Raw genomic sequence first — 112,602 nt, forward strand, 5'->3', positions numbered from 1 at the left:
GAAAGCGTAATAGCTCACTAGTCGAGTCGGCCTGCGCGGAAGATGTAACGGGGCTCAAACCATACACCGAAGCTACGGGTATCACGTAAGTGATGCGGTAGAGGAGCGTTCTGTAAGCCTGTGAAGGTGAGTTGAGAAGCTTGCTGGAGGTATCAGAAGTGCGAATGCTGACATGAGTAACGACAATGGGTGTGAAAAACACCCACGCCGAAAGACCAAGGTTTCCTGCGCAACGTTAATCGACGCAGGGTTAGTCGGTCCCTAAGGCGAGGCTGAAAAGCGTAGTCGATGGAAAACAGGTTAATATTCCTGTACTTCTGGTTATTGCGATGGAGGGACGGAGAAGGCTAGGCCAGCTTGGCGTTGGTTGTCCAAGTTTAAGGTGGTAGGCTGAGATCTTAGGTAAATCCGGGATCTTAAGGCCGAGAGCTGATGACGAGTTAACTTTTAGTTAACGAAGTGGTTGATGCCATGCTTCCAAGAAAAGCTTCTAAGCTTCAGGTAACCAGGAACCGTACCCCAAACCGACACAGGTGGTTGGGTAGAGAATACCAAGGCGCTTGAGAGAACTCGGGTGAAGGAACTAGGCAAAATGGCACCGTAACTTCGGGAGAAGGTGCGCCGGTGAGGGTGAAGGACTTGCTCCGTAAGCTCATGCCGGTCGAAGATACCAGGCCGCTGCGACTGTTTATTAAAAACACAGCACTCTGCAAACACGAAAGTGGACGTATAGGGTGTGACGCCTGCCCGGTGCCGGAAGGTTAATTGATGGGGTTAGCTAACGCGAAGCTCTTGATCGAAGCCCCGGTAAACGGCGGCCGTAACTATAACGGTCCTAAGGTAGCGAAATTCCTTGTCGGGTAAGTTCCGACCTGCACGAATGGCGTAACGATGGCGGCGCTGTCTCCACCCGAGACTCAGTGAAATTGAAATCGCTGTGAAGATGCAGTGTATCCGCGGCTAGACGGAAAGACCCCGTGAACCTTTACTATAGCTTTGCACTGGACTTTGAATTTGCTTGTGTAGGATAGGTGGGAGGCTTTGAAGCGTGGACGCCAGTCTGCGTGGAGCCATCCTTGAAATACCACCCTGGCAACTTTGAGGTTCTAACTCAGGTCCGTTATCCGGATCGAGGACAGTGTATGGTGGGTAGTTTGACTGGGGCGGTCTCCTCCTAAAGAGTAACGGAGGAGTACGAAGGTGCGCTCAGACCGGTCGGAAATCGGTCGTAGAGTATAAAGGCAAAAGCGCGCTTGACTGCGAGACAGACACGTCGAGCAGGTACGAAAGTAGGTCTTAGTGATCCGGTGGTTCTGTATGGAAGGGCCATCGCTCAACGGATAAAAGGTACTCCGGGGATAACAGGCTGATACCGCCCAAGAGTTCATATCGACGGCGGTGTTTGGCACCTCGATGTCGGCTCATCACATCCTGGGGCTGAAGCCGGTCCCAAGGGTATGGCTGTTCGCCATTTAAAGTGGTACGCGAGCTGGGTTTAGAACGTCGTGAGACAGTTCGGTCCCTATCTGCCGTGGACGTTTGAGATTTGAGAGGGGCTGCTCCTAGTACGAGAGGACCGGAGTGGACGAACCTCTGGTGTTCCGGTTGTCACGCCAGTGGCATTGCCGGGTAGCTATGTTCGGAATAGATAACCGCTGAAAGCATCTAAGCGGGAAACTAGCCTCAAGATGAGATCTCACTGGAACCTTGAGTTCCCTGAAGGGCCGTCGAAGACTACGACGTTGATAGGTTGGGTGTGTAAGCGCTGTGAGGCGTTGAGCTAACCAATACTAATTGCCCGTGAGGCTTGACCATATAACACCCAAGCAATTTGACTACTCGAAAGAGCATCAGATTGCGGTGTGTGAAGACGAGATGAACCGAAAGTTCGACGTTCACAAAACACCGAAAGCTGTCACATACCCAATTTGCTGAAGCGAGGCATAAGCCACGAGTCAGTACCCGAATTTCTTGACGACCATAGAGCATTGGAACCACCTGATCCCATCCCGAACTCAGTAGTGAAACGATGCATCGCCGATGGTAGTGTGGGGTTTCCCCATGTGAGAGTAGGTCATCGTCAAGATTAAATTCCAGAACCCCTGTTTGCTAACGCAAACAGGGGTTTTGTTTTGGGCGGTCGGAAAGTGCCAAGCGTGGCGCGGGGTCGCCTCAGGTTCTAAAGTCCAGCGGTTTCTATGCAATGACCTTGCGCATGGCTATCATGCGTGCCTCATTGTGAGGCGATACTTGCATGCTGACGTTGTTGAAACTTCTGAAAGATGGCCGATTCCACTCCGGGGAGGCGCTGGGCGAGGCCTTGGGCGTCAGTCGCAGTGCTGTATGGAAACAGCTCCAGCATCTTGAGGCCGAACTTAACTTGCCGATTCATAAAGTCCGCGGCAAGGGTTATCAGTTGGCCTCCCCGTTGGTGTTTTTGAGCGCCCAAGAGATCGTAGCCAATGCGCCTGCTTTGGTATGGCCAATCCATATTTTTGACTCTATTGACTCCACCAACGCCGAAGCCTTAAGGCTTGTCGGGGCTGGTTGCGCGGCGCCCTTTTTAGTGCTTGCGGAGCAGCAAACGGCCGGCAGAGGGCGGCGAGGCCGTAAGTGGGTCAGCCCTTTTGCTCAAAACGTGTATTACAGCCTCGTCTTGCGCATTGAGGGTGGCTTGCGGCAGTTGGAGGGTCTTAGCCTCGTTGTAGGGTTGGCGGTAATGCACGCCCTGCGTTCTGTAGGGGTGCAAGGGGCTGCCTTGAAATGGCCGAACGACGTCTTGGTCGGACCGAAGAAAATCGCCGGTATATTGCTGGAATTGGTCGGGGACCCTGCTGACATCTGTCACGTTGTCTTGGGAATAGGAATTAACGTGAATATGCAGAAGGCAGATGGCGTCGACCAGCAATGGACCTCAGTGGGGCTTGAAAAAGGTTGTCCAGTTGATCGTAACGATTTGGTCGCTCAACTGGGGCTGCAGTTACAAGTCTACCTGGATCGGCATATGGCTTCTGGGTTTGCGCAGTTGCAGGACGAGTGGGAGCAACACCACTTGTGGCAGGGAAAGGCTGTATCTCTTATCGCAGGTGTGAATCAGATTGATGGGGTGGTCTTGGGTGTTGATCGCCAAGGTGCACTGCGCTTGAGTGTTGACGGTGTCGAGAAAATTTACAGCGGTGGTGAGCTAAGCCTGAGGTTGCGTGATGATTCTTGAGCTCGACTGTGGGAATAGCTTTATCAAGTGGCGTGTACTTGCGCCGAATGGAGCTGAAGCCTCTGCAGAGGGGGTTGTTGGTTCAGATGTAGCATTGATTGAAAGCCTGGTGGCGATTTCGGGCCTGTTGCTGACGCGTTGCCGGCTGGTGAGTGTCCGAGCCGCCGAGGAAACCGACAAGTTGGTCAGGGCGCTGGAGAGTGCTTTCGGTGTCGAAGTTTCGTGTGCGGTCTCTGCGCGCGAGATGGGCGGTGTGCGTAACGGTTATGAGGAGTTTGAGCGTCTCGGGCTCGATCGCTGGTTGGCAATGCTCGGTGGGTTCAAGCTTGCGTCCGGCGCATGCCTGGTGCTCGACTTCGGTACCGCGGCGACGGCTGATTTTATCGGCGCCGATGGTGAGCACCTGGGTGGCTTTATCTGTCCGGGAATGCCGCTGATGCGCAGCCAGCTGCGCACGCATACACGCAAGATTCGCTACGACGACGCGGCGGCTGAGCAGGCGGTTGAGCGCCTCTCGCCGGGCCGTACAACCGTGGAGGCGGTGGAGCGTGGTTGTACGCTAATGCTCAGGGGGTTTGTGCTTACTCAGCTTCAGTTGGCCCAAAGTTATTGGGGGGAGGACTTTACTGTTTTCCTGACCGGTGGGGATGCTGACCTGGTCGTCGAGGCTGTGCCCCGGGCAAGGCTTGTTCCTGATCTGGTTTTTGTAGGGTTGGCGATGGCATGCCCTTTGTCCTGAGGTGTTTATGCGTTGGCTGTTTTTGCTTTTGCTCGTTCTCAATGCCTTCTATTACATCTGGCATCAACAAGATGCTCCGCTGCGTGCCAAGGACGTTACGCCCTTAAGTCTCTATCGGGGCTCTCAGCAGGATATTCGCCTGTTGAGCGAATCTTCCGACCCTGTTGTGCGGCGCGATCGGGCGAAAGGTCCTGACGCCCCAAATACCTGCTTATACATCGGTGGCTTTGCTGATCAGCAGCAGGCTCAATCGGTTGAGCAGCGCCTCATGAGCCTGGATATCAAGGTCAAGGTCCAGTTGCTCAATACGTCGGATGCATCGGGCTATTGGCTCCGAGTGGCTCCTGAAAGCAGACGCTTGGCTGACGATCTGCCCTTTGAAAACCTTGCTAAGGAATTCAATGAGTTAAAACATAAAATAATGTTGTGCGAAGGCGTTGCAACTCACGAATAGTTTGCATAGAATGGCGCCCGCTTCGCAGTGAAGACCTTTACGGTCTACAGCGTGAAGTGATCGTCAACGCAGCTAACCTCATATTTTTAAATGAGAAAATGCTTGACAGAAGGTCGGCGTGATGTAAAATGCCGGCTCGCTTAGGAGGGGTTCCCGAGCGGCCAAAGGGATCAGACTGTAAATCTGACGTCTACGACTTCGAAGGTTCGAATCCTTCCCCCTCCACCATTTTTAGCGTGAGCTGCAAGCTCCGCGGGTATAGTTTAGTGGTAGAACCTCAGCCTTCCAAGCTGATGATGCGGGTTCGATTCCCGCTACCCGCTCCAAGTTTGCAGGTTGTGCAAGGTGTTTTGCTCTTGTAGCTCAGTTGGTAGAGCACACCCTTGGTAAGGGTGAGGTCAGCGGTTCAAATCCGCTCAAGAGCTCCATATAACAAGGCAGATATGAAAATATCTGCCTTTGTTTTAACAGCTGCCTCGGCTTGTTGGTGTTGCGCTTGGCTTTATTGCTGAGTGATTTCAGGTCTAGTGGGGTTGGTTGTTGTAAAGTCTTTTTCAGGCCTGCATAATGGTCGGCCTGATTTTGTTTTAGGTCAGTAGCTCAATTGGCAGAGCGACGGTCTCCAAAACCGTAGGTTGGGGGTTCGATTCCCTCCTGACCTGCCAGATTCACGTGGTGTGTCTGGCTTTCTTTTCACAGGATCTTCATAGATGACTCCTAAGGCTGAAGCTCAAAGCTCTCGTTTCGATCTCGTCAAGTGGCTCGCTGTTGTCGCGTTGGTGGTCGTAGGCGTTGTTGGCAATCAGTATTACTCTGCTTCGCCGATCCTGTACCGTGTCCTCGCTTTGCTCGCCCTTGCTGCTGTAGCTGCCTTTGTAGGCCTGCAGACTGCCAAAGGCAAGTCTTTCGCGGTTCTGGTAAAGGAAGCTCGCACCGAAATTCGTAAAGTCGTTTGGCCGACTCGCCAAGAAACCACGCAGACCACGTTGATCGTTGTGGCTGTTGTTCTGGTTATGGCGTTGCTGTTGTGGGGACTTGATTCCCTGCTCGGCTGGCTTGTTTCCTTGATTGTTGGCTAAGGGTGTCCCGTGGCTAAGCGTTGGTACGTTGTGCATGCTTACTCGGGTTACGAGAAGCATGTTATGCGCTCTTTGCTAGAGCGCGTAAAGCTCGCAGGCATGGAAGATGGCTTCGGCGAAATTCTGGTTCCCACTGAAGAAGTGGTTGAAATGCGGAATGGCCAGAAGCGCAAAAGCGAACGCAAGTTCTTCCCTGGCTACGTGCTGGTTCAGATGGACATGAATGAAGGTACTTGGCACTTGGTCAAGGACACTCCTCGTGTCATGGGTTTCATTGGCGGTACTGCCGATAAGCCTGCTCCGATCACCGACAAAGAGGCGGAAGCGATTCTGCGTCGTGTTGCTGACGGTAGCGACAAGCCTAAGCCGAAGACGTTGTTCGAGCCAGGTGAGGTTGTTCGTGTCACAGATGGTCCGTTTGCTGATTTCAACGGCACCGTCGAAGAAGTTAACTACGAAAAGAGCCGGATCCAGGTGGCGGTGCTCATTTTCGGTCGCTCTACTCCGGTAGAGCTGGAGTTCAGTCAGGTCGAGAAGGTCTAGCTGAGCAAGCATCCCAACCCCGCAGCCTCAGGCTGTGGGGTTTTGTCGTCACTGGGATATACGCGCAAGTAACCGGGGAGCCTTTCGAGGCGCTTGAACCCGTAATTGGAGTGCCTCATGGCCAAGAAGATTACCGCTTACATCAAGCTGCAAGTGAAGGCCGCACAGGCCAACCCAAGTCCACCCGTCGGTCCAGCCCTGGGCCAACACGGCGTGAACATCATGGAATTCTGCAAGGCCTTCAACGCCCGTACTCAGGGTCTTGAGCCAGGTCTGCCGACTCCAGTGATCATCACTGTATACAGCGACCGTAGCTTCACTTTCGAAACCAAGTCGACCCCGGCTTCGGTTCTGTTGAAGAAAGCTGCTGGTCTGACTAGCGGTTCCGCTCGTCCTAACACCGTTAAGGTTGGCACCGTGACTCGTGCTCAGCTGGAAGAAATCGCGAAAACCAAAAACGCGGATCTGACTGCAGCTGATATGGATGCAGCCGTGCGTACCATCGCCGGTTCTGCTCGTAGCATGGGCCTTAACGTGGAGGGTGTGTAATGGCTAAGCTGACCAAGCGCCAAAAGGCTATCGCCGGTAAAATCGAAGCGGGCAAGTCCTACAACTTTGTAGATGCTGCTGCTCTGCTGACCGAACTGTCGACTGTCAAGTTCAGCGAGTCCGTTGACGTTGCTGTAAACCTGGGTGTTGACCCACGTAAATCCGACCAGGTCGTTCGTAGCGCTACTGTGCTGCCACACGGTACTGGCAAGACTGTACGTGTTGCTGTCTTCACTCAAGGCCCGGCAGCTGAAGCTGCTCTGGCCGCTGGCGCCGATCGCGTTGGCATGGATGACCTGGCTGCCGAAATGAAAGGCGGCGACCTGAACTATGACGTCGTTATTGCTTCCCCGGATGCAATGCGCGTTGTAGGTCAGTTGGGTCAGATCCTCGGTCCACGTGGTCTGATGCCTAACCCTAAAGTCGGCACCGTAACTCCAGACGTAGCCACCGCGGTTAAAAACGCCAAGGCTGGTCAGGTTCGTTATCGCACCGACAAAAACGGCATCATCCACACTTCCGTTGGCAAAGTCGGCTTTGATGCCGTCAAGCTGAAGGAAAACGTTGAAGCCCTGATCGCTGATCTGAAGCGTATCAAGCCAGCTTCCTCGAAAGGTATCTACGTCAAGCGCGTTACCCTGAGCACCACTATGGGCCCAGGTCTGGTCATCGACCAAGGCTCGCTGGACGTATAAGACACAGGTTGGTGCGAGAGATCGCGCCAATTGAAAAAATTGGGGTCCCTGCCTGGCGGGGGCTATCCAAGACCGTAGGCGACGCAAGTCTTAAACCACAAGCCTACGCAGATGGTGCTCCCGGTTCCTTACCGAATCAGACACCAAAACGACATCCGGCCTAGGCCAGATGAAACGGTAACAAGCAGGAGTTAAACCCGTGGCAATTAATCTCGAAGACAAGAAGGCCATCGTCGCTGAAGTCAACGAGGCTGCCAAAGCTGCTCTGTCCGCTGTCGTGGCTGATGCCCGTGGTGTGACAGTAAGCGCTATGACCGGACTCCGTAAAGAGGCTCGTGAAGCTGGCGTATACGTACGTGTTGTACGTAACACCCTGCTCAAGCGCGCTGTTGCTGACACTGAATACAGTGTCCTCAATGACGTGTTCACCGGCCCGACCCTGATTGCGTTCTCCACTGACCATCCTGGCGCTGCTGCCCGTTTGTTCAAGGAATTCGCCAAGGGTCAGGATAAGTTCGAGATCAAGGCAGCTGCGTTCGAGGGCAAGTTCCTCGCAGCTAACCAAATCGACGTACTGGCAACACTGCCGACCCGTAACGAAGCTATTTCTCAGCTGATGAGCGTGATTCAAGGCGCTACCAGCAAGTTGGCTCGTACTCTGGCCGCAGTTCGCGAGCAAAAAGAAGCTGCCGCAGCCTAAGGCTGAGCATTTTCCCTCGCGTTTTTTTGTTTATTTCGATGGCCGCGTAGGCCGTCCCCCAATTCAGGAAATACAGCAATGTCTATCTCCCAAGACGATATCCTCAACGCCGTAGCTGAAATGTCGGTTCTGCAGGTTGTTGAGCTGATCAAAGCTTTCGAAGAAAAATTCGGCGTTTCCGCTGCCGCTGCTTCCGCTGGCCCAGCCGCTGTTGCTGCTGTTGCTGAAGAGCAAACCGAATTCAACGTCATGCTGCTGGAAGCTGGCGAGAAGAAAGTAAACGTGATCAAGGCAGTACGTGAACTGACCGGTCTGGGCCTGAAAGAAGCCAAGGCTGTAGTTGACGGCGCTCCTGCCCAGGTTCTGGAAGCAGTGTCGAAAGACGCAGCTGACAAAGCTAAAGCAGTGCTGGAAGAAGCAGGCGCTAAAGTCGAGCTGAAGTAAGCATCGACCTTGCGTCTCCAGCCCAAGCGTTAAGCTGAAGGCTGATGGCTGGTGGCTCTTGCCACCGGCCTTTTTCCGTTCTTGGCTGTCGACTCGGTCGCCGCCATTAACGCGCTGTAGCCACCCGATGCGGTGGTGCAAACCATGGGGTTTGCGAGATTTTCTGGCTGCTCCCGTCGGGAGGGGCCAAACAAGCAGGTGACCAAGCTGGGGAACGCTGATGGCTTACTCATATACTGAGAAAAAACGTATCCGCAAGGACTTTAGCAAGTTGCCGGACGTCATGGATGTCCCGTACCTTCTGGCTATCCAGCTGGATTCGTATCGTGAATTCTTGCAGGCGGGAGCGACCAAAGATCAGTTCCGCGACGTGGGCCTGCATGCGGCCTTCAAATCCGTTTTCCCGATCATCAGCTACTCCGGCAATGCTGCGCTGGAGTACGTGGGTTATCGCCTGGGCGAACCGGCATTTGATGTCAAAGAATGCGTGTTGCGCGGTGTTACGTACGCCGTACCTTTGCGGGTAAAAGTCCGTCTGATCATTTTCGACAAAGAATCGTCGAACAAAGCGATCAAGGACATCAAAGAGCAAGAAGTCTACATGGGCGAAATCCCGTTGATGACTGAAAACGGCACCTTCGTTATCAACGGTACCGAGCGTGTAATCGTTTCCCAGCTGCACCGTTCCCCGGGCGTGTTCTTCGACCACGACCGCGGCAAGACGCACAGCTCCGGCAAGCTCCTGTACTCCGCGCGGATCATTCCGTACCGCGGCTCGTGGTTGGACTTCGAGTTCGACCCGAAAGACTGCGTGTTCGTGCGTATCGACCGTCGTCGCAAGCTGCCGGCCTCGGTACTGCTGCGCGCGCTCGGCTATACCACTGAGCAAGTGCTGGACGCTTTCTACACCACCAACGTATTCAGCCTGAAGGGCGAAACCCTCAGCCTGGAACTGATTGCTTCGCGTCTGCGTGGTGAAATTGCCGTTCTGGACATCCAGGACGAAAAAGGCAAGGTTATTGTTGAAGCGGGTCGTCGTATCACTGCGCGCCACATCAACCAGATCGAAAAAGCCGGTATCAAGTCGCTGGACGTTCCTCTGGAATACGTCCTGGGTCGTACGACCGCCAAGGTCATCGTTCACCCGGCGACAGGCGAAATCCTGGCTGAGTGCAACACCGAGCTGAACACCGAGATCCTGGCCAAGATCGCCAAGGCTCAGGTCGTTCGCATCGAGACCCTGTACACCAACGACATCGACTGCGGTCCGTTCATCTCCGACACACTGAAGATCGACTCCACCAGCAACCAATTGGAAGCGCTGGTCGAGATCTATCGCATGATGCGTCCTGGTGAGCCACCAACCAAAGACGCTGCCGAGACCCTGTTCAACAACCTGTTCTTCAGCCCTGAGCGCTATGACCTGTCTGCGGTCGGCCGGATGAAGTTCAACCGTCGTATCGGTCGTACCGAGATCGAAGGTTCGGGCGTGCTGTGCAAGGAAGACATCGTCGCGGTACTGAAGACTCTGGTCGATATCCGTAACGGCAAAGGCATCGTCGATGACATCGACCACCTGGGTAACCGTCGTGTTCGCTGCGTAGGCGAAATGGCCGAGAACCAGTTCCGCGTTGGCTTGGTACGTGTTGAGCGTGCGGTCAAAGAGCGTCTGTCGATGGCAGAAAGCGAAGGCCTGATGCCGCAAGACCTGATCAACGCCAAGCCAGTGGCTGCGGCGGTGAAAGAGTTCTTCGGTTCCAGCCAGCTTTCCCAGTTCATGGACCAGAACAACCCGCTCTCCGAGATCACCCACAAGCGCCGTGTATCTGCACTGGGCCCGGGCGGTCTGACCCGTGAGCGTGCTGGCTTTGAAGTTCGTGACGTACACCCTACGCACTACGGTCGTGTTTGCCCGATCGAAACGCCGGAAGGTCCGAACATCGGTCTGATCAACTCCCTGGCCGCTTATGCGCGCACTAACCAGTATGGCTTCCTCGAGAGCCCGTACCGTGTAGTGAAAGACGCTCTGGTCACCGACGAGATCGTATTCCTGTCCGCCATCGAAGAAGCTGATCACGTGATCGCTCAGGCTTCGGCCACGATGAACGACAAGAAAGTCCTGGTCGACGAGCTGGTAGCTGTTCGTCACTTGAACGAGTTCACCGTCAAGGCGCCGGAAGACGTCACCTTGATGGACGTATCGCCGAAGCAGGTAGTTTCGGTTGCTGCGTCGCTGATCCCGTTCCTGGAGCACGATGACGCCAACCGTGCGTTGATGGGTTCCAACATGCAGCGTCAAGCTGTACCGACCCTGCGCGCTGACAAGCCGCTGGTAGGTACCGGCATGGAGCGTAACGTAGCCCGTGACTCCGGCGTTTGCGTCGTGGCTCGTCGTGGCGGCGTGATCGACTCCGTTGATGCCAGCCGTATCGTGGTTCGTGTTGCCGATGACGAAGTTGAAACTGGCGAAGCCGGTGTCGACATCTACAACCTGACCAAATACACCCGCTCAAACCAGAACACCTGCATCAACCAGCGTCCGCTGGTGAGCAAGGGTGATCGCGTTCAGCGTAGCGACATCATGGCCGACGGCCCGTCCACCGACATGGGTGAACTGGCGCTGGGTCAGAACATGCGCATCGCGTTCATGGCATGGAACGGCTTCAACTTCGAAGACTCCATCTGCCTGTCCGAGCGTGTTGTTCAAGAAGACCGTTTCACCACGATCCACATTCAGGAACTGACCTGTGTGGCGCGTGACACCAAGCTTGGGCCAGAGGAAATCACTGCAGACATCCCGAACGTGGGTGAGGCTGCACTGAACAAGCTGGACGAAGCCGGTATCGTTTACGTAGGTGCTGAAGTAGGCGCAGGCGACATCCTGGTCGGTAAGGTCACTCCGAAAGGCGAGACCCAACTGACTCCGGAAGAAAAACTGCTGCGTGCCATCTTCGGTGAAAAAGCCAGCGACGTTAAAGACACTTCCCTGCGTGTGCCTACCGGCACCAAAGGTACTGTCATCGACGTACAGGTCTTCACCCGTGACGGCGTTGAGCGTGATGCTCGTGCACTGTCCATCGAGAAGACCCAGCTCGACGAGATCCGCAAGGACCTGAACGAAGAGTTCCGTATCGTTGAAGGCGCGACCTTCGAACGTCTGCGTTCCGCTCTGGTAGGCCACAAGGCCGAAGGCGGCGCAGGTCTGAAGAAAGGTCAGGACATCACCGACGAAATCCTCGACGGTCTTGAGCACGGCCAGTGGTTCAAACTGCGCATGGCTGAAGACGCTCTGAACGAGCAGCTCGAGAAGGCCCAGGCCTACATCGTTGATCGCCGCCGTCTGCTGGACGACAAGTTCGAAGACAAGAAGCGCAAACTGCAGCAGGGCGATGACCTGGCTCCAGGCGTGCTGAAAATCGTCAAGGTTTACCTGGCAATCCGTCGTCGCATCCAGCCGGGCGACAAGATGGCCGGTCGTCACGGTAACAAAGGTGTGGTCTCCGTGATCATGCCGGTTGAAGACATGCCGCACGATGCCAATGGCACCCCGGTCGACGTCGTCCTCAACCCGTTGGGCGTACCTTCGCGTATGAACGTTGGTCAGATCCTTGAAACCCACCTGGGCCTCGCGGCCAAAGGTCTGGGCGAGAAGATCAACCGTATGATCGAAGAGCAGCGCAAGGTCGCAGACCTGCGTAAGTTCCTGCACGAGATCTACAACGAGATCGGCGGTCGCAACGAAGAGCTGGACACCTTCTCCGACCAGGAAATCCTGGATCTGGCGAAGAACCTGCGCGGCGGTGTTCCAATGGCTACCCCGGTGTTCGACGGTGCCAAGGAAAGCGAAATCAAGGCCATGCTGAAGCTGGCAGACCTGCCAGAAAGCGGCCAGATGCAGCTGTTCGACGGCCGTACCGGCAACAAGTTTGAGCGCCCGGTTACTGTTGGCTACATGTACATGCTGAAGCTGAACCACTTGGTAGACGATAAGATGCACGCTCGTTCTACCGGTTCGTACAGCCTGGTTACCCAGCAGCCGCTGGGTGGTAAGGCTCAGTTCGGTGGTCAGCGTTTCGGGGAGATGGAGGTCTGGGCACTGGAAGCATACGGTGCTGCTTACACTCTGCAAGAAATGCTCACAGTGAAGTCGGACGATGTGAACGGTCGGACCAAGATGTACAAAAACATCGTGGACGGCGATCACCGTATGGAGCCGGGCATGCCCGAGTCCTTCAACGTGTTGATCAAAGAAATTCGTTCCCTCGGCATCGATATCGATCTGGAAACCGAATAACACGTGACGCGAATCGAGAGCGGGGCTGTTTAGCCCGCTCTCTGCTCCGCCAGGAGGAAAGGCCTTGAAAGACCTACTGAATTTGCTGAAAAACCAGGGTCAAGTCGAAGAGTTCGACGCCATCCGTATTGGATTGGCATCGCCTGAGATGATCCGTTCGTGGTCGTTCGGTGAAGTTAAAAAGCCGGAAACCATCAACTACCGTACGTTCAAACCTGAACGTGACGGCCTGTTCTGCGCCAAGATCTTTGGCCCGGTAAAGGATTACGAGTGCCTGTGCGGTAAGTACAAGCGCTTGAAGCACCGTGGTGTGATCTGCGAGAAGTGCGGCGTTGAAGTTGCACTGGCCAAGGTTCGTCGTGAGCGCATGGCGCACATCGAACTGGCTTCGCCGGTTGCCCACATCTGGTTCCTGAAATCGCTGCCGTCCCGTATCGGCTTGCTGATGGACATGACCCTGCGTGATATCGAACGCGTTCTCTACTTCGAGAGCTATGTCGTTATCGACCCGGGCATGACCACCCTTGAAAAAGGTCAGCTGCTGAACGACGAGCAGTACTTCGAAGCGCTGGAAGAGTTCGGCGACGATTTCGATGCCCGCATGGGTGCCGAAGCTGTCCGCGAACTGCTGCACGCTATCGACCTGGAGCACGAGATTGGCCGTCTGCGCGAAGAAATTCCGCAAACCAACTCCGAAACCAAGATCAAGAAACTGTCCAAGCGTCTGAAGTTGATGGAAGCCTTCCAGGGTTCCGGCAACTTGCCAGAGTGGATGGTGCTGACCGTTCTGCCGGTTCTGCCGCCAGACCTGCGTCCGCTGGTACCGTTGGATGGTGGTCGTTTCGCGACGTCCGACCTCAACGACCTGTACCGCCGCGTGATCAACCGTAACAACCGCTTGAAGCGTCTGCTTGATCTGTCCGCTCCGGACATCATCGTGCGCAACGAAAAGCGTATGTTGCAAGAAGCCGTCGATGCCTTGCTCGACAACGGTCGTCGTGGCCGCGCTATCACGGGTTCCAACAAGCGTCCTCTGAAATCCCTGGCTGACATGATCAAGGGTAAGCAAGGTCGTTTCCGTCAGAACTTGCTCGGTAAGCGCGTTGACTACTCCGGTCGTTCGGTAATTACCGTAGGCCCGACCCTGCGTCTGCACCAGTGCGGTCTGCCCAAGAAGATGGCACTTGAGCTGTTCAAGCCATTCATCTTCGGCAAGTTGGAAATGCGCGGTCTCGCGACCACCATCAAAGCGGCCAAGAAAATGGTCGAGCGCGAACTGCCAGAGGTTTGGGACGTTCTCGCTGAAGTGATCCGCGAACACCCGGTTCTCCTCAACCGTGCACCGACCCTTCACCGTCTGGGTATCCAGGCGTTTGAACCGGTACTGATCGAAGGTAAGGCTATCCAGCTGCACCCGCTGGTCTGTGCTGCGTACAACGCCGACTTCGACGGCGACCAAATGGCCGTGCACGTACCGCTGACACTGGAAGCCCAGTTGGAAGCGCGCGCGTTGATGATGTCGACCAACAACATTCTGTCGCCAGCCAACGGTGAGCCAATCATCGTTCCGTCGCAGGACGTTGTATTGGGTCTGTACTACATGACCCGTGAAGCGATCAACGCCAAGGGCGAAGGCCGCGTATTCGCTGACCTGCAAGAAGTTGACCGTGTGTTCCGTGCCGGCGAAGCCGCACTGCACGCCAAGGTCAAAGTGCGGATCAACGAAACCGTCAACGACCGTGACGGCGGCAGCGTGAGCGGCACCCGTATCGTCGACACCACCGTCGGCCGTGCGCTGCTGTATCAGGTTGTGCCAAAAGGCCTGTCCTACGACGTCGTCAACTTGCCGATGAAGAAAAAGGCGATCTCCAAGCTGATCAACCAGTGCTACCGCGTGGTTGGTTTGAAAGAGACCGTGATCTTCGCTGACCAGTTGATGTACACCGGTTTTGCTTATTCGACCATTTCCGGCGTTTCCATCGGTGTTAACGACTTCGTTATCCCGGATGAAAAAGCCCAGATCATCGGTGCTGCTACCGATGAAGTGAAAGAGATCGAAAGCCAGTACGCCTCCGGCCTGGTAACCCAGGGCGAGAAGTACAACAAAGTGATCGACCTTTGGTCGAAGGCGAACGACGAAGTCTCCAAGGCGATGATGGCCAACCTCTCGAAAGAGAAGGTTATCGACCGTCATGGCGTGGAAGTTGATCAAGAGTCCTTCAACTCGATGTACATGATGGCCGACTCGGGCGCACGGGGTTCTGCTGCGCAGATCCGTCAGCTCGCCGGTATGCGTGGCCTGATGGCCAAGCCGGACGGTTCCATCATCGAAACGCCGATTACTGCGAACTTCCGTGAAGGTTTGAGCGTACTTCAGTACTTCATCTCCACTCACGGTGCTCGTAAGGGTCTTGCGGATACCGCGTTGAAAACCGCTAACTCCGGTTACCTGACTCGTCGTCTGGTAGACGTTGCACAAGATCTGGTTGTAACCGAGATCGACTGCGGCACCGAGCACGGCCTGCTGATGACGCCGCACATTGAAGGCGGTGACGTTGTAGAGCCGTTGGGTGAGCGCGTACTGGGTCGAGTGATCGCCCGTGACGTATTCAAGCCTGGCACCGAAGAAATCATCGTTCCTGCCGGTACGCTGGTAGACGAGAAGTGGGTCGAGTTCATCGAACTCAACAGCATCGACGAAGTGATCGTTCGCTCGCCGATCAGCTGCGAAACCCGCTACGGCATCTGCGCCAAATGCTACGGCCGTGACTTGGCACGTGGTCACCAGGTGAACATCGGTGAAGCGGTCGGCGTTATCGCTGCCCAGTCCATCGGTGAGCCGGGTACCCAGCTGACGATGCGTACGTTCCACATCGGTGGTGCGGCAAGCCGGACCTCCGCAGCTGACAGCGTTCAGGTGAAAAATGGCGGTACCGTCCGCCTGCACAACCTGAAACATGTTGAGCGAGTGGATGGCCACCTGGTTGCTGTGTCCCGTTCCGGTGAGCTGGCAATCGCTGATGACTACGGTCGTGAGCGTGAGCGTTACAAGCTGCCGTACGGTGCTGTGATTTCGGTTAAAGAGGGTGACAAGGTCGACGCTGGCGCAATCGTGGCCAAGTGGGATCCGCACACTCACCCAATCGTTACCGAAATGAAAGGTACCGTGACCTACGTGGGCATGGAAGAAGGCATCACGATCAAGCGTCAGACTGACGAATTGACCGGTATGACCAACATTGAAGTACTCGACGCGAAAGATCGTCCAGCTGCCGGTAAAGACATCCGTCCTGCCGTGAAGATGGTCGATGACAACGGCAAGGACTTGTTGCTGCCAGGCACTGACGTTATCGCTCAGTACTTCCTGCCAGCCAACGCCCTGGTCGGTGTGGCGGATGGTGCGAAGATCGCGATCGGTGATGTTATCGCGCGTATCCCGCAAGAAACTTCGAAGACCCGTGACATCACCGGTGGTCTGCCGCGTGTTGCCGACTTGTTCGAAGCTCGTCGTCCGAAAGAAGCGTCGATTCTGGCTGAAGTCAGCGGCACCATCGCGTTCGGTAAAGAGACCAAGGGCAAGCGCCGTCTGGTCATTACCCCGAACGACGGTAGCGATCCGTATGAAGAGCTGATTCCGAAGTGGCGTCACCTGAACGTGTTCGAAGGCGAACAGGTAAACCGCGGCGAAGTTATCTCCGACGGCCCGAGCGATCCACACGACATCCTGCGTCTGCTGGGTGTGAGTGCGCTGGCCAAGTACATCGTTAACGAGATCCAGGACGTTTACCGTCTGCAAGGCGTGAAGATCAACGATAAGCACATCGAGACCATCCTGCGTCAGATGCTGCGTAAAGTTGAGATCGCTGAATCCGGCGATTCGAGTTTCATCAAGGGCGACCAGATGGAACTGACTCACGTATTGGTAGAAAACGAACGTCTGGGCGCGGAAGACAAATTTGTTTCCAAGTTCACTCGTGTGTTGCTGGGTATCACCAAGGCGTCGTTGTCCACTGAGTCGTTCATCTCGGCGGCCTCCTTCCAGGAGACCACTCGCGTACTGACCGAAGCAGCGGTAACCGGCAAGCGCGATTACCTGCGCGGCCTGAAAGAAAACGTGGTCGTGGGTCGTCTGATCCCGGCAGGTACCGGCTTGGCTTACCACAGCGAGCGCAAGCGCCGCCGTGATGCTGACAAGCCGCTGCGCGTAAGCGCCAGTGAAGTGGAAGCTGCACTGACCGAAGCGCTGAACTCTAGCGGTAACTGAGTTCTGCACTAGATAAGTCTGGGCCCCGGCAGCCCCCATTCGTCGGATCGAGGCATTTTTGTCCCGGTTCGACGAGAGGGGATGTCGGGGCCTTGCCTTGACTGGGGGCAAGATCCTCTTTAGACTCTTGTACCCCTAAATTTGGCGGGAATTCGTTCCTGCCATTTTGCTTTTCTTGCAAGACAATAGCGTCGCAAGACAACAGTGGAGCTAGTAGATGGCAACTATCAACCAGCTGGTACGTCAGCCGCGTAAGCGTATCGTCGAGAAATCCGACGTGCCTGCGCTGCAGAACTGCCCGCAACGTCGTGGCGTATGCACTCGCGTGTATACCACTACGCCGAAAAAACCTAACTCGGCACTGCGTAAAGTATGCCGTGTGCGCCTGACCAACGGTTTCGAGGTTTCCTCGTACATCGGTGGTGAAGGTCACAACCTGCAAGAACACAGCGTGGTACTGATCCGCGGCGGTCGTGTAAAAGACTTGCCAGGTGTTCGTTATCACACCGTACGCGGCTCCTTGGATACTTCCGGCGTTAAAGGTCGTAACCAGGGTCGTTCGAAGTACGGTACCAAGAAGCCTAAGTAGTAGCGGCTTTTTGCAACACTGAATCATCTAATTTTCTGAGTCGATAAGAGTAAGGTCGGAGGCGTCCCGCAAGGGCACCGATTCCGAACGAACCTGAAGACCGTTTGAGGGCTTATCCATGCCAAGAAGACGCGTAGCAGCCAAGCGCGAAGTGCTTGACGATCCAAAATACGGAAGCCAAATTCTGGCCAAGTTCATGAACCACGTGATGGAAAGCGGCAAGAAAGCCGTTGCCGAGCGTATCGTTTATGGCGCGCTGGAAAAGGTTAAAGAACGCAAGAACAGCGACCCCCTGGAAATCTTCGAGAAAGCTCTCGACGCCATCGCTCCGCTGGTCGAAGTGAAGTCGCGCCGTGTAGGCGGTGCTACTTACCAGGTTCCGGTCGAAGTTCGTCCGTCCCGTCGTAACGCTCTGGCAATGCGCTGGTTGGTAGACTTCGCCCGTAAGCGCGGCGAGAAGTCTATGGCTCTGCGTTTGGCCGGCGAGCTGTTGGACGCTGCTGAAGGTAAAGGTGCTGCTGTTAAGAAGCGTGAAGACGTGCACCGTATGGCTGAAGCTAACAAAGCTTTCTCGCACTACCGCTTCTAATCTTAGCTTCACTAATTTTGCGAGGGCTTTATGGCTCGTACTACTCCGATTAGCCGCTACCGTAACATCGGTATCGTCGCTCACGTGGATGCTGGTAAAACCACCACCACCGAGCGCGTGCTGTTTTACACCGGCAAAAGTCACAAAATGGGCGAGGTGCATGACGGCGCCGCGACCACAGACTGGATGGTTCAGGAGCAGGAGCGTGGTATTACCATTACTTCTGCTGCTATTACCGCCTTCTGGAAAGGTTCCGAGAAGCAGTACAAAGACGAGCACCGCTTCAACGTAATCGATACCCCAGGCCACGTAGACTTCACCATTGAAGTTGAACGTTCCCTGCGCGTACTCGACGGCGCTGTCGTTGTGTTCTGTGGTACCTCGGGCGTTGAGCCTCAGTCGGAAACCGTATGGCGTCAGGCCAACAAATACGGCGTTCCGCGTCTTGTTTACGTAAACAAGATGGACCGTGCTGGTGCCAACTTCCTGCGCGTGATCGGTCAGATCAAGCAGCGTCTGGGTCACACTCCGGTGCCTATCCAGTTGGCTATCGGTTCCGAAGACAACTTCCAGGGTCAGATCGATCTGATCAATATGGAAGCTGTTTACTGGAACGATTCCGACAAAGGTATGGTTCCTGTTCGTAAGCCTATCCCTGCAGAACTGCAGGAGCTGGCTGACGAGTGGCGCAACAACATGGTTGAGGCTGCTGCCGAAGCCAACGAAGAGCTGATGAACAAGTACCTCGAAGGTGAAGAGCTCACCAACGCGGAAATCAAGGCTGCTCTGCGTCAGCGTACTATCGCTGGCGAGATCGTCTTGGCTGTTTGCGGTTCCTCGTTCAAGAACAAGGGCGTTCCCCTGGTTCTCGACGCCGTTATCGACTACCTGCCGGCTCCAACCGACATTCCTGCTATCAAGGGTACCAACCCTGATAACGAGGAAGAAGAAATGGAGCGTCACGCCGATGACAGCGAGCCGTTCTCGGCTCTGGCGTTCAAGATCGCAACCGACCCATTCGTGGGTACTTTGACCTTCGTCCGCGTTTACTCGGGCGTGTTGGCCTCCGGCGACGGCGTGATCAACTCGGTTAAAGGCAAGAAAGAGCGCGTGGGTCGTATGGTGCAAATGCACGCAAACGCCCGCGAAGAGATCAAGGAAGTGCGCGCTGGTGACATCGCGGCCCTGATCGGCATGAAGGACGTCACCACTGGTGAAACCTTGTGCAACGCTGACAAGCCAATCATCCTCGTTCGCATGGACTTCCCGGAGCCGGTTATTTCGGTTGCCGTAGAGCCTAAGACCAAGGATGACCAGGAAAAAATGGGTATCGCTCTGGGCAAGCTTGCTCAGGAAGATCCATCTTTCCGCGTCAAAACTGATGAAGAGACTGGTCAAACGATCATCTCCGGCATGGGCGAGCTTCACCTGGACATCCTGGTTGATCGGATGCGCCGTGAGTTCAACGTCGAAGCCAACATCGGTAAGCCTCAGGTTTCCTATCGTGAGCGCATCACGAAGAACTGTGAAATCGAAGGCAAGTTCGTTCGTCAGTCCGGCGGTCGTGGTCAGTTCGGTCACTGCTGGATCCGTTTTGCTCCTGCTGACGAAGGTCAGGAAGGTCTGCAATTCGTGAACGAAGTAGTAGGTGGTGTGGTTCCTAAGGAATACATCCCTGCTATCCAGAAGGGCATCGAAGAGCAGATGAAGAACGGTGTTGTTGCCGGCTATCCGCTGATCGGCCTGAAAGCAACCGTTTTTGACGGTTCTTACCACGACGTCGACTCCAACGAGATGGCGTTTAAGGTGGCTGCTTCCATGGCAACCAAGCAACTGGCCCAGAAGGGCGGTGGTGAGTTGCTTGAGCCAATCATGGCGGTAGAAGTTGTTACACCTGAAGACTATATGGGTGATGTCATGGGCGACCTTAACCGTCGTCGCGGCATGATTTTGGGTATGGAAGACACGGTTTCCGGCAAAGTGATTCGCGCCGAGGTTCCGTTGGGTGAGATGTTCGGTTATGCGACCGACGTTCGCTCCATGTCCCAGGGTCGCGCAAGCTACTCTATGGAATTCAAAAAATACAACACAGCTCCGGCGCACATCGCTGAAACTGTATCCAAAAAACAAGGCTGATTCAGTCCTTTAGGCAAGGAGTTAATTGTCGTGGCTAAAGAAAAATTTGATCGTTCCCTACCGCACGTCAACGTTGGCACCATCGGTCACGTTGACCACGGTAAAACCACTCTGACTGCTGCTCTGACTCGCGTTTGCTCCGAAGTATTCGGTTCCGCAATCGTTGATTTCGATAAAATCGACAGCGCGCCAGAAGAAAAAGCTCGTGGTATCACCATCAACACCGCGCACGTTGAATACAACTCGCTGATCCGTCACTACGCTCACGTTGACTGCCCAGGTCACGCTGACTATGTGAAGAACATGATCACCGGTGCTGCTCAAATGGACGGCGCTATCCTGGTTTGCTCGGCCGCTGATGGTCCGATGCCACAAACCCGTGAGCACATCCTGCTGTCCCGTCAGGTAGGCGTTCCGTACATCGTGGTTTACCTGAACAAGGCTGACCTGGTGGACGACGCTGAGCTGCTGGAACTGGTTGAGATGGAAGTGCGCGATCTGCTGAGCACTTACGACTTCCCAGGCGACGACACTCCGATCATCATCGGTTCTGCTCGTATGGCTCTGGAAGGCAAAGACGACAACGAAATGGGCACCACGTCCGTTCGTAAACTGGTTGAAACTCTGGACAGCTACATCCCAGATCCAGTTCGTGTTATCGACAAGCCGTTCCTGATGCCAATCGAAGACGTATTCTCGATCTCTGGTCGCGGTACTGTTGTAACTGGCCGTATCGAGCGCGGTATCGTCAAGGTTCAAGATCCACTGGAAATCGTTGGTCTGCGTGACACTACCGTCACCACCTGCACCGGTGTTGAAATGTTCCGTAAGCTGCTCGACGAAGGTCGTGCTGGCGAGAACTGCGGCGTTCTGCTGCGTGGTACCAAGCGTGACGACGTTGAGCGTGGCCAGGTTCTGGTTAAGCCAGGTTCGGTTAAGCCGCACACCAAGTTCGAAGCTGAAGTGTACGTTCTGAGCAAAGAAGAAGGCGGTCGTCACACTCCGTTCTTCAAAGGCTACCGTCCACAGTTCTACTTCCGTACTACTGACGTGACTGGCAACTGCGAACTGCCGGAAGGCGTTGAGATGGTAATGCCGGGCGACAACATCAAAATGGTTGTTACCCTGATCAAAACCATCGCAATGGAAGACGGTCTGCGTTTCGCTATTCGCGAAGGCGGCCGTACCGTTGGTGCTGGCGTTGTAGCTAAAATCATCGAGTAATTATCTCTTCTGAGATAGCTCGGTTTTTTGAGAAGGCCCCCGCTCAGCGGGGGCCTTTTTTATTGGGTTGACACCTATCTGGGGCGTCTATAGAATTGCGCCTCCTTTTAACGGGCGTATTGCGCTCGCTGGGAATAGCAGCCGGAGTCTGAAATCCAATGCAAAATCAGCAAATCCGTATCAGGTTGAAGGCTTTTGACCATCGCCTGATCGACCAATCCACCCAGGAAATCGTGGAAACCGCGAAACGTACTGGTGCACAAGTGCGTGGTCCAATTCCACTGCCTACCCGTAAAGAGCGGTTCACCGTTCTGGTCTCCCCGCACGTCAACAAAGACGCGCGTGACCAGTACGAGATCCGTACTCATAAGCGCGTACTGGACATCGTCCAGCCAACGGATAAAACCGTTGATGCACTTATGAAGCTCGATCTGGCGGCCGGTGTGGAAGTACAGATCAGCCTCGGCTAAGACTCGGGTCTTAGTCGTGTAACGCTCTGAAATGGGCGGCCATAGCGGGTGAAAGCCCCGTACACTCATGAGGTTTACAACATGACTATTGGTGTAGTCGGTCGTAAATGCGGTATGACCCGTATTTTCACCGAAGAAGGTGTCTCCATTCCGGTCACGGTCATTGAGATCGAACCGAATCGCGTCACCCAGTTCAAAACTGAAGAGACCGATGGCTATCGTGCAGTGCAAGTCACTGTCGGCGAGCGTCGTGCTTCGCGCGTGACTGCTGCTCAAGCAGGTCACTTCGCTAAAGCAAACGTTGCAGCTGGTCGCACTGTTATGGAGTTCCGTCTCGAAGATGGCGACTACCAGGCTGGCGATCTGATCAACGCTGAAATCTTCGCCGCTGGTCAACTGGTTGATGTAACCGGTCAGTCCAAAGGTAAAGGCTTCCAGGGTACGATCAAGCGTTGGAATTTCCGTGGCCAAGACAACACTCACGGTAACTCCGTTTCCCACCGCGTCCCGGGCTCTATTGGCCAGTGCCAGACTCCTGGTCGTGTATTCAAGGGCAAAAAAATGTCCGGTCATATGGGCGCTGAGCGCGTGACCGTGCAGTCCCTCGAAGTAGTGCGCGTCGACGCTGAACGCAATCTGTTGTTGGTCAAGGGTGCTGTTCCTGGCGCTACTGGCGGCAACCTGGTTGTACGTCCGGCGGCCAAGGCTCGCGGTTAAGGGGAAGCTGACATGCAATTAAATGTAAATGACGCTCAAGCGATCGAAGTTTCCGAACTGACGTTTGGCGGCGAGTTCAACGAGACGCTGGTTCACCAAGCAGTCGTGGCCTACATGGCCGGCGGTCGTCAAGGTAGCAAGCAGCAAAAGACCCGTTCCGACGTTCGTGGTGGCGGTAAGCGCCCTTGGCGTCAGAAAGGTACTGGCCGTGCTCGTGCCGGTACTATCCGTAGCCCAATCTGGCGCGGCGGCGGTACCACTTTCGCAGCTCGTCCACAGGATCACTCGCAGAAGCTCAACAAGAAGATGTACCGCGCAGCACTGCGCTCCATCCTTGCTGAACTCGTGCGTACTGACCGTCTGGTCGTGGTTCAGGACTTCGCTGTTGAAAGCCCGAAAACCAAAGATCTGCTGGGCAAACTGAACAACATGAGCCTGACCGATGTTTTGATCGTGTCCGAAGCTGTTGATCAGAACCTGTACCTGGCTGCTCGCAACCTGCCACACGTTGATGTACGTGACGTGCAAGGTTCCGATCCAGTTAGTCTGATCGCATACGACAAGGTGTTGATCACCGTGTCGGCCGTGAAGAAATTCGAGGAGCTGCTGGGATGAACCAGGAACGCGTATTTAAAGTTCTGCTTGGCCCGCACGTTTCCGAAAAGGCTACGGTTCTGGCTGACAAGAAAGGCCAGTTCGTTTTCAAGGTTGCAACTGACGCAACCAAGCTGGAAATCAAGAAGGCCGTCGAAAGCCTGTTCAGCGTGAAAGTAGAGCGTGTTACTACCCTGAATGTTCTGGGTAAGAGCAAGCGCACTGCTCGCGGTCTGGGCAAGCGTAATGACTGGAAGAAGGCAGTTATCTCCCTTCAGCCAGGCCAAGATCTCGATTTCAGCAGCAGTGCTGAGTAAGGAAGGGGTGCATCATGGCAATCGTTAAATGCAAACCGACTTCCCCTGGCCGCCGTTTTGTGGTCAAGGTGGTCAACCAGGAGCTGCATAAAGGCGCTCCTCACGCACCGCTGCTCGAGAAAAAATCGAAGACTGGTGGTCGTAACAACAATGGTCGTATTACCACTCGTCACATCGGTGGTGGCCATAAGCAGCATTATCGTCTGGTCGACTTCCGTCGCAACGACAAAGATGGCATCGCTGCCACTGTCGAGCGTATCGAATACGATCCAAACCGTACTGCTCACATCGCTCTGCTGCTGTACGCAGATGGCGAGCGTCGCTACATCATCGCCCCTAAAGGCGTGAGTGCTGGCGACCAGCTGATCGCAGGTGCTTTGGCACCGATCAAGCCGGGCAACGCTCTGCAGCTGCGTAACATTCCAGTTGGTAGCACCGTACACGGCATCGAATTGAAGCCAGGTAAAGGCGCGCAAATCGCTCGTTCCGCTGGTGCTTCGGCTCAGCTGATCGCTCGTGAAGGTGTCTACGTGACCCTGCGTCTGCGTTCTGGTGAAATGCGTAAAGTGCTGGCTGAATGCCGCGCGACCCTGGGTGAAGTCTCGAACTCCGAGCACAGCCTGCGTTCGCTGGGTAAAGCTGGTGCCAAACGCTGGCGTGGCGTTCGCCCAACCGTTCGTGGTGTTGCCATGAACCCGGTTGACCACCCACACGGTGGTGGTGAAGGTCGTACCTCTGGTGGTCGTCATCCGGTATCGCCATGGGGCTTCCCGACTAAGGGCGCGAAGACTCGTGGTAATAAGCGTACCGACAAAATGATCGTCCGTCGTCGCAAGTAAATAGAGGGATACGACAGTGCCACGTTCTCTGAAAAAAGGTCCTTTTATTGATCTTCACCTACTGAAGAAGATCGAAGTGGCGGCGGAAAAGAATGATCGCAAACCAGTTAAGACCTGGTCGCGTCGTTCGATGATCCTGCCACAAATGGTCGGTCTGACCATCGCTGTACACAACGGTCGCTTGCACGTCCCAGTTCTCGTGAACGAAGACATGGTCGGCCACAAACTAGGCGAGTTTGCCGGTACCCGCACTTATCGTGGGCACGTGGCAGACAAGAAAGCCAAGCGTTAAGGGGTTAGGAAATGGAAGTAGCCGCTAAGTTGTCGGGCGCTCGAATCTCCGCCCAGAAAGCCCGCTTGGTCGCCGACCAGATCCGCGGGAAGAAGGTGGGCGAAGCGCTCAACCTGTTGGCTTTCAGCAGTAAGAAAGCCGCCGAGATCATGAAGAAAGTGCTGGAGTCGGCCGTAGCCAACGCCGAGCATAACGAAGGCGCAGACGTTGATGACCTGAAGGTCAGCACCGTTTTCGTCAACGAAGGGCGTTCGCTGAAGCGCATCATGCCACGTGCCAAAGGCCGTGCTGATCGCATCGTCAAGCGGTCTTGCCATATCACTGTCAAGGTTGCTGACAAGTAACGGAGTCGAAGAGATGGGTCAGAAAGTACATCCCATTGGCATTCGCCTGGGAATCGTCAAGGAGCACACCTCCGTCTGGTACGCAGACGGTCGGACTTATGCGGACTACTTGTTCGCTGATCTGAAGGTGCGTGAGTATCTCCAAGACAAACTAAAAAGCGCGTCCGTAAGCCGTATCGATATCCATCGTCCGGCACAAACTGCACGTATCACCATCCACACCGCTCGTCCAGGTATCGTTATCGGGAAGAAAGGTGAAGATGTTGAGAAACTGCGTCAGGACCTGACCAAGCAAATGGGTGTGCCTGTGCACATCAATATCGAAGAGATCCGCAAGCCGGAGCTCGACGGTATGCTGGTTGCGCAGAGCGTAGCTCAGCAGCTGGAGCGTCGCGTAATGTTCCGTCGCGCTATGAAGCGCGCTGTACAGAACGCCATGCGCATTGGTGCCAAAGGCATCAAAATCCAAGTGAGCGGTCGTCTCGGCGGTGCTGAAATCGCACGTACTGAATGGTATCGCGAAGGTCGTGTGCCACTGCACACCCTGCGTGCCGACATCGACTATGCCAACTACGAAGCTCACACCACTTACGGTGTGATCGGTGTAAAGGTTTGGATCTTCAAAGGCGAAGTAATTGGTGGTCGCCAAGAAGAACTGAAACCACAAGCACCAGCGCCTCGTAAAAAAGCTGCTAAGTAAGGGGTACGCCAAATGTTGCAACCTAAGCGTACGAAGTTCCGCAAGCAGATGACAGGCCACAACCGTGGTCTGGCTCAGCGCGGTAGCAAAGTCAGCTTCGGCGAGTTCGCGCTGAAGTCTGTAGCTCGTGGTCGTCTCACCGCTCGTCAGATCGAGTCAGCGCGTCGTGCTCTGACCCGTCACGTAAAACGTGGTGGCAAGATCTGGATCCGTGTATTCCCGGACAAGCCGATCTCCAAAAAACCTCTCGAGGTTCGGATGGGTAAAGGTAAGGGTAACGTGGAGTACTGGGTAGCCCAGATTCAGCCAGGCAAAGTCCTGTATGAAATCGAGGGTGTTTCTGAAGAGCTGGCGCGTGAGGCTTTCGCCCTGGCTGCTGCAAAGCTGCCGCTCGCCACCTCCTTTGTTAAACGGACGGTGATGTGATGAAAGCGAATGAACTTCGTGAAAAATCCGCACAGCAGCTGAACGAGCAACTGCTCGGCCTGCTGCGCGACCAGTTCAATCTGCGTATGCAGAAAGCAACTGGCCAGTTGGGGCAGTCTCATCTGCTCTCGCAAGTTAAGCGTGACATCGCTCGCGTGAAGACTGTGCTCAACCAGCAGGCAGGTAAGTGATCATGGCTGAAGCCGAAAAGACTGTCCGTACGCTGACTGGCCGTGTTGTCAGCGACAAGATGGACAAAACCATCACCGTTTTGATCGAGCGTCGCGTTAAGCACCCGATCTACGGTAAATATGTTAAGCGTTCGACTAAGCTGCACGCGCACGACGAAACCAATCAGTGCCACATCGGCGACAAGGTCACTATTCGTGAAACTCGTCCGCTGGCCAAGACCAAGTCTTGGGCACTGGTTGATGTTCTCGAACGCGCTGTGGAAGTCTAAGGACTAGGGGTCGGAGAAATTATATGATTCAGACTCAATCCATGCTCGATGTGGCCGATAACAGCGGCGCTCGCCGTGTTATGTGCATCAAGGTGCTGGGTGGCTCCCATCGTCGTTACGCTGGTATCGGTGACATCATCAAAGTTACCGTGAAGGAAGCAATTCCTCGCGGTAAAGTGAAAAAAGGCCAAGTGATGACTGCTGTTGTAGTCCGCACTCGTCACGGCGTACGCCGTGCTGATGGCTCCATTATCCGCTTTGATGGCAACGCTGCTGTTCTTCTGAACAACAAGCAAGAGCCGATCGGCACCCGTATCTTTGGGCCAGTGACCCGTGAACTTCGTACTGAGAAGTTCATGAAGATCGTCTCGCTCGCCCCAGAAGTGCTGTAAGGAGATCCGACATGCAAAAGATTCGTCGTGACGACGAGATCATCGTGATCGCCGGCAAAGACAAAGGTAAGCGCGGTAAGGTGCTTAAGGTTCTCGCTAATAACCGTCTGGTTATCGGTGGTCTGAACCTGGTCAAGCGTCATACCAAGCCTAACCCGATGTCGGGCGTACAAGGCGGTATCGTCGAAAAAGAAGCTCCACTGGATGCTTCTAACGTCGCTATTTTCAATGGCGAAACCAACAAGGCTGACCGCGTTGGTTTCAAAGTAGAAGATGGCAAGAAAATTCGTGTCTTCAAGTCGACCCAAAAAGCGGTTGATGCTTGAACACTGCTAGGTAGAAGACCATGGCACGACTAAAAGAGATTTACTGGAAAGAAATCGCACCGAAACTTAAGGAAGAACTTAAGCTTTCGAACGTGATGGAAGTTCCACGCGTTACCAAAATCACCCTGAACATGGGTCTGGGCGAAGCGGTCGGCGACAAAAAAGTCATCGAACACGCTGTAGCCGACCTGGAAAAGATCACCGGTCAAAAAGTCGTTGTGACTTACGCTCGGAAATCCATCGCTGGCTTTAAAGTCCGTGAAGGTTGGCCGATCGGCGTCAAAGTGACTCTGCGCCGTGAGCGTATGTACGAATTCCTGGATCGTCTGCTGTCGATCTCCCTGCCTCGGGTCCGCGACTTCCGCGGCCTGAATGCCAAGTCCTTCGATGGTCGTGGTAACTACAGCATGGGCGTGAAAGAGCAGATCATCTTCCCGGAAATCGACTACGACAAGATCGATGCTCTCCGCGGTCTGGACATCACCCTGACCACCACTGCCAAGAACGATGATGAAGGTCGCGCCCTGTTGCGTGCTTTCAAATTCCCGTTCCGCAACTGATTGGAGTAGGACCATGGCCAAGATGAGCATGAAAAACCGCGAGCTGAAACGTCAGCTCACGGTTGCCAAGTACGCCAAGAAGCGTGCAGCACTGAAAGCAATCATCGTTGATCTGAACGCAAGTCCAGAAGCACGTTGGGAAGCGACAGTTGCTCTGCAGAAGCAGCCACGTGACGCAAGCGCTTCGCGCATGCGTAACCGCTGCCGCCTGACCGGTCGTCCACACGGCGTTTACCGCAAGTTCGGCCTCGGCCGTAACAAACTGCGTGAAGCGGCAATGCGTGGTGACGTACCAGGTCTGGTTAAAGCCAGCTGGTAAGTACTTTCAACGTCCCGGTGGGCAGGATCGCAAGATACTGACCGCCGGTGGCCTTGAATCTGGATCAAGCCCCTTTTGGGGCTTGTTTCATTTCTGGAGTATGTCTAAAATACGCGGCTCGCCTGAGCCCGTGTTTTTTATGCCCGGAGATTCTCGGCGACATATGTAGCCGCAAGGCTAATTTTTTTGTATTAGGAGCGTCTAGCCCATGAGTATGCAGGACCCGTTAGCGGACATGCTAACTCGTATCCGTAATGCCCAGATGGCTGAAAAGTCCGTCGTAAGCATGCCATCTTCCAAGTTGAAGGTAGCTGTTGCCAAAGTCCTGAAAGACGAAGGCTACATTGCGGGTTATCAGATCAGCAGCGATGTTAAAGCACTGCTGTCCATCGAGCTGAAGTACTTCGAAGGCCGTTCGGTCATCGAGGAAGTGAAGCGCGTTAGCCGTCCAGGCCTGCGTCAGTACAAGTCCGCTGAAGATCTGCCGAAAGTTCGTGGCGGTCTGGGCGTGTCTATCGTCTCCACCAACAAAGGTGTGATGACGGATCGTGCTGCGCGCGCTGCCGGTGTCGGCGGCGAAGTTCTTTGCACTGTGTTCTAAGGGGGGATAAGCATGTCTCGCGTCGCTAAGAACCCCGTTAAGCTGCCAGCCGGTGTCGAAGTCAAATTCGCAGGCCAACAGCTTTCGGTGAAGGGTGCCAAGGGCACTCTTGAACTGAATATCCATTCGTCCGTTGAGATCGTTGAAGAAGCTGGTGAGCTGCGTTTCGCTGCTCGCAATGGCGATCAACAAACTCGCGCAATGGCCGGTACCACGCGTGCGTTGGTAAACAACATGGTCCAAGGCGTAAGCCAAGGCTTCGAGCGCAAGCTCCAGCTGGTCGGTGTTGGTTACAAAGCGCAAGCAAAAGGCACGGTTTTGAACCTGGCCCTTGGCTTCTCGCACCCAGTGGATTACGAACTGCCGGAAGGCATCACCGCTGAGACCCCTAGCCAAACCGACATCCTGATCAAGGGTATCGATAAGCAGCTGGTAGGTCAGGTGGCCGCTGAGATCCGCGACTTCCGTCCACCAGAGCCGTACAAAGGCAAAGGTGTGCGCTACGCGGACGAAGTCGTCCGTCGTAAAGAAGCCAAGAAGAAGTAGGGCATAGCAAATGACCGACAAAAAAGTTACTCGACTGCGTCGCGCTCGCAAAGCACGCCTGAAAATGCACGAACTCGAAGTCGTGCGTCTCTGCGTGTACCGCTCGTCGCAGCACATCTACGCCCAGGTCATCTCGGCCGACGGCAACCAAGTCCTGGCAAGCGCCTCGACTTTGGATAAAGAACTGCGTGATGGTGCCACTGGCAACATCGACGCGGCCACTAAGGTTGGCCAGCTGGTCGCTACGCGTGCTAAGGCCGCTGGCGTCTCGCAAGTGGCTTTCGACCGCTCTGGCTTCAAGTACCACGGCCGCGTGAAAGCGCTGGCTGATGCTGCTCGTGAAGCTGGGCTGGAGTTCTAAGTTATGTCAAATAACGACCAAAAGCGCGACGAAGGCTACATTGAGAAGCTGGTTCAAGTTAACCGCGTAGCCAAAACCGTTAAAGGCGGCCGTATCTTCACTTTCACCGCGTTGACCGTGGTAGGTGATGGTAAAGGGCGTGTTGGCTTCGGCCGTGGCAAGTCACGTGAAGTGCCTGCTGCGATCCAGAAGGCAATGGAAGCTGCTCGTCGCAACATGATCCAAGTTGATCTGAACGGCACCACTCTGCAGTACGCAATGAAGTCCGCTCACGGCGCTTCGAAGGTGTACATGCAACCGGCTTCTGAAGGTACCGGTATCATCGCTGGCGGCGCTATGCGTGCTGTCCTCGAAGTTGCTGGCGTTCAGAACGTTCTGGCCAAGTGCTACGGCTCGACTAACCCGGTAAACGTGGTTCACGCCACTTTCAAGGGTCTGAAAGCCATGCAATCTCCTGAGTCCATCGCTGCCAAGCGTGGCTTGACTGTCAAGGAGATCTTCTGATCATGGCTACCGTTAAAGTAACGCTGATCAAAAGCATGACCGGCCGCATTCCTAACCACAAACTGTGTGTTAAAGGTTTGGGTCTGCGTCGCATCGGTCACACTGTAGAAGTCCAGGATACTCCCGAGAATCGCGGGATGATCAACAAGGCTTACTACATGCTGCGTGTAGAGGGTTAATCGATGAAACTCAATGATCTGAGTCCAGCGCCGGGTTCCCGTCGCGAAAAGCATCGTCCGGGCCGTGGTATCGGTAGCGGTTTGGGTAAGACTGGTGGCCGTGGCCACAAAGGTCAAACCTCCCGTTCCGGTGGCACCATTGCTCCAGGCTTTGAAGGCGGTCAACAGCCGCTGCATCGTCGCCTGCCTAAGTTCGGTTTCGTATCCCTGAAAGCCATGGACCGCGCAGAAGTGCGTCTGTCCGAGCTGGCTAAAGTGGAAGGCGACATCGTTACTGTGCAGACCCTGAAAGATGCCAACGTGATCAACGTCAACGTACAGCGTGTGAAAATCATGCTGTCCGGTGAAGTGACTCGCGCTGTCACTATCGGCAAGGGAATCGGCGCCACCAAAGGTGCGCGTTCGGCTATCGAAGCAGCTGGCGGCAAGTTCGAGGAATAAATGGCTAAGCAAGGTGCTCTCTCAGCGCTCGGCAAAGGCGGTATGTCTGAACTTTGGGCTCGTCTGCGTTTTCTGTTCCTGGCGATTATCGTCTACCGAATAGGCGCACACATCCCGGTTCCAGGTATCAACCCGGACCGACTCGCAGACCTGTTTCGACAGAATGAGGGGACCATTCTTAGCTTGTTCAACATGTTTTCCGGCGGCGCGCTGGAACGGATGAGCATCTTTGCACTGGGGATCATGCCGTACATTTCGGCATCGATCATCATGCAACTGATGACCGCCGTCAGCCCGCAGTTGGAGCAGTTGAAGAAGGAAGGTGAAGCTGGCCGTCGCAAGATTAGCCAGTACACCCGCTACGGCACTGTCGTCCTCGCCCTGGTTCAAGCTATCGGCATGTCCGTTGGCCTGGCGGGGCAGGGCGTTGCGTTCACTGGTGACTTTGGCTTCTATTTCGTCGCGGTATCCACGTTTGTGGCTGGTGCGATGTTCATGATGTGGCTGGGTGAGCAGATTACTGAGCGTGGTGTTGGTAACGGTATCTCGATGTTGATTTTCGCAGGTATCGTCGCCGGTCTTCCGAGAGCAATCGGGCAGTCTTTCGAGTCTGCACGTCAGGGTGATATCAATATCTTCGCCTTGGTTGCCATCGGTTTGCTGGCAGTAGCGATTATCGGTTTTGTGGTGTTCATTGAGCGTGGCCAGCGTCGTATTGCTGTTCACTACGCCAAGCGTCAGCAGGGCCGCAAGGTCTTTGCTGCGCAGACCAGCCACTTGCCGCTGAAAGTGAATATGGCCGGTGTTATTCCGGCAATTTTCGCGAGCAGCATTTTGCTGTTTCCGGCTTCGTTGGGTACCTGGTTTGGTCAGTCTGAAAATATGGGCTGGCTGCAGGACCTCTCTCAGTCGATCGCTCCTGGTCAGCCGTTGAATATTCTGCTGTTTAGTGCAGGGATTATTTTCTTCTGCTTCTTCTATACGGCGTTGATGTTCAATCCGAAAGACGTAGCGGAAAACCTGAAGAAGTCCGGTGCCTTTATTCCGGGCATCCGTCCAGGTGAGCAGTCGGCACGCTACATTGATGGCGTTCTGACTCGTTTGACCCTGTTCGGTGCTCTATATATGACGGCCGTGTGCTTGCTTCCCCAGTTCCTGGTGGTTGCAGCAAACGTTCCGTTCTACCTTGGCGGGACCTCGTTGCTGATCGTGGTCGTGGTTGTGATGGACTTCATGTCCCAAGTACAATCGCACCTCGTTTCGCACCAGTACGAATCCCTGATGAAGAAAGCCAACCTGAAGGGTTACGGCAGCGGCATGTTGCGCTGAGTACCCATAAGGTTCGAGGAGTTGGTGATGAAAGTTCGTGCATCGGTGAAAAAGCTGTGCCGTAACTGCAAGATTATTCGCCGCGAAGGTGTTGTTCGAGTAATTTGCAGCGCGGAACCGCGTCACAAACAGCGCCAAGGCTGAGTGTGATCCGCTTGAAGCCCGGCAGCTAGTGCGCTGCCGGGTTGATTATTTGTTATTACAGCGATATTATCTCGCGCCCTATTTCTTGGCTTCCGGGGCGTAGGTAGCTGTCAATTGGAGTCCCACTGAATGGCCCGTATTGCAGGCGTTAACATTCCAGATAACAAGCACACTGTTATCTCGCTGACCTACATCTATGGTGTTGGTCGCACTACTGCACAGAATATCTGTGCGGTCGCTGGGGTAAACCCAGCCGCTAAGATCAAGGATCTGAGCGACGAGCAGATTGAGCTGTTGCGTGGCGAAGTGGCGAAGTTCACCACTGAAGGTGACCTGCGTCGCGAAATCAACATGAAAATCAAGCGTTTGATGGATCTCGGTTGCTACCGTGGTCTGCGTCATCGTCGTGGTCTTCCAGTGCGCGGTCAGCGTACCAAGACTAACGCGCGTACCCGTAAAGGTCCGCGTAAGCCGATCCGCAAGTAATCGCCCACGCGAATCGACAGGAAAATTATCATGGCAAAACCTGCTGCTCGTCCTCGTAAAAAAGTTAAAAAGACAGTGGTTGATGGCATCGCCCACATCCATGCTTCTTTTAACAACACAATCGTGACCATTACCGACCGTCAAGGTAACGCGCTTTCTTGGGCTACCTCCGGTGGTTCGGGTTTCCGCGGTTCCCGCAAGTCCACCCCGTTCGCTGCTCAAGTAGCTGCTGAACGTGCTGGCCAAGCTGCGCTGGAATACGGCCTGAAAAACCTCGACGTTAACGTCAAAGGTCCAGGTCCAGGTCGTGAGTCTGCTGTCCGTGCTTTGAACGGCTGTGGCTATAAGATCGCCAGCATCACCGACGTGACGCCAATCCCGCACAACGGGTGCCGTCCGCCGAAGAAGCGCCGCGTGTAATCCAGGAGATTGTAAAGAATGGCTCGTTACATTGGTCCAAAATGCAAACTCGCTCGTCGCGAAGGCACCGATCTCTTCCTGAAGAGCGGCGTGCGCGCGATCGAATCGAAGTGCAACATTGAAGCAGCACCTGGTATCCACGGCCAACGCCGCGGTCGCCAGTCCGATTACGGCACCCAACTGCGTGAAAAGCAGAAGGTCCGTCGTATCTACGGCGTTCTCGAGCGTCAATTCAGCGGCTACTATAAAGAAGCTGCTGGCAAGAAAGGTGCAACCGGTGAAAACCTGCTGCAACTGCTCGAATGCCGTCTGGACAACGTTGTATACCGTATGGGCTTTGGTTCGACTCGTGCCGAATCCCGTCAGCTGGTATCGCACAAATCCGTTAGCGTAAACGGCCAAACCGTTAACGTCCCGTCTTACCAGGTTCGTGCTGGTGACGTGGTCGCGATTCGCGAGAAAGCAAAAAACCAACTTCGCATTGTCCAAGCTCTCGATCTGTGTGCCCAACGTGGCCGCGTAGAATGGGTAGAAGTAGACACTGAGAAGAAGTCGGGCGTTTTCAAGAACGTTCCTGCTCGCAGTGATCTGTCCGCCGACATCAACGAAAGCCTGATTGTCGAGCTCTACTCCAAGTAAGGGCTAGAAAATAGGTGCATCCATGCAGATTTCGGTAAATGAGTTCCTGACACCCCGCCACATTGATGTGCAGGTTGTCAGTCCAACCCGCGCCAAGATCACTCTCGAGCCTCTCGAGCGTGGTTTTGGCCACACCCTGGGCAACGCGCTGCGCCGCATCCTGTTGTCCTCAATGCCCGGCTGTGCAGTAGTCGAGGCCGAGATTGACGGTGTGCTCCACGAGTACAGCGCCATCGAAGGTGTACAGGAAGACGTAATTGAAATCCTGTTGAACCTTAAAGGTCTGGCTATCAAGCTGCACGGCCGTGACGAAGTTACGCTGACCTTGTCGAAGAAGGGTTCGGGGGTGGTTACCGCTGCCGATATTCAGCTGGATCATGATGTCGAGATCGTTAACCCCGATCACGTAATCGCTAACCTGGCGTCTAACGGCGCCCTGAACATGAAGCTCACTGTAGCTCGTGGTCGTGGTTATGAACCGGCCGACTCGCGTCAGAGCGATGAAGACGAAAGCCGCAGCATTGGTCGCTTGCAGCTTGACTCTTCGTTCAGCCCGGTTCGCCGTATCGCATACGTGGTGGAAAACGCCCGTGTCGAGCAGCGTACTAACCTGGACAAGCTGGTTATTGATCTGGAAACCAACGGTACTCTGGATCCTGAAGAGGCTATCCGCCGCGCTGCAACCATCCTGCAACAGCAGTTGGCTGCGTTCGTCGACCTCAAGGGTGACAGCGAACCAGTGGTAATCGAGCAGGAAGACGAGATCGATCCGATCCTGCTTCGCCCGGTTGACGATCTGGAACTGACTGTACGTTCGGCTAACTGCCTTAAGGCGGAAAACATTTACTACATCGGCGACCTGATTCAGCGTACCGAAGTAGAACTGTTGAAGACTCCGAACCTGGGCAAGAAATCCTTGACTGAAATCAAGGACGTTCTGGCCTCCCGCGGTCTGTCCCTCGGCATGCGCCTCGACAACTGGCCGCCTGCAAGTCTTAAGAAGGACGACAAGGCGACTGCCTGATCGTCGTAATCACCGAACGTGAGTTTGGTAAGGAATGAACCATGCGTCATCGTAAAAGTGGTCGTCACCTGAGCCGTACCAGCTCGCACCGCAAGGCCATGTTTCAAAACATGGCGGTGTCGCTGTTCGAGCACGAGCTGATCAAAACTACACTGCCGAAAGCTAAAGAACTGCGTCGCGTTGCTGAGCCGCTGATCACTTTGGCCAAGACAGACAGCCTGGCTAACCGCCGTCTGGCTTTCGACCGTACTCGTTCGAAAGCTATCGTTGGTAAGCTCTTCAACGACCTGGGCAAGCGTTACGCTACCCGTGAGGGTGGCTACCTGCGCATCCTCAAGTGCGGTTTCCGCGCTGGCGACAACGCGCCTATGGCGTACGTCGAGTTGGTTGATCGTGCTACTGCCGGCGAAGCTGTAAGCGCCGAGTAAGACGACAAGCTGCAACGAAGAACCGGGCCTAGTGCCCGGTTTTTTGTGGGCGTAACAAAAGCTGGCTATTCTCTTTCCGTCACTGCCGTCTTTCTTACCGCACCCAATCACTATCTGTGCTGGTGGTTCGTTAGTTATTCTCTATCAAAGTCCATGATTTAATGCATTTGATGGTGTCATCTTGATGGTCAATACTCCCTCCAAGCCGATTAGCCGGCAGTTCCATGACTGACCTGAGGAAGATTGAGCATGAGCCAGAAAACCCTTACTACCGCCAGTGGCGCTCCCGTTGCTGACAACCAGAATTCCCGCACCGCCGGCCCTCGCGGTCCATTGCTGCTCGACGATTTCCATCTGATCGAGAAGCTCGCTCACTTCAACCGCGAAAATATTCCCGAGCGTCGCGTTCACGCCAAGGGGTCGGGTGCTTACGGTACGTTCACTGTCTCTAGAGACATCACCCAATACACCAGCGCAAAGTTGTTTGAGACCGTTGGTAAGCAAACTCCGACTTTCCTGCGGTTCTCAACAGTTGGCGGTTCGCGCGGTTCGGCTGATACTGATCGCGACCCACGGGGCTTCGCGCTGAAGTTCTACACCGAAGAGGGTAATTGGGACATCGTGGGCAACAACACGCCTGTGTTCTTTATCCGTGACCCATTGAAATTCCCGGACTTTATTCACACCCAAAAACGTTTGCCACAGACCAACCTCAAAAGCGGCCAGGCGATGTGGGACTTCTGGTCGCACTCACCCGAGGCGCTGCATCAGGTCACCATTCTGTTTTCGGACCGTGGTACACCAGACGGCTACCGTCACATGCATGGCTTCGGCAGCCATACATACAGTTTGATCAATGCCGCTGGAGTGCGTCACTGGGTCAAGTGGCACTATAAGACCAAGCAAGGCATCAAAAACCTGTCGCCGGCTGAAGCCGAGCGCTTGGCAGGCAGTGACCCGGATTACGCCCAGCGCGATTTGTTTGGTGCAATCGATCGTGGCGACTTTCCGAAGTGGAGTGTCAACATCCAGATCATGACTGAGGCGCAAGCTGCTGCGCATTACGAGAACCCCTTCGACGTGACCAAGACCTGGTCGCAAAAAGAGTTTCCGTTGATCGAGGTGGGTGAGTTGGAGTTGAACCGTAATCCACAGAACTTCTTCGCGGAGGTCGAGCAAGCCGCATTCGGCCCAAGCAACATGGTTCCAGGTGTTGGCCTGTCGCCAGACCGCATGCTGCAAGGCCGCGTATTCGCCTACGCAGATGCGCACCGCTACCGTGTTGGCACCAACCACCAGCAATTGCCGGTGAACGCCCCGCGCAGCCCAGTGCACAGCTATCAGCGTGATGGTTCGATGGCATTCGGCACCAACGGTGGTGCGGCTCCCAACTACGAGCCTAATAGCTACGCTGATGCGCCGAAGCAGGCGCCTCAGTATGCTGAGCCAGCGCTGTCGTTGAGTGGTGCGGCGGATCGTTATGATCACCGTGAAGACACTGATTACTACAGCCACGCAGGCGCGCTGTACCGGTTGATGGACGCAGCCCAGAAAACCTTGCTGATCGACAACATTGTCGGTGCTATGGCCGGAGTGTCCAGCGATGTGGTCCAGCGCCAGTTGCAACACTTTGTCAAAGCCGATGCTGATTACGGCCAACGCATTGCGAGAGGCTTGGGCGTAACAATTAACTGACTCTAAACGATAAGCAGAACCGCCCTCATTTGGGCGGTTTTTGCGTTATTTTAGCTACTTTTCCCTGAAAATCTTCGCTTTTCTGCCGTTGGTCCCGTGACCTTCGGGTCATGATGGTTCAAACTACTGACTTTCAAGTAGGGAGATGTAGGGCGATGCAAGGTCACCCCGACGTAATCGATTACCTCAACACGTTGCTGACGGGCGAACTGGCAGCTCGTGACCAATATTTCATCCATTCGCGCATGTACGAAGACTGGGGCTTTACCGAGCTCTACGAGCGTATCAACCACGAAATGGAAGAAGAGGCACAGCATGCCGACGCACTGATGCGCCGTATCCTGATGCTCGAAGGCACGCCGCGTATGCGTCCCGACGACCTGGATGTGGGCACGACGGTGCCTGACATGCTCGCTGCCGACCTGCGTCTTGAGTACAAGGTGCGAGCCGCACTCTGCAAGGGCATTGAGCTCTGCGAGAAGCACAGCGACTTCGTCACTCGCGAGATCCTGCGTGTGCAGTTGAACGATACCGAAGAAGATCACACCTACTGGCTGGAAAAGCAGCTCGGTCTGATCAAGCTCATCGGCCTGGAAAACTACCTGCAATCGCAGTTCTGATTTCCGGCTACAAAAAAGCCCCTGTCACCGCGAAGTGACAGGGGCTTTTTATTGGGCCCGAAATATCAGGCGCGGTCACGCGCCAGCAATGGTTTCAAGTAGTAACCAGTATGGGACTGCGGCATCTCGGAGACCTGCTCCGGTGTGCCGACGGCAATGATCTGGCCACCTTTGGAGCCGCCTTCCGGCCCCAGGTCCACCAGCCAATCGGCTGTCTTGATCACATCCAGGTTGTGCTCGATCACCACCACGGTATTGCCGTGATCGCGCAAGCGGTGCAGCACGTCCAGCAGCTGCTGGATATCCGCGAAGTGCAGGCCGGTGGTCGGCTCATCAAGGATATACAACGTCTTGCCGGTATCGCGCTTGGACAGCTCACGGGACAGCTTCACCCGCTGCGCCTCACCACCGGACAGCGTCGTCGCCGACTGCCCCAGTTTGATGTACGACAGGCCCACATCCATCAACGTCTGCAGCTTGCGCGCCAAAGCAGGAACCGCATCGAAGAACACCCGCGCTTCCTCGATGGTCATCTCCAGGGTTTCGTGAATGCTTTTGCCCTTGTACTTGATCTCCAGTGTTTCGCGGTTATAGCGCTTGCTCTTGCACACATCGCACGGCACGTAGATATCCGGCAGGAAGTGCATCTCGACCTTGATCAAGCCATCGCCCTGGCAGGCTTCGCAGCGGCCACCCTTGACGTTGAACGAGAAACGGCCCGGCCCGTAGCCCCGCGAGCGCGACTCCGGCACACCCGCGAACAGCTCACGAATCGGCGTGAACAGCCCGGTGTAGGTCGCCGGGTTGGAGCGCGGTGTGCGACCAATCGGGCTCTGGTCGATGTCGACCACCTTATCCAGATGCTCCAGGCCCTTGATGCTGTCGTGCGCGGCCGCTTCCAGAGTGGTCGCGCCGTTCAGGGCGGTAGCACTGAGCGGGAACAGCGTGTTGTTGATCAGTGTCGACTTGCCGGAGCCGGAAACACCGGTCACGCAGGTCAGCAGCCCCAGCGGAATTTCCAGATCAACGTTGCGCAGGTTGTTACCGCGCGCGCCCTTGAGGTGCAGCGCCATTTTCTTGTTGCGCGGCGTGCGTTTGGCCGGGACTTCAATCTTCACGCGGCCGGACAAGTACTTTCCGGTCAGCGAGTCGGGGTGAGCCATGACTTCGGCAGGCGTACCTTCTGCAACAATGTGCCCGCCGTGAACGCCAGCGCCCGGGCCGATATCGACGACGTAATCCGCCAGGCGAATCGCGTCTTCGTCGTGCTCGACCACAATGACCGTGTTGCCGATGTCGCGCAGGTGTTTCAACGTGCCCAGCAGGCGGTCGTTATCCCGTTGGTGCAAACCAATCGACGGTTCATCGAGGATATACAGCACGCCGACGAGACCGGCGCCAATCTGGCTGGCCAGTCGAATGCGCTGGGCTTCACCGCCAGACAGCGTATCGGCACTGCGGTCCAGCGACAGATAATCCAGGCCCACGTTAACCAGGAACTGCAGGCGCTCACGAATTTCCTTAAGGATCTTGTCGGCAATTTCGCCGCGACGCCCTGTCAGCTTGAGCACACCAAAGTACTCACAGGCATCGCCGATCGGCAGGTTGGTCACCGCCGGCAACGTCTTCTCGCCGACCCACACATGCCGTGCCTCACGACGCAGGCGAGTACCGCGGCAATCCGGGCAAGGTTGGGTGCTGAGGAATTTCGCCAGTTCTTCACGCACGCTCGCCGATTCGGTCTCGCGATAGCGGCGCTCAAGGTTGGGCACGATACCTTCGAACGGGTGAGAGCGTTTAACAATGTCGCCCCGGTCGTTCAGGTACTTGAAATCGACGTTCTGCGAGCCGCTGCCATGCAGGATGACTTTCTGCTGCTCGGCCGGCAGTTGGTTGAAGGGCACTTCCAGGCTGAATTTATAGTGGGACGCCAACGACCCGAGCATCTGGAAGTAATAGACGTTACGCCTGTCCCAGCCGCGTATCGCCCCCTCTGCCAGCGTCAGGTCGCCATTGACAAGCCGTTTGATGTCGAAGAACTGCTTCACGCCCAGGCCATCACAGGTCGGGCAGGCGCCGGCCGGGTTGTTGAAGGAAAACAGCTTGGGTTCCAGCTCGCTGATGGCGTGCCCACAGATCGGGCAGGCGAAGCGCGCGGAGAAGATGATTTCTTCGCCGGGTTCGTCGTCCATCGGCGCGACAAGCGCAATGCCGTCGGCCAGCTTCAAGGCCGTTTCGAAAGATTCCGCCAGGCGCTGCTGCAAATCTGCCCGCACCTTGAAGCGGTCAACCACCACATCAATGGAATGCTTCTTCTGCTTGTCGAGCTTCGGCGCTTCATCCAGCTCATACAGCTTGCCGTTGATGCGTGCGCGCACAAAACCCTGGGCGCGCAGCTCTTCGAAGACAGAGAGGTGTTCGCCCTTGCGCTCGCGGATCACCGGTGCCAGCAACATCAGCTTGGCACCTTCCGGCTGGGCCAGCACCAGGTCGACCATCTGGCTGACCGTCTGGGCTTCCAGGGGGATGTCGTGGTCCGGGCAGCGCGGAATACCCACGCGTGCGTAGAGCAGGCGCAGGTAATCGTAGATTTCGGTGATGGTGCCCACGGTGGAGCGCGGGTTGTGGGAGGTCGATTTCTGTTCGATGGAAATCGCCGGCGACAGGCCTTCAATGGTGTCGACGTCAGGCTTTTCCATCATCGACAGGAACTGGCGGGCATAGGCCGACAGCGATTCCACATAGCGCCGCTGGCCTTCGGCGTACAGCGTGTCGAACGCCAGGGACGATTTGCCGGACCCGGACAAGCCGGTGATGACGATCAGTTTGTCCCGGGGCAGGGTCAGGTCGATGTTCTTCAGGTTGTGGGTTCTAGCCCCACGAATCAGGATCTTGTCCAAGATGGCCTCGCACGGCGGGCGTAAATAATGCAGGAGTATACGGCTAAAGACTGGATGAATATACACTGCCAAAGTGCCGGGTGCAGCCTTAGATGAAAGCTGCGCGGCAAAGCGCCGCATATACCCTCTCAATCGATGGGACTGGTAGAATCGCCGCCGGTTCACACGAGGTTTTTCCATGCACGATCCCCACAGCGAACGCATGAGTAGCGGCGAGACCCGCGCGGCAAGCGGTCTGGCCCTGGTGTTCGCCTTCCGTATGCTGGGCATGTTTATGGTGTTGCCGGTGCTGGCGACCTATGGAATGGATCTCGCAGGCGCAACCCCCGCATTGATCGGCCTGGCCATTGGCGCCTATGGCCTGACCCAGGCGCTTTTCCAGATTCCGTTCGGGATCATTTCCGACCGCATTGGCCGTCGCCCGGTGATTTACCTCGGGCTGATCGTGTTCGCCCTCGGCAGCGTGCTCGCTGCGCAGTCCGATTCGATCTGGGGCGTAATCGCTGGCCGCGTCCTGCAAGGGGCTGGTGCGATTTCCGCAGCGGTCATGGCGCTGCTGTCGGACCTGACTCGTGAACAACATCGCACCAAAGCGATGGCCATGATCGGCATGACCATCGGCCTGTCGTTCGCCGTGGCCATGGTGGTCGGGCCCTTGCTGACTCGCGCCTTTGGGTTGCACGGGCTGTTCCTGGCCACGGGCGGCATGGCGTTGTTCGGCATCGTGATCGTGGCATTTATGGTGCCGCGCTCCACCGGAACACTGCAGCACCGCGAGTCCGGCGTCGCGCGCAAAGCCTTGTTACCGACGCTCAAGCATCCCGACCTGCTGCGCCTGGATTTAGGTATCTTTGTGTTGCACGCGATGCTGATGTGCAGCTTCGTTGCCTTGCCCCTGGCATTGGTGCAAAAGGCCGGCCTGCCCAAGGAACAACACTGGTGGGTCTACCTCACCGCGCTGCTGGTTTCGTTCTTCGCCATGATCCCGTTCATCATTTACGGCGAGAAGAAACGCAAAATGAAACGAGTTCTCCTGGGCGCCGTCGCGACATTGATGCTCACTGAGCTATTCTTCTGGCAGTTTGGCGACAGCCTGCGGGCGCTGGTCATCGGTACGGTGGTGTTCTTCACCGCGTTCAACCTGCTGGAGGCTTCATTGCCTTCGCTGATCAGCAAGGTTTCACCGGCAGGTGGCAAGGGCACGGCGATGGGGGTGTATTCCACCAGCCAATTCCTGGGTTCGGCACTTGGCGGCATCATGGGTGGCTGGATGTTCCAGCATGGCGGTTTGTCGGTTGTGTTCCTCGGATGCGCCGGGCTGGCTGCACTTTGGCTGGCCTTTGCTGTTACCATGCGCGAACCTCCCTACGTCACAAGTCTGCGTTTGCCGCTATCGCCCGAGGCGATCCGTGAAAGCGGTCTGGTAGAGCGCCTGAAGGCTGTCGTAGGGGTAACAGATGCAGTTGTGATCGCTGAAGAAGCGGCCATTTACATCAAATTGGATACCGAATTATTGGATCGCGCGACGCTCGAGCAACTGGTCAACCCGGTGCCGACAGCGCGCCCAGCTTAGGAGAACGTTATGGCCCGTGGGGTTAACAAAGTCATATTGGTCGGTACATGCGGCCAGGATCCCGAAGTTCGCTACTTGCCGAACGGTAATGCCGTGACCAACCTGAGTCTGGCGACCAGCGAACAATGGACCGACAAGCAGACCGGCCAGAAGGTCGAGAAGACCGAATGGCACCGTGTGTCGATGTTCGGCAAGGTCGCCGAAATCGCCGGTGAATACCTGCGCAAAGGTTCGCAGGTCTACATCGAAGGCAAACTGCAAACCCGCGAGTGGGAAAAAGACGGCATCAAGCGTTACACCACTGAAATCGTGGTCGACATGCAAGGCACCATGCAATTGCTGGGCGGCCGTCCACAGCAGGGCGACCAACAAGGCGGGGGCAACAACTACCAGCAGTCCGCTCCGGCCCCACGCCAGCAGGCTCCACGCCCGCAGCAGTCGGCACCGCAGCAGTCGCGTCAGGCGCCAGCGCCACAGCAGGCCGCTCCACAGCCGGCTCCGGATTTCGACAGCTTTGATGACGATATCCCGTTCTAGGGCTCAACCCCCCGGAACGAGCAAAACCCTCGATAGCTAACGCTTCGGGGGTTTTTTTATTGCCCAACATCAGGCGTCCACCGCTGCCGCGGCTACCACCATTTCCTTGAACCTGCGCAATACCGCCGAGCCGTCGTCGCGCCGCGTCGCCAGATGCAACGGCGCTACCAGGCTTCGGCACTCCGTCAGCTCCCGGTAGACGATGCCATCCCCACGCAATCGCTGCATGGACGCGGGCACAATGGACACGCCCAGACCCGCTGCCACCAGGCTCAAGGTTGCCGTCATACGCGGTGCTTCCTGAACCACCTGCGGGCTGAACCCCGCCTCTCGGCAGGCCACCAGGATGGCGTCATACAGCCCAAGCCCCACGCGGCGCCGGTAAAGCACGAAAGACTCAGTCGCCAGCGCGGCCAAGGGCAGGGCGCCCGAGTCGCGCGCCAGCGGGTGAGCAGTGGGCAACGCCAATAACATCGGCTCCACCAGAATCGGCTCATCCTGCAGTGATTGCGTTCCGCTGAGGGGCGAGCGAATAAACGCCGCGTCGAGTTTTTCGTGTACCAGCGCGTCCAGCAGTTCGCCGGTGCCGGCTTCCTCCAGCACCACAGAGACGCCGACAAAGGTTTCGCGAAACAACCGCAGCACACTGGGGACAAATGGATGCAGCGCGGCCGAACTGGTGAAACCGATCGCCAACCGCCCGCGTTCACCCCGTGCAGCGCGGCGGACTAGATCTGCCACGCCGTCCACCTGGGCGAGAATGCCTCGGGCTTCATCCAGCAACGCCAGCCCGGCGGTGGTGGGGCGCACGCCACGAGGCAGGCGCTCCATCAACACCACGCCCAGCTCGGCCTCAAGGCTTTGCAGCAGGCGCGTCAGGGGTGGCTGTTGCATCCCCAGCCGTTCGGCGGCCCGGGTGATATAGCCTTCCTCGGCGATAGCAACGAAGGCTTTAAGCTGGCGCAGCTCCAACATAGAGATACTTTCCAGGTATGGGAGGGCTTCAATCCTGGCATTTGTTCTCATGGCTCACAAGATTTAGGCTGTGGGCAACCTCAAAAAGAAGGAAAGCCGCGATGACCTGGTCAGCCAAGCAGTACACGATGTTTGAGCAACAACGTACCCGCCCCGTCCGTGATCTGGTCGCGGCCATTGCGAATACGCAGGTTCGCACCGCCGTGGACCTGGGCTGCGGCCCCGGCAACTCCACTGAGGTGTTGGCCGAGCGTTTCCCAACGGCGCACGTCACGGGTATGGACAGCTCCGACGACATGCTGGTGGATGCGCGTAAACGCCTGCCGGCGCTGAGCTTCGAGCTGGCGGATATCGGCGCCTGGGCGCCTGCACAACAGTTCGATGTGATCCTCGCCAACGCGTCCCTGCAATGGCTGCCGGACCATGCCACGCTGTATCCGCACCTGGTCGATCAACTGACACCAGGCGGCACTCTCGCCGTGCAAACGCCGGACAATCTGGACGAACCCGCTCACCGTCTGGCCCGCGAAGTAGCGGCCGACGGCCCTTGGTCGGCGAAGATCGGCGCGGTGAAACACAATGAACGGCACACGGCGAGTTACTATTTCGAGCTACTGAGCAAACACTGCAGCACCGTCGACGTGTGGCGCACCACCTACCAGCACCCCCTGGCCGACCACGCAGCGGTGGTGGAGTGGTTCAAGGCGTCGGCGCTGCGGCCGTTTCTTGCGCCTTTGGCTGACGACGAAAAAGCCGCTTTCCTGCGCGAGTATCAGGCGCGGATTACCAAGGCTTACCCGGCCCTGGCCGATGGCACCGTGTTGCTGCCGTTCCCGCGCCTGTTCATCATTGCGGTTCGCTAAGCCTGGGCGAAAAAGCGGCGGTCAAACCGTCGCTTGCCCCTTCAAAAATTCATCTGTCGATACCACCTGCGCGTAGGCAAAACCCAGCGCTGCCATAAAAGCGCCGTGCGCCTGAGCGGCGGGAATCACTTGCCCGTTGAACTCCAGGTCGCGAGTGGCGCAGGCGTCATGGATGACGGTGACGGTGTAACCCAGATCCGCCGAGGCCCGCACCACGGCATCGATGCACATATGGCTCATGCTGCCGGCCACCACCACGTCGGTGATAGCGCGCTGTTCAAGACGCGCGCGCAGGTCGGTACCACGAAACGCATTCACGAAGTGTTTCAGCACCACGGGCTCATCGCCCTCGTTCAGTGCTTTGGCATGCAGATTCGCCCCAGCGGAACCCGGCGTAAAAAAGGGGGCATCCTCGGAGGTGAATTCATGGCGTACGTGAATCACCGTTTTACCCGCTTTGCGAAACGCCTGAAGCACGTCAGCCGCCTTGTCCGCCGCAGCCTCTACGCCGTCGAGTGGCCACTTGCCGCCGGGGAAGTAGTCGTTCTGGATGTCGATCAAGATGAGTGCTTGCTTGGCCATGAAGGCTGCCTCGGGATGGGTGAATAGGCTTTGTATCTTAGCTGGCACTCCGGGCGCCGTGCAGAATGCATCGGGGTTGATGCGCCATCGTGCAGAACAAGGAAGGCACAGTGCCACTGTTTTTTCAGCAAACACTTGATTTTAAACCGGTCCCCGTCAAAAACGCCTTGGCCTGATCCCTGCAACCTCCCGTCTACACTCATGGCAGGATCGCCAAGGGGGACCTATGACCCCGACTCATCGCAAGAAACTGGTCGTCGCCCACTCAACGCGTGAGGGCGCGCCACGGCACGAAGTCGAGACCAACCGCGCGCTGGCGCGCTGGCTGGCGCAAATCCTCGGTCTGAAATTCGGTGGCAGTTACGACCCGCAAAAACATGCCGGGCGCGATCTGTACCTGCTGCCCACGCAAACGCTGGTCGGCTCTCACCAGGCGCATGCACTCAACATCAAAGGCCCACACGATTTGTGGGGCGGTTATGTCGATCACGCGTTCATCTGCACCAAAGCCATCAGCCACGGCCTGCTCAGCCCCGACGCCAAGGCACCCGAGGGTTGGTCAGCGTTGTTCGGTGAGCGTGTGCGAGAGGTCGTGCTTGACGGTCTGAGCGTGTTCGCCCTTGAGGACGCGCTTGCCGCCGCCACACGCCTTCTGTACAGCGGGCCGGTTCGCCTGAAACCCGTGCATGCCTGCGCCGGGCGCGGCCAGCAAGTGATCCACAGCCTCGATGAATTCGAAGCCGTGCTGGCGCGGCCTGACGCGGCGCAGATGTTCAACGACGGTGTGGTGCTTGAGCAGGATTTGCACGATGTGATCACTCACAGCGTAGGCCAGAGTGTTATCGGCGATCACGTGTTCAGCTATTGCGGCGAGCAATACCTGACAAAAGACGGGCAGGGCGAAGAGGTTTACGGCGGCTCCAACCTGTTGGTTGTGCCCGGCGGCTACGACGATTTGTTGAAGCTTGACCTGGCTGCAGACGTGCGCGAAGCCATCGAGCAAGCCCAGGTCTTCGATGTGGCGGCCGACGAAGCTTACCCCGGTTTCTACGCGTCGCGGCGCAACTACGACATTGCCCAAGGCCTGGACAGCGACGGCCAACGCTGCAGCGGCGTACTCGAGCAATCCTGGCGCATGGGCGGGGCCAGCAGCGCGGAAGTCGCGGCGCTGCAGAGCTTCATTAACCACCCGGGCCTGCGGGCCATTCATGTGTCCTCGGTGGAAACCTACGTGGACCAGGCGCTGCCGGCGGATGCCATCGAGGTATATCGCGGCCCTGCGGAAAACAGCGACTTTCTTCTCAAGTACGTGACGGTTAAATCTTATGACGGCTAGAAGCGAAAGCATTGCGATCGATATCGACGACGAACAGATGAGCGGCACCTTTCTGAGCCCCAAATCCAAAGTGCCGGGGGTGTTGTTTGTACACGGCTGGGGCGGTAGCCAGGAGCGCGACTTGGAACGGGCCAAAGGTATCGCCGGGCTCGGCTGCGTGTGCTTGACCTTCGACCTGCGTGGCCACGCCGGCACGGGTATTCCATTGAGCCGCGTCACCCGCGAAGACAACCTGCGCGACCTGTTGGCGGCTTACGACCGGCTGCTGTCGCACCCGGCCATCGACACCTCGGCCGTGGCGGTGGTGGGGACCAGTTATGGCGGCTATCTGGCGGCCATCCTCACCTCACTGCGCCCGGTGCGCTGGCTGGCGTTGCGCGTGCCGGCGTTGTACCGCGATCAGGAATGGCTCAAGCCCAAACGTGATCTGGATAAAGCCGACTTGATGGATTACCGCAGCACCCTGGTGCACGCCGAGACCAATCGCGCCTTGCACGCTTGCGCGCAATTTACCGGCGATGTGCTGATCGTGGAGTCGCAAACCGATGACCACGTGCCGCACGCCACCATCATGAGTTACCGCGCGGCGTGCCAGCAGACGCATTCGCTGACGCATCGCATCATTGATGGCGCGGACCATTCCCTGAGCGACCCGGTGTCGCAGCAGGCTTACACCTCAATCCTGGTGGACTGGGTTACCGAGATGGTGGTGGGGGAGCGGTTGAGCATTATCCAGGCTCAGTAATGTGTTGCTCTTTTGGCCGCCTTCGCGAGCAAGCCCGCTCCCACATTTTGAATTGCATTCCCCTGTTGGAATGCATTCAACCTGTGGGAGCGGGCTTGCCCGCGAAGGCGTCAGACCATTCAACACCTGATCAAGCCGGTGTCTTCTTGACCCGCAACGCCTTCGCCTTGGCCTCAACCCCAAGGTACATCACCAGCGTAATCAGCAACGGCGAAATAAAGTAAATCGCCCGATACGCAATCAACCCCGCCAGCAAACTGCCCCGCGACGCCTCATGTTGCAACAGCCCGATAAACACCGCCTCCAACACGCCCAGCCCGGCTGGAATATGGGTGACCACCCCGGCAATCGCGCTGATCAGCAGCACCCCCAGCACCAGCGGATAATCCAGTTTGGCCGGCAGCAAGGTGAAGATCACCGCGGCCATCAGCGACCAGTTCAACGCGCCCAGCGCTAGTTGCAAACACGCCATGCGCAACGACGGCAGGTTGATCTCAATGCCCTTGATCGACCACGCGCGCTTCTTCGAAAACCGGCAAGCCGCCAGGTACCCCAGGCTCACCAACACCAACAGCGCGCCGATTCCCTGTAGCGTCGCGCTACTGACTTTCCAGCCCGGCGGCATGGTCACCAGCCCGCTGCTGAACACCACACCGGCCAGTGCCATGTAGCCAAACCAGTTGGTGGCCAGGCTCAGGCCGAGGATTTTGGCGATGTTGCCGGTGCTGACCCCCAGCCGGGAATACAGCCGGTAACGCATGGCAATCCCGCCGACCCACGCACTCAAATTGAGGTTGAACGCGTAGCTGATCACGCCCACCGGCAGGATCTGTTTCCAGCCCAGCGGCTGGCGGATATAGGTGCGGCCGATCAGATCGAAGCTGGCGTAGACGAGAAAACTGCACAGCGTCAGGCCGGCTGCGATCAACACGGTGCGCCGTTTGAAATCGCCCAGTGTCTGGAATACTTCACTCCAGTCGATACGCCGGGCGAGGAGGGTGAACAGCACGATCAGCAGCAGGAAGAAGGCGATCGTGAGCGGTTTCTTCCAGCGTTTGAACCGTGAGCCACTGCCTTCAGCAGTCATGGGTTGGCCGCTCGAAGGGTTTCAGTCGCGGCTTGTGCGCCGGCAGCCAGCCTGTCAGCGCGGGGAAATGGCGCATCACATGAAACACCAGAAAGCCCACCGTCAACCGCCACAGCCACAAGCGCGGCGTGCGGTTTTCCGGCATGGTCCGGCAGTGGTCGTTGGCGAGCTGTTCCAGCCGTTCGTAAAGCTGCTGATTGAACGCGCGGTCGCGAATCAGCACATTGGCTTCCAGGTTCAATGACAGGCTCAAGGGGTCCAGGTTGCTTGAGCCTACGGTGCTCCACTCGTCATCCACCAGGGCGACTTTGCCATGCAGTGGGCGCTGGCAATATTCATGAATCACCACGCCATCCTTGAGCAAATAATCGTAGAGCATGCGTGCCGCCAGCTTGGCCAGCAGCACGTCGGGCTGGCCTTGCATGATCAGTTGCACCTGTACGCCACGGCGCGCGGCGTTGCGGATCTCGCGCAGCAGGCGATAGCCAGGGAAGAAGTAGGCGTTGGCGATCACCACGCGTGTTTGCGCTTTGCTCAAGGCGTAGAGGTAGGCTTCTTCGATGTCATCGCGGTGCTGCAGGTTGTCGCGGTAAATCAGGCGCACCAAGCCGTCGCCGTTCTCGGTCGACCACAATGACGGCCGTTGCTGGCGCCGCCGCCAACCGCGTCGTGTACGCACTTGGCGGCCGCTTTGTGCGAGGGCGAAGTGGTGTAAATCCGCCACCGCCGGGCCCACGACCTGCACCGCGTAATCCTGCTTGGCTTCGGGGCCGAAATCACCCAGGTGATCGGCAGAAAAATTGATCCCGCCGATAAACGCCACGGCGGCGTCCACCACCACAATCTTGCGGTGCAGGCGCCGAAACCAGTTGGTGCGAAAGCCCAAGGTTTTAGACGCCGGGTCGAACATCTGCACCGTCACTCCGGCCTGCGCCAGTTCGCCCAGAAATGCCGGGCTCAGTTCGCCGCAGCCGAAGCCGTCCAGGCTGGCGACCACCTTCACGCCCCGCCGCGCGGCGTCGATCAGGACGCGTTGCAGCTCATGGCCGACCTTGTCTTCGAAAAGAATGAAGGTCTCCAGCAAGATCTCGCGCTTGGCCTCGCGCATGGCCGCAAACACCTTGGGAAAGTAGGCTTCGCCATTTTCCAAGAGCTCAACGCGGTTGCCCGGTTGCCAGCCGTAATCCAGGTCGCGGGCTTTGGCTTCATCCGGGGGCTGGTCGGTGGAAATATGCTCGACGGCGACGTTCATAGCTCAATCTCCACCGACAGCGGCACGTGGTCTGACAGATGGGACCAGGGCCGTGTGGTCAGCGCCCGGGGGTTGTGGATTTTCACGTTGCGCACGTAGATGCGGTCCAGCGCCAGCAACGGCAGGCGGGCCGGGAAGGTGCGCGGCAGTTTGCCGTGGGCTTCGATGAAGACTTCCCGCAGGCCGCTTTGGCTGAGGTCGGCGCGCTGGCGCCAGTCATTGAAATCGCCGGCAACGATCAACGGCGCATCGGCCGGAATCTCGCGGATGCGCTGCTCCAGCAAGCGCAGTTGTTGCTGGCGGTGTACCTCGCGCAGGCCCAGGTGAATGCAGATCGCGTGCACTTCCTGGCCGGAGCCGGGCAGGCGCAGCACGCAATGCAGGAGGCCCCGGTTCTCGTGGCCGCTTTGGGAAATGTCGAGGTTATCGTGGCGCACGATCTGGAATTTCGACAGCAGCGCGTTGCCGTGGTCGCCATGGGGGTAAACCGCATTGCGCCCATAGGCGTATTGCGGCCAGATGCTGTCGGCGAGGAACTCGTACTGCGGCATGTCCGGCCATTCGCTATAGCGCCGGGGGTGGTGCTCGTGGGTGCCGTGGATCTCCTGCAGGAACACCATGTCGGCGCCCACGCTGCGCACCGCTTCGCGCAGCTCGGGCAGGATGAAGCGGCGGTTGAGGGCGGTGAAGCCCTTGTGGATATTGACCGTCAGCACCGTGAAGCGAGTGATGGCGACGCTGGGAGTGATGGGCACCCAGTCGGGATTCGCAGCCATGGTTGCTCCTGAAATAGGGTGGGGGCCTGGCCCCCGTTTATGGCTGACTGCGATTTTTGGCCGAAAGTTTCCCGCTTCCTACCAGCGGCGCATCAGCCCGCTCCCACAGGTCTTTGCTTTCACAGCGCCTTCCAATGCAGGGGGAACGATCTGGGCGTAAACCCGTCAGTTCCTTACAGACCCTGCTGAAGGAGCCCGGCGTTTTGCTCAATCTCAAGACTGCCTTACTGCTTGGCGCACTGCTGTTGTTCGGCAGCGGCGCCCTGCAAGCCGCGACTGCCCCGGCGGCCACGCCCGCGCCTGCCGCCAAGCCTGAGTTGCTGGTGGAGGGCGGCCTGCTTGGCGCTATCAGTTCCAGCATCGACGACGTCCAGGACAAGCTCGACCTCAATCAAAACCTGATCGACGCCTGGCGCCTGCGCGCCGATCGTGCGGCGGATGAAGTCGGGCGGTTGGTGGACCAGACCGCCGAACGTTCGCCGTGGAGCGTGGCCGGTGACTTCCTGTTGCTCTCGGGGGTGTGGCTCGGTGCCTTCGCTGTGTTGACGTTGCTGGGGCGTTTTTTCGTAAGGCGCTTGAGTCGGCGCGCGTTTGTCGAGCGCCGCGGGCGCCTGCAAGCCGTACTCGGCTATGTGGTGCCCTACACCATTCCTGCGCTGATATGCCTGCCGCTGACGCTGTATGTCAGCCATTTCCTGCCCACTTCGGTGGGGCGTGCGCTGGCGCTGTGTTTCGCCTATGCCACCAGCAGCGGCATCTTTTCCACCTCGATGCTGTTGTGCGTGATCGTCATGTTCAACGTCGGCCACAAGCGCCCGGCCGTGCAGATTATTCGCAGCTACTGCCCCAGGCCGCTGTTCCTCATCGGCTTCCTGGCCGCCCTCAGTGATGCGCTGACCAGCCCGCAAATCGCCCGCCAGCTGGGCGGCAATATCACCAGCAGTATCGCGGTGTTCACCGGTTTGTTTGCGGCGCTGATTTTCGGAATGCTGGTGATTCGCCTGCGGCGCCCGGTGGCGCATTTGATCCGCAACCGGCCATTGAATCAGCGCCTTAAACACCCGGCGTTGCAGCAGTCTCTGCGGATATTTTCCGGGCTGTGGTACTGGCCGATCCTGTTGATGGTGTTGGTGTCGGCGATCAACCTGATCGGTGCTGGCGACGATAACCAGAAAGCGCTGCGCTGTGCGCTGTTCACCACGATTCTGTTGATCGGCACGGTGTTTCTGAGCACGGTGTTGCAGCATCTGTTCAAGTCCCGCAGCCAAGTGGCGATCCAGCGCAGCAGTGCTTACAAGGAGCGTTTCCTGAGTTTGTTGCACGCGATCTTGCGTATTGCCATGGCCATTGCCTTTATCGAAATCCTCGGGCGCATCTGGGGCGTGTCGCTGTTCGAGTTTGCCCAGCGCAACTCGGTGGGCCGCGCAATCAGTGACTCCCTGAGCAGCATCGGCCTGATCCTGTTGATGACCTGGCTGTTCTGGGTGGTGCTCGACACGGCCATCCAGGAAGCGCTGAAACCGCCGGTGAATAAACGCTCCAGCCGCCAACCCAGCACACGGGTGAAAACCATCCTGCCGCTGCTGCGCAATGCGGTGAAAATCATCCTGGTGGTGATTTGCGCGATCACCACCATGGCCAACCTTGGCATCAACGTCGCGCCGTTGTTGGCCGGTGCCGGTGTGGTCGGCCTGGCGATCGGTTTTGGTTCGCAGCAACTGGTGCAGGATGTGATCACCGGCCTGTTCATCATCATCGAAGACACCCTGTCCATCGGCGACTGGGTGGTGCTCGACTCCGGCCACGCCGGGACGGTCGAAGGCCTGACCATCCGCACCCTGCGCCTGCGTGACGGCAAGGGGTTCGTGCACTCGGTGCCGTTCGGGCAGATCAAGGCGGTCACCAACCAGTCGCGGCAATTTGCCTATGCATTCTTCTCGGTGCAGTTCACGTATGACACCGATGTGGACAAAGCGGTGGAGCTGATCCGTGACGCCGGCCAGTCGATTCGTGATGACGTATTCCTCAAATACAACCTGCAAGGGCCGCTGGAGGTGTTCGGGGTCGACAAGATGGACCTTAATGGCGTGGTGCTGACGGCCCAGTTCCGCACGGTGTCAGGCGGGCAATATGCGGTAAGCCGCGCGTTTAACCAGCGGCTGAAAAAGCTTGTGGATAACTGTGATGAGGTGCACTTCGCGCAAACTTATCCACAGCAGGTTTTACTGCCCAAGCGTACGCCCCAGGTGGATGAGCCGGATGAAGCGGCGCCAGCGTCGGTGGTGCTGACCGAGCAGCCGCGTACCCAATGATTCCTGGGTGACTGAGCTGACGCTTTCGCGAGCAAGTCGAAGCGTCGAACCGCCGCTCCCACATTTTGATCGTATTCCGAGGATGTACTCGGTCAAAATGTGGGAGCGGGCTTGCTCGCGAAGAGGCCCTCATTATCACCTCTGTGATGGCGCCGGATACAACAAGTTGCAACCACATACTTTATCCGTGACGGTTGCGCTACAAACCCGCAAAATGCAACGATTCTTACAAATACCTAGATATCTATCGTTCCAACAGACCGGGCCTGCTCAATCTATGCGAATGCGCCTTATGTTATTGGGCGGCGGGAATGCCCTCGGGCAGGCGCTGATTCGCCTCGGTGCAGAGGAAGACATTGGTTTCCTCGCACCCAAACCGCCCCAAGACGGCTGGGATGCCGCGAGCCTCACCCAATTGCTCGACGACACCCGTCCCGATGCGTTGATCAACCTCGCCTACTATTTCGACTGGTTCCAGGCCGAGGCCGTCAGCGAAACCCGCTTGGCTGCCCAGGAGTTCGCCATCGAGCGCCTGGCCGAACTGTGCCAGCACCACAACATCACGTTGTTGCAACCGTCCAGCTACCGCGTGTTCGATGGCTCCCGCGCCACGGCCTACAGCGAAAAAGACGAGCCGGTGCCCCTGGGCCTGCGCGGCCAGGCGTTGTGGCGCATCGAGCAGAGCGTGCGCGCCACCTGCCCGCAACACGTGTTGCTGCGTTTTGGCTGGTTGCTGGATGACAGCGTCGACGGCACCCTCGGGCGTTTTCTGGCCCGGGCCGAGAAGCCTGATGAATTGCTGATGGCGGACGATCGCCGCGGCAATCCGACGCCGGTGGACGATGCGGCGCGAGTCATCATTTCGGTGCTCAAGCAGCTCGATTGCGCCGCGCCGCTGTGGGGCACCTATCACTACGCCGGGCATGAGGCGACGACGCCTGTGGCGCTGGGCCAGGCGATCCTCACTGAAGCGCGCAACTTCCATCCGCTGGCGATCGAATCCCCCACCGCTCAGGCCCACGCCGCTCGGCCGGACGCGGCGGATGAACCGCAACATGCGGTGCTGGCCTGCAAGAAAATTCTCCATACCTTCGGCATCAAGCCACGGGCGTGGCGGGCGGGCTTGCCGGCGTTGCTGGACAGGTTCTATCGCCACAGTTGATACCACACAAAACTCAATGTGGGAGCGGGCTTGCCCGCTCCCACATCTGTTTTGCAGTGTTGCTTAGAACTTGTAGCCGATACCCACCATGTACACCATCGGGTCAACGTCCACATTGACCTTGGCGCGGGTGCCTTGGCCCAGCGCGTTGTTGTCCACCGTCGCCTTGGTACTGATGTCGATATAGCGCGCCTGGGCGTTGATCATCCACTTGTCGTTGATCATGTAGTCGGCGCCGATCTGTGCGGCCCAGCCCCAGGAGTTTTCCGCCTTGAAGTTGCTGAAACCGGCTTGCTCGGCGCGGCTGCCGACGTGCTCGTCGTAGATCCAGGTGTAGTTGATACCGGCGCCCACGTACGGTTGGAAGGCGGACTTGTGGTCCAGCGGGTAGTACACGACGCTCAGGGTCGGCGGCAGGTGTTTCAGGGTGCCGAGCTTGCCGTTGGCGGCGCCCAGCGCGGTGTTCTTGATCTTCACGTCATGCTCGAACGGCGTGGCGGCCAGCAACTCGATACCCACGTGGTCGGTGATCATGTAGGCGAAGTTCAGCCCCAGTTGCGTGTCGCTGCTCATGGTCGCCTTGCCGCCCAGGTTGGTGCCGGCCAGCGGGCCCTGGTCAACCTTGACGCTGCTGCTGTCGGCCTTCGGATTCACGGTGATTGCACCGGCGCGAATCAGAATGTCGCCGGCTTCGTGAGCCTGTACGGCAGGGGCGGCGAGGGCGAGCGCGAAGAGGGACGCGCCGAGCAGAGACTTGTTCATGGGAGCTCCAAAAGGACGTTAAAAGTTGTACGTCCAATGGTAAAGATCGTTCCGTTCGATCTTTTGACTCAGCTCAATGAAAGGGTAAACGCAGATCAAAAACTGTGGGAGCGGGCTTGCTCGCGAAAGCGGTGTATCAGTCAGCTTATCAGTCACTGACCCACGGCTTTCGCGAGCAAGCCCGCTCCCACATGGGATTTTCAGTGTTCTTGAATACGGGTTATTCCTGCAACTCGTACACGTAAATCTTCTCGGCATCCATCTGGTAACCGGCGTCGGCCAGTTCGCTGGTCGACGCTTTGACCTGCATCGCGCCCTCGACCCAATATGGCTGATACAGCTCATCGAGCTTCACGCCGACTTCGCTTTTCACATGCACGATCTGGTTCGACGGCGGCGGCGGCACGTGAATGCACGCGCCGAAATATGGCACCAGCAAGAATTCGGTGGTGCGGCCTTCTTCGCTGACTTCCAGCGGCACGATATAGCCCGGCAAGCGGATGTGCTTGCCGTCGAGGCTCTGTACCACTGGCGCGTTGGGCAAATCCTGCTTGGCCGCTGGCGCTGCCTCGACCGACAAGGCATCGGCCATGTTCGACAGGTCGTGCAGCGGCTTCATGTTAGGGATTTCCGGCGGGGCATCCGGCGGGATCATTTCCTGCCACGACAGATCCTTGGGCTGCTCATCCGCCCACACGGGCACAGCCACCACCAGCAATAACGCAAACAGCGCACGACGCATCGAAGCCTTCCTCATAAACGTATGGACAGGCCGTCGGCCAGGGATTGCCGATAGGCGCGCCACGCGGGCACGGCGCCCATCAACAGCGCTGCGGCGAGGATACCGGCGAGCAGCGTCCATTCATATTCGCTGGGCCACGACATCGGCAAGTCCAGGCCATAGTTGGCCTGCAAATACCCGCGCGAGGCGGCGATGCACACATACAGCAGGCCCACACCCGCCACCACGCCGGACAGCGCCAGGGCGAAGGCTTCGAAGATCAGCAGCGTCGCAATGTGCCACGGCCGCGCGCCCACCGAGCGCAGAATCGCCATCTCGCGCCGGCGCTCGTTGAGGCTGGTGAGGATCGCCGTGAGCATACCGATCAAACCGGTCAGCACCACGAACAGCGAAATCACGAACAACGCTTTTTCGGCGGTGCCCATCATGCTCCACAGCTCTTGCAGCGCCACGCCGGGCAGGATCGCCAGCATCGGCTCGCCACGGAATTCGTTGATTTCCCGTTGCAGCGCGAAAGTGGAAATCTTGTTGTTCAGGCCGAGCATGAACGCGGTGATCGCCTGCGGCGTCAGGTCCATATTGCGCGCTTGATCCGCGCTGATGCGGCCTTTGCCCTGGGCCGGCACGCCGTTGTGCCAGTCGATATGGATCGCCTCCATGCCGCCGAGGCTGATGTGCAGCGTGCGGTCCACCGGCGTGCCGGTGCGCTTGAGAATGCCGACCACGGTGAAGGGTTTGTCATCGTGCTTGACCAGGCTGACCACCGCCACGCCGTGGGCCAGCACCAGCTTGTCGCCGAGCTTGTAGTGCAACGCATCGGCGACTTCGGCGCCGAGTACCACTTCAAACGGGTCGGTAGCGAAAGCGCGGCCACTGGCCAGCTCGAGGTTTTGTTTGCGGCCGTACTGGTAATGCTCGAAGTAGGATTCGTTGGTGCCCATCACGCGATAACCGCGATGGGAGTCGCCGAGGGAAATCGGGATCGCCCATTTCACTTGGGGGCTGGCGGCGAAGTGCTCGAAGCTGTCCCAGCGAATATTGTTGGTGGCGTTGCCGATGCGGAACACCGAGTACAACAACAGGTTCACCGAACCCGAGCGCGCGCCGACGATCAGGTCGGTGCCGCTGATGGTGCTGGCGAAACTGTTGCGCGCTTCAACGCGCACACGCTCCACCGCGAGCAACAAGCAGACTGACAACGCGATGGCGAAGGCGGTGAGGATCGCTGTAAAGCGGCGGTTAGCCAGGCTGGCCATGGCTAGACGGAACAGATACATCTCAAACCTCTGCGGGCGTGGCGGCGCGATTGAGTTCGGCCAGCGACAGGTGGCGGTCGAACAGCGGCGCGAGGCTCTGGTCATGGCTGACAAACAACAGGCTGGCGCCGGCTTCGCGGCATTCGGCGAACAGCAAGCGGATGAAGGCTTCGCGGGCGTCGTAGTCGAGGGCTGACGTCGGCTCGTCGGCGATCACCAACTCCGGCTGGCCGATCAACGCGCGGGCGGCGGCCACGCGTTGTTGCTGGCCGATGGACAGTGAATCGGCGCGGCGGTCCAGCAAGCCCTTGTCCTTCAAGCCCAAGTGCGCGAGCAAGGTCGCGGCAGCTTGATCGACGCTGCCATGGCGCTGCTTGGCCCGCTGAGCGCGCAGTTTGGAAAAGTGGCAGGGCAGCTCGACGTTTTCGCGCACCGACAGAAACGGCAGCAGGTTGAACTGCTGGAAGATGTAGCCGGTGTGGTCCACGCGAAAGCGGTCGCGGGCGCCAGCGCTGAGCTCAGTCAGCTCCTGGCCGAGCAGGCGAATGCTGCCCTGGCTGGGTTTCTGCACGCCGCCAAGCAGGCCGAGCAGGGTGGTTTTGCCACTGCCGCTGGGGCCTTTGAGGAACAGGGTTTCCCCGGCTTCCAGGCGGAATGCGGGGATGTCCAGCAACTGTGGGTGGCCGGGCCAGTTGAAGCCCAGGTCGTGCAGTTCGATTAACGCTTGAGTCATGGGAAATCACAGGTCTCAAAAATGGCGCAAAACCCTGTGGGAGCTGGCTTGCCTGCGATAGCGATCTATCAGTCACATCATTGCTGACTGGCCCACCGCTATCGCAGGCAAGCCAGCTCCCACATTGACCGCATTGTCAGATCAGAATTTCAGCGTGGCGGCCTGGGCCGTCGCTTCAACACCTTGCTGGCCGCTCGGGCCGATCAGTTGTACCTGAATTTTCTGGGTGGCGGGGAAGGTCTTGAACACCTGTGTCAGGTCGAGGTTGCTCAGCGCCGTCGGCGTGGCGCAGGTGAACTGGTAGTGGGCGTGGATTTCGCTGTGGTCGTGATGATGCTCGTGGGCGGCGGCGCCTTTGCCGTCGGTGGCGTGGTCATCATCGTCGTCGTCATGGTCGGCTTCAGGCTTGTCGCCGAACAGCGGGCTGTTCAGTTCCTGGGTGCTGATCACGCAACCGGCGCCCTTGGGCAGGTTGAACAGGGCCAACGGGTTTTCCAGTTGCTTGCGGGCGGCGGCGACTTTGGCTTTGTCGGCAGGGGTGGTGGCTTGATGTTCAAAACCCACCAGGTTCATGGCCGGGCTGTCGAATTCCAGCTCCAGGGCCTGGCCGTCGAGCACGGCGTTGAGGCGACCCACACCGTGTTCGTGAGCACCAAGGCTGCCGTGCTCGTGTTCATGGTCGTGCTCATCGGCAGCCTGGGCAATGGCGAGTGGCAACAGGGCAAACGGCAAAGCGAGCAGCAGACGGCGCATGAGAAGGCTCCAGAACATGAAAGTTTTGTTATGTGATCTTATAACAATAATGACAGGAGTTTGAACGCCCGCTTGGCGTTGCGCAAGTCGCGTGGGAGCATGCTTGTCGGAAAAGTGCGGGAGTGAACGCGATGTTACGAATTCGTGGAACCGTCGGCGACCTGCCGGTGGACCTGACCCTGGAGCTGGACGACGGCGATTGGGCACGGCTGGGTGCGCAGTTGCAGGCGGCCCCTGTGCACGCCGCGCCGGCTGCGGCACCCGTCAAACACAATGATGACCTGTGGCAGAACGCCCAGGACCTGTTGCGCAAAGCCGGGCAGCTCAGCGGCCTTGAGTTGAGCGATCAACTGGAAGGCTTGGCCGGCGATGCCGCCTCAGGCAAGCGCCTGTTGGTGCGCCTGCGCCACAGCTCAAACGTGAAAGTGGCCAGCGGCGGGGATACGCCGCTGTACAGCTGGGTCGGCGATTAGTACAGCGCAGCGAACAGCTTGCGGCGGTACACGGTCACCAGCGGGTGGTCGTTGCCCAGCAGTTCGAAGACTTGCAGCAGCGTCTTGTGCGGCAAGCCTTCGCTGTAGCTGCGGTTGCGGATAAACAGCTTGAGCAGGCCTTCCAGCGCCGCGTCGTATTGCTGGCGGGCCAGTTGCTGGATCGCCAGCTGATAGGCTGCTTCGTCGTCCTGCGGGTTTTGCCCGAGGCGGCTTTTCAGGTCGGCAGCGTCCGGCAGGTCGGCGGCCTGGCGCAGGAAGGTGATCTGCGCCTTGGCCCCGGCGAGGGCGGCTTTGTGGTCGTCGCTTTTCACGGCGTCGAGCACGGTTTGGGCTTCACCCAGCTCACCGCGTTCAGCCAGGCAGCGCGCGTACAGGATCAGCGCGGCGGCGTTGGTGTTGTCTTCGCCCAGCAACGCAACCAGCACGGCTTCGGCATCGCTGATGCGGCCTTCGGCAAACAACGCCTGAGCCTGTTCCAGCGGATCCGCCGCAGCCGGTGGCGGCATCTTGACGTGAGGTTCCAACAGCGCGCGCACGGCCGACTCCGGCTGCGCCCCGGCAAACCCGTCCACCGGCTCGCCATCCTTGAACAGCACCACGGTCGGCAGGCTGCGAATGCCAAACCGCGCGACGATGTCCTGTTCGGCATCGCAATCGACCTTGGCCAACAGCAACTCGCCCTGATAGCTCTCGGCGATTTGCGCCAGCATCGGCATCAACGCCTTGCAGGGCGCACACCACTCGGCCCAGAAATCCACCAGCACGGGTTTTTCGAAGGAGTTCTGAATCACCGCCTGGTCGAACGTGGCGGTGGTGGCGTCGAAGATGTAGGGCGTGGGCTCACTCATGGGGCGTCTCGAATAAAGCGGGAATGGGGCAACTATAAGGGTTGGCGCAGGCGGCTGAAAGCGCGGCGTTCTTGAGGCCATCGCGGGCAAGCCCGCTCCCACATTTGGACTGCATCGGCCTGTTGAAATGCATTCTCCTGTGGGATCGGGCTTGCCCGCGATGGCCTCACAGACGCCGCGAATGGTACAGGCTAACCTTGCGAAACTCCCAAGGCTCAGCCAGATCCGGCAACGTAAGGGCATCAAGGATTTCCAGACGCTGATAGGCCGGGTGCTGGAAGTCCCTGACGCGCGAATCCGCCACCAGCGCCTCGCGGCCACGGCTGAGGAAGTGGTCCAGCAGCGGCAGGTTGGCGCGGTCGTAAAGCACGTCGGCGACGAGAATCAGGTCGAAGCGGTCGGCTTCGGCGAAAAAGTCGGCTGAATAATTCAGCTCAACCCCGTTGAGCTCGGCATTCGCCCGGCAGGCTGCCAGCGCCAGCGGGTCAAGGTCGCAGGCCACCACTTCCAGCGCGCCCGCTTTAACGGCGGCAATCCCCGCCACACCGGAGCCCGCGCCGAAATCCAGCACTCGCTTACCGGCAACCCACTCGGGGTTTTCCGCCAGGTACCGGGCCAGCGCCAAACCGCTGGCCCAGCAAAAGCTCCAGTAGGGCGGCTCATGCAGGATGCGCCGGGTTTCGTCCTGGCTGAAGGCGCGGTCCATGTTGTCCGCATCCAGCAACCACAACGACAGCGCGGTGCCCGGCAGAGGGCAGGGCACCAGGCGCGCGTCGCCGATCAGTTCACTCAGTGCCGTTTGCAGGCCCAGCGGTGGCGTCATGGTGCCTTGACGAGCTGCAAGGGGCCGGTGGTCTGGGTAATCGCCTGGGTGATGCGCACGGCGGGCAGGTGCAGGATCAATTGGCCGGACTGGCTGGCGCGGCCACGCAACTCAACCCGGGCACCGGCCGGGAAGGCTTCGGGGTTGAAGCGCAGGCGGAAGGCCACGGGCTTGCCGTTGCCGGTCAACACGCTGCTGGCGAGCAGTTGCTGAGGGCGGTTGCGCTCGTCGATCACCAACAACGCCAGTTCAACTTCGGCATTGGCGGGCACGCCATTGAGGATGCCGCTGATTTCACGTTGAAACGCCGGCAAGGGGCCGAGGTCTTCAATACCGGGCACTTTTTTCTCTTGTGCCGGGGTGGGTTGAGGGGTGGCAGGCTTGGGGGCTTCGCTGCTGCAGGCGACCAGAAAACTGAACAGGGTGAGCAAAACAAGTGGTCGTAACTGCATGTACGGCTCCAGAAAGGGCAAAATCCGTGACTTTGAAATAAACAAACATAGTAAGCCTGCCTATATACCGTAAAGGCTATGGCTTGTCTTGCCACGGGGATGCGCTACCATGGCCCTCCCTTTATTTGTTGCCTGCCAACCATGCACTGTCCCTTCTGCGGTGCCAACGACACCAAGGTCATTGACTCGCGTCTGGTCGCCGAGGGCGATCAAGTGCGTCGCCGGCGCGAATGCCTGGCCTGCGGTGAACGTTTCACCACCTTCGAAACCGCCGAACTGGTGTTGCCACGTCTGATCAAGTCCGACGGCAGCCGCCAGCCTTTCGACGAAGAAAAACTGCGCGCGGGTATGCAGCGCGCCCTGGAAAAACGCCCGGTGAGCGTCGAGCGGCTGGAAGCGGCGCTGGTGCACATCAAGCACAAGCTGCGTGCGACCGGCGAACGCGAGGTCAAGAGCCTGGTGGTGGGAGAACTGGTGATGGGCGAGCTGCAAAAGCTCGACGAAGTCGCCTATATCCGTTTCGCCTCGGTGTATCGACGCTTCCAGGACCTCAATGAGTTCCGCGAAGAGATCGACCGCCTGGCCCGTGAGCCGGTCAAACAATGACGACACCTTCTGCTGAACAGGCCGTACTCGACGCCCATTACATGGCCCGCGCCCTCGAATTGGCGCGCAAAGGCTTGTACACCACCCATCCCAACCCGCGGGTCGGCTGCGTGATTGTGCGCGATGGGCAGATTGTCGGCGAAGGCTGGCACGAGCGCACCGGCGAGCCCCACGCCGAGCCCAACGCCTTGCGTGCTGCTGGTAACAAGGCGCGCGGCGCCACGGTGTACGTGACCCTTGAACCCTGTAGCCACCACGGCCGTACACCGCCGTGCGCCGATGCGCTGGTGAGCGCTGGCGTGGCGCGCGTCGTCGCGGGCATGCAGGACCCGAATCCTGAAGTGGCGGGGCGCGGCATGCAGCGCCTGGCCCAGGCGGGGATTGAGATTCGCAGCGGCGTGCTGGAAAAAGAAGCACGCGCGCTCAACCCCGGTTTTCTGAAGCGCATGGAACACGGCCTGCCGTTTGTGCGGGTCAAGCTGGCGATGAGCCTGGACGGCCGCACCGCCATGGCCAGCGGCGAAAGCCAATGGATCACCGGCCCGGCTGCCCGCGCTGCCGTGCAACGCCTGCGTGCCGAGGCCAGCGTGGTGCTGACCGGTGCCGATACCGTCTTGGCTGATGGCGCGCGTTTGACCGTGCGCGCCGCCGAGCTGGGCCTGGATGAAGCAACCACCGCCCTGGCCATGTCGCGTCCGCCGCTGCGCGTGTTGATCGATGGCCGCTTGCGCGTGCCGCTCAACGCGCCGTTCTTCAAGGCCGGCCCGGCGCTGGTCATCACCTGCGTGACCCCGGAAAATCAATTTCCCCGTGGCCCCGAGTGCCTGGTGGTGCCGGGCGTCGATGGCCAGGTCGACCTGCGTTCGGCACTCGTGGCGCTGGCCGCCCGTGGCGTCAATGAAGTGCTGGTTGAAGCCGGGCCAAGTCTGGCAGGCGCATTTGCCCAGCAGGGGCTGGTGGACGAATACGTGATATTCGTCGCCGGCAAGTTTCTCGGCTCCGCCGCCCGGCCTTTGCTCGACTGGCCGCTTGAGAAACTGGCCGACGCCCCCCAACTCAAGATCACTGAAATGCGCGCTGTAGGCGACGACTGGCGGGTCACCGCCGTCCCGCTACCACCCGCGAGCGTATAATTCTGACCGGGCGCCCAACTGCCCCGTACCGTTTTCCAGGAGAAGGCCATGTTCACCGGCATCATCGAATCCATCGGCAGCATCCGCGCCATGACCCCCAAAGGCGGCGACGTGCGCCTGCTGGTTGAAACCGGCAAGCTGGATCTGGGCGACGTCAAGCTGGGCGACAGCATCGCCGTCAGCGGCGTGTGCCTCACTGTCATCGAACTGCCGGGTAACGGTTTTGCCGCCGACGTCAGCCGGGAAACCCTGGACTGCACCGCGATGAACGACCTCAAGGCCGGCAGCCCGGTCAACCTGGAAAAAGCCTTGACCCCGACCACCCGCCTGGGCGGCCACCTGGTCAGCGGCCATGTCGACGGCGTCGGTGAAGTGGTCGCGCGCAGCGAAAATGCACGCGCCGTGGAATTCCGCATCCGCGCGCCGAAAGAGCTGGCCAAATACATCGCCCACAAAGGCTCGATCACCGTCGACGGCACCAGCCTGACCGTGAACGCGGTGAATGGCGCCGAATTTGAACTGACCATCATTCCTCACACCCTCAGCGAAACCATCATGGCCTCGTACCAGCCAGGCCGCCGGGTGAACCTGGAAGTGGACTTGCTGGCCCGTTACCTGGAGCGCCTGTTGTTGGGCGATAAGGCCGCAGAGCCTACTGCCGGGAACATTACTGAAAGCTTTTTGGCCGCCAACGGCTACCTTAAATCCTGACCCAAGGGGGTGCCGCGTGGCGCTCAACAGCATCGAAGAACTGGTTGAAGACATCCGCCAAGGCAAGATGGTCATCCTGATGGATGACGAAGACCGCGAGAACGAAGGCGACATCATCATGGCCGCCGAGGCCTGCAAGCCTGAGCACATCAACTTCATGGCCAAGCACGCCCGCGGGCTGATCTGCATGCCCATGAGCCGCGAGCGCTGCGAGTTGCTCAAGCTGCCATTGATGGCGCCACGCAACGGGTCGGGTTTCGGCACCAAGTTCACCGTGTCCATCGAAGCCACGACGGGCGTCACCACCGGTATCTCCGCCGCTGACCGCGCGCGTACCGTGCAAGCCGCCGCCGCAAAAGACGCCAAGGCCGAAGACATTGTCAGCCCGGGCCACATTTTCCCGCTGATGGCCCAGCCGGGCGGCACCCTTGCGCGTGCCGGCCACACCGAAGCCGCCTGCGACCTGGCGCGCATGGCCGGTTTCGAGCCGAGCGGCGTGATCTGCGAAGTGATGAATGACGACGGCACCATGGCCCGTCGCACCGAACTGGAAGCGTTTGCCGCCGAACACGGCATCAAGATCGGCACCATTGCCGACCTGATTCACTACCGCATGATCCACGAACGTACCGTTCAGCGGATTGCCGAGCAGCCGCTGGACAGCGAACTGGGCCAATTCAATTTGGTGACCTACCGTGATTCAGTGGAAGGCGACGTGCACATGGCCCTGACCCTGGGCAACATCTGCGCGGAAGAACCGACCCTGGTGCGCGTGCACAACATGGACCCTTTGCGCGACCTGTTGATGGTCAAGCAGCCGGGCCGCTGGAGCCTGCGCGCCGCCATGGCCGCGGTTTCCGAGGCTGGCAGTGGCGTGGTGCTGTTGCTCGGTCACCCGTTGGATGGCGATGTATTGCTCGCCCATATCCGCGAAACCGCCGAGCACACGCCGGTGAAAAAACCGACCACCTACAGCATCGTCGGTGCCGGTTCGCAGATCCTGCGCGACCTTGGCGTGCGCAAAATGCGCTTGATGAGTGCGCCAATGAAATTTAATGCGATATCCGGTTTCGATCTGGAAGTTGTAGAATACGTGCCCTCCGAATAAAGGCCGGCGATTTTTGCCCCTTGTTCGCGGTTAACACATCACTGAGGGACGCACTTTTCGCGTCCCTGCTCTTTAAGAGATTTGTCGAATGACCCTGAAGACCATCGAAGGTACCTTCATCGCCCCGAAAGGCCGCTACGCCCTGGTAGTCGGCCGCTTCAACAGCTTCGTGGTTGAAAGCCTGGTAAGCGGTGCCGTGGACGCCCTGGTTCGCCACGGTGTGAGCGAAAGCGATATCACCCTGATCCGCGCCCCTGGCGCCTTCGAGATTCCACTGGTTGCGCAAAAAGTTGCCCAACAGGGTGAATACGCGGCAATCATCGCCCTGGGCGCGGTCATTCGTGGCGGTACTCCGCACTTCGAATACGTGGCTGGCGAATGCACCAAGGGCCTGGCCCAAGTGTCCATGGAGTTCGGTGTGCCGGTTGCGTTCGGCGTACTGACCGTTGACTCCATCGAGCAAGCCATCGAACGTTCCGGCACCAAGGCCGGTAACAAAGGCGCTGAAGCTGCCCTGTCCGCTCTGGAAATGGTCAGCCTGCTGTCGCAGTTGGAGGCCAAGTGATTTCCGACGAGAGCGACAACTTCAACCCGCGCGAACCACGCCCAGCCGATGCCGGCAAGCCGTCCAAGAACGAAAAGCGTCGCGCTGCTCGTCAATTGGCCACCCAGGCGCTGTACCAGCGTCACCTGGCCGGTGCCTCGTTGAACGAAATCGAAGCGCAGTTTCGCGTCGATAACGACTTCACCTTTGCCGACCTGCCGTACTTCCACGACATCCTGCACGGTGTGCATGCGCACCTGACCGAGATTGATACGGCCCTGGCGCCTTGCCTGGACCTGACCATCGAAGAGCTGGACCCGGTTGAACTGTGCGTAATGCGCCTGTCAGCCTGGGAACTGCTGTATCGCGTCGATGTGCCGTACCGCGTGGTGATCAACGAAGGTATCGAACTGGCGAAAGTCTACGGTTCGACCGACGGCCATAAGTTCGTCAACGGCGTGCTCGACAAGCTGGCCCCGCGCCTGCGTGAAGCTGAAGTGAAAGCGTACAAGCGCTGAATGGGCGAGTTTGAGCTGATCCGCCAGTTCTTCGCCGCCGCGCCCTGTGCGCAAGGCGGCGAGGGCATTGCACTGGGGATCGGCGACGACTGCGCCTTGCTGGCGCTCCCCGCCGGGGAGCAGCTGGCGGTTTCTACCGATACGCTGGTGGCCGGCGTGCATTTTGCCGACCCCTGCGATCCCTTTCTGCTCGGCCAGCGCTCGCTGGCTGTGGCGGTCAGCGATCTGGCCGCCATGGGCGCCAACCCCCTCGCATTCACCCTTGCACTCACCACCCCGACGGTCGAGGCCGACTGGCTGCAACGCTATGCCCAGGGCTTGAACGCCATGGCGCAAAGCTGCGGCGTGGGCCTGATCGGTGGCGACACCACGCGTGGGCCGCTGAGCCTGACCCTGACCGTGTTTGGCCGCGTGCCGGCCGGGCAGGCGTTGACCCGCAGCGGTGCGCAGCCGGGCGACGTGCTGTGTGTGGGCGGTGAACTGGGCGATGCCGCCGGCGCCTTGCCGTTGGTGCTGGGCCAGCGCAGCGCTGAGGCCGCCGTCGCCGAACCGTTGCTGGCGCATTACTGGTCGCCGCAACCGCAGTTGGCGCTGGGCCTCGCGTTGCGTGGCAGGGCGACGTCAGCCATGGATATTTCTGACGGCTTACTGGCCGATTGCGGGCATATCGCCAAGGCCTCGGCAGTCAGCCTGGTAGTCGAGCGTCAGAAGCTGCCGTTGTCAGCGGCATTGCTGGCGTTTGTCGGCGATGACGAGGCGCGTGTGGCTGCGTTGAGCGGGGGCGACGACTACGTATTGGTGTTCACCCTGCCACCTGCCCAGCTGGCGCCGTTGCTGGCGGGCGGCTGGCCAATCCACGTGATCGGCCGGGTTGAAGCCGGGCAGGGCGTCACGCTGCTTGATGCCAACGGGCAAGACATCACCCCCGCCGTGCGCGGCTACCAGCATTTTCGCGACACCCCCTGAATCGCAGACCTGCGCTACCCTCTATAGGTTCTTGTGCTGCGGGAGGTTGTCGCTATGGATGTGCGCCGCTGGCTGCTGGTCGGGTTGTGCGCAGCCGTTTCGCTGGTGCAGGCCGAAGAAACCCGGGTGCCGGGCAAGGTGATGCTGGCCAGTGAGGAATGGAACGACTACACCAACAAAGACGGCAGCGGCCTGGCCTGGGATGTACTGCGCCAGGTGTTCGAACCCGCGGGTATTACCCTGCAAACCCGCAGCGTGCCGTATACCCGCTCGGTCGGCCTGGCCCAGCGCGGTGAGGTGGACGGCTGGGTCGGTTCCTACCGCGACGAAGCCCGCGACGTGCTCTACCCGCACTGGAATTTCGACTCCGACCACATTTACGCCCTCGGGCTGGCAACCACGCCGACGCCGAGTATCGCCACGCTGGGCAACTACCGCCTGGCCTGGGTGCGCGGTTACAAGTACGAGGAGTACTTGCCGAATGTGCACCGCTTCAACCAGATCGAACGGCGCGACGGCATCTTGCCGATGCTGCAACACGGTCGGGCCGACTTCTACATCGATGCCCACACCGAAGCCAAATTTGTCCTGAGCCAGTCGGGCAACCCCTCGCAATTCAAGCTCACCCACATCGCCGAACTGCCGCTGTACGTGGGCTTTGCCGATAATGACCGTGGGCGGGCATTGATGGCGGTGTATGACCAGCGCATGGCCGCGCTGGTCAGAAGCGGCGAGCTCAAGCCCATTTTCGAGCACTGGAAGCAGCCGTATCCGTTCTGACCTGCATAGAACCGGGACGAAGGCCAATCGAACCTATTGATCTTTATCAACGATAATTCAGCTTAAGCGTCTGTAGGAACCTGCTGTTACAATGACGCCCTCTGTGAAATCTGAAATCAGGAGCACACGGTGCCCGTCGTTTTCGTCGCCGCTTCCAAGCTGCCTACCCCTTTTGCCACGTTCACCATGAACGGCTTTCTCGAAGAAGCCACCGGCCGCGAGCACGTTGTACTCAGCCTCGGTGACATCGCCGACGGCGCCCCGGTGCTGGGCCGTGTGCACTCCGAGTGCCTGACCGGTGACGCCTTGTTCAGCCAGCGCTGTGACTGCGGCTCGCAACTGGAAGCCGCGCTGCGCGCCATCGCCCGCGAAGGTCGTGGCGTGCTGCTGTACTTGCGTCAGGAAGGCCGTGGCATTGGCTTGATGAACAAGATCCGCGCCTACGAGCTGCAAGACGGCGGCGCCGACACCGTGGAAGCCAACGAGCGCCTGGGCTTTGCTGCCGATCAGCGTGATTACGGCATTTGCCTGCCGATGCTGGAGCATCTGGGCGTGAAATCCCTGCGCCTGATGACCAACAACCCGCGCAAGGTCAAAGCCTTGACCGAGATGGGCATCACCGTGGCCGAGCGCGTGCCGCTGCACACCGGGCACAACCCGCACAACAAGCTTTACCTGGCGACCAAAGCCAGCAAGCTCGACCATATGATGGGCAACGAGCATCAGGGCGAGGTCGACCGCGCGTGACCCGTGGCCAGGTCAAACGGCGACTGTCCTTCAACTGGTGGCAGTACCTGGCCCTGGCGCTGCTCCCGCTGTTCGTGCTCAACCTGGTGTTCGGCCAGGCTGAATCTCTGCTTCCCGTGTTGGCCATGCCGTTGTTTATCGCCGGCGTGGCCTCGATGTTTCTGAGCCTGCGCTATTTTCACGGCTACAAACACGCGCTGATCGCGACCTCCAAAGCCCTCGACACGCCCGAAGAACCGGCCGCCTGGATTACCCTGGCGGCGCGTCGGCGCGCGGCGCTGCTGGTGGCCGCGTTACCCGCCTGGATCGGCGCGCTGGCCGTGTTCGTCGGCCTTGAGGCCGTGCCCCTGTTTTTGCTGGCGCTGTCCACGATGGTGCTGTTTTACCTCTATCGCATTCCGCGCCAACTCGGATGAAGCGCCACTGGCTGGCGGTCTTGCTGCTGGCGTTCTGTGCCCAGGCTTCGGCTGCCGAACGCGTGGTCAGCCTGGCGCCGTCACTGTCTGAAATCGTGGTTGAACTGGGCGCCGCCGACGTGCTGGTGGGCGTGCTCGACGGTGGTGACCGGCCAGCGCAATTGGCGACGGTGCCGTCGGTTGGGCACTACGGCCAGTTGGACATGGAGCGCCTGCTCAGCCTCAAGCCCGATCTGATTTTGCTGTGGCCCGGCAGCGTCGGTCCGGCCCAGCGCGAGCAACTGCAGCGCCTGAATATCCCGGTCTACGTGGCCGAGCCCCATAAACTTGAACAGCTGACCTCCCAGGTCCAGGCCATTGCCGAGCAGCTTGGGCGGCACGAGGCTGGCCGGCAATTGGCCGCGCAGTTGCGCCAACGCCTGGCCGAACTGCGCCAGCGCTATCAACGCACCGAGCCGTTGCGGGTGTTTTACCAGGTGTGGAATCAGCCGCTGTACACGGTGGGGGGCGGGCAGATCATCAGCGATGCGCTGACGGTGTGTGGGGCGCGTAATGTGTTTGATGACCTCAAGCTGCCTGCGCCGCAGGTCAGCGTCGAGTCCGTGCTACAGCGCGACCCCGAGATGATCCTGGTGGGCGACCAGGCCCAGAAGGATGACTGGAAGGTTTGGCCGGCGATGGCGGAGCGGGTGCGTTTGGTGCCCGATAAGGGCCTGGAGCGGCCGAGTGGGCAGATGGTGGAGGCGGTGGCGCGGTTGTGTCAGGTGATATCACCTAACCTGTGATACCGCCTTCGAGAGCAATCTCCCACATTTGATCTGTGAATACATTCAAAAATGTGGGAGCGGGCTTGCTCGCGAAGAGGCCTGTGCAGGTACTCATCGAATTTCGGGTGTCCAAGTGACCCCAAACATCCACACCCGACCCTCCTCACGGTAGTTCTGATTGTTCTCGTAATTGGGATCCTGATAGCTGTACATCGCCCGCGCATAGGACTTGTCCAGCACATTGTCGACCTTCAGCGACAGCAACACTTCCCGGTTCAACGCCCAGCTGCCGCGCAGGCCGAGCAAAGCATAGCCACCCAGACGATGGTTGTTTTCTGCGTCGTCATAGCTTGCGCTGAAAGCCTGCCAGCTAGCGCCCACTCCCAGTTTGTCGAACTGCCGATCCAGGTCCAGGCTCAGCGTACGCCGTGCCCGACGCTCCAGGGTGTGGCCGGTGTCCCGGTCACGCGGATCAATAATCGACATCCCCAGGTTGCCTTGCCAGCCAAACAGTTCTTGCTTGAGCGCCGCCTCGAAGCCATTGATCCGGGCCGATGCCACGTTGCGTGGAATGTAGAAATCCATCTGTTGCGCGACGATGGCGTCCTTCAGATCGGTGCGATACAGCGAGGTTTCCAGGCGCGTCGTCTCAGTCAGTTGGCTGCGCCATTGCAGCTCATAGCTCTTTGAATGTTCCGGCTTGAGGTTGGGGTTGCTGCTGCCGGGGTAATACAGGTCATTAAAGCTCGGCGCGCGGAAGCCTTCGCTGTAGGACAGCAACAGATCGTTATTCGGGTTGAGTGGCAGTGTGAGTGTGCCGCTCCAAGTGTTCTGGCTGCCGAATTGCTGGTTTGTGTCGTGGCGCAAGCCCAATTCGGTGGAGAACGCCTGCGAGGCGTAGCGGTGCTGGATGAACGCTGCACGGTTCCAGCGGCTATCGGCATCCAGGTCTTCGCTGGCGCGTACGCGGTCTTCGTACCAGTCACCGCCGAGGATCAGGCTGTTACGGTCATCCAGAGTCAGGTCGTTCTGCCAGTTCACTGAGTCGCGATAAGTGTTGAAGGCGCTGCCCTCATCGCTGAGGTGGTCGCGCTTCTTGTCACGGTTCTCGCTGTGGCCCAGCTCTAGCCTGGTCTGCCAACGGTCGTTGAGTCTGGCGTCGACATAGCCACTGGCACTGCTCACCGTGTAGTCGGTGTAGGGCTTCTGGCCGACGCTTTCGAAAATGCTGACGTAGCGCCCGAATGGATTGTCATATTCCGACTTGCCCCGGCCATCCAGCAGATTGAAGCCGACTTCCACATCATCGCTCAATGAATGGCTGAGGTTCAGGCTCAGTGATTTATTGCGGTAGGCGTCATGATCGCCATCGGTGGCAAACGACTCGTGGGTCCAGTTGATGCCTTGGGTTTCATCCAGGCTGGCACCCAGGTTGAAGCGGGTGCGTTCATCGCCACCCGACAAGCCCAGGCTGCGTTCCCAGGTCTGGTTGCTGCCAAAGCCCAGGTGCAGGCGGGGGTGAACACCCGCCTGTGCATTGCGCCGGGTAAAGATCTGGATAACCCCGCCGATGGCGTCGCTGCCGTAGATGACTGAGCGTGAACCGCGCAGTACTTCCACGCGCTCAATCTGATCGACGCTCAAATACTGCAAGCCGCTGTCACCCGAAGTGGCATTGGCGATGCGCTGGCCATCCACCAGCACCAGACTCTGGGCAGTCTTGGTGCCGCGAATGAAGATACCCGGCAAACTGCCGCGTCCGCCGGTTTGCGCCACTTGCACGCCAGGCACGCGGCTGAGCAGGTCGGTGACGCTGGTGGGCTGCAGGCGGTCGATGTCATCGCGGGTGAACACGGTGTTGGCGGCGCTGCTGTCGTTACGCGCCTGGACCTGGCGGTTGGCGCTGATGACGACGTCGGGGAGCTTCAGCGCGTTGTCGCGCTCGAAGTTGTCAGCCAGCAGGTCGGCGGCGGGGAGCAACAGCAAAGGCAGAGCGAAGTGAAGACGGGTCATGGGCTGTCCATAGCATTCAGCGGCGATACAAAACACCGGTGGGAGCTGGCTTGCCTGCGATAGCGGTTTACCAGGCACATGAATGTTGAATGTGCCACCCTCATCGCAGGCAAGCCAGCTCCCACATGTTGATTCGGTTCTTACCGGTAAGTCGGGTTACAGGCCCAGCAGCGTCATCCGCTCGTGCACCGAAGCCTCGATGCCGGCTTCATCCAGCCCGCACTCAGCCAGCATCTGCGCCGGCTTGGCGTGTTCGACGTACGCATCGGGCAAGCCCAGGTGCAGCACCGACTTGAGGATGTTCTCCCGCGCCAGGAACTCGCTGACTGCCGCGCCGGCGCCGCCCATGATGGCGTTTTCTTCGACGGTCACCAGCAATTCGTGACGACCGGCGATTTCGCGTACCAGCGCTTCGTCCAGCGGTTTGACGAAACGCATGTCGACCACGGTGGCGTCGATTTTCTCGGCCACTTTCAGGGCTTCGGCCAGTTGCACACCGAAGACCAGGAACGCGGTCTTGCTGCCTTGGCGACGCACAATGCCTTTGCCGATCTCGATAGGCTCCAGGTCCTTCTCGATCACCGCATTCGGGCCATTGCCACGCGGGTAGCGCACGGCGGCCGGGCCGTTGTAGAGGTGGCCGGTGCTGAGCATCTTGCGCAGTTCGTTTTCGTCGCTCGGCGTCATCACCAGCATGCCGGGGATGCAACGCAGGTAGGACAGGTCAAAGCTACCGGCGTGGGTCGGGCCGTCTTCGCCCACCAGGCCTGCGCGGTCGATGGCAAACAGGACGTCGAGGTTCTGCACCGCCACGTCGTGCACAAGCTGGTCATAACCGCGTTGCAGGAACGTCGAGTAAATCGCCACCACCGGCTTGGCGCCTTCGCAGGCCATGCCTGCGGCGAAGGTCACCGCGTGTTGCTCGGCAATCGCCACATCGAAGTAGCGCAGCGGGAAACGCTCGCTGAACGCCACCAGGTCGGAACCTTCCTTCATCGCCGGGGTAATGCCTACCAGGCGCGGGTCGGCGGCGGCCATGTCGCACAGCCACTCGCCAAACACACCGGAATACTTCGGCCCGCCAGCCTTTTTCGGCGCAGCAGCAGGGGCGTCCACGGGTTCAAGCTTGGTGATGGCGTGGTAACCGATCGGATCGACTTCCGCCGGGGCGAAGCCTTTACCTTTTTTGGTGACGATATGCAGGAATTGCGGGCCCTTGAGGTCACGCATGTTGCGCAGCGTGGCGATCAGGGTCGGCAGGTCGTGGCCGTCGATGGGGCCGATGTAGTTCCAGCCCAACTCTTCAAACAACGTGCCGGGCACCAGCATGCCCTTGGCATATTCTTCGGTGCGCCGGGCAATTTCCCACGCGCCGGGCAGACGCGAGAGCACCTTTTTGCTGCCTTCGCGCATGCTGGCATAGGTGCGGCTGGAGAGGATTTTGGCCAGGTAATTGGACAAACCACCCACGTTGCGCGAAATCGACATGTCGTTGTCGTTGAGGATCACCAGCATGTTGGCGTCCACTTCCGGCGCATGGTTCAGCGCTTCGAAGGCCATGCCGGCGGTCAGTGCGCCATCACCAATCACCGCAATCGCTTTGCGATCACTGCCTTGCAGGCGGGCGGCAATCGCCATGCCCAGCGCTGCACTGATGGAGGTGCTGGAGTGGCCGACGCCAAAGGTGTCGTACTCGCTCTCGGAGCGACGCGGGAAGGCGGCCAGGCCGTCCTTCTGGCGCAGGGTGCCCATGCGCTCGCGGCGGCCCGTGAGGATTTTATGCGGATACGCCTGATGGCCCACGTCCCACACCAGCCGGTCGTCCGGGGTGTCGAACACGTAATGCAGGGCGATGGTCAGCTCGATGACGCCCAGGCCGGCACCGAAATGCCCACCGGTCTGGCCGACCGTGTAGAGCAATTCCAGGCGCAACTCATCGGCCAGGGTTTCCAGCTCGGCTTCACCCAGTCGACGCAGGCCGTCCGGCGTGGCAGCACGGTCGAGCAGGGGCGTGGACGGGCGTTTGCGGGGAATCTCTTGAAACGTCGTGGGCATCAGGCGAATCGTTATAGGTATAGAAGAGGCGGCAGTTTACCTCAAGCATCGCAAACTGCCCACGCAGAGCGCCGAACTTGGCCGATATGCGGCGGTAATAGCCGCTGTGATCAGTGGCGGCGTTCGACGATATACCGCGCCAGGTCACGCAGCGGCTCGGCCGCCGCGTCGAAAGGTCGCAGGGCGTCCAGGGCCTGGTCGCGCAGTTCCAGGGCATAGGCCTTGGCGGCGTCCAGCCCGAGCAGCGCAGGATAGGTCGGTTTGTCCCGTGCGATGTCGGCACCTTGGCGTTTGCCCAGGGTCGCGGTGTCACTTTCGACGTCGAGGATGTCGTCCTGCACCTGGAACGCCAGGCCGATGGCCCGGGAATAGGTCTGCAAGGCGGCCAACTGCGCAGCGTCTGCGCGGCCACTGGCCAAAGCACCCAGTTCCACGGCGGCTTCAATCAACGCGCCGGTCTTGTGGCGGTGCATATGTTCGAGGGCTTGCTGGTCCAGCTTGAGGCTGACCGAGCCCATGTCGATCGCTTGCCCGCCGACCATGCCGGCCGGGCCTGCCGCGTGAGCCAGCTTAGTGACCATGCGCAGGCGGATCTCGGCGCTGACGCTGCTCAGGCGCGGGTCCAGCAAGGCGCTGAACGCCAGGCTTTGCAGGCCGTCACCCGCCAAAATCGCATAGGCTTCATCAAAGGCTTTGTGGGTGGTGGGCTGGCCGCGACGCAGATCGTCGTCGTCCATGGCCGGCAAATCGTCATGCACCAGGGAATAGGCGTGAATCAACTCCACGGCGCACGCTGCGCCGTTGGCTTCTTCGGCCGGCGCGCCAAGGGCTTCACACGCGGCATAGGCCAGCAACGGGCGAACACGCTTGCCACCATTCATCACGCTATAGCGCATGGCCTCATAGAGGCGGTTCATTTCCGGGCTGGGCGCAACAAACAAGGGGTCCAGCGCCGTATTCACCCGGGCTTGGCTACTGGCCTGATACGCGTCGATCATTCGGGCTGTTCCGCATCGAAAGGTTCTTCGGCCAACTCCCCGTCGCGTTCCAGCAGCACTTGCACCTTCTGCTCTGCCTGCGCCAGCGCGCTCTGGCAGTCGCGAGTCAGGCCAATGCCTTGCTCAAACGCTGTCAAAGAGTCTTCCAGCGACAACTCGCCGTTCTCCAGACGCTCGACCAGGGTTTGCAGGTCAGCGAGGGATTGTTCGAAATCGAGTGCAACTTTTTTGCGGGCCATGGCGGCTAATCCGGTAGACGGTAAACCGGCGCGACACTAGCAGACATGGGGATTCTGGGCAAATGAGCGGGTCAGTTGGCAGAAGTGAGTCAATCGCTCAAGTCATTGATTTGATAGCGCGTACTGCGGCCTCCGCCGGGCAACCGCACCAAGCAGTTTTTTTCCAGCAGATCAGCCAGGTGACGGGTCGCTGTGGCCTTGGACACCTTCGCGACAGCTTGGTACTGCGCTGCGCTGATGCCGTCTTTAAAGCCTTTTTCACCGCCGTCAAGCAGACGGTTGAGTACCTTGATTTGCTCGGCAGACAAAACGAGGTGTCGGTGCTGCTGCCAGAAACGTGTTTTGTCCAGGACGCGGTCGATCCGCTTTATGGCTTGCAACAGGCTGAGCAACAGCGTTTTGAGGAACCATTCCAGCCAGTCAGTGATATCCAGCGTGGCCTTCTGGTTGGACTCGAGTGCCTTGTAGTAACCGGGTCGGTCCTCCAGGATGCTGGCAGACATGGCATAAAAACGGATAGCCTGGTGCTCGCCTTGGGCCAGCGCCAAATCCGTGATTGCGCGTGTCAGGCGACCATTACCGTCATCGAAGGGATGCAGCGTGACAAACCAGAAATGCGCTACGCCAGCGCGGACCAGCGGGTCCAGTTCCGGTTGATCGCGACTGGTTTCGAACCATTCGAGAAAATCATTCAGCGCTTGTTCCAGGTTCCCGCGCGGCGGCGCCTCAAAATGCACGATCGGCCGATCAAGCCGCCCCGACACCACCTGCATTGGCTCCTCGCCGCGCAATGCCCCGACATTCAGTACTCGCGCTGCGTAACCTGCCTCTGGTGCTGGAAACAAAAGATGATGCCAGTTAAAAAGACGCGCGAGGGTGAAGGGTTGGGCGTATTGCTGGGTGGCATCCATCATCAATTCAGCCAAACCTTCGCTACGGCGGCTGACGCTGATATTTTTCAAGGGCTCCAAACCCAAACGCCGCGCCAGTGATGAACGTACCGAACCCACATTCAGTTGTTCCCCCTCGATTGCCGAAGAGGTCAGGATATTTTGCAGTAATGCATCCAGTTCGTTCTGCGCGTTGGCCGCTTGGCTCACGGTACCGAGCATGCCCAGCAGTTTCCCTTGGGCTTGCCCGCACTCACGCAAGAGAGTCGCCAGGCGCCCCGGTTGCCAGTGGAAGTGCGGCCAGTCGGCGTGTTGCCAGATCCAGAACGGATGATCCATGACTCGGTACCTGTAGCGTGAGCCGAATAGAAAGGTTATTCGGCTCATATTGTGAGCCGATTGTGCATTTTATTCGGCTCATCGTCCACTCAACCACCCATGCTCGATAAACGGTGGGTGGCTTTGTCAACATTCCATCAGGACTCGTTGCCGTGTGCCGTCGCCGCCCGCAGATAGTTGTAAACACTGGCACGGGAGATCTTGAAGTAGTCGCCAACGTAGTCGACAAAATTGCGTACATCCAATAAACCATGTTCCCGCGCCTGCACCAGCGCCTGGATGATTTCTGCGCGGCCAAAATCGCTCGGCTTCAGGTTATTGGAGGCTGCGACGGCTTCAACGATTTCATTGAGCTTTTCCCGCCAGTCGCCGCTGAACAGCGACTCGGGGCGCGTCTGGGATTGCTGGCCAACGGCGAAACCACTGATGAGCTTCTGCACCTGGGCCAGCGCGGTGACGTCGAAGTTCAGGCACAGCAGCGTTTTCGGCTCCCCGTCTTCAGCCCGCGCCACCATGGTGATCGAGCGCAGCTTGCGGCTGTTGGGACCGGTCTTTTCATAAGGCCCCACCACGTCCGGCCCGGCGGCCAATTCCGGCAGATCGGTGATCAGCGATTCATCGCCAACCTGGCGCCTGGAGAAGCCATTGGCGATATGGGCAATGCGCCCGCTGCGCAGGTCGTGCACCACCGCTTCCAGGTCTGGATAGAGCAGGGCGGCGATGCCGTCGGCGGTGGCCTTGATGAATGCGATATCGACCATGGGGTAACCGGGTACCGGAAATAGGAAAGGCGATTGTACGCAAGCGCCCAAACACTTGTCAGTTGGCGGCCTGCATCCGTTCCACTGCGAGGGTCGCCAAAGCGACATCCTGGGCGGCAAGGCCGGTCAGGTCGGCGATGGTCAGGTCTTCATCGCTGAAGCGCCCGCAGGCTTTGCCCGCCAGCACGTCGCCGAGAGAAACGTCGGCGTGGCCGGTAATCAAACCGGCCTTTACTGCATGGCTCATTTCGCCATGGTCCACGCATTGGGCGCGGTCGTCGGTCATCACTACTCGGGCCCGTTGCAGCAACACAGGGTCCAGTTCCTGTTTGCCCGGGCTATCGGCACCGAGGGCGACGATATGCGTGCCCGCGCGAACCACGGCTGAAGGTACAAGTGCTTCGGATGAGGGCGTGCAGGTAATCACCAGGTTGCACTGTGCGAAAACTTCTTCGACGCTGTCGGCTGTTTGGGCTTTCAATCCATGGTGCGCCAGGCTTTTGGCCAAGCGTTGCGCCCTTTGCGTACTGCGCCCCCAGATCACCACGCGCTCGATTCCGAGCAACTCGCAGGCCCAGCGCGCCTGCAGTTCAGCCTGGTGCCCGCTGCCGATAATCCCCAACGCGCTCACCTGCGAAGGCGCCCCGGCCCGGGCAGCCAGAGCGCCGGCTGCGGCGGTGCGCCAACTGGTCAGCCAGCCTTCGTCATTGAGTACGGCCAGGGTCTTGCCGGTGTGGGAGTCGAACACCAGCACCAGTCCGTTATTGGTCGTAAGGCCCCGGGACGGGTTCTCGTAAAACCCCATGGCCAGCTTGACCACAAACATCGAACCGTCCTTCGCGTAACCGGCCTTGATATGACAGTCCCCCGGCGGCTTCTCAAACAGCAACACGCCCGGCGGCGGCGCGACGATGCGCCCGTCAGCGTGGCTGATCAGCGCTTGTTCAACGGCCTGCAACATGTCTTTACGCAGCAAGGCGGTGCGCAACTCGCTGAGCCCGTAAACCGCCAGTGGTACCGGGCTCATCAAGTGCGCTCCCGCAGGTAATTGGCGAACACGCCGAGGCCCTCTTCCATCTGCGCGCGGCCGTAACCGATGCGAAAACGGTCTTGCGGCACCGGCCCGAGTTCCGAATGATAAATACTCGAGGGCAGCAACAACACGCCCGTGCGTTCAACCAGCTCATTGCAGAACACCTCGACCCCTTCAGCGCCCAGGTAGCGCGGGTAGGCAATGCAGCCGCCATCCGGGTGAGCCCACTCAAACTGCTCGGCAAACTCAGCAAAGAAGCCGTCCAGCAAGCCCAGATTGTGGCGCATCAATTGATGAATGCGCGCGAGGATTGTGTCCCGCGCCTTCAGCGCAATGATTGACAGCACCTCGCTCGGCCCCGAATTGCAGATCGACAGGTAATGTTTCATACGCTCCATGCGCAGCAGCAGCGCACGATCCTGACAAGCGATCCAGCCAATTCGCAGGCCGGGCAGACCATAGGGCTTGGACATCACCGCCAGCGACACCCCGCGCTCATACACATCCGCCACCGCCGGCAGCTGTTCGCCAAGCCCCAGCAGGCGATACGCCTCGTCGCTGAACAGGTAAATCCCGTGCAGGCGACACAAGGCTACCAACTGGTCGAAACGCTCACGCTCCAGGATCTTGCCGGTGGGGTTGTGAGGGAAATTGATGGAAATCAGCTTGGTGTTCGGCCGAATCGCGGCGGCCACTGCATCGATGTCCAGCGTCCAGTTTTGCGCCGGGTCCAGCGCCACGCCAGACACTTCGCAAATGCTTAAGGGGATGGTTTCCGCTGACTGGTAATTGGGCGTCAGCACAATCGCATGGTCGCCGGCATCGAGCAGCGCGTGCATCGCCACGTACAAGCCTTCCTCGGCACCGGCAAAACACAGCAAGTCCTTGGGCTTGAGCTGTTCGTAAGTCGATGCGATCACTTCCAGCAACGCCGGCAGGCCCCAGGTTTGCGTGTAGCCGAGCGGCAGATTCTCGAACGCCTCCCGGTCATCCGCGCTTGCCATCGCCAGCAATTCCTTGAGGGTGAGGCTCTGGGCGTCGGAAGCCGTCATGTGATAACGCGCAGAAAACTCCCACTTGGAAAAGTAGGTTTCGAGCTTGAAATCGGGGAGGGTGGCCATGGCGCGTTTCCTGAAGATGAGCGAGGTCAGAAAGGCGACATTAGCTGGATGTATATAATTTGTCTAATGTGTATTTTTAGTCTAATTGAGGGGTTTAGAGAAATTTAAAGTGCCAGCAGGACGATTCTGTAAGTCGTGCGAGGTCATTCCTGGAGTGCTCATAGCCCCTTGTGACCGCAAAGGTCCCTGACTAGCCTGCCTTGCGTCTCAATGATCGGGTCAGTCCGTTTTGTCGCGAAGCCCGCGCCTGAAACCCAAGAGTGAAACTGGAATGAGCGAAACCTCTATCGGCTTGATTGCGCCTCCTGCGGGTTACAGCGATTGGCTAAGTGAACTCAAACTGCGCATCCACACAGCCCAGCAGCGTGCGACGCTGGCGGTGAACCGTGAACTGGTGCTGCTCTACTGGCAAATGGGCAACGATATTCTGACCCGCCAGGCAGAGCAGGGCTGGGGAAGCAAAGTGATTGATCGCCTTGCTCAGGATTTGCGTGCAGCGTTTCCCAAAATGAAAGGTTTCTCGCCACGTAACCTTAAATACATGAGGTCTTTCGCCGAAGCGTGGCCGGACGCAGAATTTGTGCAAGGGGTGCTTGCACAATTGCCGTGGTACCACCAGATAGCTCTCCTGGACAAACTCCCCGGCCCCGAAACCCGCCGTTGGTACATCGCCCAAGCGATCGAACACAGCTGGTCGCGCAACACGCTCGTCATGCAAATCGAAGGTCGCCTGCTGGAGCGCAGTGGCAAGGCCGTCAGCAACTTTGAGAGCCACCTGCCCAAACCCATGTCCGATCTGGCCCGTGAGTCGCTGAAAGATCCCTATCGCTTTGACTTTCTCAGCCTCGCCCTGGATGCGCAGGAGCGCGATATAGAAAACGCGTTGATCAAGCACGTCACTGACTTTCTGCTGGAGTTGGGAGCCGGTTTCGCCTTCGTCGGCCAGCAGGTGCTACTGGATGTGGGGGGAGACGAGTTCTTCGTCGACCTGCTGTTCTATCACTTGAAGCTGCGTTGCTATGTAGTGATCGAACTCAAGGCCGGAAAATTCAAGCCGGAGCACTTGGGCAAGTTGGGTTTTTATCTTGCTGCGGTGGATGCCCGGCTCAAGCATCGGCAGGATGGGCCAACCATTGGCCTGTTGCTGTGCAAGAGCAAAAATGAAGTGGTCGCTGAATACGCATTGCGCGATAACAATCGACCTATCGGCGTTGCGGAATATCAGTTGGTGGAATCTTTGCCCGCGGAGCTGCAAACGAGTTTGCCAAGCATTGAACAGATAGAGCGGGAGTTGGCGGGTTAGCGATTAAGGTCAAAGCGATACCTGTGGCGAGGGAGCTTGCTCCCGCTGGGCCGCGAAGCGGCCCCAAAGAGGGGACTGCTGCGCAGTCCAGCGAGAGCAAGCCTCCTCGCCAGAGGTACGGTGTTCACCCGCAACTCACGGTATGTGGATCAAGCCGTTTTCTTGCTCCCCGAATCCATATCCGTGCTGCCCCAAGGCCGCCAATCGTCGGTATGCCGCTCGCTGCCATGAGGGCCGCTGGAGCTGGTGCCGCCCGCCAGGAATTTCTCCCATAGGTTCTTGCTGTCGGGGTCGCCGTCCTTGTGCAGGTGAGGCGCCAGGCGAGCCAGCGAGCTGCCTTTCTTGTCTTCGGTTTCCTTGAAGTGTTTCCACTCGTCCGACTGGTATTCAAACATCGACTTGTCGTCCGGCGTGTCCCGGCCGCCGTACATGTAGCTGGCGTAGCGGGCGTATTCGAGCTTGTCGCCCCAGTCGTCCTTGGTCACGCCAGCGGCGGCGAGGTCTTTGAAGAACTGGCCTTGTGAGTCTGTGAGTTTCTGCATTTTGGCGTGTTCGACCGCTTCGGCAATCAGGGTGCCTGCAATCCCGAAAATCACACCGGCCACGGCGAAAACCGGCCCGGCAATACGGGCGCCCATGGCGAGCCCGCGTACGACGGTGGCGGCCACATCACCAGCCAGTTTGCCGGCCAGGTGAGCGCCTTTGGGGGCGAACATCGAGATGGTATTGGCAATGGCCATACCGGTACCGGATGCACCGCCGCCCAGCGTGAAGGCGGCGTCGGTTTTCTCCAGTGCGGTCTTGGCATTCTTCAGTTTGCGGGCACCGGAAACGATGTCCATCACGCCGCCGGTCAAATCCAGGCCGGCGCCGCCCATAAAGCGCAGGAACGAGCGACCGGAGGCGATCGCAATTTCGGATTTGGACGCCGGGCTACCTTTGCCGGGGATGTTCTTGGCGCCCATCTGTTCGCCAAGGGATTTGGCGGCGTTGTCATATTCCTTGACCTCATCGGCCGACAGGTTGCCCACGTCGAGTTTCTTGAGGGTTTCGGAAGACTCCTTGACTTGGGTACTGATGGAGGCGGCCAGTGCGTCGGATTTTTCAGCGGTTTTCTTGCCCCAGATGTCCGGCAGGTTCTCGTCGATCAGACCGAGCCATTCAGTCGCTTTGATTTTCGGCGGGCCTTTACCGTCGGTGTCCACGGCAGGGTCATAGGTTTTGCTGCCCCCCAGGGTTTCCACGATGTTCGAGCCGAACTTGAGGAAGTCGTTGGTAAAGCTCAAGCCGGAGACCAGATCTTTCGCGGCGGCGATTTTCTGGTCGTCGGTCATGTTGGCGCCGCCATTGGCGAGCTGCAGGGCGCCGCTGACCAAGTTCATGGTGCCTGCCATGGCACTCAGCCCGCCGGTGGAGCTGGCGGTGTGCAGCATCGTCTTCAGGGAACCGGCGGCCGCTTCGCGATTGGCGCCCAGGCCTTTGAGTTGAGTATCGACAATCTTGTCGATGGCCTTCGCGTCCCCGCTGGCGGCTGCGAGGCGAATGGCCGCTGCAATCTGTTTGTTTTCCCCGGGGGTCAGCCCTTTGATATGGCCGTCAAGGATGTCGATTTCATCTTTCATCTTTTTGTACATGTCGTACGTTTTGTCGCCCTTGTCCAGGGCGCCGAGGGTGGCGTTGATGCCGCCCTTGACCATGGTGAACGTGGCCTTCAGCCCGCTTTCGGCGTTTTCCGGCGATACCTTGTCGGGGTTTTCCATGTAGGTGTTGAGCTGGTGCGTCATCATGTTCTGGTCGAACGTCTGGCGGCGCGCGGTGTAGCTGTCCGGTTCAAGGATGCGCAGCGATTCGAAGTAGCGGTCTACGTCCAGCTCGGCCATTTCGGCTTTTTTAGGGTCGCCCGAGTCATTCATGGCGATCACATAGTCTTCGAAGTTCAAGTTGGCGTCGCGGGTGCCGTCTTTGAACAGTGCCGGGAAAACTTGTTCGCGTACTTCGTTCAATCGATCCTCGGACAAACTACCGACACTTTTCTTTAGTTCGGCGTCGTAGCGGTCCTTAATGCCTTCTTTACCCATCAAGGTGGAAATTTCTTTGGCGAGTTTTTCTTCGTCAACCATCTCCTTGACGTCTTTGCCGTTCAGCTTGGTCGGGCTCTTATCGGTTTCGCGGTAAGTGCCGCTGCCCAGGTTAATGCTCTCGGCGTAACCGTAAAGATCGTAGCCATTGTCCAGCGCGGCCTGGGCGTCCATCAACTTGACGATCTTCGCTTCATCCGAGTCTTCGGCCAGCTTGCCGCTCTTGATGTCGTCGCGGATGCCCTGCACAAAGTTCTCGGCGGTCTGGCCGCCCACGGTCTTGTCGTTGGGCAACTCCATGTCCATCAAGCCTTCGGCGCCGAAGGTGGGGATGTTGTACTTGTCGCGCAGGGCCTGCACGTCTTGCGGCTCATCGGGTGGCGCGGCCTTGTCGGTGTGCGTCGCGTCTTTGACGTGCATCAGGTCGCCCTTGAGGCTCGAGTACCCGTACTTGCCGAAATCCTGCAAGCGGCCGGCCTCGGTGCCGTGGCGGGCTTCCTTGTCTTTGGTGAAACCATCGATGCTGTCGTTGTCTTTGTTGCGGGCGTCGTAACCGGTGAGCAGCTTGCCGTTCTCGTCGAGGCTGACCACATGCTCCAGGACTTGGGTGGCGCGGTACGCAGCGTCGGCGTCGTTCTCGAAATCACCGACCTGTTTTTTCAGGTTGTCCTTCACGTCGCTCTGGTTGCCGAGGTTTTTCAATAGCGGCGTGGCGTCGATGATTTCCTTGGCCGAGCGCGTGTCACCGTCGGGGCGTTTCTGCTTGTCGCCCAGGTCCGACTTCACCACTTCGCCGCGCAGGCTTGAGTAACCGTATTTGCCAAAGTCCTGCAAGCGCCCGGCTTCGGTGCCGTGCCGAGCCTCGCCGTCCTTGGTGAACCCGTCGATGCTGTTGTTGCCGACATTTTTGCCGTCGGTCAGTTTGCCGTCTTCGTCGATATACTCGACATGCTCCAGCACCTTGGAGGCGCGATAGGCGGCGTCTGCGTCTTTTTCAAAATCGCCGACTTGTTTTTTAAGGTTGTCTTTCACGCCGCTCTGGTTGCCCAGTTGGCTGAGCAGGGGGGTGTCCTTGATGATTTGTTCTGCCGAACGGGTGTCACCTTCGGGACGTTTCTGGCCCTTGCCCAACTCATCCGTCGGTTTGGGTTTGGGCGCTGTGGCGGCGTTTTTGACGGATTTTTCCCAGGCAGCGACCTTGGTTTTATCAGTGCCCTCGGCGTCCTTTGGGGTGGGTTCTACCTTCGCTACCATGGTCATGCTCCTGAGTTGATTGTTGCGCTTAAAGCGCCGCCAGTAAGGGTGTATCAGTGTTAATCCTTTTAAATCGAACAGAGCTCTACAACTTCCCGGGCAAGTGCCCGGAACTTATTAGTCAATAACAAGGACATGCCGCTAGTTGTTCGACGGCTGTTGGTAAGTGCGGTGAATCAGAGTGATTTGGAACTTAGCACGGGGAATTGCCGAATTCGCAAAGTCTTCACAACAATTCACAACGCCGATAGCCTGTTTAGAACCTTGACCGTGTAATACCGGCACACGCGAAAAAGCCTGCGGTTGAGCGCAGGCTTGTTCTAGAGCGGGGTGTAGCTTAGTGCGTGCGGTGAGTGCCGAATAACCGTTCATCAGGTTGCGGTAGTTCGGAATCCGCTGGGACAACAAGTTGCCCAGGCCTTCGATGTCGTTGCGCCAGTCGCGATGCAACTCACACGCCACCGAAAACCAGTTCATCAGTTGCGCACCGGCCTGCGTCATCCGGCTCCAGGCCGCTTGCTGCACCGTGGTGTTGAAAGTGCCCGAAGCGTCCGTCACCACAAACACCTCAAACCCTTCCGCCAGCGCCGACAGCGTGGGGAACGCTACGCAGACATCCGTGACCACACCGGCAATGATGATCTGTTTGCGCCCGGTGGCTTTGATCGCCTTGACGAAGTCTTCGTTGTCCCACGCGTTGATCTGGCCAGGGCGAGCGATGTAGGGCGCGTCCGGGAACATTTCCTTCAATTCCGGCACCAGCGGACCATTGGGGCCTTGCTCGAAGCTGGTGGTGAGGATGGTTGGCAGGTTGAAGAACTTGGCCAGGTCGGCCAGGGCCAGCACGTTGTTCTTGAACTCATTGGGCGAGAAGTCCTGCACCAGGGAAATCAGGCCGGTCTGGTGGTCGACCAGCAACACGATGGCGTCGTCTTTGTTCAAGCGGTTGTAGGTTGGAGTGCTCATGGTTGAAATCCTTTTTGTTTGGGTGGGTTGGGCGTTGCGTTCAACATGGGCACAGATTAATGGGTGGCTTGCGGGGGATAAATCGGCTGTGGTGCGTAATTCTGTCAACTGAAAAGAGACAATGATAAAAAATTGATGCAAAAAATCTCACGCGTGAGCTATTGAGCGCATCGAAAATTGCCTGTAGATTTTCTCACGCGTGAGTTTTTCACAACGAGGCCAGTACATGAAAAGCAGCTCTCCATCGAGCCCGTCTGAAGGGCCCGATTCCGATTCAGCAAGCCTTCAGGGAGAGCGCTCAAAACCGTCCGCGAAAAAGCCGTCGAGCTTTTACATGAAGCAGATGCGCGCGGGCCTGGCGGCCGCCGGGTATGTGAAACACGAAACTTGGGTGCTTCCCGAAAACCGAAGCTTGCTCAAGCAGATGGAGAAACAGCTTCGCCAGCCGATTCTGGCTGGCTCATTCATGTCGGAGAATTTCATGAGCGCAGGTAACAACTGGAATATCGACCGCCTTTTCACGGCGCTTCAGGCCCTGGACGACGTGGTTTCCAACGACATCACGCTTTCTCTGGTTCAAGGCTCCGAGTCCAGCATCAAGCTGGAAATGAACGACTTCGGTGGCTTGCCGATTTACATCGCGGTGGTGGGCGAACAGATCATCGTCGACACCGTGCTGGTCGACGTCGAGTCGATCAACGACGTGCAAAAATTCAATGACGCCGTGCTGCGCAGCCGGGAAATGTTCCCGCTGTCTTCGATCGGCATCGAGTCGATGCCCAACGGCCAGGTTGTCTACAACATGTTCGGTGCATTGAGCTCCGACTCCAGCCTGACCAACATCGTGACCGAGGTGAAAACCCTGGTCGACAACGTGCAGCGCGCCAGCGAAGCCTTCGAACGTTTCTTCAATTAAGTATTCGGGAGTATCCAATGACTCAGTCCATCTGGAGCAAGCTGTTCACCGCGCTGCGTGGCGGTGCCAGCGAAGTCGGCGAATCGATCGTCGACCAGCAAGCCCTGCGCATCCTTGACCAGGAAATTCGCGATGCCGACACCGCGCTGGCCAATGCCAAGCGTGAGTTGGTCAGCATCATGGCCAAGCACAAACTGGCGAATGATCGCGTCGGTGAATACGACGCCAAGATCAAGGACCTGGAAACCAAGGCGATGGCCGCCATCCAGGCCAACCGCGAAGACCTGGCCCTGGAAGTGGCCGAAGCCATTTCGACCCTGACCACCGAACGCGACGCGGAGCAAAAGCAGACCGCTGAATTTGGTGGTTACGCCGAAAGCATGCGTAAAGACATCACCAAGGCCGAAAGCCGGATCAAAAGCCTGCGCCAGCAAGTGGACATGGCCAAGGCGCGTGAAAGCGTGCAAAAGGCCCAGGTCAGCGCGTCCATCGCCAGTGGCGGTGCCAATGGCAAACTGGAAACCGCGGTCGGTACGCTGAACCGCCTGCAGGCCAAGCAGCAGCAACGCGCCGCCGAACTGCAAGCCCAGGACGAGCTGGCCGAGGCTTCCACGGGCACTGATCTTGAGCGCAAGCTGCGCGAAGCCGGCATCACGCCGAATGAAGGCAGCGCCAATGCGATTCTGGAGCGTCTGAAGCAAAAGTCGGCTGAGTAAATAAAGCCGCAACAGGAGGGGCCTATTCTCGGCCCTTTCTTTTTTATATCGAGGTCAGGATGGACGCCCTCAAGGGTTTCAAGACAATCGCAGGCTTGGCCCTGTTGATGGTTGCGCTGCAACTGTTCAATGTGGCGAGCGGTTACAGTCTCATGGCCTTCGGCCTGGTCCCGAGAACCGTGCAGGGGTTGTTCGGTATCCTCACCTCACCGTTTTTGCACGGGTCTTTTGCGCACCTGAGTGCAAACCTGATCGCCTTTTTAGTGCTGGGCACGCTGGTGATTATCGAAGGGTTCAACCGGTTTATCAGCGTCAGCACGATCATCATCCTGCTGGGCGGCGCGCTGGTGTGGCTGTTCGGTTTCAGTGGCGTGCACATCGGGGCCAGTGGCTGGGTGTTCGGGCTGTGGGCCTATCTGTTGTCGCGTGCCTGGTTTCACCGAAGCTGGGGCAACCTGATCATCGCCGCTGTGGTCGCGCTACTCTATGGCGGCCTGGTCCTGGGTTTCCTGCCGCGTCAGGGGGTTTCCTTTGAGGGCCACCTGTTTGGTGCGTTTGCCGGGTTTATTGCCGCCAAGGTCCTTCTTTCCACCCACCTCAAGGAACGCTCCAATGGGATGGTTTAAACAGTTGATGGGGCTCGAGGCCCCGCACGCAAATGCCGAATCAAAACCGGCGCTGCCAACCACCGGCCCGCTGGGTTTGGCGCCAGGCAAAGGCGTGACCTTCGACGCGATCCTGAAATTGTTGCTCGATGAGAAAACCTCGGTGGTCATCCCCGGCACCCAGGAAATCTGGAGCAATGGCACCGTTGACCTCGGGCAATCCACCTGGCTGTCGCGCTACTACATGAACGACGAGGATTACTGGCTGCAGGTGCACACCACCGGCGACATCGCTGGCCAGGTCGAGTCGGTGATTCTGTTCAACTACCTCAGCTACGTCACTATCAGCAGCGAAGCGGAACTGCGCAGGCTCGCGGGCCCGCAGAGTCTGATCGGGCTGCCGACCTACACCCACAACGGCGTCGAATACCAGCGCGTGTGGGGCAGCGAAAACGGCCAGACCGAATTGGTGGCGATGACCGAGCAGGTGGTCAACCCGGAAGAGTCCTACAACGTCGAACACCGTTCGATGCTATATGCTCGCGACACCGGCCTGACGGACCGTCGGGAATTTTTGCTGTTTTCCGTTGAAGAAGACGCCGAAGGCACCATCAGCCTGAGCACTTCGCTGGGCATTTCCCTGTACACCACCGATTTGAACGCGCTCTAAAAAGGACGAAGTCAATGCTAGAAGCACTCTCCATTTCCCTGAACAAGGCGGCTGTGCTCGGGTTTGTCATCTACATCCTCGGGGCCGCTGTGTTGCTCGTGCTGTTCCAGTTCATCTATACCCGCATCACCCCGCACAAAGAGTTCGAGCTGATCCGCTCGGGCAACGTGTCGGCAGCGGTCGCCCTGGGCGGCGCCATCATCGGCTTCGCGATTCCGGCCAGCAACGTGATTGCTTACTCGGTCAGCGTTCTCGACTTCGTCGTCTGGGCCGTGATCGCGGCCGTCGTGCAACTGCTGGCGTTCCTGCTGACCACCCTGGTGCTCAAAGGCACGTCCGAGCGCATCAGCAAAGGCGAACTCGCCGCCGGTATCTACGTGGCCGCCGTGGCTATCAGCGTGGGTATGCTCAACGCCGCCTGCATGACGCCTACCCAGAACTGACAGCGCACGGAGCCTTTGATGAAACGAAGCAAATACGTTCAGCTGTCGCTGGCCGCGTCGGTCGCCATGGCTATTTCCGGCTGCGGGCCATCGGAAAAAACCTACGATGTGCAGAAGAAGTACAACTTCCAGTCCGTGCAGCAATGTGCCGATGAAAAGCTCCCGGTGGACGTGTGCTCGGACGCCTACATGACGGCCATGGCCGAACACCGCCGCATTGCCCCGGTGTACGACAGCCAGGCCGACTGCGATGCAGACTTTGTCGCCGACTGGTGCCAGCAAGACTCCACCGGCAAATTCATCCCACGGCTGGGCGGTTTCGAACTGACCGCCGAAGGCCGCGTGACCCAATCCCAGGTCGACGCAGCCAACGCTCAAGTGGCCGGCGCGCAAGCCAACGGTGGCGGCTCGGGCTTCTCCACCAGCAGCCTGCTGACCGGCCTGTTGATCGGCAACATGCTGAGCAACAACCGCAACAGCTACCGCTCCGAGCCGGTGTACCGCTACCGCGATGATCGCGGCAATTACGGTTCGTCAACGCTCAACCAACGCGTCTCGAATGGCGCCACCTTTGGCCGCTCGAACCAGGTCCGCTACGGCAGCAGCAATTACTCGAATACGCTGCGTTCTTCCAGCAAATCCAGCGCCGTTTCTTCAGCTACCTCCCGTGGCGGCTTCGGCAGCAAGGCCAGCGCACGCAGCGGCTGGGGCGGTGGCGGGTCGAGCAGCTAAGGAACGCGAGCCATGAAGAAAATCCACTGCGCAGAACGTCACGACTGGAAACAGACTGCCGAAAGCCTCGGCTTTCTGTTCCACACCATCGACGACGAACCCTACTGGGACGAAAGCGCGTACTACCAGTTCACGCTCCAGCAAATCGAGCGCGACCTGGAAGACCCGACCACCGAGATTCATGACCTGTGCATGGACCTCGTCGCCCGCGTGGTCCAGAGCGAAGAGTTGCTGGAACGCCTGAGCATCCCCGCAGCGTTCTACGACATGATTCGCACCTCATGGCTCGAAGGCCACCCGCACCTGTACGGGCGCATGGACTTCTCCTACAACGGCGCCGGCCCCGCCAAACTGCTCGAACTCAACTACGACACCCCCACCAGCCTCTACGAGGCCGCCGCGTTCCAATGGGGCTGGCTGGAACAATGCATTGAGCGCGGCCTGCTGCCCAAACACGCCGACCAGTTCAATAGCATTGACACCAAACTGCACCAGGCTTTCGCCCAGTTGCAGGTCAACCAGCCGTTCTACTTCGCCTCGATGAAAGACTCGATCGAAGACAAAGGCACCACCGACTACCTGCGCCTCGTCGCCGAAAAAGTCGGCATCGAATCCCGCCACATTGATATTGAAGACATCGGCCTCACCGCCGAAGGCCGCTTCGTCGACCTTGAAGATCGCTGGATTCCCCACCTGTTCAAACTGCACGCCTGGGAGTTCATCTTTCACGAACCCTTTGGCGAGGCGATTGCCGGGAGCGACACGCAGTTTTTTGAGCCGGCGTGGAAATCCATTCTTTCCAACAAAGGCATCCTGCCGCTGTTGTGGGAATTCAACAAAAACCACCCGAATCTCCTGGCGGCGCACCTCGATACCGACCCCGGCAAGGCTGTGCCGAAGGGTTGGGTACGCAAGCCGTTCTTCTCCCGTGAAGGCGCCAACATCGAGCTGCAAACCGCAGATGGGCTCATCGTCAAAGAGGACGGGCCCTACACGGATGCGCCGTTTATTCTTCAGGAATTTGCGCCGCTGCCGAAGTTTGGCGACAGCTACACGCTGATTGGCTCATGGGTGATTGGCGATCAAGCCGCCGGCATTGGCGTGCGCGAAGACAACAGTTTGATCACCAAGGATTCGAGCCGGTTTTTGCCGCATTTGATATTGGATTGAGCGTATTGCCATCACCGGTAGGCGGTAACCGGAACACCGGTATCTTTTGACCATTCGGTGTCGGCACGAAGGCCACGTTGAGGCGTTGCCCGATACGTAACTGTTGCGGCTCGTCGCACTCCACGACCGAGAGCATCGTCGGCCCTTCATCCAGCGTCACGTACGCGATGCAATGAAGCTCGTCCTTTTTCCCGCTGAAACTGAAGCTGTACAAGGTGGCGTGGCCGCTGGCGAGGACCCAGTCGGTGCGGGCACTCCCGGTAAAAGGGCTGTGGTCGCGAGGGTAGAAATAGCTTTTACCGGTGTCGAGGCAACGGCGCAGCAGCAGTTGCTCGCGGTTGGCGGCGGCCCAGTACGGCGCGCTTTCCGGGGTTATATGGGGTGAGGTCAGCTGCATGTCAGAGTCGCTCCAGAATGAGAGTGGCACTGCCGTGCCGTGACCCCAGTAAACCACCCGTGCCGTGGGCCAGGGCCAGCGCGCAGTCGGGGCGTTGCACGGCGGGGTGTGCTTCGCCCCGCAGTTGGCGTACGGCTTCAATCAGCCTGGCCATGCCGCCGCGATGACCCGGGTGGTTGTTGCACAGCCCGCCGCCGTCGGTGTTGATTGCCAAAGGCCCCACGCCACTGATCAGTTTGCCGTCAGCCACGAACGCGCCTCCCTGGCCAGGTGCACAGAAACCAAGGTTCTCCAGTTGGATCAAGACGGTGATGGTGAAGCTGTCGTAGAGCGAGGCATAGCGGATATCAACGGGCTTGAGCTGTGCTTCGGCGAATGCATCTGCGCCAGACTTCACCGCGCCTGAAGACAACAGGTCGAAATAACCGCCGTTCAGGTGGCTGATCGAATACCCGGCGCCAGCCGGTGTGATCAACGGTCGCTTGAGTGCCCGCGCGATGGAGGGATGCACCACCACCAACGCGCCACCGCCATCGCTGATCACGCAGCAATCCAAACGGTGCAACGGGGCGGCGATCAGCGGCGAGTTCAACACGTCGTCCACCGTCACCACATTGCGCAACATCGCCCGGGAATTGTGCTGGGCGTGATGTGACGCTGCGACTTTGATCCAGGCCAGTTGCTCGGCGGTGGTGCCGTGCTCGTACCGATGGCGCATGGCACACATGGCGTACAGGTTGGTAACCGCGGCGCCGTAGGGCATTTCAAAAGGCGCTTCGCAGGTGGTTTGGGCTTGGTCGAGGTGGTTGGCGTCCGGTCGCTGGCGCTCGGCACGCGGGCGGCCGGCCTGGGTGATCAGGGCCACGGTGCAGCGCCCGTCGGCAATGGCGCGGGTTGCCTGGGCGACGTGATGAAGGTAGGACGACCCCCAGCTTTCTGTCGTCTCCAGATGCCTGGGTTGTATGCCCAGGTATTCGACCATGGAGAAAGGCCCGACCCCCGGTGCATCCCAGCCGGGTACGTCACCCGCGCAAAAATAGCCGTCCACGTCGCTGAGGCCAAGCCCCGCGTCCGCCAGGGCGCCTCGGGCCACATCCGCATGCAGTTGCGCCAGTGAGCGGTCCACCGCATGGCGCGTGGGATGTTCATAGGCACCGACGATAAAGGCTTTGCCCTTCATGGCTGGCACCTGCGGTTGGCGTATTCGATGAAAAACGCCAGTGCCTGCGGGTCACGCATGGCGCTCGGGTTGGCAACGGTTTGCGGGTCGTGGCCCATCAGGATTCGGCGTATCGGTACTTCCATTTTCTTGCCGGTAAGCGTCAGCGGAATCAGCGGCACTGCGAGGATCTGGTCCGGCACATGCCGGGGCGTGCACGCCTGCTGCAAGCACTCGCACACACGTTGATGCAATGTGTCGTCCAGCACTGCGCCCGGGAGCAACTGGACAAACAGCGGCATAAAGAAACCGCCTTCCGGCAGATCCAGGTTTACGATCAGCGCATCATCGATTTCCTCGATCTGCTCCAGAGCCCGGTAGATTTCGGCGGTACCTATCCGCACCCCAAAGCGGTTCAGCGTGGCATCCGAGCGCCCCAGCACCTGGCAGCCTCCACGCGCATTGAGCAGGAAGAAATCCCCATGGCGCCATACGCCCGGCCAAGGTTGGAAATAGCTGTCGCGATAGCGTTCGCCCTGCGGATCATTCCAGAAACACACCGGCATCGACGGCATGGGCGATGTCACTACCAGCTCGCCGACCTCTTCCGTCACCGCTAGGCCATGCTCATCAAACGCGTGGGCATCCACACCCAAAGCCCGGGCCTGGATTTCACCGGCATACACCGGCAGCGTGGGTACGCCGCTCACCAGGCCCGTGCAAATATCGGTGCCACCGCTGCCCGTGGTGACCCACACATCAGGCTTGAGGTTGCGATAAAACCAGGCGTTGCACTGCGGTGAAACCGGTGAGCCCACTGGCATCACGGTGCGCAATGCGCTCAGGTCAAAGCGCTCGCAGGGCACCACGTCGTGGCGTTTCATCAGCTCGATGTAAGTGGGGCTGGTGCCAAAAAAGCTGGCACGACTGTCTTGCAGGATTTGCCACAGCGTATCGATGTTCGGCCAGGCTGGATGACCGTCGTACAACACGGGCCGCACCCCGCAGAGCAGCGCGCTGAACAAGGTGTTCCACATCATCCACCCCGTGGTGGTGAAGATGAATGCGGCGTCGCCACGGCGAAAATCCAGGTGTAAATGCAGGGCCTTCAACTGCTCCAGCAGAATTCCGCCATGGCTCTGTACGATGGCTTTGGGCAGGCCTGTGGTGCCGGAAGAAAACAGCACCCAGAGCGGATGCTCGAAAGGTAGTTGCTCGCAATGGAAATCGGCGGCGGGCACCGTGGGACGTTGCTGCAACGTGTGCCAGTCGATGGCGTTCGGGAGTGTCAACGGAGCATCGGGAAACAGCGCCGGTATGACGATCAACTGCTCGATACTGCTTAGCTCGCGGGCGATGTGCCGCACCTGTTCTCGTCGGTCAAACACCTTGCCGCCATAGCGATATCCATCTATCGCCAACAGCACCTTGGGCGACAATTGCCGCACCCGGTCCAACACGCCCTGCGCGCCGAAATCCGGTGAACAACTGGCCCAGACAGCACCGATGGCAGCACAGGCACACAGCGCGATCATGGCCTCGGGGATGTTCGGCAGGTAAGCCACTACCCGGTCACCCGGCACTACGCCGGACTCGCGCAGCCAACTCGCCAGCCTGCGCACCTGGCCGGCGAACTCCGCCCAGGGCAAGCCTTGCAGGCCGGTGGTTTCATTCAGGTAGAGCAGCGCGTCGCCATCCTGTTCATTGCGCAGAATGTGCTCGGCAAAATTCAACCGTGCGCCGGGAAACCACTGCGCCCCCGGCATCGCTTTAGCACCCAGCACCGCCTGATGCGGGCTGCTGGCCTGCACCTGAAAGTGATCCCAGATCGACTGCCAGAACGCTTGCGGCCTATCGACCGACCATTGCCACAGGTCTTGGTAGTCGGCAAACCTGAGCCTGCGCTTGCGCCTCAGCCAATCCAGATAGTGCGTGAGGCGTGCGTGTTGAAGGTGTTCAGGGGAGGGCTGCCAGAGCAGTTGGCCCTGAACCACGTTGTCGAATGCAGTTGCCACGATAAAAGACCTCTGACGTTTTTGTTGTTCGGGTCATGGGGTGCTCTTGCGTGGCGGACTGTAGCGATAAATTGTACGTCGTACAATTAGTGGCGTTTCTGGTTTTGCTGTGCGAATTTTCAGCGGCGCGCGGCCATTGTTTCCAGGCCGCAGAGGAGAGTGTCGACATAGAACGCAAAGCTCTCATCCAGCCCCGCATCCACCCCGTTTTGCCAGCGTAAGCTGAAGCCGCGATTGCTCAACTGGTCGATATTCTGCGCGAGGGTGGGGTGCTGCTCGGGGTCTATGGCGCGTAGGTTTTCCTGCACCCGGTACTGCCATGCTTTGGTGTTTTCCGGCAAAGGCGCGTACTCCAGCGTGGTGAAGCCGGCGAGGGCGGCGATAAACGTGTTGTAGGCTCCGGTCAGGGCGGGGCCGCTGAAACCGGCCTGTTGCAGGGCCGCCAACACACCTTCGACCAGCTTGAAATCAGTACTTGAGTTGGAGACCAATTGCGAACCCAGCAACGGCGCGATGTTCGGATGGCGATGCACGGCCTCATGGCAGTTGACCATTGCTGCACGCAAATAATCCTGCCAGCGTGCCTGAGGCGCTGGCGCGACCTCTTCCAGGACCTTGGCCAGCACTTCGCTCAACAACAGCTCCCGCGACGAGACGTACCAGTAGATCGCCGTCGGGTAAACACCCAGGCCGCGGGCCAAGTTGCGCAGGCTGCACTTGTCCAGGCCGTCGCGGTCGATCAGCGCCAGCGCGGCGGCAATGATGGTGTCTTTGTTCAGTGCGCTTTTTGTTTCTTCGCCAGCGGCCTTTTTGCGCCTGCCACGAGGGTTTGCGGTTTTGCTGGTCATTATTGTGGGTTCCGGTTGAGCGACGGCGAAAGGATAGCGGTTCACCGATTCGCTGTCGCTCTTGCGGGGGCCGTGTCAGCGTCCTGCGTAGCGCTCCACGAATGCCTGCGTGGCCGTGATCAGTCGGCTCAGCTCCCGGTCAGTCAGCGGCAGGCTCAGCGCAAATAACCCGCGTCGTGCGCTGTAAATTCCACCTTCGAGCAAGTGAAAGAAGAACAGGTCGCGCAGGCCGTTTCGGTCCGTTGGAATATCTGCGGGCCGCCGTATTGGTAAGCTCGTGGGATGCAGATTCATCACCGAGCCTTGCCCGGTAAATTGCATCGCCATGGGTGCCAGCACCTTATTGAGCTGCTCGCGCAACCTGTCGCCCCGGGCATTGAGTTGCAATGCTTCATCGCGGGTATACACCTGTTCCAATCCCGCAATGCCCGCCGCCATGGTCAGCACATTGTTGTTGAACGTGCCCGCATGGGACAGGCTGCCATGACGCGGATCAAACTGCCCCATGATGTCCCGTCGCCCGCCCATTACACCGCACGGCATGCCGCCGCCGATGTATTTGCCCAGGGTCATCAGGTCAGGCGTAATGCCGAGCTTTTCCTGCAGGCCGCCGGGGCCAAGCCGTGAGGTCATCACTTCATCAAATATCAGCAGCGTGCCGTGTGCCCGGCTCCTCTCCCGCAAACCCTCGAGAAAACCCGGCTCGGCGCAGATACACCCGCCTGCACCGAGCATCGGCTCTACCAGAATCGCCGCAATGCCGACATGCTCACACAGCAAATGCTCGACGCTCTCCAGGTCGTTATAGTCGGCCAGGTACACCCGATGCGGCACATTCATCGCCGTGTTTGCCCCGGCAAAACTCAGCACGCCGCCGTGGTAACCGCCCTTGAAGGCGATGACGCCACTGCGCCCGGTATAAGCCTTCGCCGCCGCCAGTGCGAGAAGGTTCGCCTCGGTGCCGGAGTTGGTAAAGCGCAGCTGCTCGATGCAACGGAAGCGCTCCACAATCAAGGTCGCCAGCCGCGCCTCAAGCTCGGTGTGGGCGCTGAGGTTCAGCCCGTTCGCCAATGCACCCGTCAGCGCGTGCGTGATCACCGGGTGGGAATGCCCATACAACGCCGCCGTGTATTCAGCCAGGAAGTCGATGTAGCGATGGCCGTCCAGATCATCCAGAAAACACCCTGTGCCGCCCGTCATCACCAGTGGAAACGGTTCATAAAATAACACCGACCGTGTGTTACCGCCGGGCATCACCCGCGCTGCCCATTCCAACTGGCGCGCGCTGTTGGGGTTGGCGCGGATGTACTGTTGAATGCAACGCTCCAGCTCAAGCATTCCAGGCATCGCCCACCTCCTTTTTAAGTGCAGCACGTTTCGGATACACCAGCATTAACAACCCGAACCACGCCGTCGCCACGTAAAATGCCGCGCGTGTTTCCGGGTCACGGATCACCAGAATCGTCAGCACCACCAGGTAACCCAGCACCAAGACACTGCTGACCCTGGGCCAGGGCAGGCGGTAATGCACCTGCGCCAATTTATTGCGCTGCACCTTGCGCCGATAAGCCATGTGGGCCGTGATGATCACCACCCACACCCAAATCAACAACCCCAGGATGCCGGTGATCAACAGGCTGAAAATGCGCTCCGGAATCAGATAATTGAGCAGCACCCCCACCAGCAGAATCGCCGTCGACACCATCAAGCAACGGGCCGGCACCTGGCGCGGGCTCAGCACCTGCAACTGACGTGGCGCCTGCTGAATGTGCGACAGCGCAAACAGCATCCGGCTGGTGGCAAACAGCCCGGTATTGCACGATGACGCCAGCGCGCTGATCACCACAAAATTGATCAAGCCTGCCGCCACACCCAGCCCGATACTGTCGAACACCATCACAAACGGGCTCTGTGACGTATCGATCTGATTCCACGGATACAGCGCCATGATCACCGCCGTCGACCCCAGGTAAAAAATCGCCATCCGCCACAAAATGCTATTGATCGCCCGTGGCAACGTGCGCTGCGGCTCTGCCGTTTCCGCCGCGACCAGGCCGACCACCTCAATCCCCGCAAAGGTAAAAGCGGCTACAGGCACCGCGAACCAAAACCCACTCCAGCCATTCGGAAAAAAACCACCGTGCTGCCAGAGGTTGGCCACCGAAGGCGTGGTCTGTGCCGATGTTTCCAACCCGAACAGCAGAATTGCCAGCCCCGCTCCAATCAGCCCGACAATCGTCAACACCTTGATCAACGCCAGCCAGAACTCCACCTCGCCAAAGGTCTTTACCGCAAACAGGTTGATCACCATCAACACGCCCACGGTGACCAACGCCGGAATCCATTGCGGTAACTCTGGAAACCAATACTTCATCAACACGCCAATTCCGGTTACCTCCAGCACGCCTACCAGGATCCAGATCATCCAATACGACCACCCCGTGATAAACGCCACCCGAGGCCCCAGAAACTCCTCCGCATAGGTCGCAAACGAACCACTGCTGGGCCGATACAACGACAACTCCCCCAGCGCCCGCGCAATCAGATAAACCATCCCCCCGCACAACGCATACGCCAGCAACAACGCCGGCCCCGCCGTGGCAATCGCCTTGCCCGACCCCAAAAACAACCCGGCCCCGATAATTCCGCCGATTGCGATCAACATGACATGGCGCTCCTTGAGCGAGCGCGCCAAACCATGGTTGGAAGAGTGAAGCGGTGGTGTAGACATCAGCATTCCCCCGTACTGCGTTGCGCAGTGGTAATGGGTGGTGGTCCGGCTTGGGCCGGTTTTATTGTACGGTGTTCAATAAGCAGGTTTTGGGCCAGCGCCGAGGTCGGGCAAGGGTTTGGGGCTTAAACGGTTCGTTTAGATATGCGTGTAGGAAGATTCGTTTGGCGTTTATGGGTGGGGGACGGGCGGGGTGGGTGTCACCAGGGAACACAGGTGGGTGGGGGGAACACAGGCGGGAGAAAGGCGTGATTTTCAAGGGCCAGCAGGACGCATCCCTTTCATTTGAAGGGCGTTTCCGAGAGAATCCCCAGCGCATTGCGCCAGTGGGGATGGGTGGCTAGGCTGCGATCCGTCACTGCTATTCAGTGATCGGGTTTAGTCGCCCGGACCTCGCTAGGCGCACGCGCCATCCCAAAGACAGGTGTTTCCTCACCTGCACTTAATGGTGGCTGTGCGCAGGGCACCTGCGGGTGCGCCGGTGCCTAGCGGCCGGTCGACTAACCTGCGTACAGCCGCCACTTCTGATTGTTTAGTCGCGAAAGGACGGTGGTATTAACTTACTGCTAGGGAATTTTGCGATGGATAATATTGTTTCGGATTCGCCTTCACCGGGTGTGAACCACCCATTCACCGTTAATGAAGAACTGAGCTTTGAAGATGCCTGGGTGCGGGTGGCTGAGTTGCTGCAATGTGCGGTGGTGACGTCTCAAGTGCTCGGAGAGCCGTTGACGGCGCCGCAGAGGGCGGTGATGCATTTGGTGGAAATGGCGAAAATGGTGGCGGATCGGGCGGTGGAGTGTTTGCAGCCGAAGTAAGACAACGTCGCCTACTCTTACGCATAAGGTGCAGGTGACCTACATCTGCCCATACGCTATACGCGCTTGCCTTCTCGTGATCGGGTGAATGGCACGCCCTTGTTTATAAGTGTGGTTTCTCTGCTCATGTCGCGATTTGACAACTATTGCGACATATCAATTGATCTCGCCCCATTTATACAGCAGCTTGCAGCCCAATCGCGCTTGTCGCCAGAACAGCGTGCGACAGTGGTAGAGTCGCGAAAAACCATCGAATCAAGGATTCAGTAATTGCCCATAAAAACGGATGTTTGGACTGTCTGTGACACTCCGAGCAAGCTCCCTCTGAGCCGATTGATCAGTGAGCAGTTGCTTGAAAACATGATCCTCAATTCTCCAGGCATTCTCTCTGACGAATGGATGCTCATAGGCCAGCAAGAGAAAACCAACTCAGGAGGACGCATTGATCTCTTGGCGATCGCTCCTGATGCAAACCTCGTACTGATTGAACTCAAGCGTGACCGCACCCCTCGGGATGTTGTTGCCCAGACGCTTGATTACGCGGCTTGGGTTCAGAGCTTGCAGCCTAATGAGATCAGCGCCATTTACGAGCGATTCAGGCCAGGGAGAACCCTCTACGCTGACTTTCTGGCTCGATTCGGACGTGTCTTGGATGATGATGAGCTAAATCAAAGCCACCAACTGGTCATCGTTGCAACTGAACTGGATGCAAGCAGTGAGCGGATTGTTGAATACTTCAGCAAACGAGACATTCCGATCAACGTTCTGTGCTTTCAGATATTCCAGATGGTTGAACAGCAACTGTTGAGCCGTTCGTGGCTCCTCGATCCGGTTCAGACCCAAGTGAGTGCGGTATCTGCGAGCGAAGGGCACAGCGAGCCATGGAACGGCGAATACTATTGTTCGTTCGGTGACCCAATCTCACGCTCTTGGGAGGACGCCAGGGAATTTGGCTTTATCTCAGGTGGAGGTGGCGCTTGGTACAGCAGAACTTTGCAGCTGCTTTCACCTGGAGACCGCATATGGGCCAACATTCCTCCGCACGGGTACGTTGGCGTCGGTAGAGTGCGCGGAAAGTCGACACCTGCGAAGGAATTTACTGTGAGCGTAAATGGTGAGGAGCGTCCTGTACTTGAGGTTGCCAAGCGCGCGAACTACCACGCAGAGTTCGTGGATGATGCAGAGCGGTGTGATTACTTTGTGTCGGTTGAATGGCTGGATACGGTGCCTGTGAGCCAAGCTATGCGGGAGACTGGAATGTTTGGTAATCAGAATACGATTTGTCGGCCCAGGACGCAGAAGTGGCGGTGGACGATTGATCAGTTGAAAGAGAGGTTTACTGATTTCGATAAGGTGGTTGTAAGTATGTTGTAGCTACGTCTGTCAGGCCGCAACGTTCTGAAGGCATTAAAAAGCCGGCTTGTGGCCGGCTTCTCGGGGACTGCTTCAGCTTGTTTTTGACAAGCCTCACCAGCCTTCAAATCGCTCAGCCCACATCATGCCGGGCTGAATAGTAGGGGCATCCGCGGGAACTCCTCCGCTTCGCCGGGCAGGATGGATAGCCTTGAGCCATCTCCCTGCCAAATGTGGGCCGCATGATACCCGCATTCACCTCAGTTGCCCACCTCCGGATCCGGTTTAGAGCCTTCCCAGCCCAATAAATGCTCATCCAGCGGCACGGGTGGACGACGGTTGTTGAGGGTGGACCACCAGAACACCCAGCCGACGATTTGCAAGTCTTCTTCGAAGCGTTGTTCGTGGGTGAGGTATTCGTCGGGGTGTTCGCCGGCGTTGTGGCTGCGCATGCGCAGGCCGCCGCCGGGGCGGTTGTAGAGGTATTTGATGCGCAACATGCCGCCGTGTTCGACGGCGTAGATTTCGCCGTCGATGATTTGGGTGCGGCCGGTGTCGATGCCGAGGGTGGCGCCTTGCTGGATGATGTCGGTCATGCTGTTGTCGACCATGTAGGAGCCTACCGCGCGGTCGGGGTGAATGTTGAGGGTTTGCAGGGTGTGTTGGCTGACGCGGATGCGCTCCACGGAAGTGAATGCAGGGTGGAGGGGGATTTCCACGTCGGTGCTTTCCGGGCGGTTGATTGGGCCTGTAAGGTATTTGCCCGCGTCTTCTCGGATGGGGATCACGTTCCTTGTGTCGTGGCCTTCAAGCAGGAATTGGGCCGGTGGGTGTTTGGGGCCTTCGCCGGTGCGCAGCCAGCGGCTGGAGATGCACAGCAGTTCTGCGATCTCGTTGAGCCGGCCCATGGGCACGCCGCGTTTGAACCAGTTGTTCACGTGTTGGGGCGTGACGCCACGGTTCTTGGCGAAGTCGGAGGCGGAAAGATGAACTTCCCGAAGTAGTGCTTTTAGTCGATCACCTGATGTATTCATAAACGCAGAGTTTACTGGCCGGAAAACCACATCAAATAAACCATGCGTTGAATTGCGACTGTAGGAGTTTGCTTAGTTGTCGCCTGATTTGTCGGACTTGAAACTTAGTTGAACGGTGAGTGTTAAGTATTGAACTTGGCGTTTAGTTTTTCTCACAAAAAAAGCCCCGAATAATCGGGGCTTTTTCAATTGCCGGGGCAATGAGTAGCGGTATCAGCCTTTGTAGGCAGCTACCGACTTCATGATCTCGGCGCGGGCGGCGTCTGCGTTGCCCCAACCGTCGATCTTCACCCATTTGCCTTTTTCGAGGTCTTTGTAGTTCTCGAAGAAGTGTTTGATCTGCTCCAGCAACAGTGGCGGCAGGTCGGTGTATTCCTTCACGTCCACGTACAGCTGGGACAGCTTGTCGTGAGGTACCGCGATCACTTTGGCATCGCCGCCGCCGTCGTCGGTCATGTTCAGGATGCCGACCGGGCGTGCGCGGATCACCGAGCCTGGGGTAACCGGGTAAGGGGTTACCACCAGCACGTCGAGGGGGTCACCGTCGTCGGCCAGGGTGTTCGGGATGAAACCGTAGTTGGCCGGGTAGAACATCGGGGTGGCCATGAAACGGTCAACGAACAGGCAATCGCTGTCTTTGTCGATTTCGTACTTGATCGGCGCGTGGTTGGCCGGAATCTCGATGGCGACGTAGATGTCGTTCGGCAGGTCTTTGCCAGCCGGAATCTTGCTGTAGCTCATTGGGCGTTGCCCCCGTAGTTGGCCATGAAACATGGCCGGATTGACCTAAAAGTGGCGGCGATTATAGGCATATTCTGACGCCGATGCCATGCGTCAGACGTCGTACGGCGCGTGGCGTTCAGTCTGATACCGCACGTCGCTCGCCTGCAGTCGGGTGAGGCGGGCCAGGGGGTCCTGGCGATAAAACTGGCTCAGTTGCGCGTACACCTGTGGATAAGTGCTGACCAGTAAATCCGGGGCACTGAAAAAATACTCACTGGTGACGGCGAAGAACTCGGCCGGGTTTTCGGCCGCGTAGGGGTCGATTTCAGTGTCGGCATCCGGGTTGGCGTCGAGCTGGCGGTTGAGGTCGTCAAACGCGCTCTGCATTACGCGGGCCCAGTCTTGCACGCGCATGTCGCTGTGCAGCGGCGGCAGGCCGTTGGCGTCGCCGTTGAGCATGTCGAGCTTGTGCGCCAGTTCGTGAATCACCAGGTTGTAGCCTTCCCAGTTGCCACTGGCCAGTACGCCGGGCCAGGCGAGAATCACCGGGCCTTGTTGCCAGGCTTCGCCGCTGTGTTCGCCGTCCCATTCGTGCTCCACGCCGCTGGCGTCGCGATGGCGCTGGGGGCTGAGGAAGTCGTCGGGGTACAGCACGATTTCGTGGAAGCCCTGGTACCAGTCGAGGTCGCCAAGGTTCATCAGCGGCAGTTGCGCCTGGGCGGCGAGCAGCAGGCGTTGTTCCTGATGCAGGTCGACGCCGGGCAGGGCGGTGAGGTGTTTTTCGTCCAGGAACACCACGCAGGCTTCGCGCAGCCACTGGTCCTGCTCGGCGCTGATGCCGTCGAGGAAGGTCAGGTGCTCGCGCACCCGCTGCCAGGTGTCATCGGCAATCGGGTGCCTGGCCAGCAGGCGCCGGCGACGCCAGGCGCTGAGGGACCACACGGGCAGTGCTTACGACTTGGCTTCGGAGGACGTACGACCGAAGCGGCTGCGGACCACGCCAATGATCATCGGCACCAGCGACAGCAGGATGATGAACACCACCAGCAGCGACAGGTTTTTCTTGATGAATGGCACGTTGCCGAAGAAGTAGCCCAGCGTCACGAGGCCGCCCACCCACAGGATGGTGCCAAACACGCTGAACCCGAAGAAGCGCGGGTAAGGCATTTTGGCGATACCAGCGACGAACGGCGCAAAGGTGCGCAGGATCGGCAGGAAGCGCGCCAGGGTCACGGTTTTGCCGCCGTGCTTGTCGTAGAAGTCGTGGGTTTTTTGCAGGTAGTCGCGGCGGAAGATCTTCGAGTTCGGGTTGCTGAACAAGCGTTCTCCGGCTGTTCGCCCGATCACGTAGTTGGTGCTGTCGCCGAGAATCGCCGCCAGCATCAGCAGGCCGCCCAGCAATACCGGGTCCATGCCGCCGCCGGCTGCAATGGCGCCTGCGATGAACAACAGGGAGTCACCCGGCAGGAAGGGCATGACCACCAGCCCGGTTTCGCAAAAAATGACCAGGAACAGAATGGCGTAGATCCACACTCCGTAGTTTCTCACCAGCATGTCGAGGTACACGTCGAGATGCAGGATAAGGTCGAGCGGGTTGAAATCCATGTAGGGCACCTGTGTGAATGGCCCGGCTCAGCAGGCCTGTGCGGGGGCGTCGGGTAATAAGGCTACAAGTGTATGCCGAATTTCTTACAAGACTGAAAGGTCCGCATTATACGGATTGAGTCGTGAAAAGCGTGTTGGTTTTGTAGCGGGGGATGTCGCAGGTATCAAGGATTTACACGGAACAAAATGTGGGAGCGGGCTTGCTCGCGAAAGCGGTGGGTCAGTCACCTGATGTGTCTACTGATACACTGCTTTCGCGAGCAAGCCCGCTCCCACAGGGGACTTATGGTGTTTGTGCTGTTGGGTCAGTCTTCGCTGATCGGCAATACGTAGTTCTTGAACTCCGTGTCCTCACGGAACCCGATCGACTCATAGGTCTTCTGCGCCACTTCATTGTCACTGCTGGTCGAGACCCGCAGCCGCACCGCATGGGTTTCCTTGGCCATTTTCTTGGCCGTGCGCATCAGGTTGTCCGCCACCAGTTGGCGGCGCGCATCTTCGGCGACATAGATGTCGTTGAGGATCCACACGCGCTTGAGCGACAAGGAAGAAAAGCTCGGATACAGCTGGCAAAAGCCCAGCAGTTTCTTGTCATCGTCATCCGCCAAGGCCAGGTAAATCACCGATTCCTTGCGGCGCAGGCGCTTTTCCAGGAAGTCCCGCGATGAGTCCGGGAATGGCAACACCCCATAAAACTCGCGGTATTTGACGAACAGCGGGGTCAACAGGTCCAGGTGTTCCAGGGTCGCTTGAGTAATCCGCATGCCAGGCCTCAACTTCCAAAGGGGGGATGACCACACAAGCGGCCGTGACTCGATGCTGCCTAACGTCGCGAAAAAGCGCAATCGTGCAGCCTTCAGTCATCCGGTGAGCTGAGCAGGAAATTGCCCTTCATCAGGTCAGGATCATCCGACTCAATCGTCTGAACCTGCGCCTCGTCCTTGAGATTGACCCCCGACAGCTGCCGGCGACACGCCTCCTTCATCAAGTAAAGCAGGCGATGGGCGGCCATGCCGTAGCTCAGGCCTTCCAGGCGCACGTTGGAGATGCAGTTGCGGTAGGCGTCGGTGAGGCCGACCCTGGGGTTGTAGGTGAAATACAGGCCCAGGCTGTCCGGCGAACTGAGCCCTGGCCGTTCACCGATCAGGATCACCACCATTTTGGCGTTCAGCAGTTGGCCAACTTCATCCGCCACTGCCACGCGGCCTTGTTCCACCAAAATCACCGGCGACAAAGACCACCCTTCGGCGTGGGTCTGTTCTTCCATGCGTGTCAGAAACGGCAGCGTATGCTTGTGCACGGCCAGCGCCGACAAGCCATCGGCGACCACCACGGCCAGGTCCACGCCACCGGGGTTGGCGGCGGCGTAGTCGCGCAGGCTTTGGGCCGACTCGCCGCTCAGGCGCCGCCCGAGGTCCGGGCGTTGCAAATACATATGGCGGTCGACGGCCGCGCTGTGCAACAACAAGCTTTCACGTCCGCGTTCGGCCATTTGGCTGCTCAGGCCTGCGTGGTCGAAAGGCAGGTGTACCGCGTCGCGCGCCTGGGCGTGGGCGAACTGGAAATCCAACTGCGCGTTGGTAGGAATGCTGGTGCCGGTGCGGCCCAGGGCGATGCGCGCCGGGGTCAGGCGGCGCAATTCCAGCCACGGATTGTCAGGCAGTTCTACATGCACGGGCGGCTCCTTCATCCCAATTGCGCCAAGGCTTGGCGAAACGCCGGTGGCAGGCTGTTGCCGAAATGCACCTTGCCGTCGGCTTGCGTGAAGATGCCCATTTTCGCCAGCCACTGTTCAAACTCCGGCGCCGGTTTTAAACCCAGTGTTTGCCGGGCGTACAAGGCGTCGTGGAACGAGGTGGTCTGGTAGTTGAGCATGATGTCGTCGGAGCCGGGGATGCCCATGATGAAGTTGATCCCGGCCACGCCGAGCAGGGTCAACAGGGTGTCCATGTCGTCCTGGTCGGCTTCGGCGTGGTTGGTGTAGCAGATGTCGCAGCCCATCGGCACGCCGAGCAGCTTGCCGCAGAAATGGTCTTCAAGCCCCGCGCGGATGATCTGCTTGCCGTTGTACAGGTATTCGGGGCCGATAAAGCCTACAACCGTGTTCACCAGAAACGGTTTGAAATGCCGCGCCACGGCGTAGGCGCGTGTTTCGCAGGTTTGCTGGTCGACGCCAAAGTGCGCGTTGGCCGACAAGGCGCTGCCCTGGCCGGTTTCGAAATACATCAGGTTGTTGCCCAACGTGCCGCGATTCAGGCTCAAACCCGCCTCGTAACCTTCCTGCAGCACGCTCAGGCTGATGCCGAAACTGGCGTTGGCCGCTTCGGTGCCGGCAATTGACTGAAACACCAGGTCCAGCGGCACGCCGCGGTTGATGGCTTCGATGGAGGTGGTGACGTGGGTCAACACGCAGGCCTGGGTCGGGATTTCGTAGCGCTGGATGATTGCGTCGAGCATTTCCAGCATGGCGCAGATCGAGGCGATGCTGTCAGTGGCCGGGTTGATGCCGATCATGGCGTCGCCGTTGCCATACAACAGCCCGTCGAGAATGCTCGCGGCAATGCCTGCGGGTTCGTCGGTAGGGTGGTTGGGTTGCAGGCGGGTCGACAGGCGCCCGCGCAGGCCCATCGTGCCGCGAAACTGGGTGACCACACGGATCTTCTGCGCCACCAAAACCAGGTCCTGCACACGCATGATTTTGGACACGGCGGCTGCCATTTCCGGTGTCAGCCCCGGCGCCAAAGCGCGTAGGGACTGTTCGTCGGCCGCGTCACTGAGCAGCCAGTCACGCAGGCCGCCGACGGTCAAATGGCTGACCGCGCCAAACGCCTGTTTATCGTGGGTGTCGATGATCAGCCGGGTGACTTCATCGCTTTCGTAGGGAATCAGCACTTCTTCGAGGAAGTGTTTCAGCGGGATGTTCGCCAGCGCCATTTGCGCGGCGACCCGCTCACCGTCGTTCTGCGCGGCCACGCCGGCCAGAAAGTCCCCGGAACGTGCGGGGCTGGCCTTGGCCATCACGTCCTTGAGGCTGTCGAAGCGATAGGTCTGTGCACCCACCGCGTGGGAAAAGCTTGCCATACAGTGTCTCCTGGGCGACGCAGGCCAAGGCCTGCGTCGAGGTTTTCGGCATTCAGTGCAAGGCGGCCTCTGCGGCCTGGATCGCCGCGAATTCCTCTTCCGGCGTGCCTGCTACCAAGTGATGCCGGCTGTAGAAAGCAAAGTAAGCAATTAATACTCCATAGATGATCGCGGCGCCAATAACCACGCGCGGGTCCACCAAAAAGCCCGCCACCACGGCCACACAGGCCAGTACCAGCGCGATGCCCGAAGTAAAAATGCCACCCGGCGTGCGGTAAGGGCGGTCCATTTTGGGGCGGCGTATGCGCAAGGTGATGTGCGCGGCCATCATCAGCACGTAGGAAATGGTCGCGCCAAACACCGCCACCAGAATCAGCAAGTCACCCTGGCCGGTCAGCGACAGGCCGAAACCGATGATGCCGGGGATGACCAGGGCCAGTACCGGCGCTTTGCTTTTGTTGGTCTGCGACAGTTTGCGCGGCAGGTAGCCCGCGCGGGACAAGGCAAAAATCTGCCGCGAATAGGCGTAGATAATCGAGAAAAAGCTCGCGATCAATCCAGCCAGGCCGACCAGGTTGACGAAGCTGCCCATCCAGGTTGAACCGCCGTAGGACAGCGCCAGCGCTTCAACCAGCGGGTTGCCGGACTTGATCAACGCATAAGTGCCGGCGCCGCCCGGCGCAATCACCAGAATCAGCAGGGCAAAACTGGTCAGCACCACAATGGCGCCAATCAGGCCACGGGGCAGGTCGCGTTTCGGGTTCTTGGTTTCTTCAGCGGCCAGCGGCACGCCTTCAACGGCGAGGAAGAACCAGATGGCGTAAGGAATCGCCGCCCATACGCCGACGTAGCCGAAGGGCAGGAAAGTGCTGGCGCCCTTGGCCTCGGTCACCGGGATGTCCAGCAAGTTGGCGACATTGAAGTGCGGCACCATCGCCACCAGAAACACGCCCAAGGCAATGGCTGCGATGGCGGTGATCACAAACATCAGCTTCAAGGCTTCGCCCACGCCAAAGATATGGATGCCGATAAAGATGATGTAGAACGCCAGGTAAATCATCCAGCCACCGATGCCGAACAACGACTCGCAATAGGCACCGATAAACACCGCGATGGCGGCGGGGGCGATGGCGTATTCAATCAGGATGGCGGTGCCGGTGAGGAACCCGCCCCAAGGGCCGAAGGCGCTGCGGGCAAAGCCGTAGCCGCCGCCGGCGGTAGGGATCATGGAAGACAGTTCGGCCAGGGAAAAACACATGCACAGGTACATGGTGGCCATCAGGAGTGTGGCGAGAAACATGCCGCCCCAGCCGCCCTGGGCCAGGCCGAAGTTCCAGCCGGCGTAGTCGCCGGAAATCACGTAAGCAACGCCGAGGCCGACCAACAGCACCCAGCCGGCGGCGCCTTTTTTCAGTTCGCGTTGTTGGAAGTATTGGGAATCGACTTTTTCGAAGTCGACGGAAGAGCCAGTGGGTTCGCTAGGCATGGGGAAGTACCGTCCGTTCTTATTGTTTTTAATTCGGCGAAGTTGTGCCGAATGCAAGTCGCAAGTACTTGTAAAGATCAAACTGTGGGAGCGGGCTTGCTCGCGAAAGCGGTAGGTCAGTAAGTGATGAATTGACTGACTCACCGCTTTCGCGAGCAAGCCCGCTCCCACAGTTGATGGCATTTCAACTGTGGGAGCGGTTGTCAGTTAGAAAAAGCCCAACGGATTGATATCGTAGCTCACCAGCAGGTTTTTGGTCTGCTGGTAATGGTCCAACATCATCTTGTGCGTCTCACGGCCCACGCCGGATTTCTTGTAACCGCCGAACGCGGCATGCGCCGGGTACAGGTGGTAGCAGTTGGTCCACACACGGCCCGCCTTGATCGCGCGGCCCATGCGGTAAGCACGGTTGATGTCGCGGGTCCACACGCCGGCGCCGAGGCCGAACTCGGTGTCGTTGGCGATCGCCAGGGCTTCGGCTTCGTCCTTGAAGGTGGTGATGCTCACCACCGGGCCGAAGATTTCTTCCTGGAACACGCGCATTTCGTTGGTGCCCTTGAGCAGGGTCGGCTGGATGTAATAGCCGCCGGCCATGTCGCCGGTGAGCTGCTCAACCTTGCCGCCGGTCAGCAGTTGCGCGCCTTCGCCTTTGGCGATTTCCAGGTAGGAAAGGATCTTGTCGAACTGCTGCTCGGACGCTTGGGCGCCGACCATGGTGTCGGTGTCCAGCGGGTCGCCACGTTTGATCTGCTCGATTTTCTTCATCACCACTTTCATGAAGTCGTCGTAGATCGACTCTTCCACCAGTGCGCGCGATGGGCAGGTGCACACTTCGCCTTGGTTAAAGAACGCCAGCACCAAACCTTCGGCCGCTTTCTCGATGAACGACGGCTCGGCTTTCATGATGTCGGCGAAGAAGATGTTCGGCGACTTGCCACCCAGCTCAACAGTGGACGGAATAATGTTCTCGGCCGCCGCGTGCATGATGTGCGATCCCACCGGGGTCGAGCCGGTGAAAGCGATTTTGGCGATGCGCTTGCTGGTGGCCAGGGCCTCACCGGCTTCTTTACCGAAACCGTGCACCACGTTCAGCACGCCCGGCGGCAGCAGGTCGCCGATCAGCTCCATCAGCACGTTGATGCCCAGCGGGGTTTGCTCGGCGGGCTTGAGCACCACGCAGTTGCCAGCCGCCAGGGCTGGCGCGATTTTCCACGCGGCCATCAGCAGGGGGAAGTTCCACGGGATGATCTGGCCGACCACGCCCAGCGGCTCGTGGAAGTGATAGGACGCGGTGTGTTCATTGATTTCGGCGCTGGTGCCTTCCTGGGCGCGGATGCAACCGGCGAAGTAGCGGAAATGGTCGGCGGCCAGGGGGATGTCGGCGTTGAGGGTTTCACGCACGGCCTTGCCGTTGTCCCAGGTTTCGGTGATGGCCAGCAGTTCGAGGTTCTGTTCGATACGGTCGGCGATTTTCAGCAGCACCAGCGAGCGGTCCTGGGCCGAGGTTTTGCCCCAGGCGTCAGCGGCGGCGTGGGCAGCGTCGAGGGCCTTGTCGATATCTTTGGCCGTGGAGCGCGGGAATTCAGCAATCGCTTTGCCGTTGACCGGCGAGGTGTTGGTGAAATAGTTGCCATCGACCGGCGCAACGAATTCGCCGCCGATGAAGTTGCCGTACTTGGCCTTGAACGAAACGATGGCGCCTTCAGTACCGGGGTGTGCGTAACGCATGGTGGGTATCTCCTGACTTTTATGTTTATTGGAGTACAGCGATATTGCGCTTGATAAAGCGTAGAGCAAAGGTCGGGCCAGTGCGTGCGGGCCTGCTAAATCAGGGGGGTTAGCTGTGTTGCAACGCGTTGCTGTAGCAGGGTTGGCACAGGGTGGGTGACAGTTTGTGCCATAAACGGTACAGCCCATGACCGGCGGGTCGCCCCAGGGTTGCAATGGTCGGAATGCCGGGGGATGCTGGCCGTTCTCACGCAGGGAGAATAATAAGAAATGCACAACGATCATTTCAGTCGCCATGCCCAGCAAGTTCTGACCGTGGCCCATGGCCGCGACCCGTCCAGCGATCCGTCTATCGCTCGCTCCTGGCTGCGCTGCCTGGAGGACTATCACCTCGACCCAGCCTTGAGCATCGCCCCCACCGTGCTTGAACACGGCCGCTTGCTGGAAAGCCGCGAGCGCCTGCAACAAGTGCTGCACATCGCCGGCAGCGAGATGAACAGCTTGCATCAGCAGCTTTCGGGCGCTGGTCACGCGGTGTTGTTGACCGACGCGCGCGGGGTGATCCTCAACTGTGTCACGGCGCCGTCCGAGCGCAAGATTTTCGAACGCGCCGGTTTATGGCTCGGCGCCGACTGGAGTGAGGCGTGCGAAGGCACCAACGGCATCGGCACCTGCCTGGTGGAGCGTCAGTCCCTGACCATTCACCGTGATGAACATTTTCGTGGCCGCCACACCGGGCTGACCTGCTCAGCCAGCCCGGTGTTCGACCCCCATGGCGAGCTGCTCGCGGTACTCGATGTGTCTTCGGCGCGCGAAGCCGTGTCACGCCAGAGCCAGTTCCACACCATGGCGTTGGTGAACCTGTCGGCGAAGATGATCGAAAGCTGTTACTTCCTGCGCCATTTTGAACACCATTGGCTGCTGCGTTTTCACCTGCAGGCGGAGTCTGTGGGGATGTTCAGCGAAGGGTTGCTGGCGTTTGATGGCGAGGGCCGTATCTGCGCGGTCAACCAGAGCGCGCTGAACCTGCTGGGGCAGGTGCGTGCAGGGTTGCTGGGGCAGCCGGTGGAAGCATTTTTTGACTGTTCCCTCGACCAATTGCTCGGCCGTGCCAGTGCAAATGCCACGGCCAGCTGGCCATTGCGTACCCGTGATGGCCGGCCTTTATTTGCCGCACTGCGGGGGCAGCCGCGAGGTGTGCCGCCACCGTTGGTCAAGCCTGAAGCGCCACGTTTGCCGGGAATCTGTCTGGACGATCCGGCCCTGCAAAATGATTTTCGCAAGGCCTTGAAGGTCTTCGAACGTGATGTCCCGCTGCTGGTCAGTGGCGAGACCGGTAGCGGTAAAGAAGCGTTTGCCAAGGCTGTACACCAGGCCAGCCAGCGTGCTGGCAAGGCGTTTGTCGCGCTTAACTGCGGTGCCATTCCGGAAAGCCTGATCGAGAGTGAGTTGTTTGGTTATCGCGGCGGCAGTTTTACGGGGGCCCGTAAGGAAGGCATGCAGGGCAAGCTGCAACAGGCTGATGGAGGCACACTGTTTCTCGATGAAATCGGCGATATGCCCCTGGCGCTGCAAACCCGTCTGTTAAGAGTGCTCGAAGATCGCCAGGTGGTCCCCATCGGTGGTGAGCCCTTGGCTGTGAACGTCAGAATTATCAGCGCGACTCACCGCAACCTGCAGGAGCGTGTGCAGGACGGTCTTTTCCGTGAAGACTTGTATTACCGGCTTAATGGCCTGGAGGTGGCCTTGCCGGCATTGCGCGAGCGCAGGGATAAGGCGCAATTGTTGGATTTGCTGTTGTCGCAAGAAGCGGGTGAGCAATCGATCCGTCTCGAACCCGTGGCACGCCGGGCATTACTGGCCCATGCCTGGCCGGGTAACGTCCGTCAACTGCGTACGGTACTGCGTACTTTAGTGGCGCTCAGTGATGACGGGCAGATTGGGTGGCAGGATTTGCCCGTAATGTTACGTCATGCCCCTGCTTCAAAAAACGGCGGGCTCCCCCTTGAAGAGGCTGAGCGCCAAGCTTTACTGGTGGCATTGGAGCAATGTCATTGGCATATGACACGCACCGCGAAGCAGTTGGGTATAAGTCGAAATACGCTCTATAGGAAATGTCGCAAATATAAAATTAAATGCCTATTTGCAATAACTCCTTAATTAATTTTTCGATGTTGTTGCAGGCTGTTTATAAAGAGGTATATAGAACTTTTTTAAGGAACGAATTGAGTGGGGGTGGCCACCTAGTGAATAGAAATCTGATGATTTCTATAGGTCTCTAAAATTCACTAGTTGTGAGGTATCTATGCCAATTAAAGCGCCTTCTTTTTCTACAATTACACACAATAAACACCCCGCGACGCCCACCGTGCAGGCACCCAAAAAGTTACCTGATTATGCGCCCGCAGGCAGTAGTTATAATGGCGCAGGTAAATTGATTAACAAGCAAGGGCAGTTGCTCAATAACAAGGGGCAAGCGGTTGATGCGAAAGGTTACTTGATCAATGCGAATAACCAGAGAATCAACGCGCAGGGCCAGCTGGTTAATAAGCAAGGTCATGCGATAAATGACAAGGGTAAATTGATTAATGATAAGGGCCAATTAGTCAATACTCATGGCAAGCTGGTCAATGATGCTAATCATCTTGTTGATGAGAACGGCCGCTTGGTGAATAGCGCAGGGCGATTGGTGGACGTTAAAGGGCAACTGGTTGACAGAGATGGAAAACTGGTCAACAGGGAAGGGTATCTGGTTGATAAGATTGGACGGCCGCTTGATAAAAATGGCCGAGTGGCACTGGATCTGACCAGCGCAGTCAAGGGCAATAACGAACCTCACCCCCAGTTGTTTCCACCGAAAATCACAGCGGGTATCGCACAATGGCAAGGCAAGGTCCCGCCGCCTGCGCCCACGCCAACATTGACGATTCCCGAAGCAGTGGCCCGCATGGCTGATGCCCACAGTATGGTTAAGGCGGGTATCATTCCTGTGGCGCCGTCTGCGGCAAATATTGCGCGCGATGCGGCAATCAGCTCAGCAATCACAGGGGTGATATCCGCGCCGCTGAATATCGCGGCTTATGCGGGTTCTACAGCTTCAGCGGAAAAAATCAAAGCTTCGTATTTGCCCGCACCACTGGTTACTGCGGCACCTGGTGCTAAGCCATTGGTAGAGAGCGCGCCGAGTGAGCCAGCAACTGGCGTGGAAAAACTGTACCCGCGACTGGACGAGGCTCAGGTCACTGCCTTCACGGTCACCAATCAGTCGATGGTGCTCAAATTCGGGGATACGGGCTCGGCGTTATTGCCGGATCAATATTGGCCAAAAGACCCGCTGGCGCGTATTAATCAACTTGAAAATTTGTTGGCACATGCCGAAGAACACACTAAAGAGGTTGCCAACGAATACGAAGTTTTCTTCAAACCTTATCTGGGCGACCAAAAAGCGGCTGAGGGTCTTGACGGGGTGGAAGTGCGACTTGGAGCCGTCGATAAGAGGATTGCTGCAGTGCATAAAGCACAGGCTTCTATCTTGAAAGAGATGGCGTTGCGTATACCTGAAACTGAATGAGTTTGACGTGGAAAAACACTATTGTTTGATAGTGAGTGCATGAATTTTACAGGGTGTTCTTAATGGCCATGGGTCGATAGGGCGAACAGTATCGACAGGTATCGGCGCTAAGCCTGACGCTGAAGGGAATAACGGTGACAGGCTTTATCCAGAACATTGCCTGATTATGTGCAGGTGGTGTGGTAGTTTTCTATGAACATTAATACCCCCGCACGATTAAGTTTTTCAGAAAGTATAATATTTGATGGTTCGCTGACACCGCCAAAAAAAAATAAACTAATAGGTGAGCACTCTTTAGACCCGTGGAGTGTTGGAATGCCTTCGAGCAGGCATCCTCGCGAAGCGCACGCCCCATCTTCCAGTGGGTTCGACTACGGTGGGTTGCTCACTAAAGCCATACCGATGAACGTTGAAGACCAGACCAAACTACGTTTGGCAGTTGATGCCTGGAAAGCACGTCAACAACAGACGGGTCCAGGTGATATTCCCGGCACGCGGAGCTTGATTGAGCTTCTGCTGCGTACCCTTCCCGAGTATTCAAGGCCGGCTAACAGCGAGCCTGAAAAAGCACTCCAGGCCATCCTCGTCTCATCAGAGGGTCAGGCATTGGCTGCTTTACTCCAGGACAGCATCGACGTAGTTCCGACAGCATCCAGTCTGCAGGATGTCCTGCTCAGTGCTTTATTATTGGACGCAGGTTACGGCTCAGAACAACAGCGCAATAACCTGGCTGGATACTCGCTGCGCCAGCAGGGTAATTGGGGCTACAGCGCCGCTGAAATAGCCAAGCGCTTCGAAGACCATCT

Annotated in this window: 115 protein-coding genes, 4 tRNA genes, 2 rRNA genes and 1 pseudogene (2 of these 122 running past the window's edge); 83 read left to right on the top strand and 39 right to left on the bottom strand. The window is 58.5% G+C overall.

The features are described from left to right. The 51 genes from AB4P94_RS09450 to bfr all read left to right on the top strand — a co-directional run. Nucleotides 1-1,815, top strand: a 23S ribosomal RNA gene (locus tag AB4P94_RS09450) (it extends 1,077 nt beyond the left edge of the window). A gap of 155 nt (nt 1,816-1,970) precedes the next feature. Further along, nucleotides 1,971-2,086: ribosomal RNA gene (gene rrf / locus AB4P94_RS09455) — 5S ribosomal RNA — on the top strand. Between the two features lie 168 nt (nt 2,087-2,254). After that, nucleotides 2,255-3,214 carry a bifunctional biotin--[acetyl-CoA-carboxylase] ligase/biotin operon repressor BirA gene (birA, locus tag AB4P94_RS09460; RefSeq protein WP_395610322.1) on the top strand — a complete coding sequence of 320 codons (960 nt, stop codon included), beginning with the start codon at nt 2,255-2,257 and terminating at the stop codon, nt 3,212-3,214. Then, nucleotides 3,204-3,953 (top strand): pantothenate kinase, encoded by a 750-nt coding sequence (locus tag AB4P94_RS09465; RefSeq protein ID WP_395610323.1) that lies wholly within the window; start codon nt 3,204-3,206, stop codon nt 3,951-3,953. Before birA ends, AB4P94_RS09465 begins: the two co-directional genes overlap by 11 nt. A gap of 7 nt (nt 3,954-3,960) precedes the next feature. Then, complete coding sequence (locus tag AB4P94_RS09470) at nt 3,961-4,407, top strand: hypothetical protein (RefSeq protein ID WP_395610324.1); 447 nt, start codon at nt 3,961-3,963, stop codon at nt 4,405-4,407. Nucleotides 4,408-4,550: 143 nt separating this feature from the next. Further along, nucleotides 4,551-4,635 (top strand) — tRNA-Tyr (locus AB4P94_RS09475). A gap of 24 nt (nt 4,636-4,659) precedes the next feature. After that, nucleotides 4,660-4,733, top strand: a tRNA-Gly gene (locus tag AB4P94_RS09480). 26 nt (nt 4,734-4,759) lie between these two features. Then, a tRNA-Thr gene (locus AB4P94_RS09485) sits at nt 4,760-4,835 on the top strand. A 161-nt stretch (nt 4,836-4,996) separates the two neighbouring features. Next, nucleotides 4,997-5,072: transfer RNA gene (locus AB4P94_RS09490), tRNA-Trp, on the top strand. Nucleotides 5,073-5,117: 45 nt separating this feature from the next. Then, the gene (gene secE, locus AB4P94_RS09495) at nt 5,118-5,486 is read left to right on the top strand and encodes a preprotein translocase subunit SecE (protein ID WP_003194658.1); all 369 of its coding nucleotides are present in this window, start codon (nt 5,118-5,120) and stop codon (nt 5,484-5,486) included. Between the two features lie 9 nt (nt 5,487-5,495). Continuing rightward, entirely contained in the window at nt 5,496-6,029 is a 534-nt protein-coding gene (gene nusG / locus AB4P94_RS09500; protein ID WP_003176436.1) for a transcription termination/antitermination protein NusG, read from the top strand. A gap of 117 nt (nt 6,030-6,146) precedes the next feature. Beyond that, nucleotides 6,147-6,578, top strand: a complete 432-nt coding sequence (rplK, locus tag AB4P94_RS09505; protein WP_003176435.1) for a 50S ribosomal protein L11 — start codon at nt 6,147-6,149, stop codon at nt 6,576-6,578. Further along, nucleotides 6,578-7,273, top strand: coding sequence for a 50S ribosomal protein L1 (gene rplA / locus AB4P94_RS09510; protein WP_003176434.1), 696 nt, complete (start codon nt 6,578-6,580; stop codon nt 7,271-7,273). The genes rplK and rplA overlap by 1 nt, the downstream gene beginning before the upstream one ends. Nucleotides 7,274-7,472: 199 nt before the next feature. Next, complete coding sequence (rplJ, locus tag AB4P94_RS09515; protein ID WP_015886139.1) at nt 7,473-7,973, top strand: 50S ribosomal protein L10; 501 nt, start codon at nt 7,473-7,475, stop codon at nt 7,971-7,973. 78 nt (nt 7,974-8,051) lie between these two features. Further along, on the top strand, nt 8,052-8,417 hold the full coding sequence (rplL, locus tag AB4P94_RS09520) for a 50S ribosomal protein L7/L12 (RefSeq protein WP_155585072.1): 366 nt from the start codon (nt 8,052-8,054) through the stop codon (nt 8,415-8,417). A 220-nt stretch (nt 8,418-8,637) separates the two neighbouring features. Then, nucleotides 8,638-12,711 (top strand): DNA-directed RNA polymerase subunit beta, encoded by a 4,074-nt coding sequence (gene rpoB, locus AB4P94_RS09525; RefSeq protein WP_395610325.1) that lies wholly within the window; start codon nt 8,638-8,640, stop codon nt 12,709-12,711. 64 nt (nt 12,712-12,775) lie between these two features. Then, a complete protein-coding gene (rpoC, locus tag AB4P94_RS09530) occupies nt 12,776-16,975 on the top strand; it encodes a DNA-directed RNA polymerase subunit beta' (protein ID WP_395610326.1) in 4,200 nt (1,399 codons plus the stop codon). A 217-nt stretch (nt 16,976-17,192) separates the two neighbouring features. Next, nucleotides 17,193-17,564 carry a 30S ribosomal protein S12 gene (rpsL, locus tag AB4P94_RS09535; protein ID WP_002555494.1) on the top strand — a complete coding sequence of 124 codons (372 nt, stop codon included), beginning with the start codon at nt 17,193-17,195 and terminating at the stop codon, nt 17,562-17,564. Between the two features lie 118 nt (nt 17,565-17,682). Then, nucleotides 17,683-18,153, top strand: coding sequence for a 30S ribosomal protein S7 (rpsG, locus tag AB4P94_RS09540; protein WP_002555493.1), 471 nt, complete (start codon nt 17,683-17,685; stop codon nt 18,151-18,153). A 30-nt stretch (nt 18,154-18,183) separates the two neighbouring features. Further along, a complete protein-coding gene (gene fusA, locus AB4P94_RS09545) occupies nt 18,184-20,289 on the top strand; it encodes an elongation factor G (protein WP_395610327.1) in 2,106 nt (701 codons plus the stop codon). A gap of 30 nt (nt 20,290-20,319) precedes the next feature. Beyond that, on the top strand, nt 20,320-21,513 hold the full coding sequence (tuf, locus tag AB4P94_RS09550; RefSeq protein WP_003176426.1) for an elongation factor Tu: 1,194 nt from the start codon (nt 20,320-20,322) through the stop codon (nt 21,511-21,513). Between the two features lie 158 nt (nt 21,514-21,671). Beyond that, on the top strand, nt 21,672-21,983 hold the full coding sequence (gene rpsJ / locus AB4P94_RS09555) for a 30S ribosomal protein S10 (RefSeq protein ID WP_003186070.1): 312 nt from the start codon (nt 21,672-21,674) through the stop codon (nt 21,981-21,983). 81 nt (nt 21,984-22,064) lie between these two features. Beyond that, nucleotides 22,065-22,700 (top strand): 50S ribosomal protein L3, encoded by a 636-nt coding sequence (gene rplC, locus AB4P94_RS09560; RefSeq protein WP_003194649.1) that lies wholly within the window; start codon nt 22,065-22,067, stop codon nt 22,698-22,700. Between the two features lie 12 nt (nt 22,701-22,712). After that, nucleotides 22,713-23,315 (top strand): 50S ribosomal protein L4, encoded by a 603-nt coding sequence (rplD, locus tag AB4P94_RS09565; protein WP_003176424.1) that lies wholly within the window; start codon nt 22,713-22,715, stop codon nt 23,313-23,315. Further along, nucleotides 23,312-23,611 carry a 50S ribosomal protein L23 gene (rplW, locus tag AB4P94_RS09570; protein WP_002555488.1) on the top strand — a complete coding sequence of 100 codons (300 nt, stop codon included), beginning with the start codon at nt 23,312-23,314 and terminating at the stop codon, nt 23,609-23,611. Before rplD ends, rplW begins: the two co-directional genes overlap by 4 nt. A gap of 14 nt (nt 23,612-23,625) precedes the next feature. After that, nucleotides 23,626-24,450, top strand: coding sequence for a 50S ribosomal protein L2 (gene rplB / locus AB4P94_RS09575; protein ID WP_003210080.1), 825 nt, complete (start codon nt 23,626-23,628; stop codon nt 24,448-24,450). A 16-nt stretch (nt 24,451-24,466) separates the two neighbouring features. Further along, nucleotides 24,467-24,742 carry a 30S ribosomal protein S19 gene (rpsS, locus tag AB4P94_RS09580; RefSeq protein ID WP_003232420.1) on the top strand — a complete coding sequence of 92 codons (276 nt, stop codon included), beginning with the start codon at nt 24,467-24,469 and terminating at the stop codon, nt 24,740-24,742. Nucleotides 24,743-24,753: 11 nt separating this feature from the next. After that, entirely contained in the window at nt 24,754-25,086 is a 333-nt protein-coding gene (gene rplV, locus AB4P94_RS09585; protein ID WP_003103908.1) for a 50S ribosomal protein L22, read from the top strand. A 13-nt stretch (nt 25,087-25,099) separates the two neighbouring features. Then, nucleotides 25,100-25,786, top strand: a complete 687-nt coding sequence (rpsC, locus tag AB4P94_RS09590; protein WP_003176422.1) for a 30S ribosomal protein S3 — start codon at nt 25,100-25,102, stop codon at nt 25,784-25,786. Nucleotides 25,787-25,798: 12 nt separating this feature from the next. Further along, a complete protein-coding gene (gene rplP, locus AB4P94_RS09595) occupies nt 25,799-26,212 on the top strand; it encodes a 50S ribosomal protein L16 (protein WP_003176421.1) in 414 nt (137 codons plus the stop codon). Beyond that, on the top strand, nt 26,212-26,403 hold the full coding sequence (gene rpmC, locus AB4P94_RS09600) for a 50S ribosomal protein L29 (protein ID WP_002555481.1): 192 nt from the start codon (nt 26,212-26,214) through the stop codon (nt 26,401-26,403). The genes rplP and rpmC overlap by 1 nt, the downstream gene beginning before the upstream one ends. A 2-nt stretch (nt 26,404-26,405) precedes the next feature. Then, nucleotides 26,406-26,672 (top strand): 30S ribosomal protein S17, encoded by a 267-nt coding sequence (gene rpsQ / locus AB4P94_RS09605; protein ID WP_003176419.1) that lies wholly within the window; start codon nt 26,406-26,408, stop codon nt 26,670-26,672. Nucleotides 26,673-26,695: 23 nt separating this feature from the next. Continuing rightward, nucleotides 26,696-27,064 carry a 50S ribosomal protein L14 gene (gene rplN, locus AB4P94_RS09610; RefSeq protein WP_002555479.1) on the top strand — a complete coding sequence of 123 codons (369 nt, stop codon included), beginning with the start codon at nt 26,696-26,698 and terminating at the stop codon, nt 27,062-27,064. An 11-nt stretch (nt 27,065-27,075) separates the two neighbouring features. Further along, entirely contained in the window at nt 27,076-27,390 is a 315-nt protein-coding gene (gene rplX / locus AB4P94_RS09615) for a 50S ribosomal protein L24 (protein WP_003176416.1), read from the top strand. Nucleotides 27,391-27,410: 20 nt separating this feature from the next. Further along, nucleotides 27,411-27,950, top strand: coding sequence for a 50S ribosomal protein L5 (gene rplE / locus AB4P94_RS09620; RefSeq protein ID WP_003176415.1), 540 nt, complete (start codon nt 27,411-27,413; stop codon nt 27,948-27,950). A gap of 13 nt (nt 27,951-27,963) precedes the next feature. Then, entirely contained in the window at nt 27,964-28,269 is a 306-nt protein-coding gene (rpsN, locus tag AB4P94_RS09625) for a 30S ribosomal protein S14 (RefSeq protein ID WP_003176414.1), read from the top strand. Between the two features lie 208 nt (nt 28,270-28,477). Next, nucleotides 28,478-28,870, top strand: a complete 393-nt coding sequence (rpsH, locus tag AB4P94_RS09630; protein WP_010206883.1) for a 30S ribosomal protein S8 — start codon at nt 28,478-28,480, stop codon at nt 28,868-28,870. A gap of 12 nt (nt 28,871-28,882) precedes the next feature. Further along, complete coding sequence (gene rplF / locus AB4P94_RS09635) at nt 28,883-29,416, top strand: 50S ribosomal protein L6 (protein WP_003176412.1); 534 nt, start codon at nt 28,883-28,885, stop codon at nt 29,414-29,416. 10 nt (nt 29,417-29,426) lie between these two features. Next, nucleotides 29,427-29,777, top strand: a complete 351-nt coding sequence (rplR, locus tag AB4P94_RS09640) for a 50S ribosomal protein L18 (RefSeq protein ID WP_003176410.1) — start codon at nt 29,427-29,429, stop codon at nt 29,775-29,777. A 3-nt stretch (nt 29,778-29,780) separates the two neighbouring features. After that, complete coding sequence (gene rpsE / locus AB4P94_RS09645) at nt 29,781-30,281, top strand: 30S ribosomal protein S5 (protein ID WP_003176409.1); 501 nt, start codon at nt 29,781-29,783, stop codon at nt 30,279-30,281. 2 nt (nt 30,282-30,283) lie between these two features. Then, complete coding sequence (gene rpmD / locus AB4P94_RS09650) at nt 30,284-30,460, top strand: 50S ribosomal protein L30 (protein ID WP_003176408.1); 177 nt, start codon at nt 30,284-30,286, stop codon at nt 30,458-30,460. 3 nt (nt 30,461-30,463) lie between these two features. Then, on the top strand, nt 30,464-30,901 hold the full coding sequence (gene rplO, locus AB4P94_RS09655) for a 50S ribosomal protein L15 (protein ID WP_003176407.1): 438 nt from the start codon (nt 30,464-30,466) through the stop codon (nt 30,899-30,901). Beyond that, complete coding sequence (gene secY / locus AB4P94_RS09660; protein ID WP_016969470.1) at nt 30,902-32,230, top strand: preprotein translocase subunit SecY; 1,329 nt, start codon at nt 30,902-30,904, stop codon at nt 32,228-32,230. Between the two features lie 27 nt (nt 32,231-32,257). Further along, nucleotides 32,258-32,374, top strand: a complete 117-nt coding sequence (gene rpmJ / locus AB4P94_RS09665) for a 50S ribosomal protein L36 (RefSeq protein WP_002555468.1) — start codon at nt 32,258-32,260, stop codon at nt 32,372-32,374. Nucleotides 32,375-32,503: 129 nt separating this feature from the next. Beyond that, the gene (gene rpsM / locus AB4P94_RS09670; protein WP_177013738.1) at nt 32,504-32,860 is read left to right on the top strand and encodes a 30S ribosomal protein S13; all 357 of its coding nucleotides are present in this window, start codon (nt 32,504-32,506) and stop codon (nt 32,858-32,860) included. A 30-nt stretch (nt 32,861-32,890) separates the two neighbouring features. Next, nucleotides 32,891-33,280, top strand: a complete 390-nt coding sequence (gene rpsK / locus AB4P94_RS09675) for a 30S ribosomal protein S11 (protein WP_002555466.1) — start codon at nt 32,891-32,893, stop codon at nt 33,278-33,280. Between the two features lie 18 nt (nt 33,281-33,298). Continuing rightward, entirely contained in the window at nt 33,299-33,919 is a 621-nt protein-coding gene (gene rpsD / locus AB4P94_RS09680; RefSeq protein WP_003210056.1) for a 30S ribosomal protein S4, read from the top strand. Between the two features lie 22 nt (nt 33,920-33,941). Further along, a complete protein-coding gene (locus tag AB4P94_RS09685) occupies nt 33,942-34,943 on the top strand; it encodes a DNA-directed RNA polymerase subunit alpha (protein ID WP_003176403.1) in 1,002 nt (333 codons plus the stop codon). A 41-nt stretch (nt 34,944-34,984) separates the two neighbouring features. Further along, nucleotides 34,985-35,371 carry a 50S ribosomal protein L17 gene (gene rplQ, locus AB4P94_RS09690; protein ID WP_003176402.1) on the top strand — a complete coding sequence of 129 codons (387 nt, stop codon included), beginning with the start codon at nt 34,985-34,987 and terminating at the stop codon, nt 35,369-35,371. Between the two features lie 249 nt (nt 35,372-35,620). Next, on the top strand, nt 35,621-37,066 hold the full coding sequence (locus tag AB4P94_RS09695; protein WP_395610328.1) for a catalase: 1,446 nt from the start codon (nt 35,621-35,623) through the stop codon (nt 37,064-37,066). A 155-nt stretch (nt 37,067-37,221) separates the two neighbouring features. Further along, the gene (gene bfr / locus AB4P94_RS09700) at nt 37,222-37,686 is read left to right on the top strand and encodes a bacterioferritin (RefSeq protein WP_395610329.1); all 465 of its coding nucleotides are present in this window, start codon (nt 37,222-37,224) and stop codon (nt 37,684-37,686) included. Between the two features lie 65 nt (nt 37,687-37,751). Here the strand turns inward: bfr and uvrA are convergent, their stop codons facing one another. Then, nucleotides 37,752-40,586, bottom strand: a complete 2,835-nt coding sequence (gene uvrA, locus AB4P94_RS09705) for an excinuclease ABC subunit UvrA (protein ID WP_026013597.1) — start codon at nt 40,584-40,586, stop codon at nt 37,752-37,754. A 178-nt stretch (nt 40,587-40,764) separates the two neighbouring features. Between uvrA and AB4P94_RS09710 the strand changes: the two genes are divergently transcribed. Further along, a complete protein-coding gene (locus AB4P94_RS09710; protein ID WP_395610330.1) occupies nt 40,765-42,159 on the top strand; it encodes an MFS transporter in 1,395 nt (464 codons plus the stop codon). A gap of 9 nt (nt 42,160-42,168) precedes the next feature. Continuing rightward, nucleotides 42,169-42,696, top strand: a complete 528-nt coding sequence (locus AB4P94_RS09715; protein ID WP_016969466.1) for a single-stranded DNA-binding protein — start codon at nt 42,169-42,171, stop codon at nt 42,694-42,696. Nucleotides 42,697-42,765: 69 nt separating this feature from the next. Here the strand turns inward: AB4P94_RS09715 and AB4P94_RS09720 are convergent, their stop codons facing one another. Further along, nucleotides 42,766-43,671, bottom strand: coding sequence for a LysR family transcriptional regulator (locus AB4P94_RS09720; protein WP_395610331.1), 906 nt, complete (start codon nt 43,669-43,671; stop codon nt 42,766-42,768). Between the two features lie 101 nt (nt 43,672-43,772). Here AB4P94_RS09720 and tam point away from each other — a divergent pair, with 101 nt between their 5' ends. Beyond that, the gene (tam, locus tag AB4P94_RS09725; RefSeq protein ID WP_395610332.1) at nt 43,773-44,534 is read left to right on the top strand and encodes a trans-aconitate 2-methyltransferase; all 762 of its coding nucleotides are present in this window, start codon (nt 43,773-43,775) and stop codon (nt 44,532-44,534) included. 21 nt (nt 44,535-44,555) lie between these two features. Here the strand turns inward: tam and AB4P94_RS09730 are convergent, their stop codons facing one another. After that, nucleotides 44,556-45,116: a cysteine hydrolase family protein gene (locus tag AB4P94_RS09730; protein ID WP_395610333.1), complete on the bottom strand. Its 561-nt coding sequence runs from the start codon at nt 45,114-45,116 to the stop codon at nt 44,556-44,558. Between the two features lie 226 nt (nt 45,117-45,342). Here AB4P94_RS09730 and AB4P94_RS09735 point away from each other — a divergent pair, with 226 nt between their 5' ends. Beyond that, the gene (locus AB4P94_RS09735; protein ID WP_395610334.1) at nt 45,343-46,452 is read left to right on the top strand and encodes a DUF3182 family protein; all 1,110 of its coding nucleotides are present in this window, start codon (nt 45,343-45,345) and stop codon (nt 46,450-46,452) included. Further along, nucleotides 46,442-47,197: an alpha/beta hydrolase family protein gene (locus AB4P94_RS09740; protein ID WP_395610335.1), complete on the top strand. Its 756-nt coding sequence runs from the start codon at nt 46,442-46,444 to the stop codon at nt 47,195-47,197. Before AB4P94_RS09735 ends, AB4P94_RS09740 begins: the two co-directional genes overlap by 11 nt. Nucleotides 47,198-47,327: 130 nt before the next feature. Here AB4P94_RS09740 and AB4P94_RS09745 read toward each other — a convergent pair whose 3' ends face one another. Genes AB4P94_RS09745 through AB4P94_RS09755 form a run of 3 tightly spaced genes read right to left on the bottom strand, consistent with a single transcriptional unit; the run spans nt 47,328 to nt 50,312 of the window. Continuing rightward, nucleotides 47,328-48,284 (bottom strand): lysylphosphatidylglycerol synthase domain-containing protein, encoded by a 957-nt coding sequence (locus AB4P94_RS09745; RefSeq protein ID WP_395610336.1) that lies wholly within the window; start codon nt 48,282-48,284, stop codon nt 47,328-47,330. After that, nucleotides 48,274-49,536 carry a cardiolipin synthase ClsB gene (gene clsB / locus AB4P94_RS09750; protein WP_395610337.1) on the bottom strand — a complete coding sequence of 421 codons (1,263 nt, stop codon included), beginning with the start codon at nt 49,534-49,536 and terminating at the stop codon, nt 48,274-48,276. Before clsB ends, AB4P94_RS09745 begins: the two co-directional genes overlap by 11 nt. Beyond that, a complete protein-coding gene (locus tag AB4P94_RS09755; protein ID WP_395610338.1) occupies nt 49,533-50,312 on the bottom strand; it encodes an endonuclease/exonuclease/phosphatase family protein in 780 nt (259 codons plus the stop codon). Before AB4P94_RS09755 ends, clsB begins: the two co-directional genes overlap by 4 nt. 203 nt (nt 50,313-50,515) lie before the next feature. Between AB4P94_RS09755 and AB4P94_RS09760 the strand changes: the two genes are divergently transcribed. Next, entirely contained in the window at nt 50,516-52,624 is a 2,109-nt protein-coding gene (locus AB4P94_RS09760) for a mechanosensitive ion channel family protein (RefSeq protein WP_395610339.1), read from the top strand. 277 nt (nt 52,625-52,901) lie between these two features. Beyond that, complete coding sequence (locus tag AB4P94_RS09765) at nt 52,902-53,786, top strand: sugar nucleotide-binding protein (RefSeq protein WP_395610340.1); 885 nt, start codon at nt 52,902-52,904, stop codon at nt 53,784-53,786. Between the two features lie 63 nt (nt 53,787-53,849). Here AB4P94_RS09765 and AB4P94_RS09770 read toward each other — a convergent pair whose 3' ends face one another. The 5 genes from AB4P94_RS09770 to AB4P94_RS09790 all read right to left on the bottom strand — a co-directional run bounded on the left by AB4P94_RS09770 (nt 53,850) and on the right by AB4P94_RS09790 (nt 58,032). Continuing rightward, entirely contained in the window at nt 53,850-54,548 is a 699-nt protein-coding gene (locus AB4P94_RS09770) for an OmpW family protein (protein WP_395610341.1), read from the bottom strand. A gap of 220 nt (nt 54,549-54,768) precedes the next feature. Continuing rightward, nucleotides 54,769-55,290, bottom strand: a complete 522-nt coding sequence (locus tag AB4P94_RS09775) for a DUF3299 domain-containing protein (RefSeq protein ID WP_395610342.1) — start codon at nt 55,288-55,290, stop codon at nt 54,769-54,771. An 11-nt stretch (nt 55,291-55,301) separates the two neighbouring features. Then, nucleotides 55,302-56,567: an ABC transporter permease gene (locus tag AB4P94_RS09780; protein ID WP_395610343.1), complete on the bottom strand. Its 1,266-nt coding sequence runs from the start codon at nt 56,565-56,567 to the stop codon at nt 55,302-55,304. A gap of 1 nt (nt 56,568) precedes the next feature. Next, a complete protein-coding gene (locus tag AB4P94_RS09785; RefSeq protein ID WP_395610344.1) occupies nt 56,569-57,279 on the bottom strand; it encodes an ABC transporter ATP-binding protein in 711 nt (236 codons plus the stop codon). Nucleotides 57,280-57,420: 141 nt separating this feature from the next. Next, nucleotides 57,421-58,032, bottom strand: coding sequence for a DUF2796 domain-containing protein (locus tag AB4P94_RS09790; RefSeq protein ID WP_395610345.1), 612 nt, complete (start codon nt 58,030-58,032; stop codon nt 57,421-57,423). A 131-nt stretch (nt 58,033-58,163) separates the two neighbouring features. Between AB4P94_RS09790 and AB4P94_RS09795 the strand changes: the two genes are divergently transcribed. Beyond that, a complete protein-coding gene (locus tag AB4P94_RS09795; protein WP_395610346.1) occupies nt 58,164-58,505 on the top strand; it encodes a hypothetical protein in 342 nt (113 codons plus the stop codon). Here the strand turns inward: AB4P94_RS09795 and trxA are convergent. The 3 genes from trxA to AB4P94_RS09810 form a co-directional block, all read right to left on the bottom strand. Then, nucleotides 58,502-59,374: a thioredoxin gene (gene trxA / locus AB4P94_RS09800; protein WP_395610347.1), complete on the bottom strand. Its 873-nt coding sequence runs from the start codon at nt 59,372-59,374 to the stop codon at nt 58,502-58,504. The genes AB4P94_RS09795 and trxA overlap by 4 nt on opposite strands. A gap of 166 nt (nt 59,375-59,540) precedes the next feature. Then, nucleotides 59,541-60,197 carry a class I SAM-dependent methyltransferase gene (locus AB4P94_RS09805; protein ID WP_395610348.1) on the bottom strand — a complete coding sequence of 219 codons (657 nt, stop codon included), beginning with the start codon at nt 60,195-60,197 and terminating at the stop codon, nt 59,541-59,543. Further along, the gene (locus AB4P94_RS09810; RefSeq protein ID WP_395610349.1) at nt 60,194-60,649 is read right to left on the bottom strand and encodes a YbaY family lipoprotein; all 456 of its coding nucleotides are present in this window, start codon (nt 60,647-60,649) and stop codon (nt 60,194-60,196) included. Before AB4P94_RS09810 ends, AB4P94_RS09805 begins: the two co-directional genes overlap by 4 nt. A gap of 141 nt (nt 60,650-60,790) precedes the next feature. On the opposite strand from AB4P94_RS09810, the gene nrdR reads away from it, so the two are divergent. From nrdR to AB4P94_RS09865, 11 genes are all read left to right on the top strand, one after another. Then, nucleotides 60,791-61,255, top strand: coding sequence for a transcriptional regulator NrdR (gene nrdR, locus AB4P94_RS09815; protein ID WP_395610350.1), 465 nt, complete (start codon nt 60,791-60,793; stop codon nt 61,253-61,255). Then, nucleotides 61,252-62,388, top strand: a complete 1,137-nt coding sequence (gene ribD, locus AB4P94_RS09820; protein WP_395610351.1) for a bifunctional diaminohydroxyphosphoribosylaminopyrimidine deaminase/5-amino-6-(5-phosphoribosylamino)uracil reductase RibD — start codon at nt 61,252-61,254, stop codon at nt 62,386-62,388. Before nrdR ends, ribD begins: the two co-directional genes overlap by 4 nt. 48 nt (nt 62,389-62,436) lie before the next feature. Then, the gene (locus AB4P94_RS09825) at nt 62,437-63,099 is read left to right on the top strand and encodes a riboflavin synthase (protein ID WP_065909971.1); all 663 of its coding nucleotides are present in this window, start codon (nt 62,437-62,439) and stop codon (nt 63,097-63,099) included. Nucleotides 63,100-63,115: 16 nt separating this feature from the next. Next, nucleotides 63,116-64,207, top strand: a complete 1,092-nt coding sequence (gene ribBA / locus AB4P94_RS09830) for a bifunctional 3,4-dihydroxy-2-butanone-4-phosphate synthase/GTP cyclohydrolase II (protein WP_395610352.1) — start codon at nt 63,116-63,118, stop codon at nt 64,205-64,207. Nucleotides 64,208-64,295: 88 nt separating this feature from the next. Then, a complete protein-coding gene (gene ribE / locus AB4P94_RS09835) occupies nt 64,296-64,772 on the top strand; it encodes a 6,7-dimethyl-8-ribityllumazine synthase (RefSeq protein WP_003194576.1) in 477 nt (158 codons plus the stop codon). Next, nucleotides 64,769-65,269, top strand: coding sequence for a transcription antitermination factor NusB (gene nusB / locus AB4P94_RS09840; protein WP_010206836.1), 501 nt, complete (start codon nt 64,769-64,771; stop codon nt 65,267-65,269). Before ribE ends, nusB begins: the two co-directional genes overlap by 4 nt. After that, nucleotides 65,270-66,235, top strand: coding sequence for a thiamine-phosphate kinase (thiL, locus tag AB4P94_RS09845; RefSeq protein ID WP_395610353.1), 966 nt, complete (start codon nt 65,270-65,272; stop codon nt 66,233-66,235). A 54-nt stretch (nt 66,236-66,289) separates the two neighbouring features. Further along, nucleotides 66,290-67,015 (top strand): substrate-binding periplasmic protein, encoded by a 726-nt coding sequence (locus AB4P94_RS09850; protein ID WP_395610354.1) that lies wholly within the window; start codon nt 66,290-66,292, stop codon nt 67,013-67,015. A 129-nt stretch (nt 67,016-67,144) separates the two neighbouring features. Beyond that, nucleotides 67,145-67,762, top strand: a complete 618-nt coding sequence (gene ribA / locus AB4P94_RS09855) for a GTP cyclohydrolase II (RefSeq protein WP_123717382.1) — start codon at nt 67,145-67,147, stop codon at nt 67,760-67,762. Continuing rightward, nucleotides 67,759-68,178: an MFS transporter gene (locus AB4P94_RS09860; RefSeq protein WP_395610355.1), complete on the top strand. Its 420-nt coding sequence runs from the start codon at nt 67,759-67,761 to the stop codon at nt 68,176-68,178. Before ribA ends, AB4P94_RS09860 begins: the two co-directional genes overlap by 4 nt. After that, complete coding sequence (locus AB4P94_RS09865; protein ID WP_395610356.1) at nt 68,175-68,963, top strand: cobalamin-binding protein; 789 nt, start codon at nt 68,175-68,177, stop codon at nt 68,961-68,963. The genes AB4P94_RS09860 and AB4P94_RS09865 overlap by 4 nt, the downstream gene beginning before the upstream one ends. A gap of 93 nt (nt 68,964-69,056) precedes the next feature. Here the strand turns inward: AB4P94_RS09865 and AB4P94_RS09870 are convergent, their stop codons facing one another. The 8 genes from AB4P94_RS09870 to AB4P94_RS09905 all read right to left on the bottom strand — a co-directional run bounded on the left by AB4P94_RS09870 (nt 69,057) and on the right by AB4P94_RS09905 (nt 78,394). Beyond that, nucleotides 69,057-70,958 (bottom strand): TonB-dependent receptor domain-containing protein, encoded by a 1,902-nt coding sequence (locus tag AB4P94_RS09870; RefSeq protein ID WP_395610357.1) that lies wholly within the window; start codon nt 70,956-70,958, stop codon nt 69,057-69,059. 156 nt (nt 70,959-71,114) lie between these two features. Next, nucleotides 71,115-73,013 carry a 1-deoxy-D-xylulose-5-phosphate synthase gene (dxs, locus tag AB4P94_RS09875; protein ID WP_395610358.1) on the bottom strand — a complete coding sequence of 633 codons (1,899 nt, stop codon included), beginning with the start codon at nt 73,011-73,013 and terminating at the stop codon, nt 71,115-71,117. A 110-nt stretch (nt 73,014-73,123) separates the two neighbouring features. After that, nucleotides 73,124-74,011 (bottom strand): (2E,6E)-farnesyl diphosphate synthase, encoded by an 888-nt coding sequence (gene ispA / locus AB4P94_RS09880; protein WP_395610359.1) that lies wholly within the window; start codon nt 74,009-74,011, stop codon nt 73,124-73,126. Further along, nucleotides 74,008-74,250, bottom strand: coding sequence for an exodeoxyribonuclease VII small subunit (locus AB4P94_RS09885; protein WP_003176346.1), 243 nt, complete (start codon nt 74,248-74,250; stop codon nt 74,008-74,010). Before AB4P94_RS09885 ends, ispA begins: the two co-directional genes overlap by 4 nt. Before the next feature lie 89 nt (nt 74,251-74,339). After that, nucleotides 74,340-75,479 (bottom strand): Fic family protein, encoded by a 1,140-nt coding sequence (locus AB4P94_RS09890; RefSeq protein WP_395610360.1) that lies wholly within the window; start codon nt 75,477-75,479, stop codon nt 74,340-74,342. A 137-nt stretch (nt 75,480-75,616) separates the two neighbouring features. Continuing rightward, on the bottom strand, nt 75,617-76,240 hold the full coding sequence (locus AB4P94_RS09895; RefSeq protein WP_395610361.1) for a transcriptional regulator: 624 nt from the start codon (nt 76,238-76,240) through the stop codon (nt 75,617-75,619). A 58-nt stretch (nt 76,241-76,298) separates the two neighbouring features. Then, entirely contained in the window at nt 76,299-77,267 is a 969-nt protein-coding gene (locus AB4P94_RS09900; RefSeq protein WP_395610362.1) for an ornithine cyclodeaminase family protein, read from the bottom strand. Next, nucleotides 77,267-78,394, bottom strand: a complete 1,128-nt coding sequence (locus AB4P94_RS09905) for an aminotransferase class I/II-fold pyridoxal phosphate-dependent enzyme (RefSeq protein WP_395610363.1) — start codon at nt 78,392-78,394, stop codon at nt 77,267-77,269. The genes AB4P94_RS09900 and AB4P94_RS09905 overlap by 1 nt, the downstream gene beginning before the upstream one ends. 271 nt (nt 78,395-78,665) lie before the next feature. Here AB4P94_RS09905 and AB4P94_RS09910 point away from each other — a divergent pair, with 271 nt between their 5' ends. Next, a complete protein-coding gene (locus tag AB4P94_RS09910; RefSeq protein WP_395610364.1) occupies nt 78,666-79,697 on the top strand; it encodes a YhcG family protein in 1,032 nt (343 codons plus the stop codon). Between the two features lie 149 nt (nt 79,698-79,846). On the opposite strand, the gene AB4P94_RS09915 is transcribed toward AB4P94_RS09910, so the two are convergent. Continuing rightward, complete coding sequence (locus AB4P94_RS09915; RefSeq protein ID WP_395610365.1) at nt 79,847-83,029, bottom strand: hypothetical protein; 3,183 nt, start codon at nt 83,027-83,029, stop codon at nt 79,847-79,849. A 360-nt stretch (nt 83,030-83,389) separates the two neighbouring features. After that, nucleotides 83,390-83,995 (bottom strand): annotated as a pseudogene (ycaC, locus tag AB4P94_RS09920) (isochorismate family cysteine hydrolase YcaC); the annotation flags it as partial. A gap of 334 nt (nt 83,996-84,329) precedes the next feature. Here ycaC and AB4P94_RS09925 point away from each other — a divergent pair. The 7 genes from AB4P94_RS09925 to AB4P94_RS09955 are packed head-to-tail and all read left to right on the top strand — an operon-like array spanning nt 84,330 to nt 89,247. After that, on the top strand, nt 84,330-84,911 hold the full coding sequence (locus AB4P94_RS09925) for a YjfI family protein (RefSeq protein WP_395610366.1): 582 nt from the start codon (nt 84,330-84,332) through the stop codon (nt 84,909-84,911). A 17-nt stretch (nt 84,912-84,928) separates the two neighbouring features. Next, the gene (locus AB4P94_RS09930) at nt 84,929-85,627 is read left to right on the top strand and encodes a PspA/IM30 family protein (protein ID WP_395610367.1); all 699 of its coding nucleotides are present in this window, start codon (nt 84,929-84,931) and stop codon (nt 85,625-85,627) included. Nucleotides 85,628-85,686: 59 nt separating this feature from the next. Then, nucleotides 85,687-86,253 carry a rhomboid family intramembrane serine protease gene (locus AB4P94_RS09935; protein ID WP_395610368.1) on the top strand — a complete coding sequence of 189 codons (567 nt, stop codon included), beginning with the start codon at nt 85,687-85,689 and terminating at the stop codon, nt 86,251-86,253. Next, a complete protein-coding gene (locus tag AB4P94_RS09940; RefSeq protein WP_395610369.1) occupies nt 86,240-86,902 on the top strand; it encodes a DUF2491 family protein in 663 nt (220 codons plus the stop codon). The genes AB4P94_RS09935 and AB4P94_RS09940 overlap by 14 nt, the downstream gene beginning before the upstream one ends. Before the next feature lie 14 nt (nt 86,903-86,916). After that, nucleotides 86,917-87,345 carry a DUF350 domain-containing protein gene (locus tag AB4P94_RS09945; RefSeq protein WP_395610370.1) on the top strand — a complete coding sequence of 143 codons (429 nt, stop codon included), beginning with the start codon at nt 86,917-86,919 and terminating at the stop codon, nt 87,343-87,345. Between the two features lie 18 nt (nt 87,346-87,363). Then, nucleotides 87,364-88,077 (top strand): DUF1190 domain-containing protein, encoded by a 714-nt coding sequence (locus tag AB4P94_RS09950; RefSeq protein ID WP_395610371.1) that lies wholly within the window; start codon nt 87,364-87,366, stop codon nt 88,075-88,077. A 12-nt stretch (nt 88,078-88,089) separates the two neighbouring features. Continuing rightward, entirely contained in the window at nt 88,090-89,247 is a 1,158-nt protein-coding gene (locus AB4P94_RS09955) for a glutathionylspermidine synthase family protein (RefSeq protein ID WP_395610372.1), read from the top strand. On the opposite strand, the gene AB4P94_RS09960 is transcribed toward AB4P94_RS09955, so the two are convergent. The 6 genes from AB4P94_RS09960 to AB4P94_RS09985 form a co-directional block, all read right to left on the bottom strand. Next, entirely contained in the window at nt 89,201-89,644 is a 444-nt protein-coding gene (locus AB4P94_RS09960; protein WP_395610373.1) for a Zn-ribbon domain-containing OB-fold protein, read from the bottom strand. The genes AB4P94_RS09955 and AB4P94_RS09960 overlap by 47 nt on opposite strands. A 1-nt stretch (nt 89,645) precedes the next feature. Then, nucleotides 89,646-90,824, bottom strand: coding sequence for a thiolase domain-containing protein (locus tag AB4P94_RS09965; RefSeq protein WP_395610374.1), 1,179 nt, complete (start codon nt 90,822-90,824; stop codon nt 89,646-89,648). Then, nucleotides 90,821-92,818, bottom strand: coding sequence for an acetoacetate--CoA ligase (locus AB4P94_RS09970; protein ID WP_395610375.1), 1,998 nt, complete (start codon nt 92,816-92,818; stop codon nt 90,821-90,823). The genes AB4P94_RS09965 and AB4P94_RS09970 overlap by 4 nt, the downstream gene beginning before the upstream one ends. A 119-nt stretch (nt 92,819-92,937) precedes the next feature. Then, nucleotides 92,938-93,666 (bottom strand): TetR/AcrR family transcriptional regulator C-terminal domain-containing protein, encoded by a 729-nt coding sequence (locus tag AB4P94_RS09975; protein WP_395610376.1) that lies wholly within the window; start codon nt 93,664-93,666, stop codon nt 92,938-92,940. 75 nt (nt 93,667-93,741) lie between these two features. Further along, on the bottom strand, nt 93,742-95,013 hold the full coding sequence (locus AB4P94_RS09980; protein ID WP_395610377.1) for an aspartate aminotransferase family protein: 1,272 nt from the start codon (nt 95,011-95,013) through the stop codon (nt 93,742-93,744). After that, nucleotides 94,997-96,331: an amino acid permease gene (locus tag AB4P94_RS09985; protein ID WP_395610378.1), complete on the bottom strand. Its 1,335-nt coding sequence runs from the start codon at nt 96,329-96,331 to the stop codon at nt 94,997-94,999. The genes AB4P94_RS09980 and AB4P94_RS09985 overlap by 17 nt, the downstream gene beginning before the upstream one ends. Before the next feature lie 647 nt (nt 96,332-96,978). On the opposite strand from AB4P94_RS09985, the gene AB4P94_RS09990 reads away from it, so the two are divergent. Both AB4P94_RS09990 and AB4P94_RS09995 read left to right on the top strand, forming a co-directional pair. Continuing rightward, nucleotides 96,979-97,215: a DUF6124 family protein gene (locus tag AB4P94_RS09990; RefSeq protein ID WP_395610379.1), complete on the top strand. Its 237-nt coding sequence runs from the start codon at nt 96,979-96,981 to the stop codon at nt 97,213-97,215. A gap of 270 nt (nt 97,216-97,485) precedes the next feature. Continuing rightward, nucleotides 97,486-98,589 (top strand): nuclease, encoded by a 1,104-nt coding sequence (locus AB4P94_RS09995; RefSeq protein WP_395610380.1) that lies wholly within the window; start codon nt 97,486-97,488, stop codon nt 98,587-98,589. Between the two features lie 239 nt (nt 98,590-98,828). On the opposite strand, the gene AB4P94_RS10000 is transcribed toward AB4P94_RS09995, so the two are convergent. The 9 genes from AB4P94_RS10000 to AB4P94_RS10040 form a co-directional block, all read right to left on the bottom strand. Next, on the bottom strand, nt 98,829-99,602 hold the full coding sequence (locus tag AB4P94_RS10000) for a helix-turn-helix transcriptional regulator (protein WP_395610381.1): 774 nt from the start codon (nt 99,600-99,602) through the stop codon (nt 98,829-98,831). A gap of 213 nt (nt 99,603-99,815) precedes the next feature. Beyond that, a complete protein-coding gene (ppa, locus tag AB4P94_RS10005) occupies nt 99,816-100,343 on the bottom strand; it encodes an inorganic diphosphatase (protein WP_003176323.1) in 528 nt (175 codons plus the stop codon). A 93-nt stretch (nt 100,344-100,436) separates the two neighbouring features. Beyond that, nucleotides 100,437-101,267 carry a zinc-dependent peptidase gene (locus tag AB4P94_RS10010; protein ID WP_395610382.1) on the bottom strand — a complete coding sequence of 277 codons (831 nt, stop codon included), beginning with the start codon at nt 101,265-101,267 and terminating at the stop codon, nt 100,437-100,439. A 9-nt stretch (nt 101,268-101,276) separates the two neighbouring features. Beyond that, nucleotides 101,277-101,930, bottom strand: a complete 654-nt coding sequence (locus AB4P94_RS10015) for a DedA family protein (protein WP_078739299.1) — start codon at nt 101,928-101,930, stop codon at nt 101,277-101,279. A 305-nt stretch (nt 101,931-102,235) separates the two neighbouring features. Continuing rightward, nucleotides 102,236-102,694, bottom strand: coding sequence for a GNAT family N-acetyltransferase (locus AB4P94_RS10020; protein ID WP_395610383.1), 459 nt, complete (start codon nt 102,692-102,694; stop codon nt 102,236-102,238). 92 nt (nt 102,695-102,786) lie between these two features. Then, nucleotides 102,787-103,620, bottom strand: a complete 834-nt coding sequence (eutC, locus tag AB4P94_RS10025) for an ethanolamine ammonia-lyase subunit EutC (RefSeq protein ID WP_395610384.1) — start codon at nt 103,618-103,620, stop codon at nt 102,787-102,789. After that, nucleotides 103,617-105,011, bottom strand: coding sequence for an ethanolamine ammonia-lyase subunit EutB (locus AB4P94_RS10030; RefSeq protein WP_395610385.1), 1,395 nt, complete (start codon nt 105,009-105,011; stop codon nt 103,617-103,619). Before AB4P94_RS10030 ends, eutC begins: the two co-directional genes overlap by 4 nt. A gap of 52 nt (nt 105,012-105,063) precedes the next feature. Further along, the gene (gene eat, locus AB4P94_RS10035; protein ID WP_395610386.1) at nt 105,064-106,497 is read right to left on the bottom strand and encodes an ethanolamine permease; all 1,434 of its coding nucleotides are present in this window, start codon (nt 106,495-106,497) and stop codon (nt 105,064-105,066) included. A 207-nt stretch (nt 106,498-106,704) separates the two neighbouring features. Next, nucleotides 106,705-108,225: an aldehyde dehydrogenase family protein gene (locus tag AB4P94_RS10040; protein WP_395610387.1), complete on the bottom strand. Its 1,521-nt coding sequence runs from the start codon at nt 108,223-108,225 to the stop codon at nt 106,705-106,707. A 270-nt stretch (nt 108,226-108,495) separates the two neighbouring features. Here AB4P94_RS10040 and AB4P94_RS10045 point away from each other — a divergent pair, with 270 nt between their 5' ends. The 3 genes from AB4P94_RS10045 to AB4P94_RS10055 all read left to right on the top strand — a co-directional run. Beyond that, complete coding sequence (locus AB4P94_RS10045; protein WP_395610388.1) at nt 108,496-110,385, top strand: sigma-54-dependent Fis family transcriptional regulator; 1,890 nt, start codon at nt 108,496-108,498, stop codon at nt 110,383-110,385. Nucleotides 110,386-110,530: 145 nt separating this feature from the next. Continuing rightward, nucleotides 110,531-111,796, top strand: coding sequence for a hypothetical protein (locus AB4P94_RS10050; protein WP_395610389.1), 1,266 nt, complete (start codon nt 110,531-110,533; stop codon nt 111,794-111,796). A gap of 192 nt (nt 111,797-111,988) precedes the next feature. Then, nucleotides 111,989-112,602, top strand: partial view of a hypothetical protein gene (locus tag AB4P94_RS10055; protein WP_395610390.1) — the 5' portion only. Its footprint extends 2,347 nt past the window's final position; 614 of the gene's 2,961 nt are visible here — the first part of the coding sequence; the start codon lies at nt 111,989-111,991; its stop codon lies beyond the right edge, outside the window.

It is taken from the genome of Pseudomonas sp. B22129 (genome assembly GCF_044218875.1).
Taxonomy (GTDB): Bacteria; Pseudomonadota; Gammaproteobacteria; order Pseudomonadales; family Pseudomonadaceae; genus Aquipseudomonas.

Bases quoted from the DNA above. Each gene is read 5' to 3' on its own strand.
- eat (WP_395610386.1), bottom strand. From the start codon at position 106,497: ATGCCTAGCGAACCCACTGGCTCTTCCGTCGACTTCGAAAAAGTCGAT.
- rpsE (WP_003176409.1), top strand. From the start codon at position 29,781: ATGTCAAATAACGACCAAAAGCGCGACGAAGGCTACATTGAGAAGCTG.
- AB4P94_RS09695 (WP_395610328.1), top strand. From the start codon at position 35,621: ATGAGCCAGAAAACCCTTACTACCGCCAGTGGCGCTCCCGTTGCTGAC.
- tam (WP_395610332.1), top strand. From the start codon at position 43,773: ATGACCTGGTCAGCCAAGCAGTACACGATGTTTGAGCAACAACGTACC.
- rpsM (WP_177013738.1), top strand. From the start codon at position 32,504: ATGGCCCGTATTGCAGGCGTTAACATTCCAGATAACAAGCACACTGTT.
- AB4P94_RS09865 (WP_395610356.1), top strand. From the start codon at position 68,175: ATGAAGCGCCACTGGCTGGCGGTCTTGCTGCTGGCGTTCTGTGCCCAG.
- rplX (WP_003176416.1), top strand. From the start codon at position 27,076: ATGCAAAAGATTCGTCGTGACGACGAGATCATCGTGATCGCCGGCAAA.
- AB4P94_RS09895 (WP_395610361.1), bottom strand. From the start codon at position 76,240: ATGGTCGATATCGCATTCATCAAGGCCACCGCCGACGGCATCGCCGCC.
- AB4P94_RS10045 (WP_395610388.1), top strand. From the start codon at position 108,496: ATGCACAACGATCATTTCAGTCGCCATGCCCAGCAAGTTCTGACCGTG.
- AB4P94_RS09990 (WP_395610379.1), top strand. From the start codon at position 96,979: ATGGATAATATTGTTTCGGATTCGCCTTCACCGGGTGTGAACCACCCA.
- rplB (WP_003210080.1), top strand. From the start codon at position 23,626: ATGGCAATCGTTAAATGCAAACCGACTTCCCCTGGCCGCCGTTTTGTG.
- rplV (WP_003103908.1), top strand. From the start codon at position 24,754: ATGGAAGTAGCCGCTAAGTTGTCGGGCGCTCGAATCTCCGCCCAGAAA.
- ribE (WP_003194576.1), top strand. From the start codon at position 64,296: ATGACCCTGAAGACCATCGAAGGTACCTTCATCGCCCCGAAAGGCCGC.
- AB4P94_RS09710 (WP_395610330.1), top strand. From the start codon at position 40,765: ATGCACGATCCCCACAGCGAACGCATGAGTAGCGGCGAGACCCGCGCG.
- AB4P94_RS09910 (WP_395610364.1), top strand. From the start codon at position 78,666: ATGAGCGAAACCTCTATCGGCTTGATTGCGCCTCCTGCGGGTTACAGC.
- AB4P94_RS09890 (WP_395610360.1), bottom strand. From the start codon at position 75,479: ATGGATCATCCGTTCTGGATCTGGCAACACGCCGACTGGCCGCACTTC.
- AB4P94_RS09715 (WP_016969466.1), top strand. From the start codon at position 42,169: ATGGCCCGTGGGGTTAACAAAGTCATATTGGTCGGTACATGCGGCCAG.
- rplE (WP_003176415.1), top strand. From the start codon at position 27,411: ATGGCACGACTAAAAGAGATTTACTGGAAAGAAATCGCACCGAAACTT.
- AB4P94_RS09900 (WP_395610362.1), bottom strand. From the start codon at position 77,267: ATGAGCCCGGTACCACTGGCGGTTTACGGGCTCAGCGAGTTGCGCACC.
- AB4P94_RS09790 (WP_395610345.1), bottom strand. From the start codon at position 58,032: ATGCGCCGTCTGCTGCTCGCTTTGCCGTTTGCCCTGTTGCCACTCGCC.
- rplA (WP_003176434.1), top strand. From the start codon at position 6,578: ATGGCTAAGCTGACCAAGCGCCAAAAGGCTATCGCCGGTAAAATCGAA.
- AB4P94_RS10020 (WP_395610383.1), bottom strand. From the start codon at position 102,694: ATGCGGATTACTCAAGCGACCCTGGAACACCTGGACCTGTTGACCCCG.
- AB4P94_RS09925 (WP_395610366.1), top strand. From the start codon at position 84,330: ATGAAGCAGATGCGCGCGGGCCTGGCGGCCGCCGGGTATGTGAAACAC.
- rplK (WP_003176435.1), top strand. From the start codon at position 6,147: ATGGCCAAGAAGATTACCGCTTACATCAAGCTGCAAGTGAAGGCCGCA.
- AB4P94_RS09960 (WP_395610373.1), bottom strand. From the start codon at position 89,644: ATGCAGCTGACCTCACCCCATATAACCCCGGAAAGCGCGCCGTACTGG.
- AB4P94_RS09905 (WP_395610363.1), bottom strand. From the start codon at position 78,394: ATGGCCACCCTCCCCGATTTCAAGCTCGAAACCTACTTTTCCAAGTGG.
- nrdR (WP_395610350.1), top strand. From the start codon at position 60,791: ATGCACTGTCCCTTCTGCGGTGCCAACGACACCAAGGTCATTGACTCG.
- AB4P94_RS09805 (WP_395610348.1), bottom strand. From the start codon at position 60,197: ATGACGCCACCGCTGGGCCTGCAAACGGCACTGAGTGAACTGATCGGC.
- rplF (WP_003176412.1), top strand. From the start codon at position 28,883: ATGTCTCGCGTCGCTAAGAACCCCGTTAAGCTGCCAGCCGGTGTCGAA.
- ppa (WP_003176323.1), bottom strand. From the start codon at position 100,343: ATGAGCTACAGCAAGATTCCGGCTGGCAAAGACCTGCCGAACGACATC.
- rpsC (WP_003176422.1), top strand. From the start codon at position 25,100: ATGGGTCAGAAAGTACATCCCATTGGCATTCGCCTGGGAATCGTCAAG.
- AB4P94_RS09775 (WP_395610342.1), bottom strand. From the start codon at position 55,290: ATGCGTCGTGCGCTGTTTGCGTTATTGCTGGTGGTGGCTGTGCCCGTG.
- AB4P94_RS10040 (WP_395610387.1), bottom strand. From the start codon at position 108,225: ATGCGTTACGCACACCCCGGTACTGAAGGCGCCATCGTTTCGTTCAAG.
- fusA (WP_395610327.1), top strand. From the start codon at position 18,184: ATGGCTCGTACTACTCCGATTAGCCGCTACCGTAACATCGGTATCGTC.
- AB4P94_RS09735 (WP_395610334.1), top strand. From the start codon at position 45,343: ATGACCCCGACTCATCGCAAGAAACTGGTCGTCGCCCACTCAACGCGT.
- rpmJ (WP_002555468.1), top strand. From the start codon at position 32,258: ATGAAAGTTCGTGCATCGGTGAAAAAGCTGTGCCGTAACTGCAAGATT.
- AB4P94_RS09975 (WP_395610376.1), bottom strand. From the start codon at position 93,666: ATGACCAGCAAAACCGCAAACCCTCGTGGCAGGCGCAAAAAGGCCGCT.
- AB4P94_RS09980 (WP_395610377.1), bottom strand. From the start codon at position 95,013: ATGCCTGGAATGCTTGAGCTGGAGCGTTGCATTCAACAGTACATCCGC.
- AB4P94_RS09785 (WP_395610344.1), bottom strand. From the start codon at position 57,279: ATGACTCAAGCGTTAATCGAACTGCACGACCTGGGCTTCAACTGGCCC.
- rpsK (WP_002555466.1), top strand. From the start codon at position 32,891: ATGGCAAAACCTGCTGCTCGTCCTCGTAAAAAAGTTAAAAAGACAGTG.
- rplC (WP_003194649.1), top strand. From the start codon at position 22,065: ATGACTATTGGTGTAGTCGGTCGTAAATGCGGTATGACCCGTATTTTC.
- AB4P94_RS09935 (WP_395610368.1), top strand. From the start codon at position 85,687: ATGGACGCCCTCAAGGGTTTCAAGACAATCGCAGGCTTGGCCCTGTTG.
- AB4P94_RS09825 (WP_065909971.1), top strand. From the start codon at position 62,437: ATGTTCACCGGCATCATCGAATCCATCGGCAGCATCCGCGCCATGACC.
- rplO (WP_003176407.1), top strand. From the start codon at position 30,464: ATGAAACTCAATGATCTGAGTCCAGCGCCGGGTTCCCGTCGCGAAAAG.
- AB4P94_RS09720 (WP_395610331.1), bottom strand. From the start codon at position 43,671: ATGTTGGAGCTGCGCCAGCTTAAAGCCTTCGTTGCTATCGCCGAGGAA.
- rplD (WP_003176424.1), top strand. From the start codon at position 22,713: ATGCAATTAAATGTAAATGACGCTCAAGCGATCGAAGTTTCCGAACTG.
- AB4P94_RS09870 (WP_395610357.1), bottom strand. From the start codon at position 70,958: ATGACCCGTCTTCACTTCGCTCTGCCTTTGCTGTTGCTCCCCGCCGCC.
- AB4P94_RS10000 (WP_395610381.1), bottom strand. From the start codon at position 99,602: ATGAATACATCAGGTGATCGACTAAAAGCACTACTTCGGGAAGTTCAT.
- AB4P94_RS09765 (WP_395610340.1), top strand. From the start codon at position 52,902: ATGCGAATGCGCCTTATGTTATTGGGCGGCGGGAATGCCCTCGGGCAG.
- rplP (WP_003176421.1), top strand. From the start codon at position 25,799: ATGTTGCAACCTAAGCGTACGAAGTTCCGCAAGCAGATGACAGGCCAC.
- AB4P94_RS09755 (WP_395610338.1), bottom strand. From the start codon at position 50,312: ATGGCTGCGAATCCCGACTGGGTGCCCATCACTCCCAGCGTCGCCATC.
- AB4P94_RS09965 (WP_395610374.1), bottom strand. From the start codon at position 90,824: ATGAAGGGCAAAGCCTTTATCGTCGGTGCCTATGAACATCCCACGCGC.
- eutC (WP_395610384.1), bottom strand. From the start codon at position 103,620: ATGAAGGAGCCGCCCGTGCATGTAGAACTGCCTGACAATCCGTGGCTG.
- AB4P94_RS09885 (WP_003176346.1), bottom strand. From the start codon at position 74,250: ATGGCCCGCAAAAAAGTTGCACTCGATTTCGAACAATCCCTCGCTGAC.
- rpsQ (WP_003176419.1), top strand. From the start codon at position 26,406: ATGGCTGAAGCCGAAAAGACTGTCCGTACGCTGACTGGCCGTGTTGTC.
- AB4P94_RS09810 (WP_395610349.1), bottom strand. From the start codon at position 60,649: ATGCAGTTACGACCACTTGTTTTGCTCACCCTGTTCAGTTTTCTGGTC.
- rplL (WP_155585072.1), top strand. From the start codon at position 8,052: ATGTCTATCTCCCAAGACGATATCCTCAACGCCGTAGCTGAAATGTCG.
- AB4P94_RS09915 (WP_395610365.1), bottom strand. From the start codon at position 83,029: ATGGTAGCGAAGGTAGAACCCACCCCAAAGGACGCCGAGGGCACTGAT.
- birA (WP_395610322.1), top strand. From the start codon at position 2,255: ATGCTGACGTTGTTGAAACTTCTGAAAGATGGCCGATTCCACTCCGGG.
- secE (WP_003194658.1), top strand. From the start codon at position 5,118: ATGACTCCTAAGGCTGAAGCTCAAAGCTCTCGTTTCGATCTCGTCAAG.
- AB4P94_RS09730 (WP_395610333.1), bottom strand. From the start codon at position 45,116: ATGGCCAAGCAAGCACTCATCTTGATCGACATCCAGAACGACTACTTC.
- AB4P94_RS09945 (WP_395610370.1), top strand. From the start codon at position 86,917: ATGCTAGAAGCACTCTCCATTTCCCTGAACAAGGCGGCTGTGCTCGGG.
- trxA (WP_395610347.1), bottom strand. From the start codon at position 59,374: ATGAGTGAGCCCACGCCCTACATCTTCGACGCCACCACCGCCACGTTC.
- ispA (WP_395610359.1), bottom strand. From the start codon at position 74,011: ATGATCGACGCGTATCAGGCCAGTAGCCAAGCCCGGGTGAATACGGCG.
- AB4P94_RS09470 (WP_395610324.1), top strand. From the start codon at position 3,961: ATGCGTTGGCTGTTTTTGCTTTTGCTCGTTCTCAATGCCTTCTATTAC.
- AB4P94_RS09795 (WP_395610346.1), top strand. From the start codon at position 58,164: ATGTTACGAATTCGTGGAACCGTCGGCGACCTGCCGGTGGACCTGACC.
- AB4P94_RS09950 (WP_395610371.1), top strand. From the start codon at position 87,364: ATGAAACGAAGCAAATACGTTCAGCTGTCGCTGGCCGCGTCGGTCGCC.
- AB4P94_RS09940 (WP_395610369.1), top strand. From the start codon at position 86,240: ATGGGATGGTTTAAACAGTTGATGGGGCTCGAGGCCCCGCACGCAAAT.
- rpsN (WP_003176414.1), top strand. From the start codon at position 27,964: ATGGCCAAGATGAGCATGAAAAACCGCGAGCTGAAACGTCAGCTCACG.
- thiL (WP_395610353.1), top strand. From the start codon at position 65,270: ATGGGCGAGTTTGAGCTGATCCGCCAGTTCTTCGCCGCCGCGCCCTGT.
- AB4P94_RS10050 (WP_395610389.1), top strand. From the start codon at position 110,531: ATGCCAATTAAAGCGCCTTCTTTTTCTACAATTACACACAATAAACAC.
- rplR (WP_003176410.1), top strand. From the start codon at position 29,427: ATGACCGACAAAAAAGTTACTCGACTGCGTCGCGCTCGCAAAGCACGC.
- AB4P94_RS10030 (WP_395610385.1), bottom strand. From the start codon at position 105,011: ATGGCAAGCTTTTCCCACGCGGTGGGTGCACAGACCTATCGCTTCGAC.
- rpsL (WP_002555494.1), top strand. From the start codon at position 17,193: ATGGCAACTATCAACCAGCTGGTACGTCAGCCGCGTAAGCGTATCGTC.
- AB4P94_RS09985 (WP_395610378.1), bottom strand. From the start codon at position 96,331: ATGTTGATCGCAATCGGCGGAATTATCGGGGCCGGGTTGTTTTTGGGG.
- AB4P94_RS09770 (WP_395610341.1), bottom strand. From the start codon at position 54,548: ATGAACAAGTCTCTGCTCGGCGCGTCCCTCTTCGCGCTCGCCCTCGCC.
- rpoB (WP_395610325.1), top strand. From the start codon at position 8,638: ATGGCTTACTCATATACTGAGAAAAAACGTATCCGCAAGGACTTTAGC.
- AB4P94_RS09740 (WP_395610335.1), top strand. From the start codon at position 46,442: ATGACGGCTAGAAGCGAAAGCATTGCGATCGATATCGACGACGAACAG.
- AB4P94_RS09685 (WP_003176403.1), top strand. From the start codon at position 33,942: ATGCAGATTTCGGTAAATGAGTTCCTGACACCCCGCCACATTGATGTG.
- rplN (WP_002555479.1), top strand. From the start codon at position 26,696: ATGATTCAGACTCAATCCATGCTCGATGTGGCCGATAACAGCGGCGCT.
- AB4P94_RS09930 (WP_395610367.1), top strand. From the start codon at position 84,929: ATGACTCAGTCCATCTGGAGCAAGCTGTTCACCGCGCTGCGTGGCGGT.
- rpsG (WP_002555493.1), top strand. From the start codon at position 17,683: ATGCCAAGAAGACGCGTAGCAGCCAAGCGCGAAGTGCTTGACGATCCA.
- dxs (WP_395610358.1), bottom strand. From the start codon at position 73,013: ATGCCCACGACGTTTCAAGAGATTCCCCGCAAACGCCCGTCCACGCCC.
- AB4P94_RS10015 (WP_078739299.1), bottom strand. From the start codon at position 101,930: ATGGATTTCAACCCGCTCGACCTTATCCTGCATCTCGACGTGTACCTC.
- rpmC (WP_002555481.1), top strand. From the start codon at position 26,212: ATGAAAGCGAATGAACTTCGTGAAAAATCCGCACAGCAGCTGAACGAG.
- AB4P94_RS09465 (WP_395610323.1), top strand. From the start codon at position 3,204: ATGATTCTTGAGCTCGACTGTGGGAATAGCTTTATCAAGTGGCGTGTA.
- AB4P94_RS09955 (WP_395610372.1), top strand. From the start codon at position 88,090: ATGAAGAAAATCCACTGCGCAGAACGTCACGACTGGAAACAGACTGCC.
- secY (WP_016969470.1), top strand. From the start codon at position 30,902: ATGGCTAAGCAAGGTGCTCTCTCAGCGCTCGGCAAAGGCGGTATGTCT.
- rplQ (WP_003176402.1), top strand. From the start codon at position 34,985: ATGCGTCATCGTAAAAGTGGTCGTCACCTGAGCCGTACCAGCTCGCAC.
- AB4P94_RS09745 (WP_395610336.1), bottom strand. From the start codon at position 48,284: ATGACTGCTGAAGGCAGTGGCTCACGGTTCAAACGCTGGAAGAAACCG.
- rpsD (WP_003210056.1), top strand. From the start codon at position 33,299: ATGGCTCGTTACATTGGTCCAAAATGCAAACTCGCTCGTCGCGAAGGC.
- AB4P94_RS09780 (WP_395610343.1), bottom strand. From the start codon at position 56,567: ATGTATCTGTTCCGTCTAGCCATGGCCAGCCTGGCTAACCGCCGCTTT.
- rplW (WP_002555488.1), top strand. From the start codon at position 23,312: ATGAACCAGGAACGCGTATTTAAAGTTCTGCTTGGCCCGCACGTTTCC.
- ribD (WP_395610351.1), top strand. From the start codon at position 61,252: ATGACGACACCTTCTGCTGAACAGGCCGTACTCGACGCCCATTACATG.
- rpsH (WP_010206883.1), top strand. From the start codon at position 28,478: ATGAGTATGCAGGACCCGTTAGCGGACATGCTAACTCGTATCCGTAAT.
- rpsJ (WP_003186070.1), top strand. From the start codon at position 21,672: ATGCAAAATCAGCAAATCCGTATCAGGTTGAAGGCTTTTGACCATCGC.
- AB4P94_RS09850 (WP_395610354.1), top strand. From the start codon at position 66,290: ATGGATGTGCGCCGCTGGCTGCTGGTCGGGTTGTGCGCAGCCGTTTCG.
- bfr (WP_395610329.1), top strand. From the start codon at position 37,222: ATGCAAGGTCACCCCGACGTAATCGATTACCTCAACACGTTGCTGACG.
- rpmD (WP_003176408.1), top strand. From the start codon at position 30,284: ATGGCTACCGTTAAAGTAACGCTGATCAAAAGCATGACCGGCCGCATT.
- clsB (WP_395610337.1), bottom strand. From the start codon at position 49,536: ATGAACGTCGCCGTCGAGCATATTTCCACCGACCAGCCCCCGGATGAA.